We start from the raw sequence: 115343 nt of genomic DNA, 5'->3' as shown, positions 1-115343 counted from the left end.
CAGCCGGATCGGCACGTCGGCGCCGCCCCTGAACCGCTTCCAGTCGGTGGGGCCGCCGTCCCGGGCGTAGACGGAACGCAGCTCCCGGACCGAAAGGCCGGTCACGCCGGTGTCCTTGTGGACGACGACGGCGAACGCGACCAGCGCGACGGGGAAGCCCCGGAACCCCCACAGCCTGATCTCGTCGGAGTCGGGCTTGAGACGCCCGTCGTGCATCGCGATCGTCGATCCCGCGTTGCCCGCGGTGAGGGCACGCACTCCTTCGTTGGAGCCGATCGGCTTCACCTCGATCCGCGCGTCCTCGCACACGGCCTCGTAGCCGCGCCGGACGGCGTCGGCCGTCCGTGCGAAGGCGGTGGACCCGACCAGGCGGAGCGTGCCGCTGAAACAGGCGGCGTTCGCGGCGGAGCCGCCTCCGCCGGCCACCCCGCCCACCGCGACGCCGCAGGCGAACAGCAGCGCGGCGAGGGCTGCCGCCGACGACCGCCGCCCGCGCGGGTCCCACCATTTCCGGTGCCGCCGGGCGTCCACGGCCGGAGCGGGCCGACGGTTCTCGGCGGCGGCCAGGCGGTCGCGCAGCTCGTCCGTCTCGGCCTCGGCGGCGGCGAGCCGCCGCCGCAGTTCGGCCGCCTCGGCGCAGGCGAGCTCCAGGTCGTCGGGCGGGGCGACGTGCCGGAGCCGCTCGTACGCCTCGACCCAGCGCGCGACCTCCGTTTCCGGCAGCCCGCACGCCACCGCGAAGTAGCCGACCCTGACGCGCTCCCGGTCGCTGGTCGTGCGCCAGCGGTCCTTCTGGAGCATCGCGCTGATCGTGGCGTCGGGCAGCGTGCCCCACGAGCGTCTCTCGATCTCCGACTGCCTGGGCGAGCCCGCCCAGTCCCGAAGCCGTGCCAGCAGCCGGTAGAAGTCCCGGATGTCGCCGGCCGCCGACGGATCGGGCAGCCTGCGCCCGGCGCCGAACTCCGGCATGGTCCACGGCTCGAAGGCGACCGGATGCCTGGACGTCAGCCGCCGCCACGGGACCTTCGCCTGGAAGGTCTCGACCACCTTCGCCGGCTTGCCGTTCCGGTTCCGCTCGAACGCGGCGCGCAGGTCGTCCCCGCGCTCGTCCCACAGGGCCCGCTCGGCCTCGGCCCACCGGTCGCGCACCGCCGCCGCCTCGCCGCCGTCGACACCCGCCGCGGCCAGGCAGGCGCTGGCGACCTCCCACGACATCAGCTCGCCGTCCCCGGCCAGCAACGCCCGGACCGTCGCCTCCCGCAACCCCGTGTGCCGTGCCAGCGCGGCGGGCTCGCTCCCGTCCAGACGGGCGGCCAGCTCGCGGGTGAAGTCGGCCAGCCGGTCGAGATAGGAGTCCAACGCCCGCTCCGTCCGTCTCCCGCGTCCCCGTACAGGCGCCCACCCTGGCGGAACCCATCATGCGGCCCGGAACGGCGTGGCCTCGGTGAGTTGTCCGAAAGTTCGTGTTCCCGTGTTCGTCTGTACGTTCCGATGCCCGGTCCAAGACGCTTCCAGGGAAGGTGTCCGGCTTCCTGGAAGGCACCAGGAAGCCCTGGAGCCCACCAGGACGCCCGCCGATCGATCACCCGGTGCGGTATCGCGCGAGGCTGAGTCCATGAGCCGAGGACGCAGCCATTATTCCGCTTCGTACGCCGACCTGGCGATCGACCGGTTCCGGCACTGGCCCCTGCAGGCGTGCCGCGCCGACTGCCGGCCCGGCCGTGCGCTGGCCCTGGACGGCCTGCAGATCGTCCACTTCCATCAGGCGGACCTGGCCGAGGTCCTCCTCACGAGGCGGGTCGGCTGCCGCCTCACCGCGACCCTCGCCGGCTCCGGCCGCGTCGACATCCGCCAGGACGCCGACTGGGCCGAGGTCCACCTGGACACCGACGGCGACCTCTTCCTGCTGGAGTCGCTGGTCAGCCTCGCCATCCAGGCGAACGACCCGGCCCACCGGCCGCATCGCCGCGCCGCCGCGGACTGCCCCCACGCCAAACCGAAGCTCCGGCGGCGCCCGAGAGCGGCGGTCGTCAGGGGGGCGTGACACCCCCGGGTTGGACGGGGGCCGCCGGCTGCGGGTCGGCGTGCCGCGACAGGCGCAGGTCGAAGGCGTCCACCCCGTGGCCGGTCAGGTCGATCGTGCCGGTGACGGGCGCGTAGCCGCTGGCCACCAGGGTGTAGTCGGCCGCGGCGAGGTCGCCGAACCGGTAGCCCCCGTCGGCCCCGGTCACCGTGGCGGCGACGAGGTCGCCGCCGGAGTCCAGGACCGCGACGCGCACGCCCGGCAGCGGCCGCCCGGACGTGCCGCGCACCGTGCCGCTGACCGCCAGCCCGGGGTCGAGCGTGACCGTCCAGGAGCCGACGGCGCCCGGCGGCTCGCCCTGGAACGCCTTGGGACGGTACCCGGCCGCCCGCACGGCGAGGGTGTGGTCCGCCGCGTCCAGGCCGGGCAGGAAGAACGTGCCGTCCAGCCCGGTCGCGGCCGAGTGCGTCACCTCACCGGCGATGTTGACCGCGACCACCGTCGCCCCCGGCACGGGCTCCCCGGTCACCGCGTCGCGGACGGTGCCGCCGGCCCCCGCGGGCCCGGCGAGCCGCACGTCGGTGTCGACCGGGGCGCCGGCCACCTCGACCGGGACCGCCTCCGGCTGGAACCCGGCCGCCGAGCCGACCAGCAGGAACGCGCCGCTCCTGGCGGTGTCCAGGGCGTATCGGCCGTCCGCGCCGCTCACCCCGTGCGCGATCTGGCGGCCCGCCCCGTCGATGAGCGTCACCGCGGCGCCCGCGACGGGCCCCGATTCGCTCAGCACGGTGCCCCGGATCGGCGCCGAGACCGCGGCGGCGGGCGCCGCGGGGACGAGGTCCGCGGCGGCGGGCGCCGCGGGGGCGGCACGGCGGCCCGGAATGGCCAGGGCGACCAGGGCCGCGGCCACCGCCACTCCGGCGCCGATGAGGAACCCGGCGCGGAACCCGTTCTCGGACGGGACGGACACCGGGCCCACCTGCACGGTCATGTTCGCGAGGACGACGCCGATGACGGCGCTGGAGGTCGAGGTGCCGATCGAGCGCATGAGGGTGTTGAAGCCGTTGGCGGCGGCGGTCTCCGAGGCGGGCACCGCGCTCATGATCAGGGCGGGCATCGCCCCGTACGCGAAGGCCACACCGGCGCTGCAGACGCAGGAGAAGAGCAGGAGCCCCCACGCCTCGCCCATCAGCGGCAGCGCCGAGCCGTAGCCGGCGGCGATGATGAGCGCCCCGGTCAGCAGCGAGATCTTCGGCCCGGCGGCCGCCGAGAGCTTGGCGCCCAGCGGGGAGACGACCATCATCACCAGCCCGGCGGGGGCCATCCACAGGCCGGCGGCGAGCATCGACTGGCCCAGCCCGTAGCCGGTGGCCGCGGGCAGCTGGAGCAGCTGCGGGGAGAGCACCGACATCGCGTACATCGAGAAGCCGACGACGATCGAGGCCAGGTTGGTCATCAGGACCTGGCGCCGGGCGGTCGCGCGCAGGTCGACCAGGGGTTCGCGGACGCGCAGCTCCCAGACCCCCCACAGCAGCAGGATCAGCACGGCGGCCGCGAACAGGCCGAGCGTGGTGCGGCTCGCCCAGCCCCAGTCGCCGCCCTTGGACACCGCCAGCAGCAGGCACACCAGCCCGGCGGACAGTCCGGCCGCGCCGAGGTAATCGAAGCGGCCGCGGTCGCGAACCGGGGACTCGGGCACGGTCAGGAAGACCATGACGCCGATCAGCGCGGCGATGCCCGCCGTCCCCCAGAACAGCATGTGCCAGTCGGCGTTGTCGACGATCACGGCCGACAGCGGCAGCCCGAACGCGCCGCCCATGCCGAGCGAGGAGCTCATGAGCGCGATCGACGAGCCGAGGCGCTCGGGCGGCAGCACGTCGCGCATGATGCTGATGCCCAGCGGGATGATGCCCGCCGCGAGGCCCTGCAGCGCCCGTCCGACCACCATCGGGACCAGCGAATTCGCCATCGCGCCCACGACCGAGCCCACGACCAGCAGCAGGACGCAGCCCAGCAGCACGCGCCGCTTGCCGTACAGGTCGCCCATGCGTCCGACGACCGGGGTGGCGACGGCGCCCGCCAGCAGCGTGGCGGTGAGCACCCACGAGGCGTTGGCCGCGCTGGTGTCCAGCAGCCGCGGTAACTCGCCGATCAGCGGGACGACCAGGGTCTGCATCAGAGCGGCCGCGATGCCGGCGCAGGACAGGACGCCGACGATCGCCCCGGCCCGGGGTGCGGGGGACATGTTCTCTCCTTGCGAGCGCAGGATGTTCGGGAATGTCAGATGTGCACTCTACACACTTTATGCATGATGCACATATCGGACTTCCCGCTGGCCCGAGCCGGTTCGCGGGTCGCCGTCAGGCGATCCAGCCGCCGGCGCGCGCTTCGTCGAGTGCCTGTTCGGCCGCCCGGGTGTCGAGCATCTCCAGGCCACGGACCGCCCAGAAGCGCAACGACTCGTCCGTGCTCTCCAGCTGGTCGCGGAACACGCCCAGCGCCTTCGCGGAGCGCGCCTCAGCGATCAGCTCCAGCAGCCAGCAGCGCAGACTCGGATCGTCCAGTTCCGCCGTGAACTCTGCGATCAGCTCATCGACATACGCGTCGGCGTGCTCGCGCAGGAAGTCGAACCCGCTCTCCCGATCCCGCGGGTCGTTCTTCCGCATGAGCTGCATGGCCTGATCGAAACGCCGCCGCGACATACGCCGACTCTAGGCTGTGTTTCAAAGTCCCGGCCCAGGGGGCTCGCCTGGCGGCTCGCCCCCTGACCGGGCCTTGGCGAGCGCGACATCGCTTCGCGATCCGGCCGGTGAGGCTCGCCTTCGGCATCGCCCCACCGGCCAGGTAACGCGCTCGCGCGGGACCTGAGGCCACTTCGAGACAGGACCTAGGGCCTGTCGCCGACACGGACTCTTTTCCACAGGCTGGGGATTGCCCGGGGCGTGCTCAGCCGTCTTGGTCTTCGGGGGCGCCGTAGAGTGCGTTGACAAGCGGGTCGTCCACATCTCCCCACCAGGGCTCGGTCTCGGGCTTGCGGGGGGAGTCGCTGATCAGAGCGGGGTCGACGGCCTCCACCCAGGGCACCTCGCCGGAGTCCTCGGCCTCGAAGGGGTCCAGGTCGGCGATCATGGGGACGGGGACGGCCGCCTGCCGGTGCTTCACCGTCCAGGAGTTGCGGAAGAAGTCGAACCGCAGGTGGTAGCAGCCGGCGGACTCGGTGAAGAGGATCGGCGGGACGAGGAGGTCGACCACGCCGACGGTGGCCGCGACGTCGATGTAGTTCTCGGGGGAGCCGCCGCTGTTCCAGCAGGCGGCGAAGTTCACCGGCCTGAGCGACTTCTTCCCGAGGACGTGGATGAGGTTGCCCTGGACCACGAACCTGTCCGGATCGAGGACCACGTCCTCGCCGAGCATCAGGATCGGCGCGGGCATGATGTGCGCCTTCGCGAAGGTCTGGGTGCGCCCGTACAGATCGACGATGTCCTCGTTGCGGGTGGCGTCGAACTGCTCCTCCCGGTGGAACGGGCAGCACACGTCCTCGTCCACCTCCTCCGGCTCGGGGAAGAGGGCGGACTTGTCGAACGGGGAGACGGCCGAATCGCCGCGCTTCGCCGCGAGGAAGCCGGGGATCCAGTCGGTGCCGCCGGCCTCGATCACCTCCGAGTCGCACTGGTCGCGGAAGGCGGTGTCGCCGACCTTGCAGTTGAAATAGTCGAGGAGGGTGATCGCGGCGCACTCGGCGAGTGAGAGCGCGTCGCTTTTGGCGAACCAGAAGTCGTAGCCGTTGGCGATGAAGTCCACTCCGCGGAACCGCTTGTGGACGAACGGCTTGCGTGCGGCGTCGGGTGCGAGGCCGTTCCAGTGCGCGGCGGCGACCTGGTTGTAGTAGGCGTCGGCGTGGCGGGCGAGTTCGGGGGCGAAGACGCTCTCGCCGGTCAGGTAGCAGGCCTTGCTGAACAGCGCGCCGATCTCGGGATCGTGTGCGACCTGGGGGTCGGTGAAGATGAGTTCGGTGCGCAGGAAGACCTTGCGGCCCTCGAGGTAGGGCGCGCCCTCGTGCTCGTAGCGCTGGTCGAAGATCACGCAGGTGAAGGGCGCGATGTCGGTGAGCACGGCGCCGCCGGTGAGGTCGAGGGCGGGCGCGCCCTGGCCGCCGGTGAGGTAGAGCAGGACGGTGTAGCGGGAGACGTGCTTGCGCGCGGCGTCGTAGTAGGGCGTGTCGAGATGGCGATGGAAGTTGGCATCACCGGGCTCGAAGCGGTTGCACCGGAACACGGGGTTCACGTGCGAGAAGCCCTCGATCTGTGGCTCGGGCATCGCTTTGGCGACTGCTTGGGTGAGCGCTTCGGCGAGCAGTGCAGAGTGGAAGATGAAGCGGTCGCCGCCGCGCGAGCCGGCGTTGAGCGGCGGGACGTAGAGGTCCAGCGCGTCCAGGCGTTCGAGGCTTGCCCGGGCGGCGTCGGGCAGCAAGACCGAGAACGAGTAGGCGTCCTTCGAGACCTCTGCGCGCTCGGTCAGCTCGAACTCCAGCCCGGCGTCCGCGAACAGGTCGTCGAGCGGCAGGATGTTCTCGAACGTGCGGAACGACAGCTCCCGCGGATCGGCGAAGACGGCGGCCAGGTGCGGCGCGTCCTCGCTGGGCCGGGCGAACAGCTCGCGCACGCCTTCGTCGATGCGTTCGGCGTCCACGAAGCGCACCGCCTTGTGGCGCGCGGTCGGGTGCCAGGAGATCGCCAGCCCGTCGAGCGTCGCGACAGGTGCGGCGTCCGTCGCGTCGACCTCGGCACGGTACCGGGCGACCTCATCGCCAGGGGCCTGGCCGGTCGACAGGGCGAAGAAACGATCGCGGAGCTCGATATCTGAGGCTTTCATCCAAGAACCTCCGAGGAAACCCCGGCCTTGAGGCCGGGGAGGAATCGGACCCCTGCGAAGCAGTGCAGGGAAAGGAGATCCGCCCCGGGGGCGAATGCCCGTTGACCAGGCGCTGTCCAGTACGTTTTCGTCTCTGTGTTCGAGTGTGCACGCTACGCTCACCCCTGTGCCGCGTTACCGTCTGGACCCCACTCCTGAGCAGGAGCAGGCCCTGCTCTCGCATTGCGCGCACGCCCGGTACGTGTGGAACCTGGCCGTGGAGCAGCACGGTTTCTGGTCCCGCCGCCTGCGCGGGAGGGCACCGGGCTACCCGCCCCCGGTGCCCGGCCCCGGCGATGGGACCGTGGTCGGGGTGGACCGGGGCGTTGCCGTCAGTGCCGCCCTGTCGACCGGGGATCTGCTGAAGGTCCCCGGCCTCACTCCCGGGGAGGCGCGGCGCCTGGAGTTGCTGGCCCGCAAGCTGGGGCGTGCCCGGCGCGGCTCTGGCCGCCGCGCGCGGCTCAAGGCCGCGCTCGCCCGGCTCAAGGCCCGCGAGCGCGACCGCCGCAAGAACTGGGTGGAGCAGACCTCCACGAGGCTGGCCCGCGAGTTCGACGTGATCGGTGTCGAAGACCTCAACACCCGGGGCATGACCCGCTCCGCCAAGGGCACCCTCCAGCAGCCGGGACGCAACGTCGCCGCCAAGGCGGGGCTGAACCGGGGCATCCTGGCAAGCGGATGGGGCCTGCTGGTCGAGCGGCTGGAACATAAGGCCCCCGGCCGCGTGCACAGGATCGATCCCGCGTACACCTCGCAGCGCTGTTCGGCGTGCGGGACCACGGATCGGGAGGCGCGCGAGAGCCAAGCGCGTTTCCGGTGCCGGTCCTGCGGCCACGCGGGCAACGCCGATGTGAACGCGGCACGCAACATCGCCCACGAGGCCAGACTCGTGGGCACGGCGGCCGGACCGGCCGTCCCTGCGCGGGGACGCTCCGGGTTGCCGGGGCGGACGAACCGCGAACCTCAACCTGTCCCCCTCTCCTGAGGCCACGGGTTGGAATCCCCCTCGTTCACGAGGGGGAGGAGGTCAACCAGAGCACCGTATTGCGGGCGTCGGACATTCCGCCCGCCGTTGATCGAAAACAAGTGCAACCGGGGGACGGGCTTCGGGATAGAGGTGGGTGTCAGCACCCCCCGAGTCACGGAGGACGCATCCCATGGACGGACGCCCATGGCAATGGTGAGCCATGCCAGAGACCAGCTGGACGATCCGGGAATCGTCGCCGTCTCCCTGGACGCGCCGGAAGCGTTCGGTGAATTGTTCCGCCGCCACTCGCCGCGGCTCCACGCGTACATCAAACGGCGGCTCGGACCGGCCCTCGCCGACGACCTGGTCTCGGAGACGTTCACGATCGCGTTCCGGAAGCGGGAGCGGTTCGACGGGCGCGCGGAGTTCAGCGCGTGGTTGTGGGGCATCGCCAGCAACCTGATCGCCAAGCACCACCGCCAGGAGACCCGCATGTACCGGGCGTTCGCCCGGACCGGCGTGGACCCCGCCGAGGACGGCGTCGCCGAACGGGCCAGCGATCGCGCTTCGGCCGCCGCGCTCGGCCCCCGGCTGGCGAAGGCCCTGGCCGCGCTGAACGCGCAGGAGCGCAACGCGCTCCTGCTGCTGGCCTGGGGGGAGATGTCGTACGCGGAGATCGCGACGACGCTCGACCTGCCGCTCGGCACCGTCAAGGCCAAGATCCACCGGGCCCGGATCAAGCTTCGCAAGACCCTCCCCGAGGAGAAGACCGATGGATGAACTCGACGCGCTGCGGCAGATGCGCACGGCACTGGCCGAGGAGGAGCACCCCGACCGGATCGCGCTGCGCACCAACTGGCGGGCCGGCACCAGGGAACGCCCTCGGCGCGGTTTCCGGGTCCAGCTGGGCGGTTTCCGGATTCCGCTGGTGAGCATGGTGGCGACGGCCGCCGTCGTCACGAGCGCCGTCGCCGTCGTGACGCTGCGCTCGGACCCGGAGCCCGCTCCGCAGAACGGCAATGTGCTGCTGGTGGCCGCCACCAACGCGCAGAAGGCGCCGATCGGCAAGTACTGGCACGTCAAGAAGCGCAGCGGCGAGATCAAGGCGGTCGGCAAGAAGGCGTCGACCCACTACAGGGTCGATTCGAGGCAGGGGGGCGAGATCTGGGCGGAGCGGAACGGCAAAGCGATCCAGGCGCACCGAGAGTTCGCCGATGTTCCGGTCACCGCTGAGGACAAGCGAAGGTGGCAGGCGGCGGGTTCGCCCGAGAAGCCGCGGATCCCGGACCCGGACGATGCGAATGACTACGTGATGCTGGACATGACCCCCCGGGGCTCGCAAACTCCGCCGGCCTGGTACCCGTCCGATGACCGGTACTTCGGTCTGACGGCGGCGCAGATCGCCAAGCTGCCCACCGAACCGCGGGCGCTGGAAGAGGCGTTGCTGAATCTCGAAGGCGTCTGGCGAGCGGTCGCGACGAGCAACAAGCCGGAACCGCTCCGAGCCCTGCATGGCCAGGATCGCGTCCGGGCGCTGAGCGACGTGACCGTGACCCTGCTGTCCACGGCGCCCGCTCCGCCGGCGGTCCGGGCGGCGGTGTTCCGGATGCTCGCCGCCCAGCCCGGGGTCAAGGCCGAGGGCAAGGTGACCGACCCGATCGGCCGCACCGGAACGGCGGTTTCCCTGCCGCTGGAGACCACCATGCCGCTCGGCCTCTACACTGCTCCCAAGCAACTCGCCACTTACCGGCGCCAAATGATCATCGACCCCGATGCGGGCACGCTGCTGGCCATCCGGCATCTGGTGGACAAGCCGCCGCGCGGCAGGAAAAAGCTCCCCTCTGGGGACCTCGGCCAGACGCGCTGGCTGAAGGCCGAGAACATGCCCGACCGGTTCCACCGGCCCGGCGAGCTGGCCTCGTACGAGGTGTACGAGGTCACCGAATGGACCAACGCCGAGCCGCAACGCTGACCCGCGGTCACCCCGGACGCCGCCGTCGACGGCGGCGTCCGGGGTGAGACGCGCCTTCGTCGCGGTCCAAGGTTCACCTGGCATCAGAGGATGGAGAGCGAGTGCACCCATGACGGCTGCCACCGTGCTGACCGCGGCGACGCTTCTTCCCGTCTTCGCGCCAACGCCCGCCGTGCACGCGGACGACCTCGACATCGTGCCCGCCACCGGTGGTGCCGACCGTGCCATCACGGTGATCGGAGGCTGCCGGGCCGACGACCGCGAGGTGGTCATCGGCGGCGCGGCGAAGGGCACCGGCGAGGTGACCGACGGCTGGTTCAGCGTGCGGGCGTGGGTCGTCCGGGAACGGCCGGGCAGCTACCGGGTCAAGGCGCGCTGCTCGGGCTCCGGCTTCACCCAGGAGGGCCTCGTCAGCGTGGAGGCGCCTGAGTACGAGACCACCGAACCGCCAGGCTGGACGCGGACGGGCGCGCGGGAACGCGGCCCGGCGTGGAGCGCCACCGAACGGCGCGACCGGGCGCGTGGCGCGTGGAGCCGCGTCCTGGCATGGACGCTGATAGGTGTGGGAGTGCTGTTATGGGCCACCGTGATGCTCGTGCACCGCCGCGATGAGAACGCGGACACATGACCGCGTCCGATCAGCTCGCCGCATTCGGCCGACCGAAGGTCCGGGCGGTGGCCGTGACCGAGAGGCGGCCGCCGTTGCCGGAGTCGTGCAGTTCCGCCTGGCCGAGCCCGTCGCGCAGGGTGGCGGTCGCGACGGCCGGTCCGATCCGCACGGGCTGCAGGTAGCGCAGCGCGAGCGAGCTCAGCGTGTCGCCCGGCGCCAAGGACAGCAGGGCCTCCTCGATGACCAGCGCGATGAGCCCGCCGTTGACCGTGTTGGAGGCGTTGAGCCCGTCGTCGGAGCGGGGGAGCGCCGCCACGCCCGGCTCCCGGCGCTCGCAGCCGGCCCGTTCGGCCAGCGGGACGGAGAGCAGTTCCCGCGACGGCGGCGTGTCGATGCTGAGCTTGGCCGGCATCCGGACCGCCGGGTCCGGCGCGCACATGAACGAGCCGGCCGCGACCGCGATCGGCGTCCCCCGCTCGGAGCCGAACTCGACGCCCGCGACGAAGATCGAACGACCGGCCTTGATCGTCCTGGCCACCCCGAGCACCTGCCCGGAAGCGGGTGCCGGACCGTACAGATGCACGTCGAGTTCGATGGTGACCGGCACCCGCGGTGCCAGCGCGTCCGCTGCCAGCAGCCCGGCAAGGGTGTCGGCCCAGGTCGCGAGGATGGACGTCCGCAGACGCGAGGTGCCCGGCACATGCATCTGCGGGGTGACGGTGGCCGCGGAGTGCAGTTCCGCACCGACCCGCCGGACCGTGTGACCGAGTTCCCTGAGGATGTGCGGCCGGTCCTCCCGTTCGGTCCCGACACTCATCACAACGCCCCCTCGCTCCGAGACTAATACTTGCATTTAACGAGAAGCATATTCTCGCACAGTGGCCGTCGGGGTCGACATCCGCGAACGGCCTGCACGGTTACGCGGTGTATATGGGGGGACTACTGCCAGGTCGGCGAGACAAGGAGGAACGACATGGCCGAAGATCCCCAGGTCGTCACGCGTGAGCAGTGGCTCACCGCGCGGCGCGAGCTGCTCGCGCGGGAGAAGGAGCTGAGCCGGCACCGCGACGAGGTCAGCGCCGCCCGGCGCGCGCTGCCGATGGTCGAGATCACCAAGGACTACTCGTTCGAAGGTCCGCATGGAACGGTCGGACTGCCGGACCTGTTCGACGGGCGCGGCCAGCTGCTGATCTACCACTTCATGTTCGGCCCGGACGACGACGAGGGCTGCCCGAGCTGCTCGTTCACGATGGACAACGTGGGGCACCTCAGCCACCTGCACGCCCGCGACACCTCGTTCGCGCTCGTGTCGCGGGCGCCGCTGGACAAGCTCGAGCGCTACCGGCGGCGGATGGGTTGGACCCTCCCGTGGTACTCGTCGCACGGGAGCGACTTCAACTACGACTTCCATGTCACCATCGACGCGTCGGTCGCGCCGGTCGAATACAACTACAAGGACCAGGCCGAGCTGGAGCGGGACGACCCCGCCTGGAAGGGATGGTCCGGCGAGCAACCGGGGATGAGCGCCTTCCTGCGCCGCGGCGACCGCGTCTTCCACACCTACTCCGGCTACGCCCGCGGCATCGACCCGCTCATGGGGACGTACAACTGGCTCGACCTCACCGCCCGCGGGCGTCAAGAAGACTGGGAGCGAGAGCCCCGCCGCGGAGACGACCCCGCCATGGGCTGGCTGAACCGCCACGACCAATACGAACCCGAGGCGCTCGCCGGGCGCGCGAACCGCTGACGGAGGCGGCGCGGGACGGTCAGAGGTCGCTCAGCAGGGGCCGCGAGTCTTCGGATGTCGCCGGGGACGAAGCGGTCTGTCGGCGGGCTGCTCTACCGTGAGGGCACATGAGTGATCACGGCTCCCCGCTCCACGATGAGAACGTTCTGGTCATTCCCGACGCATGGCGGAAGGAACTGATCCCCCGGCGCGGAGGGATCGCTCCAGTACCCGGGGCCGTCCCGGACGAGGAGTCGTGCGCCGAGGTGCGCGAGAGCCTGGAGGCGGCTCGCCCGCTCATCCGGGAGGTGCTCGAGCACCGGGCTTCTCACAAGGAAGTCGCGGAGGCGGGCCTGGCCTACCTGCGCGGTGAGGCGACCCCGTTGGGGGCCGCGGTGGTCGCACGGGTCGAGGCGGTGGCGCGGGGGGAGTCGCGGTTCGCCACCGACCCCGCCTGGGCCGACTTCCTGGCCGCCGAGCACGGCCTGGCCTTCGCCGCGTGCGCGTTCGCCGAGATCGACGGGATCTGGGTCTGGGGCCAGGATCTGGGCGGCGGGATGAAAGAGCGGCCGCGTTACGTGGAGGGCCGGGGCTGGGACACCGATTTCGCGTACTGGGCGGAGGATCCCGCGGGCGGGCGGATGCGGGCGCTGCTGGCGGCGGCGGACGACAACGTCCACGCGGAGGCGGTGCGTGCGCTCGCCGGGCACCGACGGGAGCCGCTGCAGCGAGTGGTGGTGTCGTTCCTGGTGCCGGACCGCACGGACTGGGTGGACGAGTGCTGCGCGGAGCCTCCGGAGCGCCAGAGTTGGGGGTACACCTCGCACGGCGCCAAGCTGCTGTGGTGTTCGCTCGGCACCGCCGAGCAGGTCGAGAAGCTCGGTGACTGGGCCGTCCTGGAAAAAGGCGAGTGGTTTCCCAGCGTCGTGTTCACCCTGGTCGACGGGCTGGGGGAGGCCGCCGCCCCGGTGCTGGCTCGCTCCCTCGACGGGGAGGCCGAGCCGCCGGACCGGCGGCGGATCGTGGACGCCCTGGCGCGGATCCCGGGCGACGAGGCGTTCCGGGTCATGGGCGGTTGCCTCGACAAGGTGAACGTCCTGCCTGCGATGGAGGCGATGGTCGAGCGGTTCCCGGTGCGGGCGCTGCGGGTCCTGCCGGAGCTGGCCTCGGGGACCTCCAAGCGAGCGGCGCTGGCGGCGGGGCTGCTCAGGGTGCATCTGGCGGCGCGGCCCGACCTCGTCGCGGCGACGATGCCGGAGTTGGACGAGGAGGCCAGGGCGGCGATCGAGGCCGTCCAGGCGGCCGTCGTGCCCGAGGCGTCCGAGGAGCAGGTGCCCAAGGCCCTGCGCAAGGGTGGGAAGAAGGGGGCGCCGGCCTGGGCGCGTCCGGCGGCGATGCCGCAGGTTCTGCTGCGCGGACGGGAGCACGCCCTGCCCGCGGCGGCGACCGGCCACCTGATCGAGGCGTTGAGCAAGGCGAGCCCGGGGCGGGCACCGGCGCAGGCTCTCCGGGAGGCGATGGACGCGCTCGACCCTGGGACACTGGCCGAGTTCGGCTGGAACCTGTTCGAACGCTGGCGAATGTCCGGTGAGTCGACCCGGATCGCCTGGGCACAGACGCAGCTGTGCTGGACCGGCGACGACGAGATCGCACGGCGGCTCGGCGGGATGGCGCGCTCCTGGCCCGGCCAGGACGGGATCAAGCTGCCGCTGAAGGCGCTGGAGGTCCTGGCCGGGATAGGCACGGATGTGGCGGTCATGCAGTTGCACCTGGTCGCCGAGAAGGCCCGTCCGAAGCGGCTCAAGAAGAAGGCGGGCCAGCTTCTGGTGCAGGTGGCCGATGACCGCGGGCTGACGATGGACCAGCTCGGCGACCGGATCGTCCCGGACTTCGGCCTGGACGCCGACGGCGGTATGACGCTCGACTACGGACCCCGGCGGTTCAGGGTCGGTTTCGACGAGCAGCTGAAGCCGGTGGTGTTCGACGACAAGGGCACGCTCCGCAAGACACTGCCCAAGCCGGGTGCCAAGGACGACGCGGAGCTGGCACCGGCGGCGCATCGCGCGTTCACCGGGTTGAAGAAGGACGTCCGCACCGTCGCCGCCGACCAGATCCGGCGGATGGAGCGGGCCATGACCGAGCAGCGCCGGTGGAGCACCGACGACTTCCGGCGGCTGTTCGTCGGGCACCCGCTGCTGTGGCACATCGTCAGGCGCGTCGTCTGGTTGCACGACGGCACCGCGTTCCGCGTCGCCGAGGACCGCACGTTCGCCGACGTCGACGACAAGGCGGTGCCCCTGGAGGCAGGCGAGGTCCAGATCGCCCACCCGGTGCACCTGGGGGAGAGTGTCGCGGCGTGGAGCGAGGTCTTCGCCGACTATGAGATCGTGCAGCCCTTCCCGCAACTCGGCAGGCCCGTCGACGCGTTCACCGACGAGGAACGGGCGGGCGCCCGGCTCGACCGCGTCCGCGACGTCGTGGTCGGTGTCGGCAAGGTGCTGGGACTCGAACGCCAGGGCTGGGAGCGCGGTGCACCGCAGGACGCGGGCATCCAGCACTGCCTGACCTGGGCCGTGGCGGGCCGCATGGTCGTGCTGGACGTGAGCCCCGGTTTCCCGGTCATGGCTCCGGGCGAGTGGCCGGAACAGACGCTCGGGACGGTCTCGATCGCCGAGTCCGAGTTGGCCGCCGAACGCGGCGAGTCGAAGGCGACCTTCGGCGAACTGGACGGCGTCCAGGCCGCCGAGCTGCTCCTGACGCTGCGCACGCTCGCCGACTCGGCGCTGTGACCACGCGCGTTCGCCTTCATCGGATGGAGTGCGAGTCCTGGATGCGGCCGCCGAGACGGCCGCGTGCCGATTCCAGAAGCTGCGGGGTGGCGACGAGCACCCAGCGCGTCCCGATCAGGTACGTGCCGCCGTACATCGCGGAGTACCGCAGGTAATCCCACTGGCCCTTGTCGCTGTCGAAGGTGTTGATGACGTACTTGCCCGACGGGGTCGCGCAGACCGCCTGCCGGTAGTCGGACGGCTTGCCGCGCATCTGCGGGGTGCAGCCCATTCGGGTGGCGAGACCGCGGATCCCGGCTTCGGCCGACGGAGCGACGAAGGCGCTTGGGGACGCCGCCGCGCGGGAAGGCGCGCTCTTCGCCCCGGACGTCCCGTCCGAACAGCCGGCGGCGAACATCAGCAGGCCGCCTCCCACCAACGCGGCAAGGACGCGGACGGGCGGGGTCACCGGGCACAGGATCTTCATTGTCGTACCTCGACACGGGATCGGGTGGCCACATCTTCTACGGCGTGTCGAATGTCGGTACGTGCGTGCGGCCGGCGGCGGTTCACCCGCGCCGGTGCTCAGGCGGGGCGGTGGCGGCCGACGCCCGGCAGGAACCGGCCCACCGCGGCCGCGTAGCGATGGTAGTCCTCGCCGTGGACGCGCCGCAGGTAGGGCTCCTCGACCGCGCGGACCTGCGCCTCGATCGCCGCGACCGTGAGGACCGCGCCGGAGATGGAGACGACGTTGGGCACCATGGCGGCCAGGCCCGCGGCGGTGAGCATCATCGCGGTGAAGATGGGGTTGCGGGCCAGCGCGAAGGCCCCGGTGGTGACGAGGGCGGTGCGCTCGTTCTCGTCGACGCCGATACGCCAGGAGGCGCCCATCGACATCTGCGCGGCCAACGTGGCGGCCACCCCCAGCAGCGCCAGCACCAGCCCGGCGCCGCGCACGATCGAGCCGTCCAGCGGGCCGAGCGGTCGAAGACCGGCCAGGTCGGCGATGGGTCCCGCGGCGCCGATGAGCAGCGCGGCGATGAACGCGATGCGGGCCCACCACTGCACGCTGCCCGGGGCCAGTCCGGCGCCGCGGAAGCCGGCGTCGCCGGTGCGGCGCCACTGCACAAGGCTGCGCAGCCCGAAGGCCAGCAGGGCCCAGACGAGGTAGATGATCAGTGCGGCCGGGGCCATGACATCCTCCAGAAGCGTCGGATCGAGGGGAAGCAGGGCAGTCCGTCACCAGTTCGTCTCGTCGCAACCTTCATGGCTGGCGGGCTCGACCTGGAGGGTCGCGTGGGCGATGGCGTGGCGCTCGCGCAGCAGGTCGCGGGCGCGGTCGAGGACGGCGTGGGAGTCGGCCTGGTCGGCGGTGACCAGGTGGGCGGTGGCCACGTGCATGCCCGAGGTCAACGTCCACAGGTGCAGGTCGTGCACGTCCCGGACCCCGTCGAGGTCGGCCAGCTCGCCGGCCACCCGCCGGCTGTCGAGCCCTTCGGGCGCGTGCTGGCCGAGCACCGCCAGCACCTGCCGTCCCAGCGCCACGGCGCGGACCACCACGAACGCCGCGATGGCGAGCGCGGTGACGGTGTCGAAGATCGTCTCGTCGGTGATCGCGATCAGCACACCGGCCACGATCACCCCGACCGATCCGGCGGTGTCGGCCATCACCTCCAGGTAGGCGCCCTTGACGTTCAGGCTCTCGTCGGCGCCCGCCCGCAGCAGCAGCAGCGCGGCCAGGTTGGCCACCAGTCCCAGCGCGCCCACGACCAGCATCGGACCGGTGGAGATCTCGGCCCCTTCGCCGATCCGGGCCAAGGCCTCGATGGTGATGTAGACGGCCGTGCCCAGCATGACCAGCACCGCGAAGCCGGAGGCGAACACCTCGGCGCGGTAGGAGCCGTAGGTGCGGCGGCCGGTGGTGTCCGGGCGGGTCGCGATCTTGGTGGCGGCCAGCGCGGCGGCCAGCGTCACCACATCGGCCGCCATGTGCCCGGCGTCCGACAGCAGCGCCAGCGACCCGGAGATCAGCCCGTAGACCAGCTCCACCACGAAGAACGACCCGATGATGACGAAGGACGCCCCCAGCCGCCAGCGGTGGCGCCCGCCGGCGTGCCCGTCGGCCTTACCGCCGCCGTGCCCGTGGCCGTGCCCGTGGCCGTGCCCGTGGCCGTGCCCATGCCCGACGCCCATCAGACGCGCCGCTTCGTCTGCTCATCTGCATAACTGTTCATACATCAACTCTGTCGGGCGGCCGATGAACTGTCAACCCCCGGGGGGTACTGCGGCCGGGTTCTGTCGGCACCGCCGATTAGCATCGCCCCATGACCGCCCTGTCCCAGCTGCGCAAGGCCGCACTCGCCCTCCCGGAGGTCGAGGAGGGCACGCACTTCGGCATGGTCGCGTTCTCGGTGCGCGGCAAGGGGTTCGCCTCGGTGGCCAAGGACGGCCAGGTGCGGCTCCGCCTGCCGGACGCCGAGGTCGAGGCCGCGGAATCAGCGCACCCGAGCGGCGAGCGGATCGTCCGGAAGGGCACGCTCATCGGCTTCGGGGTGCCGTTGGCCGACATCAACGGCAAAGACCTCAACGCCTTGGTCAGAGCGGCCTGGTTCTGCCGCGCTCCCAAGCGCCTGGCGGCGGAGCTCGCCGCCGCCGACGCGGGAACCAGGCCGGCGGACTGCGACCTGCCGGCCGCCATCGGCAGGCCGGCCACGAACGCCCTCCTCGGAGCAGGGATCACCACTCTCGCTCAGGTCGCCGCCCGCACGGAGGGCGAACTGCTCGCCCTGCACGGAGTCGGCCCCAAGGCCGTGCACATCCTGGCCGAGTCACTGGCCCAGAAGGGAATCCCGCTGCGCTGACGGCGAGTCGATCTAGGCCTTGGTGTAGATCAGCGCCTGGAAGGTCTTGGCGTCGACCTGGCCGGTCGGGGACAGGCGGTGGGCTTGCTGGAAGCGCAGCACCTTCTGCCGGGTGGCCTTGCCGAACTTGCCATCGACCACCAGCATGCCGTTGTACTTCCACTTGTTGAGCAGAACCTGCAGCCCCTTGATGCAGTCGTTCCTCTGCTTGTAGACCATGGGTTTGCGGTCACGGTACAGGCCGTACCAGGTGAGGGCCCCCACGTTGCCGTCCGCCTCCGACTCCGACGCGTTCATGTGAGTGACCTGGAACCTCTGGACCGACTTCACGGTCTTATCGCCGAAGTGTCCCGGTGGTTTCTTCACGACGAAGCAGTCCTCGCAGTTGAGCATCCATTGCAGTGCGAGAACCTCGTTCCCCTTGGCCCCTTGCCGCAACACCTTGTAAGGGCCGTAGCCCTGGTAGTAGATCTCGGTGTCGGCTGCGGCCGGTATCGCCACCGCCGTACCTCCCGCGGCGATTCCGGCCGCCGCCAGTCCCGCGATCACGGCCCGGTTGATATTCATTCGCCCCTCCTTTTGGATTCGGCGGAGATCTGGAGGGAATATCGGGGCCACGCGCCACTATCGTTCCAGCGTTACAGCACAGGCGGGGGTCCGTCACCCAGGAAATTCCTAGGCGCCGCCCAAGACCTCCAAAAACGTCGCTTGCGTGTGGCGATTATTAATGTGCTGAAGTGTTGACCGGGTAACGACCGGAACGCTATCCGGTCAGCACCGACTGGACGGACTTGGTCACCACGTCGGCCGCGTCGCGCGTGGCCAGACGTCCCGTGCGCACCTCGGTAGCGGCGCCGTGCAGGATGTAGTGGACGACGCTGACCAGCCAGGCGGTGGGCAGGTCGGTGCGGAAGGCGCCCTGCTCCTGGCCGCGGCGGACGAGTTCGGCCATGCGCTGGTCGGGTTCGCCGTGCAGTTCTCGCACGCGCCCGGCCGGGACCACCCCTTCGGCGGCGGTCAGCAGGGCCGCGGACTCGGCCACCAGTTCCCAGCTCGACGCCAGCAGGCGGGTCATGGCCTCGCCCGCGTCTCCCGTCAGGTCGACCGACGACAACGTCCCCTCGCCGGCCCGCAGAGCGTCCACGAGCGCGGCTTCGATCAGGTCGGCCCGGGTGCGGAAGTGCCCGTAGAGGGTCATCCGCCCGACGCCCGCGGCCTGCGCGATCTCATCGGTGGTCGCGGTCGGATTCGAGCTCAGCTGCGCGCGCGCCGCGGACACGATGCGGGCGATGTTGCGCTCGGCGTCGGCGCGGCGTCTGGGGCGGGCGGGCGTGGCCATGCCCTCAGCTTAACGCGTATGTACGCATACGAGTTATCGGTCTATGGTGTAACTCGTATGTGAGAGTACGAGTTATGGAGAGAACGATGACCCGACCGCAAGAACCGGCACCGCACCCGGCGCGCTGGCGCATCCTCGGCTTCCTCGGCGTCGCGCAGCTCATGCTGATCCTCGACGTCACCGTCGTGGCGATCGCGCTGCCGCACATCGAGACCGACCTCGAACTCAGCCGCCAGGCGCTGACCTGGACGGTCAGCGCCTACACGCTCACCTTCGGCGGGCTGATGCTGCTCGGCGGGCGGATCACGGACCTGGTGGGCGCCAAGCGGGTCGTGCTCGCCGGGCTGCTGCTGTTCACCGCGGCATCGCTGGCCACCGGGCTGGCCGGGTCCGCGGCCATGCTGGTGGGCGGCCGGATCGCCCAGGGGGTCGGCGCGGCGCTGCTGTCCCCGGCGGCGCTGTCGCTGGTGGTGGCCCTGTTCGACGGGGACGAGCGGAACAAGGCCCTGGGCGTGTGGTCCGCGCTCGGCGGCGGCGGCGCGGCGCTGGGCGTCCTCCTGGGCGGCCTGCTCACCGCCGGGCCCGGCTGGCCGTGGGTCTTCCACGTCAACGTGCCGATCGGGCTGGTGATCGCCGTGGCGCTCGCCGTCCTGCTGCCGGCCCGGCCCGCGCCCGCCGGCCGGCCCCGGCTCGACGTCCTCGGCGCGGTCCTGGTGACCTCCTCGTCGGCGTCGCTGATCTACGCTCTCATCGCCGCCGGCGAGCGCGGCTGGCTCACGGTGCTCACCGGAGCCCTCGTGCTGGCGGCCGCGGCGGGTTACGTGGTGTTCGTCCTGTGGCAGCGGCGGGCCCGGTCGCCCCTGATGGACGTCCGGCTACTGGTCCGGCGGCCCGTGGCGACCGGCGCGTTCCTGATCCTGATGGCGACGGCGCTGATGATCGCGGTCTTCTTCCTGGGCACCTTCTACTTCCAGCACGCCCAGGGGTACGGCGCGCTGCGGACGGGGCTGCTGTTCCTGCCGGTGGCCCTGGCGACGATGCTCGGGGCGAACCTGACCGGACGCGTGATCGGCCGATGGGGCGGCCGCGCGCCGGCCGTCGCCGGCCTGGCGCTCGCGGCGATCGGCATGGCCGTCCCGGCGGTGACGATGCGGCCCGTCAGCGTCGTGGTCGGCGTGGCCGTCGCGGCGGCGGGCACCGGCGCGATGTTCGTCATCGCCTCGGCGACCGCGCTGGGCCAGGTGGCGCCCCACGAGGCCGGGATCGCGTCCGGCATCGTGAGCACCTTCCACGAGTTCGGCGCCTCCCTCGGCGCCGCGGTCGTGTCGAGCGTCGCGGCGGCGAGCCTCGTCGGGACCACGCTGGACGGCTTCGGCAAGGGGTTCACCGTGGCGGCCATCGCCGCGGCCGCCGGGCTGGTCGCGGCCGCGCTGCTCACCCCCGGCCGCCGCGTCCCCTCCTGATCGGAAACGGCGCGGGCGGGCGGCTGTCCCGCCCGCGCGGTGCGGTCAGGCGGGCGGGACCAGCGCGGTGATCTCGGCCAGCTCCTCGGGGGTCGGCTCCCAGGCGCCGGCGGCCGCGTTGGCCTGGACCTGCTCGGGACTGGTCGCACCGGCGATCACCGAGGCGCAGCCCGGCAGGGCGGCCAGCGCGCCGATGGCCACGTCCAGAAGGGAGCGGCCGTGTGTCTCGGCCCAGGACGCCAGCGCCTCCACCCGGTCCATCTTCTCCGGCGTGACGAGCTGGGGACTCGACGCGAGCCGGCTCCCGGCCGGCGGTTCCTGCCCGCGCCGCACCTTTCCGGTCAGCAACCCGTGGGCCAGCGGGAAGTACGGCAGCACGCCGACCCCGTAACGCACGGCCGCCGGCACCAGCTCGCGCTCGGCGGACCGGTCCAGCAGCGACCAGTGGTTCTGGGCCGACACGAACGACGCGGATCCGGTCTCGCGGGCCACGTGCGCGGCCTCGGCGACCTGCCAGGCGGCGAAGTTCGAGCTGCCGATGTAGCGCACCTTGCCCTCACGCACCAGCTCCGTCAGGGCCGCCAGCGTCTCCTCGATCGGGGTGGCACCGTCCGGGAAGTGGTACTGGTAAAGGTCGATGTAGTCGGTCCGCAGGCGGCGCAGCGAGCCTTCCACGGCCCGTCGGATGTACGACCGGCCGCCCAGCGCCCCGTGCGCCTCGCCCTGCCCGTAGTCGGGGCGTTTGCCGGCGCTGCCGAACTTGGTGGCCAGCACGACCCTGTCCCGCCGGCCGGCCAGCACCTCGCCGAGCAGTTCCTCGGAGTCGCCCGCCGCGGCGCCGTACGACTCGGCGGTGTCGAACAGCGTGACGCCCGCCTCGATCGCCGCGTCCACCACCGCCCTGGTACGGGTCACGTCGATACGCGATCCGATGTTGTTGCAGCCCAGCCCGACCACCGACACCCGCAGGCCCGAGCTGCCCATCGTCCTGTAGCGCACTGTCCAGAACCCTCCGGAGCCTCGAGTTCGTCCACTCCGTACAGTGCCATGCGCTCGCGGCCGGGCCGGCGAGGGCTCGGTCAATCTTTTGATCAGGTCGCCCCTATCCGCCGTTCACCGTGCGTTCGGCGACGCCCGGCAGGCTCCCGGAGATCGAGTTCCGCGCAGCGCTTGGGAGCCACCCCGCATGGACCACGCACCACGAACCTTCCGGGCTCTGCGCCGGAGACCCTCCGCCCTGATCGCGGCGGTCACCGCCGGCCTCGCGCTGTGCCTCGCGGCCCCGTCGGCGGCCGGCGCGGCGCCCTCGCCGACGGTGCCGGTGCAGCTGCTGTCGATCACCGACCTGCACGGCTACTTCGGTGAGTACACCACCACGGTCCCCGGGGCGCGGGCCGGGGAACCCGCGCAGCAGGTCGGCGGCGGCGCGTACCTGACCACCCACCTCGAGCGGCTCAGCGCCGGCAAGCGGAACTCGGTCCTGTTCTCCGCCGGGGACGACTTCACCGGCTGGCCGAACGAGACCGGCTGGTTCTGGAACGAGCCGACCATCGAGTACCTGAACTCGATCGGCATGGACTTCTCGACGGTCGGCAACCACGAGATGGACCGGGGCTACACGTTCCTGCGCCACATGATCGACGGCACCTGCGAGGGGCGCCCCGACCGCGACCTCTGCTTCACCGACTCGACCGGCCGGCGGTTCCGGGGCGCCGATTTCGGCTACTACTCCGGCAGCATGGTCAACGAGCGCACCGGCAAGCCGGCGCTGCCGCCGTACCACGTGAAGTACGTCGACGACGGGCGCGGCGGCAAGATCCCGGTCGGCTTCGTGTTCGCCACCACCGCGCGGGCCTCAGAGGAGCAGATGTCGTACACGCCGAAGGGCTTCGACTTCCGCGACGAGACCGACACGGTCAACAAGTACGCCGCGCTCCTCCGCGAGCAGGGCGTACGGGCCATCGTGGCGGTCATGCACGAGGGCTTCTCCCAGAAGGCCGGGGCGGGCTACAACGAGTGCGTCGACCCGTCCGGCCCAGTGGTGGACTTCAACGCCCGGATCACCCCGGATGTCGACGCGATCGTCACCGGGCACTGGCACGCCCTGGTCAACTGCATGCTCCGCGATCCGGCGGGCAACCCCCGGCCGGTGGTCGAGGCGGCCAACCACGGCCGGCTGATCAACGAGATGAACCTCCAGCTCGACCCGCGCACCGGCGAGGTGCTGCGGGACCGGACCACCTCCGTCAACCACGCCAACACCAAGGACGTCACGCCCGACCCGGAGACGCTGCGGATCGCGGACTACTGGCGGCGGCAGGCGGCGGCCAGGGGCGACACCCCGGTGGCGACGGTCACCGCCGACCTGACCCGGGCGCCGGGCGACAGCGCCGAATCGACCATGTACAACGCGACCGCGGACGCCTTCCACTGGGCCGCCAACAGGGACGGGCGGGCCGACCTAGCAGTCGCGATGCCGGGCATCCTCCGCCGCGACGTCCGGTACGCCGCCGACCCGGCAAACCCGGCCGACGCCCCGGGCCGGGTGCTCTTCTCCGAACTCGCCCTGGGCACCGTCTACGACAGCGGCATCGGCGTCGGCCTGGTCCGGGGCGACATCAGCGGCGCACAGCTCGACGCCTTGCTGGAGAGCCAGTGGCAGCAGGCCGCCGACGGGTCGGTGAAGTACCGGCAGATGGCCGTCTCCGGCAACGTCCGCTACACCTACGACACGACGAAGCCGGTAGGCCGGCGGGTCGCCGCCGTCCGGATCGGCGACCGGCCGGTCAACCCGCACGCCACGTACCGGATCGCCACCTTGGCGAACAACTTCTTCGCCAAGAACGCCACCCCCGGCTTCACCGCACTGTTCGAGGCGAAGAAGCAGGACCGCAGCCTCTACAACGGCGGCGACGCGCTCTGGCGCTACCTGGAGAAGAAGTCCCCGGCAAGCCCGCCCGCCCTGGGCCGGGCGACGCCGGTCTCCGAAAGCCGATCGGGAACCTGAATAAAGATTGAGGTGATGCGGGGCTCCTGGCAGGCTGGGGAGTCATGATCGAGACCGCGGGCATCGCCATCACGACGTGCGCCGAGCGTCCCGAGCTCGTCCCGCGGCTCTACGAGATCAACGAGACCTGGCCTGCCTTCATGACGCACGATCCGATCGGCGATGCCCTGCTCGGCCGCGTCCCCGAGGAGTTCCCGCAGTACTGCGTCGTGGCGACCCATGGCGAACGTGTCGTGGCCCGCGGTAAGAGCGTGCCTTTCAACGCCGAATCGCCCGGCCGTGAGGAGCTGCCGGCCCAGGGCTGGGACGCGGTGCTGGTGTGGGCGTTCCGCGACCACCGGGACAGCCGCCACGGGGCCGTGGCCAGCGCTCTGGACATCACCATCGACGCCGACTACCTCGGACGCGGGCTGTCCCACCACATACTCGCGGCTCTGCGCGACGCGGCCGGTCGGCAGGGGAGCGCCACACTGCTCGCCCCAGTCCGCCCCACGGCGAAGCATCTACGACCGCGCATGTCCATGGACGTCTACATCCGCGAGCAGCGTGACGACGGGCTGCCCGCCGACCCGTGGCTGCGCGTGCACGTCAAGGCCGGCGGCGTCATCGAGAAGGTCGCCCCGGCATCGATGACCATCAGCGGAGCGCTGGCCGAATGGCGACGATGGACGGGCCTGCCGTTCGACCGCGACGGTGACGTGGAGGTCCCCGGCGCGCTGGTCCCCGTGCACTGCGATACCGCGCACGACCACGCCGTCTACGTCGAACCGAACGTATGGGTCCGGCACACTCTGGCGTCAAGGGCCGAGTAGGTCCCATCGGTTCCCGGCGATGTCGAGGAACACGGCGACCCGGCCGTAGGGCTCGGTGCGCGGCGAGGTGGCGAACTCGACGCCGGCGGCCGTCATGCGCGTGTAGGCGGCATCGAAGTCGTCCACCCGCAGGAAGAATCCCACGCGGCCGGCGACCTGGTCTCCGACGGCGGCGCTCTGCCGCCGGCCGTCCGCGCGGGCGAGCAGAACGCCGGTCTGCGCGCCCGGCGGCCGGACGACGACCCACCGCTTGGGACGGCCGTCGTTGGTGCGCGATGGCGAGTCCTCGACAAGGTCGAATCCCAGGGCGTCGGTGAAGAACTCGATGGCTCGGTCGTAGTCGTCCACGACGATCGTGATCAGGTCGAGTCGCACCTTCGTGAGCGTAGGGTCTGCCTCGCGGCGTCAGGAGCGGTCGGCGAAATGCTCGGCGAAGAGCTGGTGGCGGATCCGGTAGGTGCTCCCCTGGCTGCGCAGCAGGTCCTTGCGGGCGGCGTAGCGCAGGAAGCGGTTCAGGCGCCGGGGCAGGTAGCCGACGGAGACCAGGAACGGGGCGGTCAGCGGGCTGGAGTAGAGGTTGAGGCGGCGGCACTGGGCGGCCACGTAGAGACCGATGCCCGCGCCGATTCCCACGGCCAGGAAATGGAAGAAGAGCGGCCGGGAGATCCACCCCTGGCGCATGGCCGCCATGAGGAGGAATCCGGTCAGGCCGCCGGTGACGCCGATGAAGGCCACCCACATCTCCCGGTCCTCGTCCTCGGCCCGGCCGCCCGACATGGCATCGGTCAGGAAGCCGACCGCACCGCCGGCCGCGAAGAAGGCCAGCGCGCACGCGCCGGTGACCACGTACGGGGCGGGGATGGCGATCAGGGCGAAATAGGCGAGCCCGAGAAAATACCCGGCGGCCCCCACGACGACCAGCGCGACGGCGATGCTCGGGACGATCCGGACGGCGAACATCCGCAGCGCCCGCGGTGAGGCGGACCGGAGGTCGGAGACCAGCAGGACGACGGCCAACCCGATCCCGCCGACCACGCCCACGCTCACGAAGGCCACCAGGACCACGATCCAGTCGATGGCCGTCCCCGGTTCGCCGCCCTCCGTGTCCGACAGGCGCGGGAACAGCTCCACCAGCCTGCTCATGCCCATCCCGGCGGCCATGGCGGCACCGGACAGGAGGGCGCCGACGAGGGCCACGATCGCGCACAGGCCGGGCAGCCCCACCGGCCGCACCGTCGACGCGGCCGGGCCTTCCACCGCCATCCGCCAGATCAGCAGCACGCCCAGGGCGGTGGCCAGTGCCGCCCCGGCGACGGCGGCTCCGGCGTGCCGCAGCAGGACGGCGCTCCCGGCGAGCGCGACCACGGCCATCAGCGGACCGGTGAGGCCGTTCTTGACGGCCCGCACGGCGTCGGCGGGCAGCCCCCAGTAGGTGAGGCCGACGAGCCCCGGCCCGAGCCGGGTCGCGACGACATCGCTCCGGCCGGCCAGGCGCCCGAGCCACCGCACCACGTCGTCCCGCGTGTAACCGTGGGACTGGTCGCCGCGCCGGACCGCCTCGTCCACGTAGGCGTCGAGGAGGGCCCGGCGGCGCTCGGCCAGCGTTCCTCCCCGGGCGCGGGACGGCTCGGAGACGGCCGCGAGCACGTGCAGCCAGAGCGGGGCGTCGAGCAGGTCCCACAGGGTCGGGTCCGAGTCGATCGAGTGCCGGACGTGGTCCAGCGCCGGGCCGCCCGAATCCAGCCAGGCGACCACCTTCTCCCGGTACAGAGGTGCGATGCGCACCGCGTGCTGGAGGGCCAGCGACTCGCCGGTGTCGGCGTAGTCGAGGTCCCGGCTGCACACGGCCATGGGCGGGACCCTGAAGCGGTCCTGCAGGTGGTTGATCCAGCGCACGCAGGTCCGGCGGCGCGTCGCGGGAACCTCGTCCAGCCCGTCCAGGAGCAGGACGAGCCGGTGCGCCGAAAGCCATTCCTCGGCGACCTGGCGGCCCAGCCCGTGCTGCTGGCGCAGCGCCTTGAACAGCCAGCGGTTCGCGCTGTCGAACTCGTCGCCCGTGGAGCCGCGCCGCGTCCATGGGACGGGCAATCGGCGAAAGGAAGTCCGCCGAGGCACCGGCCGGTCGTCGAAGGAGCTCAGGCCGAGGACCACCGGGATCGGCTGGTCGTCGGAGGTCTCCGCGGCGGCCAGCAGCCGGTCGGCGAGATCGAGGAGTTGCGTGGTCTTGCCCGTGCCGGGCGCTCCCAGCAGGAGCAGCGACCGGCTCGACTGCTCGAACGCGCCGACCACCCCGTCCGGAGGGCTTGAAGACTCGTCCACCACGGTCATCTCGTCCGGGACCCGGACCCGTTCCGGGACGTCCACCAGGCCGATTCCCGCCCAGATGCCGGGTTGGTCGGCGAGGCGCGCGTCCAGTTCCCGGCGGATTCTGCGCAGCGCCTTGTCCCGGAACCGGGCGGGGAACCGCCCAGACGGCGACGTCCGGCGGTCGGCCCGGTACTGCGCTACCGCCAGCCAGGTCGCCGCCACTCCCAGGACGAGCACCCCCGGGATCGCCCACCGGGGCGCGACCCCGCCCGTCGCCAGGTTGATCGTCACGGGCAGAAGCACGAGCCCCACGACCGCCGTGGCGGCCACCCGCACCCATCTCATCGCACCCTCGCTCCCGCCAGGCGCCCATGATGCTCCTGGATCCTATGCCCGCGGGGTGAGCGAGGGTCTCCGAAGGGTGCGGATGGCCTGATCAGGCCCTACCCGCTGACCGCGTAGGCGTCGATGACGGTCTGGGTGACCGACGAACCGGCCGGGCCCGTCGCCGCCGCGCGCAGGGACACCGTCCCTGGACGCGCGCCCGTGACGGTCAGGACCCAGCGGTCACCTGACCGCTTCACGGGGACCTTCCGCCAGGTGGCGCCCCGGTCGAAGGACGCCTCCACGGTCACGTCCTTGGTGGCGGATCCGTCGTTGCTCTCCGTCCACAGCGAGACGATGGTCGGCGCGCCCGCGGCCGCCCGGTTGAGGTCGTCCAGCCCGTGCGGCGCGAAGCGAACGACGCGCAAGGGAAGCCGCATGGTCTCCTTCGTGTGCCCGGACCGGAACTTCCAGGCGGCTGTGACCTTGGTGGACAGCTTCGCGTCGGGCGCCCGTTCGGCGTCGGCGATCAGCTCGTACTCGGCCGCACCCGTGGGAACGGTGGTGGCCAGTTCGTACGACTCGAACGTGGAGTTCTTGATGACCTTCCCGCCCGATTTCAGTACGAGGCTTCCTTGGCCAGGACCGTCTCCGAAAGCTCCGTGGCCCGACTCGCTGAAGAAGCCGGCCGGCGAGTAGTAGATGGCGTCTCCGGTCCGTACGGCGCGCGGTTCCCGTTCGAGTCCGTTCTGAAGCGTCTCCTTCAGTGCCGGCCCGACGACGGCCGATCCGAACGTCACCTTGTGGTTGCTGCCGGGGAAGGCCAAGGGGGCGTAACCGGCGAACATCCCCTCCTGTTCCAGGATCGACCACCACTGGAAATCGGGGTTGCGCGTGAGGCGAAGCGTGGACGTGCCGGGGGCGTTCACGCGGTCCCCCATCATGACGGGAAGGTCGAGCTCGGGGAAGGCCGCACCGATATAGAGGTCAGCGGCCGACTTGCCCCCGAGCCCGCGCACGGTGGCCTGGACCGTCGTCATGTCGGCGGCACGGGCCTTGTACGAGGGGTCCTCCGGAAATTCACCGCGCCGGTAGTCGTAGATCTCGTACCGGTACGGACCGGGAGCCTCGGGCGTCGAGCCCTTCTTGCGCCAGGAAGTGTGGATGAAGTAGGCGAGGCCGCTCTGCTTGACGGGCACGACGTAGCGGTGCGACGGCGGGCAGTTGGTCATCGGGTTGTACTCATATCGGACGGTGCCGTCGGCGTATCCGAAGCCGAAGTCGTAGACCTCCTGCATCTCGACCGAGGGGTCGTCGACCGACACGCTGACCGGTTTCTTGGCGGCGCGCGAGTCGAGCACCACGGAACGGTCTTGGGTCAACGTGATGGGCGTGTGCGTGAGAGTGGCGTCGGCGCATCCGTCGGGCCTGGTCTCCGTCGAGATCGAGCCGAAGACGTTGTAGCGGCCCTCCGGGAGGCGGTACTTGGTCGTCCCGTCGGTGAAGACGAACTCGTTGTACGAGGAGTTCTGGTCCTGCAGGATGAGCAGCTCACCGGCGTCCTTGCCATCACGGTCGATGGCCTTGAAGGTGGCGTCGTGCGCCTTCGGTTCCAGATGGGCGCCGATCACGGTGCTGACCACCGTCGTGCCCGAGGTGGCGACGACCGTGCCGCTGTGGGCGCCCTGCGGCGAGTCCGGTCCGCCGATGGCGACCCGGACGGTGGCCCGGCCCTTGGCGGGCACGGTCACGGTCGGGGCGTCCAAGCGGAACACCTTCTCCGGAGCGTTGACCCGCAACGCCAACTCCACCGGCCGGTCGCCCGAGTTCTCGTACGTGATCGTGCGGTAGGTGGTTTCGGCGTGCGGGTAGCGCTGCACCTCGAACAGCGTGCCCTCGGTGGTCCCCACGGACTGGCCGACGGCCCGCGCGATGTCGAGGCGTCCGGCGCCCTGGCGGTAGGTGGACGCGCCCGCGGTGGGCTTGGCCGCGTTCATCAGCGCCGCCTTGAGCCGCCCCGCGGGCCAGTCGGGATGCTGCGCGGCCAGGATCGCCGCAGCCCCGGCCACGTGCGGCGCGGCCATCGAGGTACCCGACGCCGTCACGTAGTTCTCGTCATAGGGCTCGTCGATCTCGGTGTCCTTGGCCCGGGCCGCGATGATGCCCACTCCGGGCGCGGTGATGTCGGGCTTGATCGCCTGGTCGCCCAGCCGCGGCCCGCTGCTGGAGAACTCGGCGAGGGAGTCGTCTCTGCCCACCGCGCCCACGGTGAGCGCGGAGTCCGCGGTGCCCGGACTGCCCAGGGTGCGCTCGCCCGGGCCGTCGTTGCCCGCACTGACGACGAAGAGCGTGCCGGTCCGGGCCGTGAGCGCGTCGACCGCCTGTTCCAGCGGGTCGCTGCCCTGGAGGTCCTGGCCGCCCAGGCTCATGTTGACGACTTTGGCCTTCACCTGGGTGGCGGCCCACTCCATCCCGGACAGGATCCACGAGTCGTAAGCGCGCCCGGTGTCGTCGAAGACCTTGCCCGCCGCGACCCTCGCGCCGGGCGCCACACCCCGGAACCGGCCCTCCGAGGCCGCTCCCGAGCCCGCCACGGTGGACGCGACATGCGTGCCGTGGCCGTTCCTGTCCTGCACGTCGTCGGTGCCCTGCTCGGTGAAGCCGCGTGACTGGGCGACGACGTCCTTGAGGTCGGGATGTCCCGTGTCGTACCCGGTGTCGAGGACGGCGACGGTACTGCCCTTGCCGTCCCATCCGCGTTCCCAGGCGGCGGGGGCGCCGACCTGCTGCACGCTTTTGTCGAGCTGCGTCCGGCGTTTGCCGTCGAGCCAGACCCGGGTGGCCGCGCCGCTGGAGCGCATGCCGTTCGCGGTGAGCGAGGCCCAGGCCGTCCCGGCGTTCTTCTTGTCGACCCGCAGGGCGTCCATGCCGAGCGTCGGCAGGCCGGCGGCCTTGGTGGTCCCCGCGACCGCCCCGCGTTCCCGGCCCCGCTGCACGATCACAGGGATGTCCCCGCGGCGGGCGTCACCGTACCCCTCGGCGGTCAGCAGCCCGATGTCGAAGAGCCGCCGGTCGAGCCTGCCCTGGCCGACCAGCCGCGCCGCGTCGTCGGGTATGACGTAGCGGTTCCCGCCGACCTTGAGCCTCTGGAACGTCGTCCGCTCGCGTCCCTTGCCGGGCCGGACGCCCAGCACGACCGCCGCCGGACCCTCCCCTCGTACCCGCACGATGTCGCCGGTCACGAGCGTCACCTCGCCGGCGCCTGCGGACCGGGGCCGCTGCCGCGCCTCCGCCGACGACGGGACGTGGGTGGCCGCACCGGCCAGCACGGTGACGGCCAAGGCCGCCACCGTTCGTTTCCATCTCATCTCACTCCGTGGGTAGCAGCGAAGATCCGTCACCACCTCTTGTCCGGAGCCGCATCCCCGGTTGCGGGTTTGCGCGAATTAAATCGTCGGAGGAGTCTGGGCCGCGGTTCTGTCCAGGAGGCGTCGCCAGATGCCGAAGGCGATTTCCTCGTCGGGGCGGCGCAAGCCCATTCGGTTGCAGTGCATGTGCAGCAGACTGCGAACGATTTCCGCGGGGTGAGTCGACAGTTCGTCGTTCGCTTGCAGTTCCGTCATGCCGCGGACGAGCGTCGCCGTCGCGGGCTGCCAGATCTCTTGGGCCTGGTTGAGCACCTCGCTGCTGTTGAGGTCGGCCCAGAGGGCCTGCTTGGCCTCGCGGTACTCGGCGCCGCCGATGTGGGCGGGACCGGCCGACCGGGAGATGACACGGCGGTCATCGAGTGAGGGGACCAGCAGCCTGCACAGGTACTCCAGGCTGAGCGCGGTCATCGAGGTGCGCTCCATGTCCGGTGCGCTGGCCCGCAGGTGCCTCAGCAGCAGCGTGACCGCCGTACTGTCCCGCTGGAACCAGTGTTCGGCATGTTCGATCAGGCCGGGACCGCCGTAGCGCTCAATCTCGCGATGGTATCCGGCGAAGGTGAATTCGATGATGCGGCCCTTCGCGGTGAGCGCGTTTGCCCATTCCGCGGTCGCACCGAGGATTTTCTCGCGAAGTTCCTGCGCTGGCACATGAAAGCGGACGCGAAGGTGCGGCGCGGGGTCCCGGTAGCGCAGGAAGAACGGTTCGGAAACGCCGTGATGAGCGGTCATCCGGTCGGCGAAGGCGGCCAGGTCTGTCGTGATCAGCGCGTCGTGCGCATCGGGTTCGGCATAGAGCTTGGCGAACAGCCAGTCGCTGCCGACCGGCTTGACGCGCTCACTGAAAGGCGGGCGCCCGGACCTCCGGACGGTGGTGTGCGTGTTCGGCGCGCCACGGTCGACGCGCACGAGGGGGACGATGACCTCCGAGACATACCGATCGCCCGCCGCGTCGGTCAGAAAACCCTCGTCCGGCTCGGGCAGTGCCTCCTCGAACAGCACTTCGTCGTCCTGCGCCCGCGCCATTGCCGCGCGCAGTTCGGCCAGGGACGGCGCGCTCTCGAGGTCGAGGAGGATGGCGTTGTCCGCTTGGATCATGAAGACCCGGCGCGGCACCATCCACGTCCGCGTCCAGGCGTGGACGGCATCGGCGAAGGGTTCCAGGGCGTCCGCGTGGCCCCAGCCTGCGTCCGGGCCGATCGAGTCCTTCCGCAGCCTCCAGCGCGCCCGCCGGAGGACGAGGTCCCCCCGCTCGATCCGGGGCAGGAACGGGACGGACTCGGCGAGGCGCTCCCACTCGAACGGCGAGACCCGGCGCGCCTGGGCGGTCGAAGTTTCGATCAGGAAGCGGCACACGTTCGGCGCCTTTCCCAGGTTCAGCATCGAGCGCTGGGTCACGTGCAGCCGGCGGCCCAGGCGCTGACTGCGAAGGTAGATGCGGCCGCCTTCCACGCCCGCCACGATGTCGCCGAGTTCGACCAGCCGATCGGCGGGACGGTTCGTCGCGACGTTGACCGGCAGTTCCCACTCGTGCAGCACCGGCCGGATGTTCACGTTCGCCGCCCGGGCGTCCCCGGGCAGGTAGGTCAGCTCGACGGTCAGCGCGTCGCCCAGCAGTTGCTCCTCGGCAGCGGCCATGTCCCGCAGAGACGCCTGGACGTCCGGCGCGAGCACGTCGTGGAACCGGCCGAAGGTCCGGCCGCCCAAGGTCACGCCCACGCCGGACACCACGCCCCGCCAGCCGTCGCCGCCGGTGCCAGGGGGGACGAGTTGCAGGTGGACGTCCACCGACGGCCACAGCGGCCGGTCGTCGGCGTCGCGGTCGACGGCGGCGGAGAGCTCTTCGAGCCAATGATCGTCGAGGGACACCCGGATGCTTCGTTCCGCGAGTGCCGTGGACGCCAGCCGCACGAGCACCGCCTCGCGATCGGTCCAGGCCGGCGGATCGGGCGTCTCGCCCTGGAGCGGGAAGGTCCGTTCAGGGCACAGGTAGCCGGCCGGGGGACCGAGCCCCGTCTCCTCGGAAAGAAGCTCCAGTACGGGAACCTCGGTCCGGGCGCCGTAACGCTCGATGAACGCGTTGGCGTACTCCTGCAGAGGCGGTGGGTACTGGTCGGACACCACCTCGGCGAGCACTCGCGCCGCGTCCTGCGCCAGGCGCGCGATCTCCTGGGGAAGGACGGGGGACGACTCGAAGTCCAGCGTGGAGTCGATCTGGACGACCGGACCCTCGTAATCGTCGTCGACGTCCCCGGCCAGGGTCTCGATGCGCGTGCGGAGGTCTCCGTCCACGTCCCGGACCTTGTTGAACGCCTGGATTCCGGCCTCGACCTCGGTCAGCGACTTCGCGAGATCGGGGTCGGCGATGCCTGGCAGCAGGGCGCGCAGCGGTGTGTCCTCGGCGCCGGCCAGCATTCCGGGACGTTCGGCGGTGACCAGGATGTCCAGGTCGACGAGCTCCCGGACCAGGCCGTCGACCTGTTCCGCGGCGGCCGCGGGGTAGGCGGCCTTCAGATGGGCCCGCACCTCGGTGAGAGTCCGCGGGGTCGTCGTGTACTCGAGCGCGGCCCGCACGGGTCCGTTCAGGCGCACGCTGACCGCGCGGTTCTCCTTCGTGCCGTAACCGTCGGCGGTCTGCAGCCATATTCTGCCGCGCGCCGCGTACAGCAGGTCGTTCGGGCGTACCAGCAGATCGGTCGCGGAGCCGGGGTCCTTGGCGAGCCGCTTGGCCAGGTGCATCACCCAGCCCATGTCGGCCCGGGCCCGTGCCTGTCCGATGGCCGCGTCGCCGAGCCGCGCCCGCGTCTCGTCGCCGAAGAACCCACCGGCGACCCCGGCGACGAGCCCGAACGGTGTCGCGCGGAGGCTCATCCTGTTGAGGTAGCGGCCGAGGCTCAGCACGGCCCGGCGCCGGTCCTTGGCGGACAGCTGGTCGAAACGGTCGACGGCATCGGCCAGCGCGGGTGTGGCGGACCGGATCGCGCTCGACACGCCGGGCGTCGCCCACAGCTTCAGCAGGCTGTCGGCATAGCCGCGCTGCCAGTCGTCCCCGCCCGCGGCGACGGGGAACGACTCCAGAATCTCCAAGATCGGACGGGCCGGCAGCGCGGGAGACCTGATCAGGAAGAACCCGCTCGGCTGATAGGGATCTTGCTTCATATCGCGCTCAAATCCCTCGGAGTCAGGAACAGCACCTCGTCCCATCGGGAGGCCTCGGGGGAGACCGTGCCGAGCAGGGCGAGCAGCACCCCGGCGGCTCCCTCCAGCAGCCCGGCGTCGTGCGACAACCTGTTCGGCTCGGGCTCGTCGGCGAAGACATAGGGATGGTCCTCCGCGGCGAGCAGGCACAGCCGCGCGCGCGTGTCGTCCCGCATCTGCCGGAAGCCGGGATCCCCGGTCTGCGCGTAAGCCCGCGTATAGACGGCGAGCAGCCCGGCCAGGCCGTGGCAGAGCGTGGGGGCGAACGCATGACGCTCGGCGTCCGGTGTGTTCTGGACGCGTTCGAGCGCGGCCACGGCCAGGTCACGCGAGCCGGAGTCCCCGCTGACGGCGGATGCCGAGAACAATGCGGCGGCGACTCCGGGGGCGCCGTAGCACCATGCCGTACGCGCGGGGACCTGGCCGGCATCGCGGACGGGAAGCCGCGAGCCGGGGTCGGCCTGCAGCGCACCCGCCCAGCTCGGGCCGTCGGCGCCGTCCAGCCGGCAGGCGGCCAGCCACTCCGCGAGTTCGCCGACCCGGTCCGTCACCTTCGCTCCGCCGATGCCCGCGGCGGCGGCCAGCGTCAGCGCGGCCAGGATGCCCGGCAGCCCGTGGGAGAAGCCCAGGTTGTACATCCCGTCGGGAAATTGATCTTGAAGCCAGGGCGCGGCCCTGGGATACAGCCGGGGCGGGCAGTACCAGTTCGGCACGCCGTCGTCGTCGGGCTCTGTCACCTCAAGGAGATAGGCGACCAACCCGTCGGCGGCGTCACCGCAGGACACGGTCTCCGAGACCTTCAGCACCGCGGCCAGCCGGCCCGCCGCACCGTTGATCGCGTCGTGCTCGCCGAAGGCCGCGCCGCCACGCGCGACCGCGGGCGGCGCCTGCTCGTTCAGCCGTTCGGCGACCCCGCGCAACGACGGGAGATAACGCGGCTCGCGGCGCGCGAACTCCGCCATCACCCACATGAAGCCGGCCGTGCCGGTGAACAGCCCCGCCGATTTGAGCGGATCCGCGGCGGTCGCCTTCGCGGCCCTGCGCAGAACCGCCTGGCCGGCCTTCAGAAAGCGCTCTTCCTCCAGCACCTCGCTCGCATGGAGCAGCGCGAGCGCGATTCCGGGGTCTCCGCTTCCCAGATTCACCCGGCCGCCATCGGACGGCGCGGCCGCCGTCAGCCGGTCGGCCACTCGACGAGCGAGTTCGATGACCTCATCATCGGTCACTTCGCATCCACTTCCACCGGCCGATTCGGATTCCCTACCGTTCGGATGTCCGCCCGGCGGAGCCTCGGCGTATACCGGGTGTTCCGCTCGGGCGGCCATCTTTTCTACGCCCTCAAGGACTTCTGGCGGCGTCGCGCCGGATCGTCCTTGCCGGGCCTCGGCCGGACGCTCAGAAGGTCGCCATGCAGGTGGGCGTCGACTGGCAGGGAGCCGTGAAACAGGGGCAGGAATCCGTGCAGGCGAGGATTTCGGCGGACGCCGACAGTTCGGAGACCCGCACGTCCAGGTCGAACTCGTCGTGCTCGTCGACCACGGGCTGCTCGGTGAGCGAGATCGTCATCAGTTTCTCCGATCGGTGGGAGCGGGGAGCGGCATCGACCGGGTTCGGCCTTTTTTAATGCCGCACCGATTTTGGCGCCTGGGATCGCGCATTGACGCAAGACGTCCGCGGCGGTCCCACCGGAGACAGTGGCGTGGAAAAAGCTCCCCTCAACATCTGATAACCGTTATCGCCACATAACTCAGCGCACCAATGCGCCGGAACCTACCTCTAGATCATCTAGGGGGTCAATATCGCCGCGGAGGCGTCGTCGAGCGCACCCGGACCGCGCCGCGACGACCTTGTGGAACGCGCCAGAGGAAGCTGAACGTGATCTGGATCACCCTTGAAATGGCACGCCGGCGGAACGGCGCCTCACGGGCGGGACCCGATGGCCTCGATGATCCGCGGCCGCATTTCCGCGGCGCGGATGACGGCGTCGACGGAGCCGACCTCGACCGCGCGCCGGATGTCGTGCACGCGGTCGAACTCCGTGGCCACCTCGCCGAGCTTCTCCGCGCGGACCGACGAGCGGAGCTCGTCGAGCTCCGCGGTCAGCGCGGCGCGGTCGGCGCCGGAGGCGACCGTGACGCGGGCCTCCAGGTCCCGCACCCGCGGGTCGGCCGCGGTGCGGGCGTCGACGTCGCCGGAGAACACCACCGCGGCGGCGGGGGCGCCGCCGAGCACCGAGGCGAACGAGCCCTCCAGCGCGAGCACGGTCATGTTCGGGTTCAGCGCCTTCGAGAACACCACGAACGCGCCGCCGTGGTACCGCGAGATCACGCAGAACACGATGGGCCCGCGGAAGTTCACGATCGCGCGGCCGATCTCGGCGCCGTACTCCAGCTGGAGCCTGCGCATCGACTCCGGCGAGCCGTCGAAGCCGGACAGGTTCGCCAGCACCACCAGCGGCCGGTTGCCGCTGGCCGCGTTGATCGCCCGCGCGGCCTTCTTCGACGACCGCGGGAACAGCGTGCCCGCGGTGTAGGTGTCCGGGCCGTCGGTGGGCGGGTGGCCGCGCCGCGGCACCGACCGTGACTCGATGCCGAGCAGGCACACCGGCATGCCGCCGAGGTGCACGTCCTGGACCACCGCGGTCTCGGCGTCGGCCATGCCCGCCCAGCGTTCCAGCACCGGGTGGTCCTGGTCGGACAGCGCCCGCATCACGGTCCGGATGTCGAACGGCTTCTTGCGGTCCGGGTTGGTCTCGGCGGAGAAGATCTCGCCGACGGTGGTGAAGTCGCTGCCCGCCACGGTGTGCGGGAAGTCGGAGACGTCGCGGTCGACCGGGTCGGTGGTGTCCGCCCGCCGCGGCGCGTCCTCGCCGGGTGCGACGTACGTGTGGTCGTAATGGGACATCAGCACGTCCCGCGCGGCGGCCAGGTTCGGCGCCCAGTACTGCGCCTGCCCGTTCGGGCCCATCACCCGGTCGTAGCCGCCGATGCCGAAGTTGTCCTCGGCCGACACGCCGCCGGAGAAGTCGAGCGACTGCTTGCCGGTGAGCACCATCGCCGAGTCCGGCGTCATCACCAGGACGCCCTTGGTGTGCATGAGCATCGTCGCCTCGGCGTTCCAGTACGGCTGCGCGCCGACGTTGATGCCCGCGACCACGATGTTGATCTCGCCGCCGTCCTGGGTGAACTCGACGATCCGCTTCAGCGCCGCGGCCACCCAGTCCATGTTCTCCGTGCCCGACTCCATGGAGATCCGGGCGCCGGCGGACAGCGCGTACCACTCCAGCGGCACCCGCATCCGCTCGGCCAGGTCCAGCGCGGCGATCACGCGGCGGCACTCCGGCTCCGACAGCGCGCCGAGCGACTTCGTCGGGTCGCCGAGCAGCACGACCCTGGTGACGCCCCGCGGGTGCCGCCGGGTCGGCGTGGTGACCACGCCCGCGACGATCCCCGCGGTGTTGCGCCCCTTCGGCCGGTCGACCGGCACCAGCGCGTGGTCGTCGTCGAGGTCGTGCTCGGCGAAGTCGCCGAGCAGGCCGGTCAGCTCGTACGGGTACACCGTGTTGCGGCTGCTCGCGCGCAGCACCTTCTGCCGGTAGCCGTCCACCGGCTCGACCGGCTCGTCCGACGGCTCGCCCACGGTCAGCTCGGTGCCGCCGGCGGCGTCGAAGGAGACGCGTACGGCGATCTTGGCCAGCTCGCCGGTCTGCCGGTCGCGCTGCCGCGCGATGAACAGGATCTCCTCCAGCCCGGCGCCCGTGGCGGTCGGCAGCACGCGCCCGGCGATCATCTTCAGCTCCGCGCGGGTGAGGTCGCTGGGCGGCCAGACGTAGACCACGATCCGGTTGGTGTTGAAGCGCTTCTTCGACGGCCGCCGCGCCTGCGCGCGGCGGATCGAGTCGAGGCAGGTGGCGATGGTGTACTCGGCCATCGGCAGCGTGATCAGCCTGCCGTCCTGGTCGCGCAGCTCGGTCAGATCGCGCAGCTGTGCGAACGCGACGAGGCGGTCGTCGGACGGGTTCTCCCGCGCCACGCACTGGAAGAGGTAGACCTCCTCGTCCGACGACGGCAGCCGGGTGAGGTCGAACGCGCTCAGCCGCTCCATCTGCATCCGCTGCGCGATGTACGGGTGCAGGCCGCGGATCAGGCGCTCCTCGCTCATCCCGGTGGCCGACGGGCGGAACGTGAAGTGGTGGTGCATCACCGCGCCGCCGCTGCCCGCGACGGTGGCGGTGATCCTGTGCACCTGGTCCGGCAGCGGGTGCGCGCCGACGACCTCCTCCAGCGCGGCCGCCATCTCGTCGAAGTCCTCGGGCTGGTTCTCCCAGGCGAGATAGATGTCGGCGTCGATGGCGTCCTCGCCGGTGGCCAGCTTCCCGAGCCCGCGCAGCGCTTCGCCCAGCGCTTCGAAGCCCACCGCGCAGGAGACCACGGACGAGCCCGCCCGTTCGGCGACCACGAACGTGCAGCCCGCGGCCTCCCCAGGAGTAAATCCGGGAGGTCGGTCGGGGTTGTGTTGGTTGGGGGTAAGCACAGTGCGGACGCCGGTGAGGCCCTTGTTGCCGTAGTACCGCCGGGTCAGCACTTCCAGCATGACCGCGTTGTCCCGGTCGCCGCGGACGAGCCGCTGCCCCAGCAGCCGCACCAGCGGCTCGGTGCTGCGCACCATCTCGGCGATGCGCTCGGCGCGGTCCGGCGCGTCCGGGTTCGCGTCCAGGTGGCGCAGGTGCCTGCGGACGTCGGCGTAGACGCGGGCGCGGTTGCGGCGCAGCAGCGGCCGGGCGAACCAGGCGAACACCACGCCGCACGCGAGGTCGTAGACCACCGGGTAGCGGACCTGTGTCGCGGCCACCAGGCGCTCCAGCGCGAGACCGGCGGACTCGCGCAGCGTCTCGTCTGGCGGCGGCTCCCGCAGCCAGGTGCGCAGCAGCGCCGCGACGACCGCGGCGTCGGCGGACGCACGCTGCTGGGCGAGGAAGATCCGGAACACCGCGGCTTCGAGTTCGGAGGAGCGCTCCAGCCCGGTGACGCCGTAGTGCCCGAGCGCCTTGCCGAGCTTGGCCTGGAACGCCTCCGGCAGTCCGGCCCGCTCGACGTCGAGGCTCTGCAGGTAGGTGTGGAAGTGCTCGCGGGCGCTGTGCACGTGGCCCTCAGCGCCGCCGTCCTCGCCCGCCGGCCGGTTGCGGCTCAGTTCGGCGAGGTCGGCGAACACCTCGACGAGTGCGAGCTCCTCGGCCAGGGGCCGATGGCCGTCCGCGGCGGCCGCCTGGCGCGCGTCGAGGTAGTCGTCGAGGACCCGGCGCTCGTCGTGCGGGTCGACGTCGAAGCCCAGCAGCAGGCTGCGCAGGTCCTCCTGGCCGCGCGTGGCGCGCTCCCGTGCCGGGGCCGTCCCGAGGGCGGCGGGCAGGTCCAGCTCGACCGGCGCGGCGGCAGGGGAGTCCTCGGCCTCGGCGTCGTCGGCGAGCGGTTCCAGCCGCAGCAGCGGTGCGCCGGTCTCCACCTGGGCGCCCACGGACACGACGCATTCCTTCAGCCGGGCTTTGAACGGCGCCCGCAGCACCGTCTCCATCTTCATGCTCTCCAGCACCAGCACCGGCGCGCCCGCCTCGACCTCGGCGCCGACCTCCAGCGGCGTCGCGACGACCAGCGCGGGCGCGGGCGAGCGGACGACGCCGCCCTCGTCGCGGCTGACCCGGTGCGTCACGCCGTCCACCTCGACCAGGTGGACCGGCCCGTGCGTGCCGGTGAGCAGGCGGTACCGGGTGCCGTTGACGGCGATCTGCCCGGTGTGCCGGTCGAAGCGGTCGAGCTCGACGTCGGCGGTGCGGACCTCGTCGCCCGCTTCGACGCCGACGCGGAACCGGTGCGCGCCGACCCGCGCGACGCGCACGCGGTAGCCGACGCCGCGCAGCTTGAGGTCCAGTGGCCGGCCGCTCTCGTGCCGCACCTGCGGGCGGCCGCCGGACGCCGTCGACAGCAGCCGCTGCCGCTCGACGCGCTCCTCCTCCTCGTACGCCTCGATGGCGGCGGCCGCCAGCGCGACGGAGGAGTGCCGGTGCGAGACGAGCCCGCCCTCGCCGCGGACGCGGTCGATCCAGCCGGTGTCCGCGCTGGCGTCGATCACCTCGGGCCGGTCGAGCAGGTCGAGCACGAAGCTCTTGTTCGTGGCGCCGCCCTCGATGATCACCGTGGTCTGCGCCATCGCCCGGCGCAGCCGGCCGAGCGCCTCGTCCCGGTCGCGGCCGTGCGCGATGATCTTCGCGATCATCGAGTCGAACTCGGCGGGGATGGTGTCGCCCTCGCGGACGCCGGTGTCCACCCGGACGCCCGGCCCGGCGGGCAGGTCCAGCCGGGCGATGCGGCCCGGGGAGGGCGCGAAGTCGCGGTCGGGGTCCTCGGCGTTCAGCCGTGCCTCGACCGCGTGCCCGCGCTCCACCGGCGGCGCGCCGTCGAGCCGGCCGCCTGCCGCCACGTGCAGCTGCGCCTTGACCAGGTCGAACCCGGTGGTGGACTCGGTGATCGGGTGCTCGACCTGCAGGCGGGTGTTGACCTCCAGGAACGCGAACAGCTTGTCGCCGGGGTGGTAGAGGAACTCCACGGTCGCGGCGCCGCGGTAACCGACCGCGATGGCGAGCCGCTCGGCCGACGCCTTGAGTTCGGCCGTCTGCACGGGGCTGAGCACCGGCGACGCCGACTCCTCGATGACCTTCTGGTTGCGCCGCTGCACCGAGCAGTCGCGGACGCCGAGCGCCCACGCGGTCCCGGCGCCGTCGGCGATCACCTGGACCTCGACGTGCCGGGCACCGGTGACCAGGCGCTCCAGGAACACGACACCGCTGCCGAACGCCCGCGCGGCCTCCTGGCTGGTGCGCTGGTAGGCGTCGGCGAGCTCGGCCTCGTTCGTGACCACGCGGATGCCGCGCCCGCCGCCGCCCGCGGTCGCCTTCAGCATCAGCGGGTAGCCGATCTCGGCGGCCGCCGCCAGTGCGGCGTCCAGGGTCTCGACCGCGCCGCGGCTCCACGGCGCGACCGGCACGCCGACCTCCTCGGCGATCAGCTTCGCGCCGATCTTGTCGCCGAGCTTGCGCATGGCCTCTGCGCTCGGTCCGACGAAGGTGACTCCGACCTTCTCGCACAGCTCCGCGAACGCCGGGTCCTCCGCGACGAAGCCCCAGCCGACCCACGCGGCGTCGGCCCCGGTCTCCACCAGCGCCTGCTCCAGCCGCTTCAGGTCGAGGTACGGGCGCGCGGACGCGGGGCCGAGATCGTAGGACAGGTCCGCCTCGCGGACGAAGGCGGCCGTGCGGTCGACGTCGGTGTGCAGGGCGACCGTCTCGATCCGGGTCCCGGTCTCCGCGGCGATGTCCCGTACGGCGTGGATGAGCCGCATGGCGGCCTCACCACGGTTGACGATGGCGACACGACTGAACACCCGACCGAGCCCTCCTGCAGACGAACGATGTGCACACCCTTCCGTCTACAGGCTGGAAGCGCCATGTCGCGGACGTTGCAGAGTATGCGCCTCCGATTTGTAGAGAACGTCCAAAAGCCACCGGGTGCCTGCGCCTGACCAGGGCATGCGACCTCGACGTGATGGAAGCCGCGCGGCGGTCATTCGGCGAGCGCCCTGGTGATCTCCCGCGCGAGGCCGTCCACCGCGGCGGCGTGAACGAGCCGATGTCCGCCGGATGCCGGGACGACCGCCCACCATTCGCGAGTCCAGATTCCCCACCAGCACAGAACGCCGGGTAGACGGCGCCGCAACTCCACGACTGTCGTCGGCCTCGACCCCGCCGCCGGGCAGGACCCAGTAGGGAGTCTGCCCGGGTTTGGTTCGCTTGATGAGCAGCAGCGTGCCGGTGCTGGTGAGCAGGAGCGCACGCACTCGTTCTCGCGGTTGGTTCATGCGGGCCCTGCGCCGGGGATCGATTTGTCGCGTGCAACGCGGTCGGCCTGGACGTTACCGAGACCGTGCCCGGGCTCGTTGGCTGCTCCTGACGTGCCGCGGTGTCGGCGAAATCCCGATCACCGAGAGTGCCTTAGCGGTGCTAAAGTGCTGCCATGGTCGACAAGGGGCGGGCAGGCCTGACCCGGCGAAGAGTGATCGAGACGGCCCTGCGCCTGCTCAACGAGGTGGGCCTGGACGGGCTGACGGTGCGCAGGCTCGCCGCGGAGCTCAACGTCCAGAATCCGGCGCTTTACTGGCACTTTCGCAACAAGCAGGAACTGCTCGACGGGATGGCCGAGGCGATCACGCTGGCCGCCGGAATGGGCCCGCCCGCCGAGGGCGAGTCCTGGGAGGACTGGCTCACCGATCGGGCCCGCCGCCGCCGCCACTCGCTGCTCGCCTACCGGGACGCGGCCCGCATCATCGCCAATGCCAGGCTGGGCCCCGCGGCGACCAGGGTGGTCGACGAGGAACTGGCCGCGATGATCGGCTACGGGTTCACGCCGGTGCTGGCACTGCGGACGGGCATGGCCTTCGTCCACTACGTCAACGGGTTCGTCCTGCAGGAGCAGACCGCGCGGCAGGGCGACGCCGGGTCGCCGGCGGAGCAGCTCGCGGCGCTGGCCGAGCAGCTCGACGGCGGAACGTCGGCCCCCCTGATCGTGGCGCTGCTCGAGGGCGGCAGCACGGTCGGCGACCAGGCCTTCGAACACGGCCTCCGGATGCTCGTCGACGGCGCCCGGGCCGCGCTCGCCGATTGAACCATCACCCCCGCACGCACAGGAACCGATCTGAGGGAACGATGAACCGCGAGAAGATCACGCTCACCGGTGCTCAAGAGACCATGCTCGCGACGCTGTACGGCAGGGCGCTGGACAGCCGCGCGCCGAACCCCATCCTGAACGACACCGAGGCCGCCAGGGCGATCGATCGCGTCGACTACGACTTCGGCAAGACCGGGGTGAAGGCGACGACGGCGGCCGGGGTGGCGCTCCGGGCGAAGACACTGGACGACTGGACCCGGGAGTTCCTGGCCGCCCACCAGGAGGCCACCGTGCTGCACCTCGCCTGCGGCCTGGACACCCGGATCCACCGGCTCGAACCCGCACCGTCGGTCCGCTGGTTCGACGTCGACTACCCCGACGTCATCGAGCTGCGCGAACGGCTGCTGCGGAAGCCCGCGGCCGACTACCGGATGATCAGCGCCTCGGTGACCGACGAGGGGTGGCTCGACCAGGTGCCCGACGACCGCCCGACCGTGGCGGTCTTCGAAGGCCTGACGATGTACTTGGAGAAGGAAGACGGCAAACGGCTCATCCAGCGGATCACCGGGCGCTTCCCCAGCGGCCAGCTGCTGTTCGACGTCTACGGCACGATCGGCATCAAGATGCAGAAGTTCGTGCCCGCGGTGCGCAACGCCGGCGCGACGCTGCACTGGGGCATCGACGACCCCCACGAGCTCGAGGGCTGGCACCAGGGGCTGAAGTGCGTCGACTCCCTTCGCAGCGTCGACATGCCCGGTCTGGAGCAGATGCCCGCCTCGGGCCGGGTGGGCATGTGGATGACGGCCCACACCCCCGTCCTCAGGGATGTAGGCCGGATTCTGCGCTACACGTTCTAGGGCAGGCCGGGGGCGGGGGGCTGTGGCGCGTTCCTGAGGGATGCCTGTTCGGAGTTCTCCCACTCGTTCACGTTCCGCAGGAGCGCCTCCAGGTAGGAGCGCAGGTGGGTGCGGTAGACGTCGCTGTAGGTGCGCAGATAGGCGATCTCTCGTTCCATCTGGCGCCGTTCGTCCTCCGGGAGCACCTCTCCCTGCCCGTGTCCCTGCACGTGCGGCGTGACGGCGGTCTCGCCCACCCGGGCGACGGCCGCCGCCTTCGCCTCCTCCGCCTGGCGCACCGCGGAGTCGGCGATGGCCGCGGCCTTGCGGTGCGCTTCCTCCATGAGCCGTTCCGCGCGGTTCTTGGCGTCGGTCAGGATCGCCTCGCGGTGCATCCTGGCCTCGTGCCCGAGCTCGCGCGTGTAACGCTCGGCGTCGGCCACATAGAGGTCGGCGGTCTGCTGGGCCTGGGACAGGATCCGCACGGCCGCGAAGTGGGCGTCCGTGGCCGGCAGGCCGCCGGCGGGGTCGGCCACCTTGGTGCGGAGCCGGGACACCTCCTCCGCCAGCGCGGCCTTCTCGTTGAAGATCTGGACGAGTTCCCGCTCCACGTACTGCAGGAAGTGGCGTACCTGGTCTTCGTCGTACCCGCGGCGGCCCAGGGCGGCCCGCTGGAACACCACCGAGTGCAGCTCGCCCGGGGACAGCCGGGTTTCCGCGGACACGACGGGTAGGTTCGGGGAATTCAACGGGGTCACCTCTGTGTGTCTACGAAGGTTTCCTGCCGGATTCGTTCACGCCCTACGCCGAGACCCGTGGTGAGCCGTTCGACGGTGTGGTCGACCATCTCGGGCGGGCCGCACACGTAGGCGTCGTGGTCGTTCCAGGGCCCGTGGCGCGCCACCACGTCGGGCAGCGTTCCATGCTCGACGCCGTCCCCCGATTGGAGGAACGGAGAGAACCCGTGCCCCTCGGACTCGTCCGAAACGGCGGGCACGACCCTCAGCCATGGGAACTCGTTGGCGAGCTTGCTCAGCTCTTCCAGATCGTACAGAGCGTCCCGGGTGCGGGCGCCGAAGAACATGTGGACGCGCGGCGGCTGGGGGCGGCGCGTTATCTGCTCCAGCATCGCCTTGAGCGGCGCCAGGCCGGTGCTGCCGGCGACCAGCAGCACGTCGCGGGTCGACGACTCGTCCAGCGTGAGCGTGCCGATCGGCGCGCCCATCCGGACCCGGTCGCCGACCTGCATCTGGCACACCAGCACCGAGCTCACCGGGCCGCCGTCCACCAGCCGGACGTGGAAGTCGAGGGAGTTGTCCTGCCGCGGCGCGTTCGCCATCGAGTAGTAGCGCCAGTGCCGCAGCCGGGCCGGCACCTCCAGGGCAACGGACTGGCCGGGCAGGTACGGCAGCGGCCGGTCGGGCAGGATGCGCAGGACGGCGATGTCGAAACGCCGCCGCTCGACCGCGAGGACCTCCCCGTTCCACCAGGCCGGGCTGGACAGCGCGTCCTCGTCGGCGGCCTCCATCATGACCTTGGCGACCAGGCTGTAGGCGGCGTTCCAGTCCTCGGCGAGCTCGTCGGTCCAGTCGGACCCGGAGTAGTACTGCAACGTCGCGATCAGGCTGGCCCCGACCTGCGGGTAGTGCTCGGCGACGATCCCGAACTTGCGGTGGTCCCGGCCGAGCTGCTGGATGAACGGCACCAGCGTGGGGAGATCGTCCACGCGGGCGACGATGTGTCCGAGCGCGCGCAGCAGCTTGTCCCGCTGGCCGCTCATCCCGATCGGGAACATGTCGCGCAGGTGCGGGTTCCGCACGAACAGGTCCGAGTAGAAGAACAGGGCGACCGCATCACCCTGCTGCGCGACCTGCGCAAAGTTGTCCTTCAACCGCTGAGGATCCACGCAATCTCCCGATCAGAGGCATGATCAAGAATCGAGACTACAGCGCCATTCGCGACCATTTGGACAAATCCCCTGGATGCGTCCCGGGGCACTCGCGGACCGCTCGCTCCGGAAGCCGTCTGCGTGGGCCGGCCCGCATATCGAAAGGGCCGTGCGTGCCGCGTGACGGAACGGGCCGCCGGGTGCGAACGATCGGCGCCTGTGAGAGGCGTCCTCGCGCGGCATGAACCGGGCATGTTCCTAGGAAGCGGCTTCCGCGGCGGCTTCGGACATGATCTGGGACAGCAGCCCGAAGGCCGTCGCCCAGTCGTTCGCCAGTTCCTGGTTCCACGCCGGGCCGCTGAAGTATTCGAGGGTGGCGAGCAGGCTGGCGCCGACCTGCGGGTAGTGCTCGCTGGTAACGCCGTAGCCAGCGTGCCGCCGGCCCAGTTCCTGGGCGTACGGCACAAGGGCGGGCGCGTCGTCCACCAGCGACACGACCTGCACGAGGGCTTCGAGCAGCATCTGCTCCTGCTTGGCCATGGAAGCGGGGAACAAGGGCCGGAGTGCGGGGTCGCGCTCGAAGAGGTCGGAGTAGAAGTACGCGGTGACGTCCTGGCCGTGCGTTCCGACCAGGGCGAAGTTGTCCTTCAGTCGCTGCGGATCCATGAAGCACCTCTCAAGCCGTTCTCCGATCGGGCGGGGCACCCGGAGCGGAAGCGGAGAACCACGTTGCACATCAGTAGTGGATCTCGCGATCAAGGACAAGCGGAACTCGCAAATCTTACATTCCGTATATAGGTCCAGTTCCGTGATCACACTGGTGCGGTCGGTGATAACACCTTGTGGGGCCGAGTTTGGCGACTCGGTGTGCAGTGCTGGTCACAATTTCGTGTTGCGGTCGCCTCGATCGCGCACCGGACCGCGCGTTTTGCTCCACCCCCGCGCCGCACCTTCAAGCTGCAGCACTTCCACTCAGCGGAAGCGAAGTCTGCTGCCCACGTTCCTGCGGCAAGCCCACATCCACCTCGAACCATTGACGTGCACTGGGTCACCGGTTCCGCTATGCACCCCTCATAGTCCGTTGCGCTTGGTGCACTGCTAGTGCAGCGAAATTGTGCAGCCGTGATCTGGCAGTGGCAGGCAGAGATACATAGGTTCAGTCAAACAGGGCATCTGCTCCACAGCCAGCAAAGGCACTGGATCGACGGCTGTGTTATACGCCATCAAGGCACTAGCCCGCCACGCCGGCATCCTGAATAGCGGCTCTGCCCTGCGGCGGTGTGCCTGATGTACGCCGTCTCGAATGGAGGTTCAGGTGAGTCTTAGAACGGCACGCAATATCGGATTCGCGATGGTCCTCGCGGCGATTATGGGTGGGAGTGCACTGACCGCTTCGGCGGACCCGTGGGGCAACCAGACCGGGGACACCGGAGCGCATCCCGATGAGGATCCGCACGGGTATTGCTACTCCCCGACTGTCAGCGCCGACCTCAAGTCGGGCATTAACGAGGCGATGTGGGACGCCATGGACCCGACCCAGGTCAACGTGAACTATGACGGCGATTGCAAGCTCTCGGGCGGCGGCGAGACCGACGTGGTCTGGAGGCAAGGGAACCTCGCGGAGGGCGTCAGCGGCAAGGCCCCCTGCGAGGACTACGACAACGACCGGTGTGATCAATACTATCTCACTCTCGATCTGGGCCAGATCAACAAGGGATCACACGACGAAATCGACCAGGCGCAGACCGCCTGCCATGAGCTTGGGCACTCGGGTGGGCTGACCCACGGCGGCAGCAGCACCGACTGCATGATCAACAGCGGCAGCACGCCGCCGACGGGCATTCAATTCCGGCGCTATGGCAAACACCACACCCAGCATCTCAACGATTGGTTCTAGGGGGTCGCGACCATGCGTAAAATCGCGCTACTTTGCGTGCCGATACTGCTGGCCCTCGCAAGCTGCACATCCGCGTCGACGAAAACCGCAGATGAGCGTCCTACCAAGAGTGTGGCCGATGTCCGGTCCACCGGTGACCTCGTTCGCTTGATGCGTAAAACGACGAGTTTCGAGTACGAGCCGTACGCAAGCCCGCGCGCGATGTTGAAACACGTCGACATCGCTCTCGTCGGCACGGTCGTCTCCGTCAAGCCCGCACTCATCGCCGACGAACTCGACGGCCAGGGAGCCGTCATTGTAGGACTTCGGCCGCGGGAGATGTGGAAGGACGCCCCCGCCCGATCCGGCGAGGTCGTCTACTACTACTTCGACCGGCCCAAGAACCTGGCGATCGGTGTCTACCAAAGAGGACTGCCGGTCGGCACCGAAATCTCCCTGTTCGGGTTCGACGCCGCCAAGCTGGTGAGATTCGCCCAGGGCGACCCCGGGCACCGGACGTACACGCCTGTACCTCAAGGGCACCTCATCTCCGGCCACGACACCGGGTTGGTCAACGTCTGGGCGGAAGACATCGCGTCGAGCGGCTGGAAGAACATCCGCAGCGTGGCCGATTTGAAGGCGGCCATCGGCAAGTGAGCCGGATCGTCCCCCGATGACGAAGCCCCGCCCCACAAGGCGCGGGGTTTCGTCAATGCGGCACCCATGTGGCGTTCGACGCCGAAGCTAGCAGGTGAAGGGGTGCAGGGGGCGGGTCAGGGACACGCCTTCGGCTGGGTTGTCGTTCACGTACTTCGTCGCGACGATCTCGGTCGGTGCGGTGCCCCGCTCGACCCAGCGGGTGAGGGGGGTCAGCGTGTCGAAGACGTTCGGGCCGGGGCCGCCGCCGCAGTGGCTCATGCCGGGGACCATGAACAGGCGCGCGAACTCCTGGGTATCCGAGTTCCGGCCGTTCGACGTGAATTGGACGACCTGGTTGTAGTAGTCGATGGTGTCGTACGCGGAGACGACCGGGTCGGCCCAGCCCGTGTACATGAGGAGCTTGCCGCCGCTCCGCTTGAACGGCTTCAGGTTCGGGTCGGTGGCGTTGATGATCGGACCGAGCTTCCGCTGCGCGTAGCGCATGTCGCGGTGGTAGTCGAACTTCCACCAGTTCCAGTTCGGGTCGTTGAAGACCCAGTGGCGCCAGAAGTTCGCCCGGCTCGGCTCCGTGGTGCCCCAGTACCGGTTCCATCCCTGCCGGACGTTGCCGGACGCGTCCACGACGGGTGCTTCGCTGCCGACCGGCCAGCCCGGGTAGATCCGCTTGCCTGTACGCGGGTCGCGGGCGCCTGAGTACATCTTCCGGACCGCCTGGACCTGGCGCTGGGTCAGGCAGGTGGGGGCGTCGCCGTCCGGGCACTGGAGCTTGGCCGGGTTGAACGAGCAGCGGCGCGGGTCGGTGAGGAAGCCGTCGCGCGCCCCGCACTGTTTGATGGCCGTGTTCGTCAGGAGTGGGAGCTTGGACGCCGGGACGATTTCCGAGCCGCTTTCCGGGTCGTGGTTCTGGAGGAACTGCCAGAGGAACCCGGCGTTGAGGGCGACCCGGTTGCTGCCGGGCGCCCCGGCCACGATGCCGTCGAAGTCGCCCGGGTAGCGCTGCGCCTCCATGAGCGCCTGGTGGCCGCCGGTCGAGCAGCCGATGAAGTAGGAGTAGCGGGGCCCGGTGCCGGTGAAGGCCCGCACGATCAGCTTGGCGTTGACGATCGTCTCGTGGACGGCGCGGTGCCCCCAGTCCACGATGATCTCCGGGTTGGCGGCGCCGCGCGTGAACACGTCCGGGTCGTCGCCGGTGTGCCCGGTGTCGGTGCCGACGGTCGCGTACCCGGCCGACAGCAGGGGCCCTCCCATGGACGGGAAGTCGATCGCCGAGCTGTAGCCGCCGTTCCCGAACATCAGCAGCCGCTGGTTCCACCCCCGCAGCGGTATCCACACCTCGAAGCCGATGTTGGAGGCCGGCACCGGCTTGGCGAGACCGTGGATCCGGCAGAACGCGGGCACGGACGGCAGGACCCGGCCGTCGGGAGCCGTGTAGCGCCCCGCCGGGACCCGCTCGGCGATCGTGACGGTCGCGTCCGGCAGTGCGCTGCCCGCGAGCCGCTCGCACGCGGTGCCGGCCTGTGCCGTCGTGGACGGGACGGCCACGAAGAGCGCCGCCGGCAGGACGATCGCTGTCGCCAGTCTCACTCGCATCGCCGACCTCCTCGGACGGACCGTAGATCCGCGGGTCGAGGAGGGGCCAACAGCAATGCCCGATGCATTGATGCGCTCGCGGCATACCCCCTGATCAGAGGACGGCGGGCTCCCAGGCCCGGTCGACCACGCGGACCAGCCCCCTGTCCGTGAGCTTGATCTGCGGGGATACCGGGAGCGTCATCGTCGAGATGCTCATGAACGGGTTGCGGTGCCGCCAGCCCCACTCGTGCAGCGCCTTCCGCACGGCGGCCGCGGCGCTCGCGACCTCGGCCGCCGGCGCCGCCGACATCACCCCGCCCACAGGGAGCGGGAGGTGCGTCTGCCGTCCCGCGGCGGTCACGCAGATCCCGCCGCGCGAGCCGATGACGGCGTTGGCCGCCGCGCGCAGGGAGGCGGTGTCGGTGGCGACGACGGTGAGGTTGTGGCTGTCGTGCGCGTACGTCGTCGCGACGGCGCCGTCGGCCAGGTCGAAGCCCGTCACCGGCGCCATCGTCCGGCGGCCGCTGCCCTGGTGGCGTTCGTAGACCGCGAGCAGCGTCGTCCTGCCCTCCCATTCCACGATGCCGCCGCGGACGGGCAGGACGACCTCGTCCGGCTCGGTGAAGGTGTCGACGGGGTTCACCCGCAGCGCCCGGAACGTGTGCTCCCCGTCCGGGAGGTCGACGCGCCACCGGCAGTCGGCGTCGTCGAGTCCGGCCAGCCGCACCGAGTCGGCGAAGGGGTTGTCGGGCCGGGTCTCCGGGGCCTCGGTCACCTCCTGCCCGCCGCAGACGACCGCGACCGGTGTCGGGTCGTCGAGGGCGCGCAGCAGGACGAGGTCGGCCCGCTTGCCCGGGGCCACCACCCCGCGGTCGTCGAGGCCGAGGCGGCGGGCCGGATGCAGGGTGAGGGCGCGCAGGACGGTCAGCGGGTCCAGGCCGGCGTCCAGCGCGACGCGTGCGATGTGGTCCAGGTGCCCGTGCGCGAGGATGGCGTCGGCCGCCAGGTCGTCGGTGACCAGGCAGAAGTCGGGCAGCACCGGGAGTTCGAGGAGGCGGCGCACGAGCTCGGGGGTGAGGCATTTCTCCTGCAGCATGAGCAGCATGCCCAGCCGGGCCTTCTCGACGGCGACCTCTGGGGTGTTCTTGGTGTGGTCGGAGTCGATCCCGGCCCACAGGTACTCGCCCAGGTCGTCGCCGGAGAGGTTCGGGCAGTGGCCGTCGAGGCGCACGCCCTTGCGCCGCGCCGCGTCGACGATCGACCGCATCCGCTCGGAGCCGTCGACCACGGCGCGGTAGTCCATCACCTCGCCGAGGGTGGTGACGCCGTCCCAGTCGAGCATCTCGGCGATGTCGTCGGCGGTGAGCCGGCTGCCCGCCGTCTCGAAGCCCTCCAGCGCGGGGACGCAGGACGGCACGGCCCACAGCATGGTCTGCCGGGCCGGGCGGCCCTGCTCGATCATCCACGCCATCGCCGCGCGCCCCGCGACGTTGACGATCTCGTGCGGGTCGGCGAGCACCGTCGTCGTGCCGCGGGGGAGCGTGACGCGGGCGAACTCGGCGGGCGTGAGCAGGGAGCTCTCGATGTGCATGTGCGCGTCGATGTAGCCGGGCGCCAGGAGCAGCCCGTCGGCGTCCAGCACGCGGGCGGCGTCGACACGGACGCCCGGTGCCGCGACGGCGCGGATGAGGTCGCCGGTCACCAGCACGTCCGCGGGCAGGACCTCACCGGTGTGCACTGAGACGACGCTGCCGCCCCGGATGAGGAGGTCGCAGCGGCTTGGTATCGGCATGGGTTCTCCGTCTGTCAGCGGGTCAGGGGCGGGGCGCTCGTGCCGTAGGCCGCCAGCAGGCGCGAGAGCATGAACGCGCGGAACGCGTCCGCGTCCACGCCCGTCGCGACGAGGGCGTTCGGGGCGTGTCCGCTGCGTCCGTGCACGTCGGCGACCAGGGCCCCGCGGGTGAACTCGCCCGCGCATTCCACGGTCACCCAGGCCTCGGTCCATTCCAGCAGCCCCGGCTCGATCGCGGCGGCGACGGCGAGCGCGTCGTGGACGGCGCACGCCCGCACACCGTGGCGCCACTCGTACCTCTCGATGAGGTGGCGCAGCATGCGGCCCGCGGCCGAGGTCGCGGGGCCGCCGTCGGCGATGAGCGTCTCCGCGTCGGCGAGCGGGGTCAGGGCCGCGCGGGTCACGTCGAGCCCGACGATCCGCAGCGGCACACCGGACTCGGTCACGTAGCGGGCGGCCTCGGGATCGGCGTAGAAGTTGAACTCGGCGGCGGGCGTCACGTTCCCCGGGGCGAACGCCGCGCCGCCCATGACGACGATCTCGCGGAGCGCGGCGCCCGCGCCGGGATGGGTGTGCAGGAGCCCGGCGACGTTGATGAGCGGCGCCGTCGCGATCAGGGTGATCTCCCCGGGGCGGGCGCGCACCTCCCCGGCCGTCCAGTCCACGGCGTGTCCCGGGTTCGCGGCGCGGGTGGCCTGGGGGAGCTCGACACCCCCCAGGCCGTACGCGCCGTGCACGGGCTCGTCGGGCTGGCGCCGCCCGCGGGCGAGGGGCCCGGCGTGGCCGCGCAGCACCGGCGTCGACGCCGCCGCGCCGCCGATGAGATCGCACAGCCGCAGGGCGTTGTCGACGACCTGGTCGAGCCCGACGTTGCCCGCGACGGTGGTGATGCCCGCCACGTCCAGTTCCGGGGACGCGTACGCCAGGAGCAGCGCGATCGCGTCGTCGATGCCCGGATCGCAGTCGATGACGACACGCGAGGGGGCGGGACTCACCCGGAGACCTCCCGCTGGAACTGGTCCACCCACTCGCTGTTGTGGTCGGCCAGGTAGGCCAGGTCGGGGGAGACGAACCCGGCGGCGGCCGGGTCACTGGCCGCCGGCCCGGACACCTTGGTGATCGTCTCGGGGACCTTGGCCTCCTTGTTGACCGGCTTGTCGTTGACGGCGGCCGCGGACTTCGTCTGGACGTCCGTGGAGAGCAGGTAGTCGATGAACTTCTCGGCGCCCGCCTTGTTCTTGCTGCCCTTGACGATCTGCGCGGTGTTGGCGGCGACGTACCGGCCCTGCTCCTTGGGGAAGGGAGCCCAGCCGATGGGCTTTCCGGCCTTGGCGGGGTCCACCGCGAACAGGTCGAGGCCGGGGGCCATGTCGACCTCGCCGCGCTCCAGCAGGCTCACCAGCTCGGTGCTGCGGTTGAAGAACTTGAGCACGTTGGGCTTCAGCTCCGCGAGCTTCTTGAAGGCGGCGGCGGAGTCCTGGGGGCCCGAACCGTACGTCGCTGCGGTGCTCTGCAGGAACGGGGCGCCTGCGCTGGTGGACATGTCGGGCAGGGCGATCTTCCCCTTGTGCTCGGCGCCCCACAGGTCCTTGACCGCGGGCGGCTGCTTGAACCGGTCGGTGCGGTAGAGCATGCCGAGCAGCTGGTAGGTGTAGGAGGGGCCGTAGCCCTCCTTGCTCTTGGCGAAGTCGTACAGCTTCGCCAGGTTCGGCACCTTGGCCGGGTCGACCTTGTCGAACAGCCCCTGCTTCTGCCCGATGGCGGCGTACAGGTCGGTGATCATCACGACGTCGGCCGCGGGGTTGGCGCGGTTGATCCGCAGCTTGGTCAGCCGGTCGGCGTTCGCTCCGGTCTCCACGACGACGTCGATTCCGGTCTGCTTCTCGAACGGCTCGACCACGGTCTTCTGGAAGCGGTCCGCGCCGAACCCGAAGGTGCTCACCGTCAGCTTCTTCGGATCGGAGCCCGCGGACTCGGCACAGCCGGTCAGCGCGACGGCGGCCAGGGCCGCGGCGGCGGTGGCGCCGGTGAACTTCTTGATCATGTGTGGAGCTCCTGCTGCTGGAGGGGTTCGGACGCGGTGGTGTCGGGGGCGGCGTCGTCATGGGGGAGTGCGATGGCCTGCGCCGCGGGCAGGCAGAGCCGCACCGGCGCGCCGGAAACGAGGGTGTCGTCGGTGCTGACGGCGTGCACGGTGCGGTCGCCGACCGTGACCGTGACCGCGAAGTCCGTGCCCCGGAACCGGGCCGACGCGACGGTTCCCTCGACCACCTCCGCGTCCGCGGGCGGGTCCTCGTCGGGGCCGAGGACGCGCACGTGCTCGGGGCGGATGGTCACCGGGCCCTTCCCGGGCAGGTCGAGGAAGTTCTCGTAGCCCAGGAAGTCGGCGACGAACCGGGTCGCCGGCGCCCGGAACACCTCGCGCGGGGGGCCCTGCTGCACGATCCGTCCGCGGTCGAGGATCACCATGGAATCGGCGAGTTCGAGCGCCTCCTCCTGGTCATGGGTCACCAGGACGGCGGTGAGCCCGGTCTCCCGCTGGACGCGCAGCAGTTCCTGCCGCATCTGGATGCGCAGCCGCGCGTCCAGGTTGGACAGCGGCTCGTCCAGCAGCAGCACCGAGGGGCGGACGGCCACGGCCCGGGCCAGCGCCACCCGCTGCTGCTGTCCCCCGGACAGCTGCTTCGGCTTGCGCTTGGCGAGGTGGGCGAGCCCGACCAGTTCCAGGACCTCGCCCACCCGGGTGCGGATCTCGGCGGCGGGCAGCTTGCGCATCCGCAGCCCGAACGCGACGTTCTTCTCCACGGTGAGGTGCGGGAAGAGCGCGTACGACTGGAACACCATGCCGATGTTGCGGCGCTCGGGCGGGAGCCTGGTGGCGTCCTTCCCGTCGAGCAGGATCGCCCCGCTGGTGGGCTCCAGGTATCCCGCGATCATCCGCAGCGTCGTCGTCTTGCCGCAGCCGCTCGGGCCGAGCAGGGCGGTGAACTTGCCGCGCTCCACGGTCAGGTCGAGGTCGCGGACGGCCGCCGTCCCGGAGAACTCCCGGGTGACGGACTGGAGTTGGACCACTGGCGTCGTCATCTGGCGCGTTTTCCTTACTGCCCTACTGGCTGAAGACCTTGTTGAAGCCGACGAGACGCTCGGTCACCAGGGCGATCAGCACGGTCGCCCCCAGCAGGAGCGTGCTCACCGCCGCGACGACCGGGTCGAAGGAGAACTCGACGTAGTGCAGCATCTCGACGGGGAGGGTGGAGACCCCGGGGCCGTTGAGGAGCAGCGACAACGGCACGTTGTTGAAGGACGTGAGGAACGACAGCATGGCCGCGGACACGATCCCGGGCATCATCACCGGCAGGGTGATGTGGAAGAACGTCCTGAACGGTCCCGCGCCGAGCCCGCGCCCCGCCTCCTCCAGGGCTGGGTCGGACAGGGCGAGCGAGGCCCCGGTCACCCGGACCGCGTAGGGGAGCAGCAGCACGCTGTGCCCGATCAGCAGCGCGCCCAGCGCCGTGATCCGCATGGTGACCATGAGCTGCTGGAACAGCGCGAAGCCCAGCACCAGCTCCGGCACGATCGCCGGGGACAGGAACAGCGCCTCGGCCGCGCCCCGGCCGCGGAACCGCCGCCGCTGCAGGACGAGCGCGGCCGGGATGCCGACGGCGAGCGCGATGGCCGTCCCGCCGGCCGCCACCAGCAGGCTGGTGGTGAGCGCGCCGCGGAACGGCTCGTGCGCCAGTGCCTTGGCGAACCACTTGGTCGACAGGCCCTGCGGCGGGAACTCGATGGTGTCGCCGGCGGTGAACGCGGTCGCCGCGACGAGCAGGATGGGGCCGAGCAGGAAGGCCATGGCCAGCGCGGCCAGCCCGGTGAGGACGGGACGCCGCCGCATCAGACCGCCCCCGCCTTCGACAGCCGCCCGGACGCCACGGCGGCGGCGAGCACCAGCGCGGTCATGATCAGCGCGATCGCGCTCGCCCCGCCCCAGTCGAGCTTCACGTTGGCGTAGTCGTACAGGAGCGTCGCCAGCGTCCGGTTGCGCGTCCCGCCGAGCAGCAGCGGCGTGGTGAACGCGGTGATCGCCCCCGCGAACGCCAGCGTCGCGCCGACGAGCACGCCGGGCAGGGCGAGCGGGAGCACGACCTGCCGGAAGGCCTTGCCCGGCCCGGCGCCGAGCCCCCGGGCCGCCTCCTCCAGCGCTTCGTCGACGTGCGAGAGCGAGCTGTAGGAGGTCAGGATCACGATCGGCGTGAAGAGCTGGGTGAGCCCGGCGACCAGGGCGAACTCGGTGTAGAGCAGCTGTGCGCCGTCCGCGAGCCGCAGGTCGTTCAGGATCGTCGAGATCAGCCCGTTGCGTCCCAGGATGACCAGCCACGAGAAGGTCCGCACGACGGTGCTGAGCAGCAGCGGGAAGATCGCCAGGGCGAGCAGCAGCCCGCGCCGGCGCTGCGGCGCCCGGGAGATCATGTACGCCACCGGGAAGCCGAGCAGCAGGCAGCAGGCCGTGGTGGTCACCGCGACCCGGATGGTGCGGGCCACCACCTCCAGCACGTACCCGTCGCCGAGCATCCCGCCCAGCTTGCCGAGCACGTTCGGGTCCTCGGCGGCCGGCGGCGCGAACAGCGTGACGGCGAAGGGATAGAGGAAGCCGAAGGCGACGAGCGCCAGGCCCGGCACCAGCAGAAGGCCTGCCGCTCTCCGTGACAGCAGCACAATTCTCCTTCGTTCCCTGATCATTGGTGCAAGCGGTTGCAGCAACCGGTTGCATGGACGCTACGCTGGGACGGACGACAAGGTCAAACGGGTCGCGTTAAAAAGGCGTTACCAACGGCCGGGAGAAGCGGGGGCGCATGGTTCGGCTGGCAGACGTCGCGAGGGCCGCGGGCGTGTCCACCTCCACGGCGTCGCGCGCGCTCAGCAGGCCCGAGATGGTCGCGCCGAAGACCCGCGAGCACGTCGCCCGCGTGGCGGCCGCCATGGGATTCCAGCTCAACGCCACCGCGCGCGCCCTCACCACCGGCCGCACCGGCCTGGTCGGCGTCATCGTCCCCACCCTCGCCAACCCCTTCTTCCCGCCCATCGTCACCGGCGTCCAGCAGCCGCTCACCGAGGCGGGCGGCAACGTCCTGCTCGGGGTGTCCGACCACTCGGAGGACCGCGAACGCGATCTGGTGACCCAGCTGGAGTCGCGCGTCGACGGGCTCGTCCTCGTGGCGCCGGTCAGCGGCGACGCGGCGCTGCGCGCGGCCGCGGAACGGCTCCCGGTGGTGACGGTGGACCGCGCCGTCCCGGGCCTGCCCGCGGTGCTCGTCGACATCCCCAGCGGGGTCCGGCAGTTGATGGCCCACCTGCTCGACCTCGGACACCGTCGCATCGCCTACCTCGGCGGCCCGCCCGGCTCGTGGATGGACAGGCAGCGCGAGAAGGCCGCCCTCAAGGCGGCCGCGGACGCCGGCGCCCGCCTGACGGTGCTGGACCCCGTACCGCCGCAGATAGACGCCGGCCTGGCCGCCGCGGAGCACCTCCTGCGGCACGAGGCGGAGGTCACCGCCGTCCTGGCCTACAGCAGCTACGTGCTGCTGGGGCTGCTCATGGGGCTGCCCGGCGCCGGGCTGCGCGTCCCCGAGGACATCAGCCTCGCCGCTTCGGACGACCTGACCGTCATCGGCATGACCCGTCCGGGCGGCACCGCACTGCAGGTCCCCCTGGAAGAGGCGGGCAGAACGGCGTGCCGGCTGGTGCAGGAGTCCTCGGGCAACGGGACGCGTCCCCGCCGCGTCCGCGTCCCCACCACCCTCGTCGTCCGAGAGTCAACCGCCGCCCCGCGCTGACCCACCGCCGAGAGGCTCGGAGGTCATTCGGCGAGCGCGGTGGTGATCTCCCGCGCGAGGCCGTCCACAGTGGCCGCGTGAACGAGCCGGTGCCCCCTGGGCGCCGGGACGAGCGCCCACCATTCGCCCGTCCAGATCCCCCACCAGCAGTGGATACCGGGTAGACGGCGCCGCAACTCGAAGACGGTCATTGGCTGGGACGGCGTTGCCGGGTGTTCAGGCACGGCGTCCTTCGGGGGACGGAGCACTGCCGTGCCCGTCCACAGGCGGCGGGGCTTGGTGTGGCGCGGGCTCGGACCTCCCCAAGCCGTCATCGCTTCGCGCCGGGAACCGTCGCCCGGCTGGCCTCGATCTTCAGCGCCTTGCGGAGGTCTTCGGCGGTGTCGGCCATGACGGTCGGATCCACGCCGCAGGCTGGATCGCGGAGTGTGGCGACCCAACTGCCGGGCTGTCCGTCCCCGCGCGTGCCCCGGAAGATCCGGTGGCCGGGGAAGTCCGTCCGCAGCTCGATGAGCGCCTGGCGGTCGTGATTGATGCGGGTGTTCGACATGGATAGGGCCTCGCGACGTTGTTTCTCTCCGTTGCCGCTCGCAAGCATGGCGTGATCGAGTTATCGTCGGGAAGAGCGAGAAAAGCAGCGCTGGAAAGCGGCCTCGGCCGTTAGAAAGTCGATCAGGTTTCTATCCCCGGAGGAACCGATGCCCCGTCGCCCCCGTGACCCAGGTGTCCCTCAGACTCCCGCTCAGTACTTTGGCTAGGGAACTGCGTGCGTACCGCGAGGCCGCGGGCCTGACGCGGCCCGAGTTGGCGAAGAAGATCGGTTACACGCCGCAGTGGATCGGCCAGATCGAGGCAGGGGACGGGGAGTCCCTCCGAAGAGCTGGCTCAGGACTGTGACACGTTCTTCGAGACAAACGGGTCATTTCGTCGAAATTGGATATGGATTCAAGAGGTTGGCCAGTTGGAGTTGCTGCCTCCGGGGTTTCCCGAGTATCTCCATTGGGAAGCAGGGGCGGTACTTATCCACAAGCTGGAGGTAATGCAGGTAACGGGCTTGTTCCAGACTCCCGAGTACGCCTTCGAGGTGCTTCGGCGTGGGCGGTCGGCTGAGGATGCCGAAGGCTTGGTCGCCACGCGGATGGCACGGCAGGAGATCTTGGTGGGCGAGGATCCGTGCCATGCCGTCGTTGTGTACGACGAGTGGGCGATCCGACGCCCGGTTGGTGGGATCGACGTCATGCGTGGTCAGGTTCAGCACTTGGTGGACGTGGCAATCCGGGAGAACGTGACTCTACAGATCGTCCCGAGCTCTCAAGGTGCATACGAGGGAACCATGGGTGCCTTCACGATCCTTGGGCTGCGCGATGGCGTGGACATGGCCTACGAAGAGGGGCATGTGGGAGGGCAACTTCATCGGCGGAGTGAGGTAGTGCGAGCCTTTGGGGTACGTTTTGACAAGATTAGGGGGGTGGCGCTGTCCGTGGACGACTCCCTTCAGCTCCTGAACGAGATCTTGGAGAGCCTGTGAGCAAGCCAGACCGGTGTTCGGTCCAGTGGCGTAAAAGCAGCTACTCCGGAGACACAGGTGGGGATTGCGTGGAAGTCGGGGGAGTGTGGCGTAGGAGCAGCCACAGTACAGACACCGGTGGGCAGTGCGTTGAGCTGGCTGGATGTCCGCATGATGTGGCGGTGCGGGACTCCAAGGACCCGGACGGGCCGAAGCTCGTGTTCGGTTCGGCGGCCTTCGGCGCCTTCGCCCGGCAGGTGAAGGCCGGGAAGTTCGACCTGGCCTGACCGCTGGCCTCCCGCTGCCGGGCCACTGGGGCGTGCAACCCGGTGGCCTCGGGGGGTACGCACCCTGCTTCACCTGGCAAACTCACTGTGCCCGTGATCCCTGACCAGTGACATGGGCGTGGGCGCGTATTCGGCACGATCAAGACTCAGAGGCTCTCTGGCGAGCCTCCGTGCCTGGGATTCATGTGCAGGCGGAGGGCGCCTTGCAGGGTCGCGTCCCGAACGGCTTCAGTGATTGCTTTGGCCATGAAGTGGCCTGTCCAGGTGACCAGGAAGGTGGCCAGGATCAGGGCCGGTGCCCAACGCCAGGTCAGGTGCAGCACGATCCCCTCGAACGTGCCGAGCGGATCGATGACCAGTTCCCAACTGTTGAGATGGGCCGACCGTCCAAGGAAGATCCCGATGGCACAGAGGGCGTGCGCCGCCACAGTGACCCGGCCCTGCCACGCTCCCAGCCCGATCAGGCCGAGGTAGCGGCGTACCCCTGCCAGCGCCAGATAGTAGGCCAGCAAGCCCGACCCGATGAACGCCGCGTAGACCGGTAGGACTGCGGTCACCACCGGGCCATCGCGACCTTCCGGCCACAAGGCGTAGGGAAGATGGAACAGGTCGGTCACCACGTACGGGGCGTTTGGCAGAAATAGCACGAACAGCACCAGCCCCGCCCACCATAGGGGCGACCGCGACACGGACCGGTCGGCGCCACCTCGGAACAGCCCCCATGCCAGGGCCACCGGAACCCAGGCCAGCAAGGTGTTCCATCCCATCCACCAGGCGTCCCGACGAACAACGCCGCCCAAATTCGGTGCCATTTGTTCCAACAGGCCCATGGCCTTCATTGTGCACGAGAGGGGGTGATTCTGGCCGGGTTTCGGCGTTCTCGCGTTATGGGCCTGGATGTCCGGTTGTCGCGCCGAGGGTGGCGAGGAGGCGGCTGCGGTCGACGGCCAGGTGCCGGCCGGCGGGCCCCGCGGCGATGTTGGTCCACCCGCAGAGTCGGAGCAGGCCGATGGCGAGGTGGTGACGTCACGAACCTGGTGGAGAGCCTCCACCGTCGCTCCGCGCCGATTGGCAAGGGCATTCAAAGGCAATCGTCCCTGAGTCAGTCCAGGATCCGTGGCCACATCCGGCTATGAACAATTGCCTTGACATCTGGTTGTACTTCCTGTTGATAATGATCAGGCGTGATTGCCTATGGCAAAGGGGAAATAACTTAATTTGAACCTTATGTCTTGTTTGGTGGGGTCCTTGGGTAAAGATCGCCGGTTGGGGAACCGGGGTGATCAAGGATCCGCTGGGAGTGGAACCGGACGGACGACGGGGAGCCGGGGCAACGGGGGAAGGCATGCTGAACATTCATTTCTCGGAGGATGATCTAACCAGGATCCGTATCCGCGCCGCTCACCCCTTCTGGGAGACGATGCTGAGCATCCGCGCGCTGCGTGAACGTTCACGCAACGCCCTGCTGGGAGGATGGCGCACCAGGACCAAGGAACGGGTGCCCGCCTCGGCGTGGACGCCGCTTCTTCCGCTGTGCCCGCCGAGCGGGGCGTTCGCCGGGTTCCTCATGCCCGAAGAGGGTGCGGCGACATGGGAGGAGGGCCTCGCCTCGGTGCTCGCGACCCCAGGGGAGCGGATCGCGCGGGATCTGGCCGGGCTCTCGTGGAAGGGGCGTCCGCCCGGCTGGGTCTCGGCCCTGGCGGCCCGCGACCCGCGAATGATGAAGACCCTGGAGCGCGCTCTCCGGGATTACCACCACGCTGGAATAGCCCCCTATTGGGAGCGCATCCAGGCGAGGATCGATCTCGATCGCTCGTGCCGGCTCCGCGTCATCGCCGAAGGGGGAGTCGAACGGCTCCTCTCGACCCTGGCGGTCGACATCGGCTGGAATTCCGGCACGCTCAAGCTGCATTACCACGGGCATCGGGAGTTGCGGCTGGACGGGCGCGGGATGATTCTGGCGCCGTCGGTTTTCTGCGGGCGCGAGTCGGTTGTCAAGGAGTCCGCCGACGAGCCGCCCGTGCTGTTCTTCCCCGCCTCCACGGAATTCGCGGGCCCGCTGACCGTCCCCGACGGCCCGTGCGATGGGCACCCCGACGCGCTGGCGGCGTTGCTCGGCCCCACCCGGGCGGCGGCCCTGCAGGGGGTCATCGGGGGGACGACGACCACCGAATTGGCCCGGCGGCTCGGCGTCACGCTCTCCACGGCCAGCGAGCACGCCAAGATCCTTCGCGAGGCGGGCCTCATCATCACCGGCCGGATGGGGCGCCAGGTGATGCACAGCATCACCCCGCTGGGCGCCGCCCTCTTCCACAATGGCGAGCGCCCGGCACGCCTGAACGAGCCCCACCGGTGGCCGGCCGCCGGGGCGGTTCGTCAGGGGGAGTTGGGGACGGCCAGCTCACGCAGCACGTCCGGTGAGCGGATCGGCTCGGCGCGCCGCACCCGGCCCGACGCGACGAGCACGGCGAAGGGCGTGCTCGGCACCCGGTAGTCCGCCAGCAGCGACCGTTCGCCGGTGTGCACCTGGACGAGGTGCTCCCTGCCGCGCATCGGCAGCGCCTCGTCGGGGAACACCGCGTGCATCGGAACGGACGTACCGGCCGCGGCGATGGACAGCGCCTCGTCGAGGACGACGGGGCACGCGCCGCAACCGGAGCTGAGGAACAGCAGCAGCGCGGGGCCGTCCCGCCCGACCCGCAGCCGGTCGAGCGCCGGGGCCCGGGCGCCCGCGGGGAGCCCCAGCTCGGGGACGCGCGCCTCCAGCGCCCGCACCCGGCGGCCGAGCCTGGCGGCGACGAGGGCGAGCAGCAGGAGTCCCGTCCAGGAGAGCAGGTCGGCGGCCTCGGCGAAGCTCATCGCGGGACTCCCCGGGACATCGTCACCGGCAGCTCCCACAGCAGCATGCCGAACACCCCGCCGGCCAGCAGCACGGTCGCCAGGCGACCGCCGTCCAGGTCCGCCGCGGAGTCCGCGGCGACGGCCGCCACGGCGCTCAGCAGTCCCAGCACGGCGGCGCGCGCCGCGACCCAGCCGGTCATCGGCGTCCCGTCGGCCGAGCATCCGCACGGGACCCCCGAGCGGGACCTTGCCACGACGAAGGCGTAGGCGCCGTAGCACGCGAGCAGCGCGGCGGACCAGGCCATGGCGGTCCTCAGACCCGCGGGCCACCCCGTGAAGAGGGCGAACGCCCCGAGCAGGGCGGCGCCTCCCTCCGCCACCGGGACCGCCACGGCCACCGGGACGACCAGCCGCGCCGGGACGGTCTCGTGCGCGCGCAGCGCGTCCCGCAGCGCGTCCGGCCTGAGCACGTGCCCCGCGGCCCCGGCCAGCAGCACGAGCGTGGTCACCGCCGCCAGGCCGGCGCCGATCAGAACGCCCATCGGATCTTATTCAAGATTTTCAAGAGTGCCATCGGAAAAGCCTCCCGTCCGGTTCACCCGGGGGACTATAACCGCGCCCCGGCCGGATCGGCAGGCGCCGCCCGTGGTCAATCTCCTTACCCTTCCCGAGCCCACCCGGGCTGACCTGCTCGTTTCGGGGCTGACCGAAGTGCGTGGCTGTATTCCGCCGCTTCGCGCAAGCTTGTCATCAGTCGGAGCCGATCGACGAAACCGCGAACCCCGCCAATGAGTGACGGTTTCGCCGACGGCCGGCAACAGAATGGGGTAGTGCATTGGATCTGCGGTATCACGCCTTTGCCATGGCCGATCCGCTCTTCTACGACTCGCCTGCCGCGGGCCGCGGAACGGCCGTGGAGGGCGCTCCCGGTGCTCCCGGCGGCCCTGCGGACGAGGCCGGCGCGGACGGATACGCGGCGGCGCGACCGGTGCCCGAGGGCTGGTGGCGCGAGCCGCGCGGCGTGTGGACGGTCCAAGGCCACGGCCAGAACACGCTGGCCGACCAGGGGTGGAAGATCCATGTCTCGTCCGGCCTCGACACCGCCGACGAGGTCCTGGACATCGTCTCCCGCTACTGCTTCGAGCACGGGATCGTGTTCAAGTTCCTGCGCAGCCGGCGCATCCTGTGGGTGCGCAACAGCAAGTACGCCGAGCGCGGGGGCAGCGGAAAGTTCATCACCATCTACCCCGCCGACGAGATCATTCTCGAACGGACGCTCCGCGAACTCGATGTGCTTCTCGACGGCCGCCCCGGCCCGTACATCCTGAGCGATCTCCGCTGGAACAAGGGCCCGCTCTTCGTCCGTTACGGCGGAATCCGGGAACGGTATTGCCGCACCGATGAAGGGGAATTGGTTCCCGCGATCGAGGACCTGGACGGACGCCTGGTCCCCGACCTCCGCGAGCCGGTATTCCGCGTGCCCGAATGGGTGGAGGTCCCTGATTTCCTCCGGGTGGCCATCGCCGGTCGCGACGCGTCCGGGGCCGAGCCGTTCCCCTACCGGATCGAGAAGGCGCTGCACTTCTCCAACGGCGGCGGGCTCTACCGGGCCTCGCACGCCGAGACCGGCCGCGCGGTGCTGGTGAAGGAGGCGCGGCCGCTGGCGGGGCTGGACGGCAAGGAGGACGACGCGGTCGCCCGCCTGGAGCGGGAACGCCGGTTCCTGGAGGCTTTCGGGCATCTGCCGTACGTCCCCGACATGGTCGAGCACCGGAAGTGGTGGGAGCACGACTTCCTTGTCCGGGAGTACATCGAGGGCGACACCCTCAACCACCTGATGATCCTCCGCAATCCGATCCTGCACCTCGGCGCCACCGACGAGGAGATCGCCGACTACGCGGGCTGGGCCCTGGCGATCCTCGATCGGGTCGAGACGGCGCTGGACGACCTGCACGGCCGCGGCCTGGTCTTCGGCGACCTGCACCCGGGCAACATCATCGTGCGCCCGGACGACTCGATCGTGTTCGTCGACTTCGAGCTGGTCGACGAGGCGGACGAGGCGGAGCGTCCGGCGCTCGGCGCCCCCGGCTACCAGGCGCCGCCCGGATTCACGGGGGTCGCCTCGGACCGGTACGCGCTGGGCTGCATGCGGCTGGCGATGTTCATGTCCCTCACCGCGCTGCTCCGCTGGGACGACCGCAAGTTCGAGCAGTTCATCGAGGTCGTCACCGAGCAGTTCCCGCTGCCCGCCGACTACGCGGAAAAGGTCCGGGCCGACCTGAAACGCCCCGCCCCGGAGGGCCCGTCGCGCGTCTGGCCGGACCCGGAGCCGTCCGGCTGGGAACGGCTCCGCTCCTCCCTGGCCCGCGCGGTCCTGTCGGCCGCCACCCCGGAACGCGCCGACCGGCTCTTCCCCGGCGACATCGAGCAGTTCGTCGGCACCGGCGGCGGGATCGGGTTCGGCCACGGCGCGGCCGGCGTCCTCTGGGCGCTGGCGGAGACGGGCGAGGGCCGCTTCCCCGAGCACGAGAACTGGCTGGTGGAGGCGATCGCCGGTGTAGAACGGCCCGCGCCCGGCTTCTACAACGGCCTCGCGGGCGTCGCCTACGCGCTGGACCGGCTCGGCCGGCCGGCCGCCGCCGCGGAGATCTTCGCGGGCGCCGGTGAGCCGCCGGACGCCGTCGACGACTCGCTCTACCGGGGCCTGGCCGGCATCGGGCTCGCGCACCTGCACTTCGCCCGGTCGGCGGGCGACGGCTCGTTCACCCGCATGGCCGAGAAGATCGCCGACCGGATGGTGGGCACCGGGCGGGCCGCGACGGGCGCGCCGTCCCGGGGCGGGCTGATGTACGGGCCCTCGGGGCAGGCGCTCTTCCTCATCCGGCTCTACGAGGAGACGGGCGACGAGGCCCTGCTCGACGAGGCGGAACGGCTGCTGCGCCGCGACCTGGACGGCTGCAAGTGGACCGAGAAGGACCGGACGCTGCAGGTGGACGAGGGCTGGCGGCTCGTCCCGTACCTGGCCACCGGCAGCGTGGGTGTCGGGATCGTCCTGCACGAGTACCTGCGGCACCGGCCGCAGCCCGAGTTCGAAGAGGCCCAGGTCGGGGTCCGGCGCGCCGCCGAGGCCGCGTACTTCGTGCAGAGCGGGCTGTTCAACGGGCGTGCGGGCATCCTCGCCTATCTGCTGCACACCGGGGCGCGCCCCGACGACCCGATCGTACGGCGCCACCTGCGCAACATCGGGTGGCACGCCATCTCCTACCGGGGACGGGACGCCGAGGCCGACGACCAGGGGCGGACCGCCTTCATCGGCGACCAGCTCCTCCGGCTCTCGATGGACCTCGGCACCGGAACGGCCGGTGTGCTGCTCAGCCTCGGCGGCGCGCTCTCCGGCCGATCACTTGGACTCCCCTTCCTCAAGCCCGGGGCAGGGGCGGATGACGACCTTTCCAGAGGAGGTGAATTCCGACATGGCGCTGATTCTCGAACTGCAGGGCATGGAGGTCGAGCAGGCTCCCAACGCCACTCGTAGCAACCTGAGCTGGTGGGAGTGCTGCAGCACCGGCAGCTTCTCCAACTGCTGCTGAACCTGCTGAAATGACCGGGCCGTCCGGGGTGGCATCGCCCGCCCCGGACGGCCCCTTGGTGCGTGAGGAGCTTGAGGGCACATGGATCACCGCCTGCTCCGAGTCGTGTGCGCGGCGCCCGCCGGACCCGTGGCCCTGGTCGCGGCCACCGCGCTCAACGTGGCCTGCACGCTGCTGCTGCCCGGCGCCGTCGGCGCGGCGGCCGACTCCGTCCTCGACGGCGGGTCCGGCGGCGCGCCGACGCTCCGGCTCGCGGTGCTGCTGGCCGGCGCGGTGCTGGGGGGCGCGGGGATCAAGGCGGCCGAGGCGTACTGCACCGCGGACGCGACGGGGCGGCTGCGGTCACTGCTGCTGGAACGGGTACTGGCGCACGGCACCGCCGCGGAACGCTCGTTCGGCGCGGGCGACCTCAGCAGCCGCGTCGTCACCGGCGCGCCGCAGGCCGCGAAGATGATGGTGGTCGCCGTGAGCGGCGTCGGCGGCCTGGGGATGTCGATCGGCGGCCTGATCGCGCTCTGGCTCATCGACTGGCGGCTGGTGGCGACGGTGAGCGCGGCCGTCCCGCTCGGGCTGGTGCTGATGCGGCTGTTCGTCCGCCGCGCCACCGACCTGTCGACGCGCTACCAGGAACTGCAGGCCGAGATCTCCTCGCGGATGCTCGACGCGCAGACGGGCGTCCGCACCATCCGCGGCGCGGGCACCTGGCGCCGCGAGGCCGACCGCGTCCTCGCGCCGCTCCCCGAACTGGCCGGCTCGGGCCGCGCGCTGTGGCGGGCGTTCGGGCGGATGCAGGGGCAGGGAACGCTGCTCGTCCCCCTCACCGGCCTGGCCGCGCTGGCCGTCGCCGGGCAGGGCGTGATGGCGGGCCGCACGACCCCGGGGTCGATGATCGCGGTGGCGGGCTACGCGCCGATGGCCCTGACGATCCTCGCGCAGGTGCCGTTCCTCCTCCGCCTGGCCCGGCTGCGCGCCGGGGTGCGACGCGTCACCGACGTGCTCCACGTGCCCGTTCCACTGCCGGGGGGCCGTCCACTGCCGCCCGGGCAGGGGGAGCTGTCACTGCGCGGCGTGACCGTGCTGGGCCCGGACGGGCCGCTGCTGCACGAGGTGGACCTGACCGTCTCGGCCGGGTGGTCGCTGGCGGTGGTCGGCCGTTCGGGAGCGGGCAAGACGACCTTGGCCCGGGTGGCCGGAGGGCTGATCACACCCGACTCGGGGGAGGTGCTGCTGGACGGCGTCCCCCTGGCGGACCTGGAGCCCACCGCGCTGCGCGGCGCCATAGCGCACGCCTTCGAACGACCCGAGCTGCTCGGCACGACCGTCGCCGACACGATCACCTATGGGGCGGGCCCGCTGCCCGCGGGCCGCGTCGAGCTCGCCCTGGCCCGCGCCCGCGCGGACGGCTTCGTCCGGCTGCTGCCCGAGGGAACCGCGACGCCGCTCCGGGACGCCCCGCTGTCCGGTGGTGAGATCCAGCGCCTCGGCCTGGCCCGTGCGCTGGTCCGCGACGCCCGGCTGCTGGTCCTCGACGACGCCACCTCCAGCCTCGACTCGGTCACCGAGGCCCAGGTGGAGGCCGCGCTCGCCGATGCCAACGCCCGCACCCGCCTGGTCGTCGCGCACCGGGCGGGCACGGCCGCGCACGCCGACCTGGTCGCCTGGATCGACGACGGCCGGGTCCGCGCGCTCGGCCCGCACCGCGAACTCTGGGCCGATCCCCGCTACCGCGCGCAGTTCTCCGTCCCGGAGAACGACCGATGACCGCGGTCCGCGAAATGCTCCGCGGCCAGCGCCGTGCGGTGCTCGCAGTCCTGGCCTGGTCCACGGTCACGACCCTGCCCGCGCTCGTGTCCGGGCGGCTGGTCGCCCTCGCCGCCGACCGCGGCTTCCTGCGCGAACGGCCCTGGACCGGCGTGGCCTGGCTGGCCGTTCTCGGCGCCGTCATGGTGGCCGGTTCGATCGGCGCCCGGTACGTCCCGTCCGCGCTGAGCCGGGTGGTCGAGCCGATGCGCGACCGGCTCGTCCGGCGGGTGGTGACCGGGACGCTGCGCCGCCTGGTGTCCGGCGAGCGCCCGGACCCCGGCGTCGTCGCCAGGATCTCCGAACACGCCGAGACCGTCCGGGACAACGCCGCCGGGCTGCTGCAGGGCCTGCAGCAGGTGGTCCTCACCGTCCTGGCGGCCGTCGCCGGGCTGCTCCTCCTCGCGCCCGCGGTCGCCCTGCTGATCGTTCCGCCGGTGCTCCTGTCGCTGCTGCTGATCGTCTGGATGCTGCCCTCCCTGGTGGAACGGCGGCGTGCCCTCCTGCTCGCCGAGGAACGGGTCGCCGGGTCGGCCGGCCGCGTCTGCGGCGCGATCCGCGACGTCGTCGCCTGCGGCGCGGAGTCCCGGGCCCTCGCCGACGCCCGAGCCGACATCGCCGCCCAGGCCCGCGCCGAACGCGCCGTGGGCCGCGCCGACGCGCTTCGGGTCGGGCTCGCCCTGACGGGCGGACAGCTCGCCCTGCTCGTCGTGCTGCTGGCCGCGCCCTGGCTGGTCCGCTCGGGCCACCTCAGCCCCGGGGAGGTCCTCGGCGCGCTGACCTACGTCATCACCAACCTGCAGCCCGCGCTCCGCGCCGCCGTCCACACCACCGGCGGCTCCGGAGTGGAGATCGCCGTGACCCTCCGCCGCCTGGAAGAGGCCGCCGCCACCACCGACGTCCCGGAACCGGCCGGCACCAGGACCGCCCCGGACGACACCCTCGTCCTGGACGGTGTCACCTTCGCTTACGGCGCCGGTGCCGAGCCCGTCGTCCACGACCTCTCGTTCACCCTTACACCCGGCTCCCACCTGGCCATCGTGGGCCCGAGCGGCGTCGGCAAATCGACTCTCGCCGACCTCCTCTGCGGCCTCACCGCACCCCAGCGCGGAACGGTCTCCATCGGCGGCGTCACCCTCCCGGAGGCCGACCCCGCCTGGCTGCGCCGCACCGTGGCGATCATCCCCCAGGAGGCGTACGTCTTCGCGGGCGCCCTGGCCGACAACCTCGCCTACCTACGTCCCTCCGCCACCCCGGACGAGCTCGACGCCGCCGTGGCCGCCGTGGGCCTGGGCCCCCTCCGCGACCGGCTGGGAGGCACGCAAGCCCTGCTGCCCCGCGGGCTCACGCCCGGCGAACGCCAGCTCATCGCCCTCGCCCGCGTCTGGCTGTCCCCGGCGCGGGTCGTCGTCCTCGACGAGGCCACCTGCCACCTCGATCCACCCGCCGAGGCCCGCGTGGAAGCGGCCTTCCGCCGCCGTCCCGGCACGCTCATCGTCATCGCCCACCGGCTCACCTCGGCCCGCCGCGCCGACCGGATCCTGGTGATGGACGGCCCCCGCACGCTGCTCGCCGACCACCCGACCCTGCTGGCCCGTTCCCCCCTTTACGCCACCCTCCACGGCACCTGGCACCGGCCACCCGCCCACACCGGCGGACCGAGCCACGGCCGAGCCCGCTGACCGGTGGTCCGCGGCAGGACGACGGGGGAGGTGGTTAGTCCCCCGACTGCTGGCCTGTCAGGCCCCCGACGATCGGGGAGGTGATGGAATCGACGATGTCGGTGACGGGCTTGAGCGAGCCGTCCGGACGCCGCTCGGGCTCCTCCCGCGGGGGCGCAGGCTGGGTCGGGGCCTGCTGCGAGCTCGACGAGCCGCCGGAGGGCTTGGACGGGGCAGGGGTGTCGTTTTTCGGGGACTTCGTCGAGCCGGTCGCGCCGCCCGAACCCGAGGGCTCCTCGGTGACGGGGGTCCGCTCCTTGGCCGTCGGCGTCGGGGCAGGGGTGTCCTTCTGGCCGCCGTCCGGACTCTTCGGGGTTTCCGTCGGCTGCTCGGTGACGCTGCCCACCGGGGCGGGGCCGGGACGGGTGTTGCCGTCGGCCGGCCCGAGGGCGTTCGCCGCGTCACCGCCACCGGACGGCCAGGTCAGCATCAGGCCGGCCGCGACCGAGGCGGCCACCCCGGCCACGCCGCCGACACCCTTGAGGGCCGCCTTGCGGCGGCGGGGACGCTCCCGTTCCGGGCCGGCTTCGGAGCCGATCACGACGACTCGGTCGGTCGGGGCGGCGGCGGGCTCCGCGGGGGCGTCGCCGATCTCATCACGCTCGGGGTCGGCGGCGGCGAGCACCTGGTCGCGCAGCGGGGCGGGCGCCCACGCGGGCACGCGGCGGGCCAGAAGGTGCGGAAGCCGTCCCCTTTCGAACGCCTCGATGACGTCCATGTGCTTGGCGGGGTCGGCGGCGCCGCGCATGAGGGCGTCCAGGACGGCGCGTTCCAGCGCGGTGCGCGCCTCGTGCAGCAGTTCGCGGACGCTGAGCGGCGAGCAGCGCAGAACGCGGGCGATGTCGCGGAGCTCGAGCCATTCACCCGCGGAAAGCAGCAGCGCCTCGCGGTGATCGGCGGGCAGGCTGGCGACCGCGCTCAGCAGCGGGTCGGTGGCGGCCTGGGTGAAGACGGGACGGGCCCGGCGGTCGAACGCCCCCCGCTCGGAGCAGACCGTACGCGCCAGGTGGTGCAGCCACAGCACCGTCTCGTCGCGCGGCGGCTGGTGCATCGCCTGCGTGAAGGTGTCCTTGAGCGCGTCGGCCGCGCGCCGGTCGCCGAGCAGCGACCAGCAGTGCGCGTACAGGCGGTGTGCGTGGGCGTCGTAGAGGGTCTTCAGGTCTCCGCGCATGTGACCTCCTCATGAGGTGGCCGTGGGAGCAGCCGTTCCGAAATCGGACAAAAGGGACGGCCTTCCATGGCACGCCTGGTCACGGGACTGTAGTGCACCAGTGCGACGGATGCGAAGCGATTGATGGCTGAGTGTGATGAATTCCACGCGGAGTAGCGGGTTGGTTGTGTCCTGTCATCATCGTGGTGATTTGCGAAGATTTCTGTCGGCTCGCCTCCCCGGCGGAGCGGGTCGGCGAGGCCGACCCGCGACGACCGCTGCGATCGCGTGTGCCGGATGGCGGGTCAGAGAAGTTCGCGCATTTCTTCCATGGAGAAGCAGCGCAGCGTCTCGGAGCCGGCATTTCCTCGGCCGGCGATGTAGGCGGCGAAACGGGCGATGGTTTCGTCGTTCGGCGCCTCTAGTATGGCAATTTGGTCATATTGCCCCATTGTCAGGTAGATGCCGTGAACCCTTCCTCCCATCTCCTGGAAGCGGCTGCTGACCTGGGCGACGCGGTCCGGCAGCGTGGCCACGTCGCTGCGGCCTTTATCCGTCCACTTGTACAGCACGACGTAAGTAGGCATGATCCCCCCCCGATCGATGTCGGCGGCTACCTTCCCCCGTTCCGCGAAATCAATCCGCCGGGGTTTTCAATGGCCGATGTCGTGGTCGCCGGCTCTGATGAGGCCGCTCTCGTACGCGAAAATCACCATTTGGGTGCGGTCGCGCAGGCCGAGTTTGGTGAGGATGCCCGACACGTGCGACTTGACGGTGGCGGGGCCGATGAACAGCTCCTTGGCGATCTCCGAGTTGCTGGCCCCCCGCGCGACGGCGGTCAGCACCTCGTGCTCCCGTTCGGTGAGGCGGTCCAGCCGGCCGGCGACGGTGGCATTGACGGTGAGGCGCTCGGTGAACCGGCCGATGAGGCGCCGGGTGATCGACGGGGCCAGCAGCGCCCCGCCGTCGGCCACCGTCCGGACGGCGCCGGCGAGCTGGTCGGCGGGGATGTCCTTGAGCACGAAGCCGCCGGCACCGGCGCGCAGGGCCCGGTAGACGTACTCGTCGGGGTCGAAGGTGGTCAGGATCAGCACGCGGACGTTCCAGTCGGCCTCGGCCATGATCCGGGACGTCGCCTCCAGGCCGTCCATGCCGGGCATCCGGATGTCCATGAGGACGACGTCGGGACGGTGCCGGCGCACCACCTCGATCGCCTCCAGCCCGGTCCCGGCCTCGGCGACCACCTCGATGTCGGCCTGGACCCGCAAGATCATGGCGAAGCCGCCGCGGACCAGCGCCTGGTCGTCGACCACGGCGACCCGGATGCTCACGCCGGCTCTCCTCCGGTGGGCAGGTGGGCTGCGACGCGGAACCCGCCGCCCGGGCGCGGGTGAGCGTCGAGGGTGCCGCCCAACAGTAGTGCCCGCTCCCGCATCCCGATGATGCCGTGGCCCTTTGCGGCCGCCGGTCCGGGCACGGGGCCGCGGCCGTCGTCCAGCACGTCGATGACGATCGCGTCCCCGTCGGTGCCGAGCCGCACCTCGGCATGGGCGCCCGGTCCGGCGTGTTTCAGCACGTTGGTGAGCGCCTCCTGGACGATGCGGTACGCGAACAGGTCCACGCGCGCCGGAAGCTCGGCCGGCGCGCCGTCCGCCGACAGCGACACTTCCACTCCGGCCTTGCGGATCTGCTCGACGAGCCGGGGGAGATCCGCGAGACCGGGCTGGGGACCCAGCCCGTCCAGGCCGGCCTCCGGGCGGAGGACCCCGAGCAGGTGGCGCAGCTCGCCGAGCGCCTGGCGGCCCGCCTCCTCCACCGCTCCCATCGCCCGCAGGGCGCCGTCGAGGTCCTCGGAGGCCACGGCCCTGGCCGCGCCGGCCTGCACGGTCATGAGGCTCACCCGATGGGCCACCACGTCGTGCAGTTCGCGCGCGATGCGGGTCCGTTCCTCGGCTACGATCCGGTGGGCCTCGGCGGCCTGTGCCCGCAGCGACTGGGCGGCGCGCTCCGCTCGCAGCCGGAGGCGGCGCCCGACGTACCACACCCCGAACATGGCGATGGTGCCGTAGACGGCGGCCTCCTCCCACGGGGCCCGAGCGGTGACGCCTTCGACGTTGACCACCAGGACGGCCGCGGCGACTCCCGCCCGGCCCCATCGATCCTCGGTGGAGTACCGGCCCGCGCTGTACAGGGCGATGAGCGTGACCATGCCGGTCATGTCCTTGTCGTCGACGCCGACGAGCGTCACGGCCCAGGCGGCCACCGCCACGCCGACGACGACGAGCGGATGGCGGCGGCGCCAGTACAGCGCCGCGGCGCCCACCGCGAACACCGGCAGGGCGCCGATCTGGACGTCGCCGATGGGACGGACGGACACCGCGTCGCCGGGTCCGTCCATCAGGAACACCGTCGCGAGGAAGACCGCGAGCGCGAGAGCGGCGTCCGCCGCGCGCGGCCAGCGGGTGAAGGGGCCCCGGAACCTGCTCGGGGCGGGCGCCGTGCGGTTCACCGTCTCGGCGGGCATGGCCACACCGTAGGCCAGGCCGAACTCGCGGTCATCCGTCTGGCGGCGGAGGCGGGCCTCCGTCTCCTGGGGGGAGAGCACGCCTCGGTCGGCCGCGTACGACCCGCCGTGCGGCGGAGGGACTTCCCGACCGTGGAGGGGCGACCCCGCCGCTCCCGGCGTGGACGGTGGAGACGGCGCCGAACCGGCGCACTCGTCGTCCCCAGGAGCACTGTCATGCATCGCGTCATCTGTCGTGTCGCCGCCGCCGCTGCCCGCAGACCATGGGCCACGATCGGGGCGTGGGTGGTCGCCGCCGTCCTCCTCACAGGGCTGGCGGGCGCCGCCGGCGGAACGTTCGCCGACGATTTCGTCGCTCCCGGCAGCCAGAGCGAGAAGGCCGCGCGGCTTCTCGAGGAGCGTTTCCCCGAGGCGGCCGGCGGCGGCGCCAAGGCGGTCTTCGCCGTGCCGGAAGGGCAGCGGCTCGACCGCCACCGGGCGGCCATCGACGCGGCCGTCGCCAGGATCGCCGAGGTGCCGCACGTGACCAGGGCGGCCGCTCCGTTCACCGCGGGAACGGTGTCGCCCGACGGTCGCATCGGCTTCGCCGAGATCTCCTTCGACGTGCCGTCGACCGCTCTCGGCGGGGCGCCGCTCGCCGCGATCAGCGACGCGATGGAGCCGGTACGGGACGCCGGCGTCGCGGCGGAGCTCGGCGGCGACGCGGCGTTCATCAACGCCGAGCCGGTGAGCTCGGGCACCGAGGCGGCCGGTGTGCTGGCCGCGCTGGTGGTGCTGCTCGTCGCGTTCGGGACGGTCGTCGCCGCGCTGGTCCCGGTCGCGCTCGCCCTGGTGACGGTCGCCGCCGGCCTGGGCGGCATCGCGCTGCTGGCTGGCGCGATGGACGTCTCCACCGCCGCGCCGACCGTCGGCGCGATGATCGGGCTGGGGGTCGGCATCGACTACGCCCTGTTCATCATGGCCCGCTACCGCGAGAACCGGGCCGCAGGAGAGGACAACCCCACCGCGCTGTCGAACGCCATGGGTTCGGCGGGCTCCGCCGTCCTGTTCGCCGGCGGCATCGTCGTCGTGGCGATGGCCGCCCTCTCGCTGACCGGCCTGGGCTTCCTGATCTCGGTCGGTCTCAGCACCTCGCTGGTCGTGCTCTTGGCCGTGGCCGCCGCCCTCACGCTGCTGCCGGCACTGCTGGCGCTGCTCGGCGACCGCGTCGACGCCTGGCGGCTCACCGGCCGCCGGCGGCACGTCAAGCGGGCCGAGGACACGGCCTGGTGGCGCTTCGCCCACCGCGTCTCCGGCCGGCCGTGGCCGTACCTGATCGTCGCGTCCCTGGCGCTGTCCCTGCTGGCCGCCCCGGCGCTGTCGATGCGAACGGGCTTCCCGGACGCCGGCGACGACTCGGCCAGCACCACGCACCGGCGCGCCTACGACCTGCTGGCGGAGGGCTTCGGCCCGGGCATCAACGCTCCGCTGCTGCTCGTCGCGGACCTGCGCGGTCAGGGCACGGACGCCCAGGACATCCCCGCGCTGTCCGCGCGCGTCGCCGCCGACCCCGGCATCGCGACGGTCGGCGAGCCGCGCGCCTCCGCCGCCGGGGACACGATCGTGCTGCCCGCGATCCCCACCACCGCGGCCACTGACGCCGCGACGCCGCGGACCCTCGACCGCGTCCGCGAACTCGTCCCGGCGAACGTCTCCGTGGCGGGCCTGACCGCCATGACCGATGACCTCACCGAGCAGCTCGCGGACACCCTGCCGATCTTCATCGCGGCGATCCTGGCCGCGTCCTTCCTGCTGCTGATGGTGGTGTTCCGCTCCATCGCGGTGCCGTTGAAGGCCGTCGTGATGAACCTGCTGTCGATCGGCGGCGCGTACGGCGTCGTGGTCGCGGTGTTCCAGTGGGGCTGGCTCAAGGACCTGTTCGGCCTGGACGAGACGATCCCGATCGTGTCCCCGCTGCCCACCATCTTCTTCGCGGTCCTCTTCGGCCTGTCCATGGACTACGAGGTGTTCCTGCTCTCCCGCGTCCGGGAGAACTACGACGCCACGGGCGACACCGCCGAGTCGGTGGCCCGCGGCATGGCCGGCACGGGCCGTGTGATCACCTCCGCCGCACTGATCATGACGGTGGTGTTCCTCGGCTTCGTCGCCAACCCGTCGCCGCTGGTCAAGATGCTCGGCCTGGGGCTGTCGACGGCGATCGTGCTCGACGCGACGATCGTCCGCATGGTGCTCGTGCCCGCGGCCATGGCCTTGCTGGGCCGGGCGAACTGGTGGCTGCCCCGCTGGCTCGACCGCCGGCTGCCCCACCTGGTCACGGACGCTGGCGGCCGGCAGGCGGCGACTTGAACGGGGTGGGGGGCGGGGGAGCGGCCAAAAGGCGGCGGGTCGTTTCCAGGCCCCAGTCGTCCAGGTCGAGGATCCGGTCCGAGGAGGCGCGCAGGCCGCCGTACCGCTCGACGGTACGGGCCCACGCCTCGCGGTCCTCCACGGCGGGGCGGACGATCAGGCAGTCGGGGTCGTTCACCCACAGGCGGCCGTGCTGCCAGGCCCGCGCGACCGTGGTCATCGTGGCGGCGTGCTGCGAGGGACGCGACAGGTCGCCGTCGGGAGGGGCGACGGTGAGGCCGATGTCGGGGCCGACGCGCATCGCGTCGAACAGCCCGGCGCTGGGCAGGATCGGGGCCCCGCAGCCCAGCAGGTACGCCTCCGGGCCCACCGTCTCGCGGATCAGCGCGATGGCGTCGCGGTAGGCGGACAGGCCCGGCAGCGCGCCCGCGTACAGGAAGTCCAGCTTGTAGTAGTCGACGCCGAGGTCGCGCAGGCGGGCGAAGACCCGGCGCAGGTGGTCCCGTGCGCCGGGGTGGGTGGTGTCGAGTGCGTGCAGGGGACGGTTCCAGTTGTGCCCGGCGTCCCCGCCGAGCCACTCCGGGTGCGCGCGGGCGAGGTCGCTGCCGGCGGCGACGAGGAAGGGCGCGATCCAGACGCCGGCGCGGCGGCCGTCGGCCCGGATGCGGGACACCATCGCGGGCAGGTCGATGCGGTCGTCGAGCCAGTCGCCGATCCCCGCCTGCCAGCCGTCGTCGATCTGGACCACCTCGACCGGCAGCCCGCGGTCGGCGATGGCGGCGAGGTTCTCGGCGATGTCGGCCTCGGTGACCTCGCCGAAGTAGTGGTACCAGGTGCACCAGACGGTCGGGGCGGGCCGCGGCGGGCGGACGCCGGCGCGTTCGGTGAACAGGTCCGCCCAGCGGGCCAGGGCCGCCTCGATGCCGCCGGGGTGCGGGATCTCGTCGACGGGCCCGTCCGCCTCGATGACAAGCCGGTCGCGGTGCAGCCGCGCGCGGACGGAGGGGACCTCCAGGAGCCCGTCGCGGGCGGCGAAGAGCCGGGCGGGGGAGCCGTCGCCCGGTTCGACGGCCAGCAGGCCCTCGCCCTGGAAGCCCTGGCCGGGTGCCGGACGGTCCGGGCGCCAGCACATCGTCTGCAGCCGGGGATCCTGGCGGGGCCGCTCGCCGGTCGCGGTGACCGGGTAGGCGGCGGACGGGCTCCAGCTCTGCCAGCCGTGCTCGTACACCCGTCCCCGGACCGGGTCGACCGGCACCTGCGTGATCTGGATCATCCCTTGGTCGCGCCTCCCGTCAGGCCCTTGACGAAATGCCGCTGCAGCAGCAGGTAGAAGACCAGGACCGGCAGGGTGGCCAGGAACATCATCGCGAACACCGAGCCGAAGTCGGCCTGGTACTGGCCGATCGAGCGGTAGATCCCGGTGGTGACCGTGGTGCCCTGGCCCGGACCCAGGATGATCAGCGGGTTGAGGAAGTCGTTCCAGATCCACACCCCGAGGAAGATCAGCACGCTGGCGGTGGCCGGGCGCAGCAGCGGGAAGACCACCTGCCAGAAGACCCGCCAGCGGCCGGCCCCGTCGATGGCCGCGGCCTGCTCCAGCTCCACGGGGATCGTCCGCATGAAGCCGGAGAAGACGAACACCCCGAACGGGACGTAGTAGCCGACGTTGAACAGCACCAGTCCCTGCACCGTCGTCATGAGGTGGAACGTCTCCAGCACGCGGGTGATCGGCAGCAGGATCACCTGCGGCGGGATCATCAGGCCCGCCAGCAGGAGCAGCATCAGCGCCCGCGGCCAGCGCCGGCCCCGCGCGCGGACGAGGTAGTGCCCGAGCATCGCCGACAGCACGGTCAGCAGCGCCACCGACAGCGCGGTGACGACGACGCTGTTGGTCAGGCTCACCCAGAACAGCCGGTCCGGACGGGTGAGCACGGCCTGGACGTTGTCGAGGGTCGGCGGGACCGGCGGCGCGGCCGGGTGCGGGCCGATCTCCGAGCCCCGCTTGAAGACGTTGGCGCACGCCACGTACAGGGGCACGAAGAACGCGACGGCGATCGCCAGCGCCGCCGCCGGCCGCGCCCATGGCGCCCGTTCCCCGGTCACAGCTGAACCTCCCGGCGTTGCAGCAGCCTGAGCGCGACGGCGCAGGCCACCGCGATGATCACCAGCATCACGATGGCCATCGCCGAGGCGTAGCCCTGGCGGTTGGCGGTGAAGCCGGTCTGGATCACGTTGTAGGCGACCGTCGCGGTGGTGCCCGCGCCCGGCCCGCCCTTGGTGATCACCTGGACGTGGTCGTAGATCTTGAACGCCGAGATCAGCAGCACCACGGTGTTGATGGTCAGCGCGGGCGCCAGCATCGGCCAGGTGATGTGCCGGAACCGCGCGACCGGCCCGGCGCCGTCGATCGCCGCGGCCTCCCGCAGGTCGTGCGGGACGCCCTGCAGGCCGGCCAGGTAGACCACGACGCAGAAGCCGAGCATCTGCCACGACATGATGATCCCCAGCGAGTAGAGCGCGTACGCCGGGTCGGACAGCCAGCCCGGCGGGTCGTCCACCCCGGCGCCGCGCAGCGCCTGGTTGATCAGCCCGTCGTCGGCCATCAGCCGGATCCAGATGATGCTCACCACGACCGTGCTGAGCACGACCGGCGTGAAGAAGACCGTGCGCAGCGCGTTGTAGAACCAGCCGCGCCGGTCCAGCAGCAGCGCGATGCCGAGCCCGAGCACGTTGGGGACGACGACCACGATGGCGGTGAGGATCGTCGTCACCCGCAGGGACAGCAGGAACTCGGGGTCCTGGAACAGCAGCCGGTAGTTGCGCAGCCCCACGTACTCGGCCGGTGGACTGAACGGGTTGTAGTTGGTCAGGCTGTAGCCGAAGCTCACCACGATCGGCGCCAGCACGAAGCAGGCGTAGACCGTGATGCCGGGCGCGCCGAACGCCAGGAAGTGCCGCAGCCGCGGCAGGATCGGCTTCGTCAGGACGCCTTGGCCCACTCGTTCTCCAGGAATTCGGCGACCTGCCGGGGGGATTTGCGACCGGTGACCAGGTCCTGGGCGGCCGCGTCCCACTTGTCCACCACGCCCGCGGGCATGCCGTCGTCACCGGACTCGAACCCGAACGCCGGGACGACCGCCCGCGCCCGCTCCGCCTGCCGGTACATCTCGTAACCGGCCTGGAACACCGGGCCGCCGCCGGCCGGCGGCGTGTAGCCCTTCACCGCGGGGATGAGGCCGTCGTTCTTGGTCGACTGGTCCAGGTTGGTCCGGTCGAGCTGGTAGGCCAGCGCGAACCGCTTGGCCGCCTCCAGGTTCTTGGCCTTGGCGTTGACCAGCAGGCCGCCGCCGGTGAAGACGGGGAGCACCTGGCGCCCGTCGTCGGACGGCCAGGAGAACTGGCCGACCTCGAACTTCGGCTTGGTCTGGGGTGAGTCGGCCGCCGCGGCGAACCAGTTGCCCATCGCGTACATGGCGCCCTTGCCGTCCAGGAACGCCTGCTGCGTCGCGGCGTAGTCGCGTGACAGGTCGCGCTTGTCGATGTAGCCCTTGGCGGCCAGGTCGGCCAGTTTCTGCGCCCCCTTCACGAACCCGGGATCGGTGAACCGCACCTTCCCGGCCCGGCGGTCGTGCATCCAGCGGGGATTCCCCGCGTAGACGTCGGTGCCGAGGATCCCGGCCCACGTCGGTCCGAGCGCGTCGTGGCCGCTGCCGGTCACCAGCGGGGTGATGCCCTTGGCCTTGAGACGGGCGCAGGCGTCGAGGAACTCGGCGTAGGTCCGCGGCGGCGCGGTGATGCCCGCCTTGGCGAACAGGTCCTTGTTGTAGTACACGCCAGGGATCGTCTGCGAGTTGGCCGGAAGCTGGTAGACCTTGCCCTTCACGGCGCCGTTGCCCGGGTAGGCGAAGTCCTTCAGCTCCTGCGACGTCCAGGCGTACAGGTTGCCGGACTCGGCGAACCCGGTGGGCGACATCGCGACGAGGACGTCGGGGAACTGCCCGGAGGTGAGCAGCTGCTTGGCGTACGCCGTGCGGTCCTGGGTCGGGGCGACCAGCTTGCGGACCTTGATGTCGGGATGCCGGTCGGTGACGCGCTTGATGTTGGCGTCCCAGACCTGCGGGGTCAGGTTGGGGGTCTCGAACACCAGGAAGGTGATCTCCTTGGCGCCCGAGCCGGACGTCCCCGTGCCGGGGTCGCCCTTCACCGAGCACGCGCTCAGGCCCAGGACGACGGCCAGCGCCGCCGCCCCGGCCCGCCGGGCCGCTCTCATGGGGTCCTCCTCTTGTCGGCGGCGCTGGATCCGCTGTCGGCCGGTCGCGCGCGGCGGGCGACCGGGGCGGGCATACTCGGGAACGGAGACATCGGACCTTTGGGGGGCGGGCCATGGCGGTCACGGACGAGGCGATCGAGAAGATCAAGGAGATGATCGTCTCCGGCCGGTTGCGGCCTGGGGACCGGCTGCCGCGCGAGGCGGACCTGGCCGAGCAGCTCGGCCTGTCGCGCAACTCCCTGCGCGAGGCCATCCGCGCGCTGTCGCTGATGCGGGTGCTGGTCGTGCGGCAGGGCGACGGCACCTACGTCACCAGCCTGGAGCCGCGGCTGCTGCTCGACGCACTCAGCTTCGCGGTGGAGATCCACCACGACGCGAGCGTGCTGGAGTTCTTCGAGGTGCGCCGCCTCCTGGAGCCGCCGGCGATGGCGATGGCGGCCACCCGCATGCCCGACGACCGGATCGCGGAGTTGCGCGCCCATCTCGGCCGGGTCGGCCCGGACTCCACCCCGGACGAGCTGGTCGCCAACGACCTGGAGTTCCACCGGCGCATCGCCGAGTGCTCCGGGAACGCGGTGCTGTGCTCGCTGCTGGAGAACCTGGCGGGGCCGACGATGCGCAGCCGCATCTGGCGCGGGCTGACCCAGGAGGGCGCCTGGCAGCGCACGCTCACCGAGCACACCGCCATCCTCGACGCCATCGCCGACCGTCAACCCGAGGTGGCGCGCGCGTGGGCGACGGTGCACGTGTCCGGGGTCGAGCAGTGGCTGCGCCGCACGCTTCTCGAATCGTGAGCCGCGACCGCGGCCGGTCTCAGCGGACATGGTCGCGGCCGAGGTAGATCTCGTCGATCTGCAGCTTGTTGTAGAAGCGCGGCGCGCTCGGGGCGGCCCAGATGCTGTCGACCTCCAGGCGCACGTGGCGTGCCTTGCGAATGTCGAGGTCGATGAATCGCACGCCGCGCGCGCTTTCCAAGACGCCGGTCTTGACGGGCTGCCCCCAGTTCTTCCCGTCGTCGCTGACGTAGACCTTGTAGTCCTTGATGCGGGCGGAGTCCTCGGGCCTCCCGAACGTCTCCCGGTTGTACGTGGGAGACCATTCACGCTGGTTGACCGCCAGATAGCGGACGGGCCCCGGCCGCCGCAGCCGCAGGTCGATCGTGACCGGCAGGGCGTCGCCCTTGTCCCACCACGTCTGGTAGTCGCGGTCGGCGAGGGCGGCGGCGGGGAAGCCGTCGGCCGAGGCGCTCGCGGTGGCCTCGACCGCGCCCCGGGGATAGATGCCGTGGCGTCCGGCCGTGTCGACGCGGAACACGGTGTCGTAGTCGTCCCACGCGGTGACGCCCTTGATGGTGAGGGAGCCGCCGGACTGGGAGAACGGCATCCGCCTGCCCGTGCGCAGGTCCGTCACCCGCACGACCTTGTGGCCGTTGTCGCGCAGCGTCACCGCGTCGCCGGAGGACGGCTTGGTGAGCACGTGCACGTACTGCCGGTTCGGATCCTTCTTGCTGACCGTGGTGACGCCGTGCGCGCCGTCGTTCCAGAACCCGGGCTGCAGGCCTCCGTACATGTAGCCGCCGCCCTCCACGTCGTGGATCGACTCCCATATGCGGTCGAGATAACCGGCGGCCAGGTCGTTGAACGCCTCCTGCTTGGCGGGGAAGCGGCCGTTCACCATGGCGGTCTCGGCCATCAGCGACTTGATCGACGAGCCCGCGTTGGTGATGATCCGGCCGAGCGTGACCCGGGTGTCGACCTCCGAGTCGGTGCCGTCGTACCACCACGCGCCGCGGACGGGGAGCTTCCACTCGCCCTCGGTCAGCCGCGGCTGCGGGGTCCAGACCGCCTGCGGGTAGTCGTAGGGCGGGGTCATGCCGACCTTCTGCTCATGGCTGACCATGTCCATGATCGGCGTGTCCTCGTTGTTGTTGCTGAGCGTCAGGTCCGGCCGTTCGCGGCGGATCCGCTCGTAGAGCCCCTGCTCCTCCCAGTACTCGTTGTCGTTGTCGATCCAGAATCCGGCGAGGTCGCGGTAGCGGCCCATGGCCTCGACGAAGTTGTCGTAGCCGAACTCGCCGAATCCGGGCCGGGTGTGCAGGTCGACCGTCCTGCCCTTGTAGGCCGAGTAGGCGGCCGAGTCCATCCAGCTCTGCCCTTCGGGCAGGCCCTCCGCGTACCACTTGGGGTCGTCGGTCATGTAGAGGATGACCTTGAGCCCGCGGGCCTTGGCCGCCGCGATCAACTCGCCGAGGAAGTCGCGTTCGGTGCTGCACGTGCCCGGCACCTTCGACGGCCAGGCCCGCGCGTATCCGAGCCTGCTGTGGAAGGACGCGAACACCAGGTACTGGGTGCGCAGCTTCTGGGCTTCCCGGACCCAGTAGTCGGGGTCCCAGCCGCCGTCGGTCACCGCCTTCTCCCAGGCGGCGCAGTCGGTGTAACCGGGGGCCGTCCGCATGCCCCAGTGCAGGAAGAGCCCGCCCGTGGAGCCGCGGAGGAACCGCTGGCGCGGATGGAACAGCTCCTGCTGAGCGGCCGGTGCGGCCGCCGCGCGCCCCGTCCCGGCCTGGGCGGCGGGCATGGTGGCGGCGACGCCGGCGCAGGCCATCACCACCGCCGTGAGCAAGGCGGTCGTGCCTCGTCGGATGCGTCCGGACATCGTGCGTCCTCCTCGACTGTCGTTACTCCGAAGTGGGAACCGGGCGACGTCGACGAAGAGATCCGATCTCTAGCCCGGAGGATCTAACAATGTGTCCGCGAGAGTCAATATCCCGGCGAGCAGAAGCCGGGAAGCAGCTCGAATTCATTGGATGTGTCAGGCGCTAGGTGGGCAGGCCCCACGGCGGCGCGGGCTCGGCCGGTGCGACCGGCGAGACGCGCAGGTCGGGACGGTGCCCGGCCGCGTGGATCACCACCTCCTCGCCGCGGCGCAGATCGATCTCGAGGTCGCCGCCGGGGAGGGTCCGCCACCGGATCGGCCGTCCCGAGGCGCCGCGGACCCGCACCGGACCGGGGATCCCGGTGCGCACCCGGCACGGCGCGCCCGCCAGGCTGGCCAGCCGGACGAACTCGGTGCGGCCCCCGCGGCGCACCGCCGACAGCAGGAAAGCGCCCTGCGTGCGGAAGTCGTGCACGGTGAGATCGGGCCAGGAGGCGGGCAGCGCCGGGAAGACCCGGATCACCCCGCCCCAGCTCTGGCACACCATGTCGAACAGCGACTGCGCCGCCGACAGCGGAGTCTCGATGACCGGGCCCGACTCCTTGTACATGGTGTTCGGCTGGACGAAGCGGCGCAGCAGCTCGGCGAGGTAGGACCGCGCGTCCTCGCCCCGCAGCATCTGCGCCGACATCGAGGCCGCACCGGTGAAGCTGTAGCCCTGCAGCGCCCCCTCGAAGCTGATCCAGTGCTTGAGCGACCGGTCGATGAGGGCCCGCTTGTCCGGCCGCTCCCAGGTCACCTCGTACAGCGGATAGACCATCAGCAGGTGCGAGTAGTGCCGGTGCGACTTGGCGAACGGCACGCCCGCGCCGATCATGTAGCCGTTCTCGTCGGCCGGGTAGTCCGCCAGCGTGTCCAGGACGGCGCGCCAGCGCGGCGCCAGCGGATCGTCGACGCGCAGCAGGCGCGCCGATTCCAGCAGCGTCCGGCAGCCCCACCGGATCAGCGCGAGGTCGTAGTTGCAGTCCGGCGCGTTCACGCCGTACTCGGGGGAGAAGGTGTACGGCAGGTGCAGCCGCCCGTCCGGGCCCGGGGCCAGGAAGTGCAGGTAGTAGTTGATCGCCCTGCGCAGCAGCGGGAAGACCACCTCGCGCAGGATCCGCCCGTCCAACGTGTGCCGGTAGGACAGCCACACGTTGTGCAGTGCCCAGGTCAGGTTGCCGACCTCGGGCGTGGGCGACGACCGGCCGGGCACGCCGACCGGATACCCGCTGTTACCGCTCGCCGCGCCGTTCAGCAGGTTCATGTCGGTGGTGCGCGGGATGCCCGCGGAGTCGGCACGGTACTCCGGATCGACCTGGTCGACGAGGGCGTCCCGGAACTCGCCCAGGCTGCGGGTGACCGCGTCCAGCTCCAGATGGTTGGACCCGTGGATCATCCAGTACTCCAGCTGGACGTTCAGGTTCCACCAGGTCGCGGGCCACGGCGTGGGCTCCAGCCAGGGGCCGCACGTCGCCATCACCGGCGCGTCCCGCCGCGCCGCGGAGGCGATCTTGTAGAGCTGGATCCAGTAGAAGCTCTGCATCCGCTGGTCGGGCAGGGACAGGAAGCTCTTGCGGTAGTAGTCGTGCCACCACGACCGGTGGCCGGCGGCCAGCCCGCCCAGCGGGAGGCGGGCGGCCCCGCGGACCATCCGGACGGCCTCCCCCTCGGCCTTCGTCCCGGGGAAGGACCAGGCCACGCCCGCGTAGAGGGTGCGCCGCCGTCCCCTGCGCACGTCCTGCCAGGCGGTGACGTGCTGCCCGCCCGCCAGCAGCGGCTGGACGATGACCTCCAGGTCTCCGTGGCGCGTCACGGTCGGGTCCGGGTTGGCCGCGTACCCCTCGGGCGGCGGCCGTTCGAAGACCGGGTCGGCCCGCGGGCTGATCGCCTTCGCCGGATGGAAGGCCCAGCGGAAGCCCTCCTCCCCGGCGGTCGGAGTCACCTCGACCGCCAGCACCGACCGGTCGTTGTGCACCAGCGCGCGCAGCTCCAGGCTCCCCGCCGCTGTGGTGATCGTGCCGCGCAGCTCGGCGTTCCACAGGTCCAGCCGCCAGTCGACGCCCGTGATCGCGCCCACCGGTTCCAGCGTCAGGTACCCGATCGGCAGCCTGGCCAGCCCGAACAGCGACCCGAACTGCGGCCGGTGGTCCTGCACCTGGCTGTGCTGCACGTTGAAGCGGACCGCGTTGGCGCCGGGCTCGGCGTAGATGCCCGACCCCAGGAAGGCGTTGCCCAGGAAGGGGCCCTCGTACCAGGTCTGCGGCATCCGCCGCCACACCGGGTCCGCGTCGGCGAGGAACCGCTCCCAGTCGACGTCCTCCTGGATCAGCCCTGGAGCGGCCATGGCGCGGGGCGCGCCGGCCAGCGTGCCCGCGGTCCCGGCGAGCGCGGTCCCGGCGAGCGTGCCGCCGAGCAGGGTCCGTCGTGAGATCTCGGTCATCAGCTGCGCGGCCTTTCGAGAGAGACGGCGAACAGGTGGGGGCGGGGACGGGGCAGGGACGGCAGCCGCAGCTCCTTCAGCTCCTTGGCGGGGTCGAGATCGGCCTTCTGGTGGAAGATCGCGACCTTGACGTCCTTGGCCCCGGTACGCGAGTGGTGCTGGGGCGCGCGGATCGCCTCGCTCTCGCCGTAGGCGGGGCCGGACTTCCAGTCGGTGAGCCGGAGCGGCAGCGTCGCGGTCGAGCCGTCGGCGTAGACGGCGGTCATGGTGGCGTCGGTGTTGCCGTTGTCGCTCGCGCCGAGGAGGTGGAGCCGCGCGTACTTCCCTGCGGGGACCGGGATCGTCTGCCCGGACGCGGTGAGGTTGTTCTTCGTGCCCTCGACGTCGTTGACGAACAGGAACTCGATGCCGTCGTCGGTCACCCGCCCGGTCTGCGGCAGCGCGGCGGCCGGGTAGGTGTTGCCGGACCCGTCGAAGTCGCCGTCGCCCATGTAGAACTCGCTGGTGACGCCGTCGTTGTCGAAGTGGCCCGCCAGCTCGACGGGCACCGCCTGGCCGGACGGCGGCAGCGGCCCCAGCCCCCACGGCTGCGCCGGGACGGTCACCCGGACCGGCGCGATGACCAGGTCGGGCCGGGTGCCCTCGGCGTGCACGACGGCCTCCTGGCCGCGCGCGAGGTCGATCTCGATCGTCCCGCCGCCGACGTCGCGCCACCGCGGCGGACGGCCGTGCGCGGCGCGGACGACCGGCTTCCCGGGCAGGCCGTGCCGCAACCGGCAGGGTTCGCCCGCGAGGCTGCGCACCCGGACGAACTGGGTCACCCCGTCCTTGCGCACCGCGCTGACCAGGAACGCCCCCTCGGCGCGGAAGTCGTGCAGGGTGACGTCCCGCCACGCGCCGGGCACGGCGGGGAACACGCGGATGGTGCCGCCCCAGCTCTGGCACAGCATGTCGTGGAGGCTCTGCGCGCCCGACAGGGGCGTCTCGATGACCGGCCCGGCCTCGTAGTAGTGGGTGTTCGGCTGCGCGAAACGCGCCACGAACTCCCGCAGGTACTTCAGCGCGTCGTCGCCGCGGCCCATCGTGGCGGAGATCGAGGACGCCCCCGTGAAGCTGTAGCCGCGCAGCGCGCCCTCGAAGCCGATCCAGTGCTTGAGCGAACGGTCGATGAGGTCGCGGTTCTCGGGCTGCTCCCAGTTGACCAGGTACAGCGGGTAGACGGCGAGCATGTGCGAGTAGTGCCGATGGGACTTGGCGAACGGCACGCCCGTGCCCACCATGAACCCGTTGCCGTCCACCGGGTAGTCGACGAGCTTGTCGAAGACCTCCTTCCAGCGCGGCGCGAGCGGGTCGTCGACGCCGAGCCGCTCGGCGGAGTCGAGCAGCGTCCGGCAGCTCCAGCGGATCAGCGCCAGGTCGTAGTTGCAGTCCGGCGCCGTCCCGTACTCGGGGGAGAAGGTCGGCGGCAGGTGCAGCCGCCCGTCGTCGCCCGGCGCCAGGAAGTGCAGGTAGTAGTTCATCGCCCGCCGCAGGATCGGGAACACCGTCTCCCGCAGGACGCGCTCGTCCATGCTGTGCCGGTAGGTCAGCCACGCGTTGTGCAGCAGCCAGGGCAGGTTGCCGATCTCCGGATCCGGTGAGGAGTACCCGGGCGCGCCCACGTATCCGGCGTCGTCGAACTGGGCGTCGGTGCTGCGCCGCAACCCCATCGAGTCGTGCCGGAACTCCGGGCGCAGCGCGCTCACCAGCGTCTGCTGGTAGGTCTTCAGCGACCTCGGTATCGGATCCAGCTCCAGGTGGTTCGACCCGTAGACCGGCCAGTACTCCAGCTGGGAGTTGAGGTTGTTCCACACCGACGGCCACGGGGTCGGTTCCAGCCACGGCCCGGTGGTGGCCATGATCGGGGCCTCGGCGCGGGCCGCCGAGGCCAGCTTGTAGAGCTGGATCCAGTAGAAGCTCTGCAGCAGCCCGTCCGGGACGGAGATGAAGCTCTTGCGGTAGAAGCGGTGCCACCACGTCCTGTGCTCGCGCGTCAGCCGGGTGATCCCGGGCGCGGACCGTACGGCGTCGAGCGCCTCGCGCTCCGCGTTCGTGTCGGGAAAGGTGTGCGCCACCGACAGGTAGAGGACGCGCTCGCCGTCGTCCGCCCGCTCTCGGTGCGCGGTGGCGGTCTGGCCCCCGGCGACCATGGGCTGCGTCACGAGCGTGACGCCGCCTTCGGTGCGCGTCCCCGGGTCCGGATTGAGCTGGAAGTCCTTGGGCGGGTCCTCGCGGATCGTCCGAGGGCTGATCGCCTTCGACGGGCGGAACGTCAGGCGGACGCCGCGTTCGCCTTCGCTCGGCCGCACCGCGACGGCCAGCAGCGAGCGGCCGCTCTCGACGAAGGCGCGCAGCCCGATCCGGCCCTTGCCGGTCGTGATGGTGCCGCGCAGTTCGGCGTTCCACAGGTCCAGGCGGAGGTCGACGCCGGTGATCTCGCCGACCGGCTCCAGCGTGAGGTTGCCGACCGGAAGCCGGGCCACCCCCCACTCGTTGCCGAACTGGGGACGGTGGTCCTGCACCCGGCTGTGGTGCACGGTGAACCGCAGGCCCTTGCCGCCCGGCTCCTGGTACACCATCGAGCCGAGGAACCCGTCGCCGAGGAAGGGCCCCTCGTACCAGGTCCGGGGGAGTCGCGCCCAGCGCAGATCCTGCTCGGCCAGGAATCTCTCCCAGGCCCGATCCGTCATGTCGCGCAGCCCGACCGCGGCCGGCTCTGCCGCCGCCGGCTCGGCGGGCACCTGCGCGATCCCGGCCGCCGCCGCGGTTCCCAGCACTCCGCCGAGGAAGCCGCGCCTGGACGGAGGGAGTGGCTTGGTCATCGGTCAGTCACCTCACTGGTTCGACCTCGACACACCCGGAAGGCGGGATACATGGGATCTTTACACGTGATCTCGGGTAAGGAAAGCGCTTACAAATAGTAAATTGCTTGATTGGTCCTATCTCTATGGGTGCGGCCGGGCGGACACGCCCGGCCGCGGGTCGAGGACCGTCAGGTGACGTCGATCAGGGAGTGCATGCCCTTGGCGCCGAGCCGGACGCCGTCGGTCAGGTCGATCACCCAGGTGATCACCGCGTACCGGCCCGGCTTCAGCGGCGTCTGGAGGAGCAGGGTGCGGCCGGGCGACAGCGGAGGGGTGCCCAGCGGGGCTCCGGCGAACGGCGGCTCGCCCCATTCGCCGTTCTGGACCCCTTCGAAGAACTTCTGCAGGTCGGCCGTGGTGGTCCCCGGGCGCACCGGTACGAAGATGGCCTCGTTCACCTGGTCCAGGCGGTTGGTCACCAGCAGCGGGGCGCCCGCCCGGACGCGGGCGGGCAGGTGGAACCGGGGGCCGGACGGCGTTCGGGACATGCCCACGACCGCGCCGGGTGCGGGGGCGCGTCCTTCGTGGCGCTCACGCTTGACGGTCAGCTTGCGCAGCGCCTCCGGGCCCGCCGGGGTCTGGGTCTCGAAGTCGAGGTAGTCGAGCAGATAGTAGGTGCCGGGCCGCAGCGTGGTGGTGAAGCTCGTGGACCGTCCGGGCTGGGACTCGGCACCGCCGAGCAGTTCGGCCTCGGCCATCAGCGCCCGCCCCGCCGGGACGGCGACGTCCGGGTCATCGGAGAACACCTTGCCCAGGTGGTCGGCGAAGCTCGCCGGCGTGGCGCCGGGGCGCAGCCGGACCAGGCCGATGATGCTGCCGAGGTCGCCGGTCGCGGTGGTGTCGACCCGGAACGACGTCGTGCCGCTGGTGTGGGACGCCGGCGCGCTGAATCCGTCGTCACCGGCCTGGATCTCGATGACGGGTGCGGTGGGAGCGGCCTTGGCGGGCGTCGCGATCGCCGACATGCCGAGTACCGCGGCCGCGACCATTCCCAGAATTGCTCTCTGCTTCATCGGGACTCCTTGTGGGGGGCTTCGTCTAGCCCAGGACCCTAGGAATCCGAAAGATCATCCCGACAGTGCCCGCGGATGTATCTTCCCTGCGCAGACTGATTCTCCAGATGTACCCGGCCTACCCCCGGAGGCCGATGGAGCGCACCGGCGACCGATCTCCGCGTTCTTGGAGCCCCCGGGACTATGCTGATCTTCCTGATGAGATCTTCCATTGTGCGGAACGGGATGGAACTGGGCGGCCGGTACCGGCTGGAGACCCTCATCGGCCGCGGCGGCATGGGCGAGGTCTGGTGCGGGACCGACCGGCGTTTGCGCCGCCCGGTGGCCGTGAAGGTGCTTTCGCTGGACGCGGCGCCGGGCGAGCAGGCGGTGGCCCGGCTGCGGCGTGAGGCCGAGACCGCGGGAACGCTGCAGCATCCGGCCGTCACCGTCGTGTTCGACATCGGCGAGGAGCCGCACCCCGAAGTCCCCGACGGGCGCCTGGTCTACCTGGTGATGGAACTGCTGGAGGGCCGGGACCTGCGCACGGTCCTGGGCGTCGCGCCCGGCGGCCTGCCGGTTCCGCAGGCGGTGTCGCTGGCCGCGCAGGTCGCCGAGGGGCTCGCCGCCGCGCATGCGCGCGGCGTGGTGCACCGTGACGTCAAGCCGGCGAACCTGCTCATCCTGGCCGACGGCCGCGTGAAGATCTGCGACTTCGGCATCGCCTGGCTGGGGGACACCACCACGCGGCTGACCACCGACGGCAGCGTGATCGGAACGCCCCGCTACATGGCGCCCGAACAGTTCGGCGGCGAGGTCGGCCCGCGCACCGACCTGTACTCGCTGGGCTGCGTCCTGCACGAGCTCTTGACCGGCAGGCCGCCCTTCAAGGCCGAGGGCGGCTTCGCGCAGCTGATGTACATGCACCTGAATGCGACGCCGGAACCTCTGCCCGACTCGTTTCCGGCGGAGCTGCGCGCGCTGGTCGCCGAGTTGCTCGCCAAGGACATGGCGGCCCGCCCCGCCGACGCCGCGACCGTCGCGCAGCGCTTGCGCGCCGTCGGCGGCGGGACGACCGAGCGGCCGCCCCTGCCGCCTACGGCGCCGCAGCCGTCCGTGCTCCCTCCGTCCGGTGACCCCACCCGGGGCGACGCCGGTGGGACGCGCAGCGGGGCCAAACGTCTCAAGGCCGGAATCGCCGCCGTGGCCGCCGTTCTGGTCGCGGCGGGGGCGGGCATCGCGTTCGCCGTCTCCGCGGCCAGCGACTCGGACTCGCGCGACAAGGATCTTTCACCGTCCAAGCCTTCCGCTTCGGCCGCGGCGAGTCGCGACCCGCTCACACCGATGAACGATGGCTGGCGTGTGGTCACCTCTCAGCAGTGGGAGGTGGCTTACGAGGTGCCGGCTTCCTGGACGCCAGGGACCCCCGGCTACGTGATGTCGTACACCGACGCCACGGAAAAACCGGTCATCGGGGCGTCGAACATCGCCTACATCCAACAGGAGAACGGCGACGGCAACGGCTGTTACCTGGCTCTTGCCGGTGTTCGCAGCGGCAAGGGCATCGTCAATGCCGCGCCGGGCCAGATGAACGCCCTGGCAGAGTCGGCCGAGAAGCAGGCACGTCAGTGGGCGGTAAGCGCGTTCCACGTCGACTACAGGCCTCCGGTCTTGGACGCGGGCACGCGCCGCACGCTCACCCTTGCCGGCGGCGTCCAGGCCCAAGTGCACTCGTTCACCGTCCAGTCGGTGGCCGGCGTGGACGAGTGCAACGCCACCAGAAGCGGAGCCCGCGTCCATGTCCTGACGGCCGCCTCACGGGTTCCCGGGCGGGACGGGGGGCCGTTCACCTTCACCGTCCTCACCGGGCCGAACATGCGATTCGCCGACCAGAGAACGGTCGACAGGATCCTTCGCAGCGTGCGTTCGCTGAAGTGAGGCTCAGGGGGAGAGGTACTCGAGGACTTCGCCCTTGGTCTCGATGGCGAACAAGGGGACGATGACGGCGACGAGCACGGCGATGCCGCCGAAGACCGCGAACACCCAGTGCAGCCCGCAGGCGATGAAGGTGCCGATGATCAGAGGGCTGATCATCGAGGCGAGCCGGAGCCACGCGGTGGCGGCGCCGACGCCGATCGCCCGGATCCGGGTCGGGTAGAGCTCGGGGGTGTAGAGGTAGACGCCGATCGCGGCCGCGGCGGCGAAGAAGTAGGCGCCGCTGCCGAAGACCATCAGGTCTGAGGGCGCGTCGAGCCCGGAGCCGGCGAGCAGGAAAAGGAAGATCGCGGAGCCGCCGAGGGCGGCGGTGAACCAGATGCGGCGGCCGACGAAGTCGATGGTCAGCGCGCACAGGGTGGCGCCGACGAGGAACATCAACTCCCAGCCCAGGTGCGGCACCACCCAGAACCCGACCAGGCCGGCCGCGACGACGCCGACGGAGAAGACGAGCTCGTAGATCAGGATGAACCGGCCGCGGCCATGCGCGGCAACGGAAGCCTGCTCTGACGCCGGCCTCCGTTTTTGCGGGCGTCATCCTGATCATGGCGCGGTATCGGCCAAGGGGCGGGTCACAGCTGGATGTGGCCGGTGAGCCACGATTCGATGAAGTGTTCCAGGGACGGCGCGACGCAGCGGCGATTGTCGGTCCGGTGGTCCCAGACGAAGATGTCCGGCCTGCCTTCGGGGACGAGGGCGTAGGCGAACAGGTTGCCGTCCCCGGGAGCGTCGGAGATGAACAGCAGTTGGTCGAACGACATGTAGAGCCGTTTCAGGGCCGGGTAGGTGCGCATTTCCAGGTTGCCCTGGAGAAGCTGTTCGGCGGAGAAGACCAGGTTGTATCCGTTGGCGTCGATCACGCCGTCGGTCTCACCGAGAAGTTTGACCAGGTCGTCGGGGAGCAGGTGCCCCAGCGCCTCCTCCACCTGGAACAGGGCCTGTTCCGTGACCGGAGAGGCGAACCGGGCCTGGGAGGTGTGTTGTTCGATCAGCTCACGCCACATTGGCGAATCATGACGAAAGCCTGCCCGCGCCGTCCAGTTGGCCTCCCCCGTAGGACGATGCCGGCTCCGGGCTGTGAACGTCGATAACGCCCTGTGTGCGTGCCAAGCGGTCGGGGCGGCGGGCGGCGAAGGTCCGGTGTCGTGGCATTGCGCCGAGGCCGGCGGCGGAGCGCTGATATTCGCGGCGGCCCGGTAATCCTTTGATCGGACCGGTGTCCGCGCGCATCGGGCATTATTAATTCTGCTCGACTTTTATTGTTCGGAAACAGATCGCGCGAGCGGCCGAGCTTCCGAATGGTCCCCGTCCGTGCCGCGCCGGCGGCCATCCCACCAGGTCCAGAGGTGCTCCAGGCATCCTGGACGTGATCGGCGGCGGCGGTGGCGCGCGCGCCGCGCCGGCAGCGGCCGTGCGGCGGAGGTCGCGGGCGCCTATGGTAGAGGACCATTCTCCCAAGTGCTACTTGTTTTTACCGTTTCTCGTGAATATGGTTCTCGTACCGGTCGGTGCCAGCCGGTGGAGCCCCGCGCTCTTCCAACAGGGCGCCGTCCGCTCGACAGAGTGCTCCAGGGAAGGCGGGCCGTATGATGCTCACCGTCGCGGCCCGGGTCGGCCGCAGTCTCCTTGTGGTGCTGCTGGTCTCCTTCGCCGTGGTGGCGTTGATGAGCCTGGCGCCCGGGTCGGTCGCGGCGGTGATCCTCGGCGAGGACGCGACGCCGCAGGCCATCGCCGCGCTGAACGCGCAGCTGGGCCTGGACCAGCCGTTCTGGGCGCAGTACCTGGACTGGCTCGGCAACGCCGCACGCGGGGACCTGGGCACCTCCCCGATCACCAACCAGCCGGTGACCGAAGCGATCGCGGAGCGGTTGCCGGTGACCTTGCAGCTGGCGGTCATGGCCCTGCTGATCGCGCTGGTCGTCGCGGTGCTGCTGGCGGTGGCCTCCGCGGTCCGGCCGGCGAGCCCGCTCGACCGGTCGATCAACGTGGTCTCCTCGCTGCTGCTGTCGGTGCCGGCGTTCATCGCGGGCCCGGTGCTGATCTACCTGTTCGCGCTGCAACTCGGCTGGTTCCCCGTGATCGGCTGGTCGGACGTCGGCGAGGGCCTCGGCGGGAACCTGCGCGGCGCGCTGCTGCCCGCGATCTCCATCGCACTGATCGAGATCGCCGCCTTCCAGCGCGTCCTGCGGGAGGACCTGATCGGAACGCTCCGGGAGGACTTCGTCGGGGCGGCCCGAGCCAAGGGGATGGGCCCGGCCTACGTGATGTTCCGGCACGCGCTGCGGCCGTCGTCGATGTCGCTGATCACGCTCGCGGGCATCAACCTCGGCCGGCTGATGGGCGGAACGGTGATCGTCGAGTCGCTGTTCCTGCTGCCGGGCCTCGGCCAGTTGCTGACGACCTCGATCGTCTCGCGAGACCTGATCATGGTGCAGGGAGTGGTGGTGTTCATCGCGGTGCTCTACGTCCTGATCAACACGGTGGTCGACCTGAGCTACCGGCTGATCGATCCCCGAGTCCGGAAGGCGGCCACCGCATGACGCAGTCGCACGTTGCCGGGGGCCGCCTCGCCGCGCCGGCCGCACCGGTCGTCCCCGCGGTCCGGAAGACCCGGTCGGTGCTGGTGTACCTGGCCTTCGCCTGGCTGATCGCGATGATCGGGATGGCGTTGTTCGCGAACCTGCTGCCACTGGCGCCGTACGCCACGGCGGTGGGCACGCCGCACCAGGGCCCGCGGTGGGGATCCCTCGACCTGGTGATGGGCACCGACTACCTGGGCCGGTCGATCCTGTCGCGTGCCGTCCACGGGGCGCGGGTCTCGCTCGTGGTCGGCGCCGTCGCGGGCCTGGTCGGGTTCGTCGCCGGCGGATTCCTCGGGATGCTCTCCGGCTACCTCGGCAAGCGGGTGGACGCGGTGATGCGGCTGCTGTCCGACGCGATGCTGGCGTTCCCGCCGCTGATCCTGCTGCTGGCGCTGTCGTCCATCCTCACCCCCAGCGTGCGGACCCTGCTGGTGGGGCTGACGCTGCTGGTGCTGCCCACCTTCCTCCGGCTGGCGCGGGCGAACACCCTGGCGTGGTCGTCGCGGGAGTTCGTGCTGGCGGCGCGGAACATGGGGGCGGGGCACCGCCGGATCCTCATGAAGGAGATCCTGCCCAACGTCCTGCCCTCGCTCGGTGCCTACCTGCCGATCGTGATGGCCGCGCTGATCGTCGCGGAGGGGTCGTTGAGCTTCCTCGGGCTGGGGATCCCGCCGCCCACCCCGAGCTGGGGCGGGATGATCAACGACGGCAAGGACGCCATCGAGGACTCGCCGCACATGGTGCTCATGCCCGCACTGGTCATCTTCCTCACCGTGTTCTCGCTGAACCTGGCCGGTGACCACCTCCGGCGCCGGTTCGACCGCACCCTGCACGACTGACGCCGACCGACCGACCGTTCTGCACGGCCGACCGCCCCGTCCCACCCCCGGACCGCTGACAAGAGGTCGAACGATGCTCCGAACCAGACGTTTCCCGGCAGCCGTGGTGGCCTGTGCCGCGGCGCTGGTCACGGCCGCGTGCAGCGGCCCGACCGCCGGCACATCGACCGGGCCGGCCGGCGACCCGGTGCCGGGCGGCACCGCCCGGATCGTCATGATCAATGAGCCGCGGAGCCTGGATCCGGCGATCCTGTCGAACGCGTGGGCGTTCAACGCCGTCCTGGGCAACGCCCTGTACGGCACCTTGATGATCAACGACGCGGTGACCGGCAAGATCAGCTATCAGATGGCCGAGAGCTTCACCAGCAAGGACAAGGGCGCGACCTTCGAACTGAAGCTGCGCGACGGGCTGACCTTCACCGACGGCAGCCCGCTGGACGCGCACGCCGTGAAGTTCAACTGGGACCGGCTCGGGAAACCGGCCACCGGGTCCCCCTCCATCCGGGACGCGGCGGCGGTCGCCTCGACCGAGGTGCTGGACGGCCGGACGCTGAAGGTCACGCTGAAGATGCCGATCCCGAACTACGTCCAGGGCGTGGTCGCCAGCGGGATGAACTGGATCGCATCGCCGAAGGCACTGGCGCAGGGGCAGCGGGCGTACGACGCGAAACCCGTCGGCGCGGGCCCGTTCACCCTGAAATCGTGGACCCGCCACGACAAGGTCCAGTTGGTGAAGAATCCCCGGTACTGGGATGCGCCCAAGCCCTACCTCGACGCCATCCTGCTCCGCGCCACGCCCGACAGCACACAGCGGTTGAGCACCCTGACCAGCGGCGACGCCGACGTGACCGTCGACACCAGCTGGAAGACCATCGACAAGGCGCGCAAGGCGGGCTTCACCACCCAGGTCATGCCGATGAGCGGCGGTCAGGGCCTGGTCATGAACTCGCGCAGGCCGCCGTTCAACGATCCGCGGGCACGCCAGGCCGTCGCCGCGGCACTGGACCTCGACGCGACCGACCTCTCCTTGAACAACGGCAAGGGGAAGGTCCCCAAGAGGCTGTTCACCGAGTCCTCACCGTTCTATGAGGACATCGCGCTGACGAAGCCGGACAAGGAACTCGCGCAGCGGCTGTTCGACCAGCTGGCCGCCGAGGGCAAGCGCGTCTCGTTCACCTTCAGCGCCCAGCCCTCCACGGAGGCGAAGGGCACGTCGGAGAGCGTCCAGGCCCAGCTCAGCGCGTTCAAGAACGTCGAAGTCAAGATCCGGACCATCGATCACGCCAAAACCGCGGCGGTCTACGCCTCGAAGGACTTCGACATGCTCATCTCCTCGGCCCTGCTCGTGGACCCCGAGCCGCAGCTGTGGTCGGTCCTGCACGGCAGGTCCCCCTCCAACCACTCGGGTGTCAACGACCCGCAGATGAACGCGGCGCTGGACAAGGGCCGCAGATCGACGTCGCTGGAGGAACGCAGAGCGGCCTACAAGGTGGTGCAGGAGCGCCTGGTCGCCCTCGTCCCCATGATCTTCTTCTCCCGTGCCTCGCCCGCGGTCGAGACGGCGAGGAACGTCCACGGTGCCAGGCTGTACGGCTTCGGGTCGCTGCTGCCCGAGGAACTGTGGATCCAGCGGTGACACGGGACGAGAGGTCAGGTCATGAGTGCTGAACCCGTGCTGCGGGTGCGGAACCTGCACGCCTACATCGGCACCCCGCGGGGCGTGGTGCGGGCCGTGCAGGACGTGTCCCTGGACGTCGACCGCGCCCAGGCGCTGGGAGTGGTCGGCGAGTCCGGATCCGGCAAGTCGATGATGGCCCGGGCGATCATGGGCCGGCTCCCGGCGCGGGCGGAGTGCTCCGGGGAGGTCCTCTTCAAGGGCCGGGACCTGCTCTCCATGCCCCGCAAGCAGCGGGCGGAGATCTGGGGCAAGCAGGTGGCCATGGTGTTCCAGGACCCCGGCCGCTCCCTCAATCCGGTGGTGCGGGTGGAACGCCAGCTGACCGAGGGCATGCGCAGGCTGCTCGGCGTCGGCCGCTCCGAGGCGCGCGGCCGGGCCGTCGGCCTCCTGCGGGAGGTCGGCGTGCCCGACCCCGAACGGCGGCTGCGCAACTACCCGCACGAACTGTCGGGCGGCATGCGCCAGCGGGTGATGATCGCGATCGCGCTGGCCTGCGAGCCCGAGCTGCTGATCGCCGACGAGCCGACGACCGCGCTGGACGTGACGATCCAGCGGCAGATCCTGGACCTGCTGCGCCGCGTGCAGCGCGATCGCGGGATGTCGCTGGTGCTGATCAGCCACGACCTCGCCGTCGTCGCGGGGCGGACCGACCGGGTCGCGGTGATGTACGCCGGCCGGCTGGCCGAGGCCGGCTCGACCCGCCTCGTGTTCGACACGCCCCGGCACCGCTACACCCACGCCCTGCTGGAGGCGACACCGACCCTCGAGCACGAGCGGAACACGCCGCTGCGGCTGATCCCGGGCTCGCTGCCGGATCCGGTGAACCCGCCGGAAGGGTGCCGGTTCACGGCGCGCTGCGCGCACGCCGACGACGAGTGCCGCGACCCCGGTCCGTCCATGGCGGCGGTGGCGGCCGACCACCACGTGGCCTGCGTCCGCCCGGTGACGGGCCCGGAAGGAGTCGATCTCAATGGCCGGTAGCGGGACCGCGCACCTGCGCGGCGAGCAGGCACTGCTGTCCGTGCGGGATCTGGTCGTCGAGTACCCCGGCAAGACGGGGACCGTACAGGCGGTCTCCAAGGTCAGCTTCGACGTGCTGCCGGGGGAGACGCTCGGGATCGTCGGCGAGTCCGGCTGCGGCAAGTCCACCACCGGACGGGCCATGCTGCGCCTGGACCGGGCGACCTCGGGCCGGATCAGCTTCGGCGGCGAACGGATCGAGCAGGCCGGCGAGCGCCGGATGCGGACGCTCCGGCGGCAGATGCAGATGATCTTCCAGGATCCGGTGGCGTCGCTGAACCCCCGCCGCTCGGTCAAGGACATCGTCGTCGAGGGCCTCGCGGTCAACGGTTCCCCCGCCGCCGAGCGGGCCGCGATGTCGGCGGACGTGCTGGCCAAGGTCGGCCTCTCCGACGAGCGGTTCACCCGCCTGCTGCCCCGGCAGCTGTCCGGGGGACAGGCCCAGCGGGTCGCGATCGCCCGGGCCCTCGCGGTCAACCCCCGGCTCCTCCTGTGCGACGAGCCCGTCTCCGCGCTGGACGTGTCCGTCCAGGCGCAGATCCTCAACCTCATCTCCGACCTCAAGGCCGACTACGACCTGACCGTCGTGTTCATCGCGCACGACCTCGGGGTGGTGCGCAACATCAGCGACAACGTCATGGTCATGTACCTGGGCAAGGTGTGCGAGTTCGGCGACGCCGCCGAGGTCTACGACTCTCCCGCCCACCCCTACACCCGCGCCCTCCTCGACTCCGTTCCGCTGACCGATCCGGACCAGGGGTTCACCGGTCCCGCACTCGAAGGCGACATGCCCTCACCAATGTCGCCGCCCACGGGCTGCCGATTCCGTACCCGCTGCCCGCTGGCCCAGGACCGCTGCGCCGAGGAGGAACCGGAAGTCCGCGAGGTCCGGACCGGCCAGTTCACCGCGTGCCATTTCCCGCTGACACCGGCCACGAAGGCGGGCTAGACGCCACAACCCACCGCGACCGCCGGGGGCGTGCTGAAGTCTCTTTGGGAGCCGGGATTTCACTCTCGGCTCCCAATCTGTTTCGGCTGGTCATCTGGTCGGAATCCCGCCCTTGCGACGAGTCTTGTGACCATTTCTGATTGGCCGGATAAGGCCAATGATCGCGTCTTGTGGGCCAAGATGATCCATGTAAACGTGATCTTGAGGGTTGCCGGTGATCTTCGGGAGGGCCCCCAGCATGACCCGAGAGCCGGAACAAACGAGACCGTCCGTCCCTCTCCGCTGGCCGACGTTCCTCCGCCTCGACCGTCCCGAGCTCGACGGAACCGAGATGGTCATCCCGGCCAGGCCCACCGAATCACGCGCGCGCACCCGCACCAGCGGGTCGGCACCCCTCGCCTATCTCTACGAACTCGACAACGAGTTCGAGCCCGAGACCGTGGTGAGGCTGCCGGCCGGCCACTACGACGCGGACGAGCTCGTCTGGTCCTTCTCCGGCGACGTGCCGGGGATCATCGGGATCACCGAGCCGACGACCGCGTCCTGACCACTGCGAGAACCGCATCCCGGTCCCGGCACGAGCGATCCTCGGCCGAGAAAGGTACGACCATGCCCAGTGTTCTGACCAGGCCTCCGCTCCGCACGACCCGCGCCTTCCTGTCGCCGGACCACGCCGACATCGACCTGGAGTCGATCCCCACCCCCGAGGGCGACCAGCGGCCGTTCGGCTACGCCTACTCCACGCCCTGGGGAGCCGAGGACGACGGCCCGGGCGCCGACCCCCAGGCCGGCTACTACGACCCCGAGTCCCAGACCTGGCGCGGGCCCGACGGCGAGGAGATCACGGCCGGCTACAGCTCGTGGACGCAGACGGGCACCAGCAAGCCGTACGACAAGTACCTCGACGACATCTGCGCCTGACGCATGGCCGTAGACCAGGCTGAGGTCCTGATCATCACGCAGGACTTCGACCCCACCGTCGACCCGGTCGTCCGCAGCCTCGCGGCCAAGGGCGCCCGGGTCGTCCGGGTGGACACCAGCTACTTCCCCCGCGACCTGACCTTCACCGCCTCCGACTTCGAGGGCGAGCGCGACCTGCTGCGGCACCGCGACCGCGAACTGGACCTCGGCCGGCTCGCCGGCGTGTGGTACCGCCGGCCGACCGCGTTCGAGTTCGGCGAGGAGATGGGCGAGGCGGAGCGCGAGTTCGCCCGGTACGAGGCGCTGCACGGCATCGGCGGGATCCTCCGCGCGACCGACTGCCTGTGGATCAACCGCCCGGACCTCGACGCGGTCGCCGAGCTGAAGCCGTACCAGCTCAAGGTCGCCAAGCGGGCCGGGATGCGGGTCCCGCGGACGCTGCTGACCAACGACCCGGACGAGGTCTCCCGGCTGATGGACGGCGGCCGCCACAAGCTCGTCTACAAGTCGCTGAGCGGCGGCGTCATCCACTATCCCGGGGCCTTCCCGACCGGGCTCCTGACCACCGTGCTCGGCGACGAACTGCGCGACAACGTCGGCCGGGTCCGGCACACCATCTGCCAGTTCCAGGAGTACATCGACAAGGTGCACGAGGTGCGGCTCACCATCATCGGGAACACCTACTTCCCCGTGACGGTCGACTCGCAGGGGACGGAGAAGACCGAGGTCGACTGGCGGGCCGCCATGGAGATGAAGTACGGCGACTACCGGCCGCTCCCCGACGAGGTCGTCAAGCAGACGCAGGCCCTCATGGAGGAGCTCGGACTCGTCTACGCCGCGGTGGACTTCATCGTCACCCCCGACGGCGAGTACGTGTTCCTGGAGGCCAACCCCTGCGGGCAGTTCATGTGGATGCAGAACGACCTCGGCCTGCCGATGAGCGACCGCATCGCCGAGCTGCTGATGGAGGGAGGCCCGTTCCGCCGCGGTGATGTCGAGCAGGTCGGTTACTAGATGGACGACCCCGAAGCGGGCACCGCGTCCTCGCCGGTCACCGCCGCCGAGCTGACGGAGCCGCCGCGGATCGAGCTGCGGCGGCTCCCCGCGCTGGCGGCCGGCGCCGTCAGGCTCGCGCGGACCGCGGCCCCCCGCGAGTTCCTCCTGGTCGCCGTCCTCCAGGCGCTCGGCGGGCTCGGCCTGGTCCTGCCCATCCTGGGCGGCCGGGAGCTGCTGAGCCGGATGCTGGACACGGGAAGCGGAACCGGGCAGGCGGACGTGCTGTGGCAGGCGGCGGTCGTGCTCGGACTGCTCGGCCTCATCGGCCTGGCCACGGCGGTGGCGGCGGCACGCGACGACGTCCTCAGCGAGCTGATCAACCGGTACGCCATGGGACGCATCCTGGACGTCGCGTGCACGGTCGACCTGGAGGAGTTCGAACGCCCCGAGTTCCACAACCGGCTCGAACGCGCGTCGATGAGCGCGCGGATCCGGCCGCACCAGCTCACCCAGGGGCTCGGCGCGCTGAGCGGCGCGTTGATGGGCACCGCCGGTGTCGCCCTCGCGCTGGCGGCCATCGAGCCGCTGCTCGTCCCGGCCACGCTGCTGGCGGGCGTGCCGCTGTGGCTGGCCGGTCTCAGGAGCGGGCAGGTGCTCTTCGACGCGCTGTTCCGGCTCACCCCCGCGGAACGGGAGCGCAGCTACCTGCTGGAGCTGCTGACCGATCGCCGCTCGGCCAAGGAGGTCAGGGCGTTCGGGCTCGGCGGCTACCTGCGCGGCCGGTGGGAGCGCCGCACCGACGAGCGCCTCGCCGAGATCCGCCGGACCGCGCGCCGGCGCCTCCGGATCACCCTGGTGGCGCGGTTCGTCAGCGGGATCGCGCTCGCGGCCGTGCTGGTGCCGCTGGTCGCGTACGCCGCGCGCGGCGGCATGCCGCTCGCCGACGCCGGGGCCGCCGCCACCGCCGTGCTGCTGCTGGCCTCCCGGCTGCGGACCGCCGCGGCCGGGACCGACCAGCTCTTCGAGGCCGCGCCGTTCGTCCAGGACCTGCGGGAGTTCCTGAAGGAGCGGGAGCGGCCGCCCGCGCTCGCGGCCCCCGCACCGGCCGGGTTCCGCCGGCTCACGGTGGAGGGCCTCACCTTCACCTACCCCTCGGCCGACCGGCCGGCCCTGCGGGGCGTCGACCTGGAGATCGGCACCGGGCAGGTGATCGCGCTGGTCGGCGAGAACGGCTCGGGGAAGACCACGCTGGCCAAGCTGCTCTCGCACCTGTACCGGCCGCAGGGGGGACGGATCAGCTACGACGGCGTGGACGTCGCCGGCGCCGACCCGGACGAGCTGCGCGGCTCGATCGCGGTGCTCTTCCAGGACTTCCAGCGCTACCTGCTGCCGGCCGCCGACAACGTCGCGATGGGCCGCTGGGAGCGGATCGACGACCAGGGCGCGATCGAGGAGGCCGCGGCGGCCGCCGGGGCGGACGGCTTCCTCGACGCGCTGCCGCGGGGATACCGGACTCTGCTCGGCCCCGAGTTCGCCGGTGGCGTGGACCTCTCCGGGGGCCAGTGGCAGCGGATCGCGCTCGCGCGCGCCTTCTTCCGGGACGCGCCGTTCGTCATCCTGGACGAGCCCACCGCGACCCTCGACGCGCGGGCCGAGTACGAGCTGTTCGAGCGACTGCGGACGCTGCTCGCCGGGCGGACGGTGCTGCTGATCTCGCACCGCTTCTCGACGGTGCGGACGGCCGACCACATCTACGTGCTGGACGGCGGCCGCGTGGCCGAGCACGGCACGCACGACGACCTGATGGCGGCGGGCGGGCGCTACGCGGAGCTGTTCGCCCTGCAGGCGGCGGGGTATCTCGACACCGTATGAACTCAGCGGGTCGCGACGACGATCATCCGGTTGCTCTCCGGACCCAGCGGCTCGCCGGTCTCGTCCAGGCCCTCGACCTCGCCGAAGCCCGCGTCGTGCAGCCAGCCGCGCAGCTCGGTGAAGGTGAGCATGCGTACGAAGTACCGCAGGTCGCGGGTCCTGCCTTCGCGGATCACCGTCCGGTCGGTCACCAGGCGGCCGGTCAGCGGTTCCCAGGTGTGCCGGTCGACGATGCGGTCGCCGTCCCGTTCGATCACGCTGGCGTGCTGGAACCGCCGGAGCAGCCAGTCCCGGTCGATCGTCTCCACCAGGAACCGCCCGCCCGGCTTGAGCGCGCGGGCCGCCTCGGAGAGGACCCGCCGGTTGCCGTCGTCGTCGAAATAGCCGAACGAGGTGAACCAGCAGACGATCCGGTCGAACCGCTCCGTCCAGGGCAGCTCGCGCATGTCGCCCTCGACGTAGGTCACCTCGGCGGAATCGCGCCGCGCTCGTTCCAGGAACTCCGGCGTCGAGTCCAGGCCGGTCACGCGGCAGCCGCGCTGGGCCAGGCGGTCGGCGATGCGGCCGTATCCGCATCCGAGGTCGAGCACCTCCATGCCAGGCTCCAGCTCCAGGAGGCGCCAGATGAAGTCGGCCTCGTGGTCGCTGCTGGAGTCGAGCATGCCGCCGAGGAAATACTCCCAGTCCTCGCCGAAAACGTCGTCGGTGTCGAATGCTGATCCGGTCATGGTCGCCCTCCGGCTCCGCGGTCTCCGCACTCCGCCACAGAAAGATCTTGCAGTCGACCCGGGGCGGCGGCCAGCCCCCCGGGCCAAAATTGATCATCTTGATGCGCGCCGCGGGTGGCGGCGGAGGAGGGAGCACGATGGGCGCGTACGTCGTCGTCGGGGCCGGTCTCATCGGTGCGGCGACCGCCTGGCAGCTGGCCCGGCGCGGTCACGAGGTGACCGTCCTGGAGCGCTCCACGCCGGCCAACGCCGAGGGCGGCTCGCACGGATCCGCACGGATCCTCCGGTACGGCTACCTCGACCCGTTCTACGCCCGGCTGGTCGTCGACTCACGGGTCGAATGGGATGAGCTGGAGCGCCTGGCCGGCGAGCGGCTCATCGACTCGACGGGCTCGCTGGACTTCGGGTCCGGACGGGACCCGAGGGCGCTGGCCGCCGTTCTCGGGCGGGTCGGCGTCGAGCACGAGCTGCTCACCGCCGCCGAGGCGGCCGCGCGCTGGCCGCGGTTCAGCTTCGACGACGGTGACGCCGGCGTGCTGTGGCATCCGGCCGCCGGCGTGATCGACGCGGAGACCGCGGTGTCGGCCATGCTGCGACTGGCGCGGGCCGCCGGCGCCCGGCTCGAGACCGGCCGGCCGGTGGCCTCGGTCGAGCGGGCGGGCGCCGGCCACCGGGTGGTGAGCGCGGACGGGCGTACCGAGGAAGCCGAGAAGGTCATCGTCACCGCTGGCGGCTGGCTTCCCGACCTGCTCGGCGACCTCTCACTGCCGGAGGCGTTCCTGGCCGGGTTTCCGCCGCTCCAGGTGATGCAGGAGAACGCCTACCACTTCCCTTACCGCGACGCCTCGGAAGGGAAGTGGCCGACGTTCATCCACAAGACCCCGGCCATCCTGGTCTATGGCCTGCCCGGCGGGCGCGACGCCGCCCGCCGGGCAGGCGGGGCCGGCCAGAAGGTGGCCGAGTTCAACGGAGGCAGGCCGATCCGGAGCGCGGCCGCGCAGACTGGCGAGATCGACCCGGTCAACCGTGAACGGGTCATCGCCTACGTCCAGCGGACCCTGCCCGGCCTCGTCCCCGAGCCGTACGCCGAGACGACCTGCCTGTTCACCAACACCCCCACGGAGGACTTCGTGATCGACACCGTCGAGGGAGTCACCGTCGCCTCGCCCTGTTCGGGGCACGGCGCCAAGTTCGCGCCGCTTCTCGGCCGGATCATCGCCGAGTCGGCATCGGGGGAGCGTGCGGCCCCGGAGCGGTTCCGGGTGGGCGGATGAGGCCGCGGATTCAGCCCTTACTGGGGCAGTTACGGAAGAGCAGCTCGTTTCCTCGCTTGTTGTTCGGGCGGTCCTTCTGGACGAAGAACATGACCTCGCCCGGCGCCCACGGGTCCGCGTCCAGCACGTACCAGTTGCCGGGGATCTTGTCCCGTCCGACGTTGACGTAGCCCTGCGGGCCCCCGCTGTCGTAGTTGAAGACGGTCGCCGTCACCTTGCGCTTCTTGATCCGTTCGAGGGCCGCGTCCACGGTGAGACCGCGAATGTCCAGGCAGTGCAGCGCCTCGCCCGGAGTGAACGCGCTGTTGGTGCTGTTGTACTGCTCGCCCGGACGCGCGGGCCGGCCGATGGCGATCGTGGCCTTGCCCTTGAAGCCGACCGGGACGCGCAGCCCGCGGACGCAGGTGTCGCCGCCGCCTCCGGAGTAGCAGCCCTTCTCCCTGATCTCCTTGATCTCTTCCCCGCCGTCCCGCATGACGACGCTGCCGGCCACGCTCGGCGACGCCGGGACCATGGAGAGATCGATCTTCAACCCGTGGGCGGCGAACTCCCGCCGGTAGCGCTGCGGATCGGCGGCCGGGTCCTGGATCCTGACCTCGATGTAGCGTTCGCGCCGGGTGAAGCTGAGCGCGGCGACCGGGCTCGCGGTGAACTTCCCGGGACGGACGCTCGTGGACGGATCGGGGGCCGGAGCCTTCCCCGGCGGGAGGATCAGCGCCGCCGCGGCGACCGCGCAGGCGCCCGCCGCGACGAGCGGGACGCCGAGGCTCCAGCGCCACCGGCGGCGGGGCGCCGGTGCCTCGGCCGCGGTGGCGGTGATCTGTTCGAGCAGCGCCTGCCGCGTCTCGGCCCGCACCGGCCGAACGGCCTCGTCGTCGCTGAGCGGTGCGGCCTGGCGGACCAGGGAGTTCAGTTCGTGGGTCATGCGGGCTCTCCCTTCGAGCGCGTGGCGAGGGCGTGGACGGTGAGGTGGTCGGCGCCGCGGCGTTCCAGTTGCCGGGCGAATCGGCGGCGGGCCCGGTGCAGCCTGATCCGGACCGCGTTGCGGGAGACGCCGAGCACGGCGGCGATCTGCCCGTTGTCGAGACCTTCCCAGCCGGCGAGGCCGAGCAGCTCCCGGTCGGCTTCGGCGAGTGCGCGGAAGGCCGCGCCGATCTCGGGACGGGCGGGATCCGGGGCGGCGGCCGCGGCCAGGTCGGCGGCGAGGTCCTGGCCGATCCTGGCGGTCAGGTCCCGCCGCCGCCGTTCCCCGCGCCGCTGGTTCGCCAGCGTGCGCCGTGCGACTCCGTAGAGGTAGAAGCGCGCGGCGTCGCCTCGCGGGACGTCGTCCAGGCGTCGCCACGCGACCAGGAAGGTCTCGGCGATCACATCCGCGGCGTCGTCGGGGTCGTCCGTGCGTCTGCGCACATAGCCCGTGACGTGTCCGAGGTGGGCCGCGTACAGCTCCTCGAACCGGGCCGAACGTTCGTCTTCCAAGCCATCTCCTTCCAGAGCGCCCCCTGCCGGGGCGCCGAGGACCGATGACGAGGAGATGTCCACCGGACGGCCGAGCATTTCACGCGAAAATGCTCGGCCGTGGAGCCGTCACGACCAGGCGCGGTCCTGCTCCTGCTCCTGGTAGCCGGACGCCTGGAGCCGGAACAGCCGCGCGTACAGCCCGCCGGTGTCCATCAGGGCGTCGTGCGCGCCGCGTTCGACCACCTCGCCGCCGGACAGCACCACGATCGTGTCGGCCTCCCGCACGGTGCTGAGCCTGTGCGAGATGAGCAGGCCCGCCCGCCCGGCGCGGTGCTCGCGCAGGCTCTGGTGCACCTCGTGCTCGGCCTCGGCGTCCAGGCCGGCGCTCGGCTCGTCCAGGATCAGCAGGTCGGTCCGGTCGCGGAGGAGCGCGCGGGCGAGCGCGACCCGCTGCCACTGCCCGCCGGAGAGCATCACCCCGGTGCCGGGATCGTCGTAGGCGGGCGTGTCGAAGGAGCGCGAGAGCATCGTGTCGTAGCCGCGCGGCAGTGCCGCCAGCGCCTCGTGGATCCCGGCCCGGCGCGCGGCGGCCACGATGCGGTCCCGGTCGTCGAGAACGCCGGTGTCGCCCAGGCCGATGTTGTCGGCGGCGGTGAGGTCGTAGCAGACGTAGTCCTGGAAGACCCCGCCGATGCGGCGCCGCAGCTCCTCGACCGGCAGCTCGCGCAGGTCGACACCGTCCCACAGCACCGTGCCGCGGGTCGGGTCGTAGAACCGGCACAGCAGCTTGACCAGCGTGCTCTTCCCCGCGCCGTTCGGCCCGACCAGCGCGGTCGCCCCGTCCGCCGGGATCGTCATCGAGACGCCGCGCAGCACCCACGGCAGGTCGTCGCCGTAGCGGAACCAGACGTCCCGCAGCTCGATGCCCGTGCGGAGCGGGCGGACGGCGCCGAGCCCTTTCCGCGGCCGCGCCAGATCGGGCTCGGTCCCGACCACATGGCGGTAGTGGCCGAACAGCAGCATCGCCTCGTGCGTGCGGCCCGCGCTGCTGATCAGGATGGCCAGGCCGTCCTGGACGCCGGCGACGGCCGCGACGAACATCGCCACGTCGCCCACGGTCAGCCGGCCCTGCCGTGCGGCGTTCACCGCCCACACCAGGCCCGCCCCGGCGACCACCGCGCTCAGTGCGCCGTGCGAGCCCTGGACGAGCAGTTCCCGGCGGTCCATCCGGCTGCGCTGGTCGTTGATCCAGCGCAGCTCGGTGAGCATCCGCGCGCCGAACAGCCCGCCCAGCCCGTACAGGCGGACCTCCTTGGCGGCGCTGGTGCTGTTCAGCAGCTGGGCGTAGAAGAACTCGCGGCGGGTGGCGTGCCCGAGCCGTCCATGGACGCGGGCCCGGTAGCGGCTCAACCGGAACTGCCCGTGCAGCGCCACCAGCCCCGCGAGCCCGACGGGCAGCAGCATCCACGGGTTCAGGACGGCGAGGGTGCCGAGGAACCCGCCGAGCATGAGCGTCCCCTGGACGCCCGCGAGTGCGCCGCCGACCACCTCCGCCGGCCCGGACGACCCGGTCTCGCCGGCGAGCGCGAGCCGGTCCTGGAACCGCGGGTCCTCCAGGTGCCGCAGCCCGGGCAGCCGTGCCACCGCCGCGTAGAGCCGCTGCCGGCAGATCAGGTCGATGGCCCGCTGCAACTCCGCCTCCACGTAGGGGACCGCGTGCGGCAGGACGGCCGCCGCCACACCGGCCAGGGCCAGCAGCAGGACGGGCACCAGCAGCGGGCGCCCCGGATCGGCGAGCCCGTCCAGGACCGTCTTGGTCAGCCAGGCCAGCGCCACCGGGACCGCGCTCGCCACGACGGCCAAGGCGACGCGGAGCAGCAGCCGCCCGCGCCCGGACGACCAGGCCAGCTCCGCCACCGCCCGCAGCGAGCCCGCCGTGTAACGCGGCTGTTCCTCGTTCATCCAGGGCTCATACGGGGGTGCCGTCGGGGACGGGGACGCGTTCGGCGAGCGCGTAGCTGGCCACCATGACGTCCTCGGCCAGGACGGCGAACGCCGGAAGCGCGCCGACGCCGAACGCCCGGATGAGCGGTCCGCCCTCTTCCTCCTCGGTCAGCACCCGCGCCACCGGTGCCAGTTCCGCGCACATCTCCTCCCGTCCCGGGCCGTTGCCCAGCACCACGGCCAGGACGCGGTCCCGGCCGCCGGGCGCCGACCCGGCGCGGGCGACGAACTCCGGGAGGCTGTGCTCGCATGACTGGCACCCGGGCGCCATGAACGCCATCAACGTGGACCCGCGCAGGTCGGCCCTGGACACCGGCTCGCCGTCCATGGCGGTCACGGTGAAGTCGCCGACCCGCTCGCCAGGCTCCACCTCCAGCGGCGGGGGGAAGCCGGGGGCAGGGGCGCGGCCCCGCTCGGCCAGCAGCCGGCCCTGCTCGTTGAGCCGCCGGATCACCGCGAGCGTGAGCACGATGTTGGCCAGGCACAGCACGCCGACGACCGTGATCGCGGCCGTGGACACCGTCATGGGCTCTCCTCGCTGGTGACGGCCAGGGGGCGGACGAGGTCGATGATCTCCTCCAGGTCGATCAGCAGCAGGGCGGCCGCCGCCCCCGCGAGCGCGGCGAGCGCCGCCGCCGCGTCGGCCGGTGGCGGCCCGTCCCCGGCGAGCGCCGTCACCGCACCGATGGAGGCGGCCGTCAGCAGCACCAGGTTCCGCACGGCATGCGGGACGCCCGGCGGACGGCGGCCCGCGCCGAAACACCGGCACGGCACCCGCACCCGGCGCCGGATCATCGACACGACCGCCACGGTGAAGACGGCCAGCAGCAGCACCGCGGCCAGGAAGCCGATCGGGACGAGCGGCGGGACCAGCAGGGCCGCCGCGGCGGCCGCCTCGGCGATGACGGCTCCCGCGGCGACCGGTGCGGCGAGCGCCGCCGGGACCCGCAGGGCGCCGGACAGCCACCGCCGGAAATCCGCGAAGGCGTCCCGCCCGGCGGCCTTGGCGGCGCAGGAGCGGGCGAACGTGACCGCGACGACCGCCTGGCAGCCGATCGTCAGGTAGGGCATCGCGTCGGCCACGCCGCCCGCTCCTTCCTTCGATCCTTCAGTACCCGATCTCAGTACCCGATCTGTACCGCGTCGCCGCGCTGGAACGGCCCGCCCCGCGTGAGCAGGTCCGCCATGTGCGAGCCGAGCGGCAGGTCCAGGTCATGCTGCATCCACATGAACTGGCCGGCCGGGTTGACCTCCAGGAACACGTGCTCGCCGTCCGGCGTGACGATGAAGTCGACCGCGGCGTACACCGCGTTCAGCTCCGCCAGCAGCGCCTGGGTCCTCTTGACGACCTCCTCCGGCAGCGGGTGGTACTCGCCGTAGGGCAGGACGGCGACCTCGCCCGCCTCGCCCCGCCAGTCCACCCTGGTGGAATCCATCTCCTGCGAATTGATCGTCACCGGGAAGTAGGTGTTCCCGATCACGGTGAGCCGGACCTCGTAGGCCTTCTCGACGTACTCCTGGAACATGCACATCGTGTGGCCGACCCGGTCCAGGTTCTCCTTGATCTCGTCGCCGACGACCGCGGTGAGCAGTCCGCCCGGGAACGCTCCCGGGTAGTGGATCACGCCGCCGATCTGCGATTTGTAGACGATCCGGGTGTCGGCCCGCGCCAGCAGGCCGGCCACCTCCTGCGGATCGTTGGTGAGCAGCGTCCGCGGTACGCGGAGCCCGAGCCGCTTGGCCAGCTCCAGCTGGTACGGCTTGAGCTCCCCGGTCGCGTCGATGTCCGGTCGATTGACCCAGAGGCAGTCGGTCGCGCGCAGGATGCCGCCGATGGCCTGCATGGCCTCCTTGCGCGCGAACAACTTCTCCGGCTCCGGCATGTCCGGCCCGAAGTCGAAGCCGGTGGGGCGGCGGTACCACACCGCCGAGAGCCGGTCGAGATCCAGCTCCCGGTCCTTGTGGCGCAGTATCCGCCGGCCGCCGTCTCCGAAGTCCGAGGTGGTGAACGTCAGCCGGCGCGGGAAGTAGCTCAGGTCCACGCGCACGACCTCGGTGCCCCGTTCGGACAGGGTCGTGATGACCGGATCGACCGTCGGGTCGAATTCCTGGGTCAGGATGAGGACCCGGGGATCGGATGCGCTCATCGGGTCAGGCGCAGGTGTCGTCCCGGCACCGGTCCGTGCCCTGGTAGCAGCTGGTGTTGGTGTAGGTGGCGATACCGGCCGTGGGCATCCCGGGCGGCGCGACCCAGGTCTGGGTGTTCTCGTCGTAGTGGCCGGGCATCCGGTCCGCGGTCTGGCCTTCCCAGTCGACGGAGTACAGGTAGGCGAGCGGCTGCAGGTGCGGGTCGGCCGGCGCCTGCGGCTCGACGCGCACTCCTTCGAGGAAGGAGAGCGCGGTGTGCAGCGGCTCTCGGGTCAGGGTGTCGGACATGGGCCAACCTCCTTCGTCACCGCGTGCGCGGCGACCGTCGGACCTACCGTCCTGGCGGGGCTGCCATGACGGAGCTCAAAGGCGGGGGGCGGGACGCTCAGGGCGGGGGCGAGCCCGACGGCTCGGTGATGCCGATGATCCCGTTCACCTCGCCGGAGAACCGCCACACCAGCCCGGTCTCGTCGAAATGCCCGGCCGTGAAGACGAGGTCGTGCTCGGGCTCCCCCTCGGAGACGACCTCGTAGAGATAGCCGAGTGGTGTGCCGCGGGCATGCCTGCGGTGCGCACGGACGTCCGCCGGAACCGCCCGCACCACCATCGAGCCCTCCAGGAGTTCCGGACGATCGAAGCGGAGGAACGCCCGGCCGCCCGGGAGCGGGTGCTCGTCATGTTCGATCATGGACGCATCGTCGCCGATGACCGCTCTCAGGCCGCTCTCAGTCCGCTCTCAGCCGGTGCCGGGACCGCGCAGGGCGCGGTAGCCGAGCGTGGCCCGCACCAGCCGCGCGCCGAGGTCGTGGAATCCGTGCGCCGCGGCCTGCTCGATGACCGTTGCCAGTGCCTCGTCCTCCGCCTCGAACCAGACCGGCGGCCCGGCGGAGGCGGCGAGTTCGCGCGCCGCCCGCTCGGCGCGGTGGAGCCAGCCGCCGAACGCGCGGCGCAACGCCGCCTCCCGTGCCAGGGGCCGCTCCATGGCCAGCGCCAGTTCTCGCGCGTGGAGCCTGAGCAGGTCGGGCATGCCGTACCGGATCTGTCCCGCGGCGTCCTCGCCCAGGGGATCCAGCAGCGCGGCCTCCGCGAGTGCCTCCAGGTGCGCGCGCGCCGCGTCGGGGACGGTGCCGAGCGCGGCGGCGGCGGCCCACTCCGGGAACGTCGCCGTGCGCAGCAGCCCGAGCAGCCGGAACGCGCGCCGGTGGGCCAGGCCGAGATCCTGGTAGTTCTCGTGCAGCCGGTTCCGTACCGCTATGCCGCGGACGGCCAGCTCGTCCATCCTGCGGTGCTCGGGGCGCAGGTGCTCGGCGAACCGGCCCAGGCTCGACCCGGGCCGGCGGGCGAGCCGCATCCCGGCGATGCGCACCGCCAGTGGCAGCCGGCCGCACATCCGGACGATGTCCGCCGCGGCCGGGTCGCCGTCCACCCCGTCCCGCCCCGCGGCGCGGCCGAGCAGCGTGACGGCCTCGTCGCACGGCGGCACGTCCAGCCTGAGCGTGCGCGCCCCGGTCAGCCCGGCGAGCGGGACCCGCCCCGTGACGAGCACGGCGCAGCCGGACGTTCCCGGGATCAGCGGACGCAGCTGCGCGTCGTCCATGGCGTCGTCCAGGAGCACCAGGACGCGGCGCCCGGCGGTGCGCGACCGGAACAGCGACGACCGCTCGTCCAGGGACCGCGGGACGTGTTCGTCGTCCACCCCCAGGTTCCGCAGGAACCCCGACAGCACCTCCGCGGGATCCACGGGCCGGGAACCGGGCCCGCGTAAGACGGCGTACAGCTGCCCGTGGACGAACAGCGCCGCGGCGCGGTGCGCCACGTGGACGGCCAGGGCGGTCTTGCCGACACCGGCCGTCCCGCAGATGACCGACAGCAGCGGCCCGCCGCGGCCGTGGCCGGACAGCAGCGGGCCGCTGAGCGCCGCGACCTCGTCCCGGCGGCCGGTGAAGTCGCAGATGGCCGCCGGCAGCTGCCGCGGTACCGGGACGAGGCCGTCATGGCCGTGCAGCGCCGCCGCGTGCGCGTCCAGCACCTCGCGGGCCGGGGCGACGCCCAGTTCGTCGGCCAGCCGGCGCCGCACCCGCTCGACCTGGCGGAGCGCCGCCGCGTTCCTGCCGCAGGCCGCCATCAGCCGGATGAGCCGCGCCTGCAGGGGCTCGTCGTAGGGGGCCGCGGTCGCGACGTCCTCCACCAGGGCGATGGCGTCGGCGGGCCGGTCCAGCCGGAGCGCCAGGTCGGCCAGCGCGGCCGCGCAGTCGATCCGCGCCTGCTCCACCTCCCGCACGGCCGGGTCGTCGGCGACCGGTTCGGGACGCCCGCCCAGCACCGGCCCGCGCCATTCCCGGAGCGCGGCCGCCAGCAGGACGAGCCCGCGCTCCGGATCATTGGTGCGGGCGTACGCGGCGACCCGGACACGGAACCGGCCGATGTCGACGGCCGCGTCCGGCACCGCGAGCCGGTACCCCGATCCCGCGTGCTCCAGCCGGACGCCCGGCCCCGCAGCGGTGCGCAACCACGTCCGGAGCCGGGTCGCGGCACATTGGAGGGCGCGGCGGCTGCCCTTGTCCGCGCCCCAGGCCAGGGTGAGCAGCCGGCCCTCGCCCACGATGTCCCCCGGGGTGAGGAGCAGTGCGCTCAGCAGCGCGCGCACGCTCGGCCCGGGCAGCGGGACGAGGCGTCCGCCGGCGCGCACGGCCAGTTCCCCGAGGACGAGGAATTCCACGCCGTCCGGATCGCGGTGGCCCGGGTCCTCGGCGGGATCGGCCATCGACAGCGCCCTTCGTCGTCCCAACCAAGATGAACGTAGGACGCTTCCGAATACCGATCAAGGAGTTCTGCGCGGCAATTCTCCTTTCTGCTGCCCGGCACGATGACGAGTGACCTTCCGTGCGCGAAGGGTGGTCGCGAAAATGGTCGTCGGCGCTTCCCTGGTTTCGTGATAAAGGCGGCTCCGCGCGCCGGGCGACGGCGTTCGCAGTCCTCCGGCCGAGATATCGGCCGGAGGACTCCGGGCATGCGGGGACCTCAGGTTGGGGTCGGCCGTCCTGGGTAGGGGATGCCGAGCACGGCCGTTGCGCCCGTGAACGGGCGTAACGACGAGGGGGCAAGTCATCGGGGGGTGCCGTGCGAGTACGTTGGCGACGGCGCGTGCGTATGGTGCGTTGGCCCGCGGGAGTGGGCCTTGCCGCGTTGCGGTGGCTTCGAGGCTCTCGCGGGGCGCCGCGAGGGCGGCTCGGCGCGGGGGTGGTCTCCGAGATCGAGCGGATCCCACATCGAGGCGGTGACCGGATTCAGAACCCGCGGCAAGGCGTCGGGCCGGCGTTCCAGCGGCGCTACACGATCCGGATCTCTGACAGCGCCCTGACCGCGGCGCAATTGATGAGCTGTCTGTGCGAGGACCTCAACGTCGCGTCACCGATGGAGTTCGCCGTCTTCGACAAGATATCGGGGGCCGGCCCCCGCCTGGACCTTGGGGACGAGTACGACGTCCACATGCCGGGGCCATGGAACTGCCCGGTGCGCGTGGTGGAACTCGACCCGCTGTCATTTCGGTTCGCGACCCTGGAGGGCCACGTTGAGGCCGGGGAGATCGAGTTCCGGGCGACGGACACCAGGGAGGGCGACGTCGTATTCACGATCGAGTCATGGAGCCGAAGCGGCGATCGGCTGGCGGACGTGCTGTACGACAGGTTGCACATAGCGAAGGAAATGCAGCTGCACATGTGGACGCACTTCTGCTCCCGGGTCGGCGAGCTCTCCGGCGGCCGGGTGATCAGCAAGGTGGAAGTCCATACCGAACGAGCGGAGGTTCTCGGGGACACCAGGCTCCGGGCGCGATTTCTGACCCGCGCCGCCACCGCGGTGTTCACGAAGGGCTTCTCCATGGCGGCGCGACTACGTGGCGGTCGCCCGCTGCACACCAGCGGGCTCGTGTTCGATGCCACATTGCATCTGCATGGGACTTCCCGGTTCTGGGGCGTCCCGCTCCTGGACGACACCGCCGAGTGGCGGGGCATCGCGCGGCTGTCACGATCGGTGGGCCTGCCGCCTCCGCTGCCGGACGTGCTGGGGTTGGCGTTGCGTTGGCGGCAGCCCGCGGACACCGCCTCGCGGCTCGGCGGCGGTGCAGCGGAGGACGGCGAGCTCACCCTCGCGGAGCTGCTGCTGGCCACGACCGGGCGCAGCGTGCTCGGCCGACACCTGCTGCGGCCCGCGTCCAGGTGGAGTCCGGCCTTCTACGGTTCCCTGCTGCCTTACGCGGCCGGTGATCGCCGCATCCTGCTGGGCGCGGTCACGCAGTCGGCTCGGACCATCCCGGCCGGCGACGCGGCGCTCGCAGGCGCCGTCGACGAGCGGCCGATGCTGCTGGAACTGGTGGTGGCGACCGAGTTCGGCCCGTGGGAGCAGTTCGGCGAACTGTTGCTCACCGGCCCGGCGCGGAGCGACGACGGTGAACCGATGCGTTTCAATCCCGCCTGGCGTCCCATCCCGGGATTGCCGCCCGCCGGGGTTCTGCAAAAGGTACGGGGACCCGGTTACGCCGCCGTTCAACAAGTCGACCGCCGTGCCGGCGCCACCAGGCTTTGAACGTCGCTGACACTTCGCCCGGAGAAAACACTGCCATGGGAGGAAGCACCCGCGTTCAGCGGCGACTGCGGCGACTCTACGCCGAGCTACAGAATCGGCCGCTCAATTTCGATCCGCACGACCTGCCCGCGGAAACCCCGGGAACCGGCTGGCACATCGATGACTATCGCCAGGCCCTGCCGCCCGAACCGCCCGGCCCGCCGATCGCAGGCGGAAGTTGGGAGATCGCCCGTCGCCTGGTACGGGACTACGAGTTCGCCGATCCTGCCATCATCCGGCATGCCTACAGGTCGGACGGTCCCGCGGCCGGCCGCGACATGCTGCTCGAAGGCCGGTTCTACGGGCTGCGCTTCCACTTCGGGGTACGGGTCGGAGGCCTCGTCGACGGAGTCATCGAGCATGACGGACGTCGGGTGAGGGTGTGGGGTTGGAACTACCGGACGCTGCAGGGACATCTCGAACGTGGCCAGATGGACCAGGAGGTGCGTAAGTGGCTCGACACCGGGGAGGTGGAGTTCCACATCCACGCCCTCTCGCAACGCGCGCCCATACCGAACCTGGTCGTACGTCTGGGCTTCGTGCTCTTCGGCCGTGCCACGCAGGTCAGGTTCCACAAGCGGGCGTGCCGGCGCATGGAGGCGCTGACGGTGGCCGCGCTCGCCGCGCAACGGCGCGCGCCGACGGAAGGAACGAACTGATGGCCGAAGAACGCCAGATCTTCACATTCCGTTTCACCCGCGCATACCGTTTCGCGGCGCTGCCGTTCGGAGTCACTCCGAAGTCCGCACGGGTCATCGTGACGGATGCCGTTATCGACATCCGGTTCGGGCCGTGGCGTCTTGCGACAAACCTGAACAATGTCGCAGAAGTGGAGGAGGTCACCGGTCCCTATGCGTTCTTGAAGACCGCCGGACCGGCACACCTGTCCCTGGCCGACCGCGGTGTCACTTTCGCCACGAATAGCGAAGGCGGTGTGTGCATCCGTTTCCGCAGTCCGGTGCCGGCGATCGACCCGCTCCGCCTGGTACGCCATCCAGCGGCGACCGTGACAGTAGAGCACCCTCGGTCGCTTGCCGCCCGTTTGGTTTAGGCGAATTCCTCGCCGAGAACGCCGGACGGCCTCACCTCACCGTGCCTGGGTGAGGCAGGTTCCACCACCCTGGCCAGGTGTAACACCGATGCCTCCGGGGAGGGCAGCGACGACATCGCGCGAACGGGATTTCGCGGCGCCCGGCCGCGGTGGCGGATTCGGACCGCGGGGACGAGGCAGGGCATGGATCAGTCGGACGTCGTCATCGTCGGTGCCGGTGCGGCCGGTCTGTCGCTCGCGTACCACCTCGTCGAGATGGGCGGTCCCGGAGCGCCGCCCACGGTGACGCTGGTGGAGGCCCTTGACGGGCCGCTGCGCCCGCCCGACCGCACCTGGTGCTTTTGGGAGAAGGGTGAGAGCGAGTACGAGGACGCCGTCGCCGCGTCCTGGCGGCGGCTGCGGGTGCTGGGGAGGGACGGCCGCGCGATCACGGACCGGACGTGCCCTTATCGCTACAAGATGATCCGTTCGGCCGGGTTCCGGGACCTGATGGAGCGCAGGCTCGCCCGGCACGCTGAGGTGCGCATGGTACGCGCCGACGTCGACGTGGTGCGCGACACCCGCGGCGGCGCCGAGGTCATCGGCACGGCGGCCGGGGGACGGCGGCTGACCATGCGGGCCCGCTGGGTGTACGACTCGCGTCCGCCTCGCGACCTGCCGCGGGCGCGCAGCACGCTGCTGCAGCACTTTCGCGGCTGGTTCGTGCACACCGAGGCGCCCGCCTTCGATCCGGACGTCGTCCTGCTGATGGATTTCCGCACCCCTCAGCCACGTCATGGGGTCTCGTTCGGCTATGTGGTCCCGCTCGGCACGACAGAGGCGCTTGTGGAGTACACCGAGTTCTCCTCGGCGCCGCTGAGCGAGGACGCCTACGAACGCGCGCTCCTGCACTACACCTCGGAGGTGCTGGGCCTGGGTCCCTTGCGGATCCGCGGCCACGAGCAAGGCGTGATCCCCATGACCGACGCCGTGTTCCCTCGCCGGGTGGGACGTTCGGTGTTCCGCATCGGCACGGCAGGCGGCGCGACGCGCTCCGCCACCGGCTACACCTTCGCGGCGGTGCAGCGCCAGAGCCGGGCCATCGCCGCCGCCTATCGGCGAGGGGCCGTACCGGTGCCGCCGCCGCCGTACTCCGCCCGCGTCCGCGCGATGGACGCGGTCCTGCTCAGGCTCCTGGCACAGGGCCGGGCGGATGGCGCGGAGTTCTTCACCGGCCTGTTCGAGAGGACGCCCATGGCGCGCCTGCTGCGCTTTCTCG

At 71.3% G+C, this 115343-nt stretch carries 98 protein-coding genes (2 of these 98 only partly in view); 41 read left to right on the top strand and 57 right to left on the bottom strand.

Annotation, left to right across the window (positions count from 1 at the left end):
* Positions 1-1359 carry the 5' portion of a substrate-binding domain-containing protein gene (locus ABD340_RS25940; RefSeq protein ID WP_344592314.1) on the bottom strand. 477 nt of this gene lie to the left of the window's left edge, so 1359 of the gene's 1836 nt are visible here — the first part of the coding sequence; it begins with the start codon at positions 1357-1359; its stop codon lies off the left edge, out of view.
* A 256-nt stretch (positions 1360-1615) separates the two neighbouring features.
* Between ABD340_RS25940 and ABD340_RS25935 the strand changes: the two genes are divergently transcribed.
* Positions 1616-2044, top strand: coding sequence for a luciferase domain-containing protein (locus ABD340_RS25935; RefSeq protein ID WP_344592313.1), 429 nt, complete (start codon positions 1616-1618; stop codon positions 2042-2044).
* On the opposite strand, the gene ABD340_RS25930 is transcribed toward ABD340_RS25935, so the two are convergent.
* The 3 genes from ABD340_RS25930 to ABD340_RS25920 form a co-directional block, all read right to left on the bottom strand.
* A complete protein-coding gene (locus ABD340_RS25930) occupies positions 2031-4268 on the bottom strand; it encodes an MFS transporter (protein ID WP_344592312.1) in 2238 nt (745 codons plus the stop codon). The genes ABD340_RS25935 and ABD340_RS25930 overlap by 14 nt on opposite strands.
* A gap of 115 nt (positions 4269-4383) precedes the next feature.
* The gene (locus ABD340_RS25925) at positions 4384-4725 is read right to left on the bottom strand and encodes a HEAT repeat domain-containing protein (RefSeq protein WP_344592311.1); all 342 of its coding nucleotides are present in this window, start codon (positions 4723-4725) and stop codon (positions 4384-4386) included.
* 244 nt (positions 4726-4969) lie between these two features.
* Positions 4970-6895, bottom strand: coding sequence for a hypothetical protein (locus ABD340_RS25920; RefSeq protein WP_344592310.1), 1926 nt, complete (start codon positions 6893-6895; stop codon positions 4970-4972).
* 166 nt (positions 6896-7061) lie between these two features.
* Between ABD340_RS25920 and ABD340_RS25915 the strand changes: the two genes are divergently transcribed.
* From ABD340_RS25915 to ABD340_RS25900, 4 genes are all read left to right on the top strand, one after another.
* Positions 7062-7919 (top strand): RNA-guided endonuclease TnpB family protein, encoded by an 858-nt coding sequence (locus ABD340_RS25915; RefSeq protein WP_344592309.1) that lies wholly within the window; start codon positions 7062-7064, stop codon positions 7917-7919.
* Positions 7920-8105: 186 nt separating this feature from the next.
* Positions 8106-8681, top strand: a complete 576-nt coding sequence (locus tag ABD340_RS25910; RefSeq protein ID WP_344592308.1) for an RNA polymerase sigma factor — start codon at positions 8106-8108, stop codon at positions 8679-8681.
* Positions 8674-9873, top strand: a complete 1200-nt coding sequence (locus ABD340_RS25905; RefSeq protein ID WP_344592306.1) for a CU044_5270 family protein — start codon at positions 8674-8676, stop codon at positions 9871-9873. The genes ABD340_RS25910 and ABD340_RS25905 overlap by 8 nt, the downstream gene beginning before the upstream one ends.
* A 109-nt stretch (positions 9874-9982) precedes the next feature.
* Entirely contained in the window at positions 9983-10501 is a 519-nt protein-coding gene (locus tag ABD340_RS25900) for a hypothetical protein (RefSeq protein WP_344592305.1), read from the top strand.
* Between the two features lie 10 nt (positions 10502-10511).
* On the opposite strand, the gene ABD340_RS25895 is transcribed toward ABD340_RS25900, so the two are convergent.
* Positions 10512-11300, bottom strand: a complete 789-nt coding sequence (locus ABD340_RS25895; RefSeq protein WP_344592303.1) for a PaaI family thioesterase — start codon at positions 11298-11300, stop codon at positions 10512-10514.
* 156 nt (positions 11301-11456) lie between these two features.
* On the opposite strand from ABD340_RS25895, the gene ABD340_RS25890 reads away from it, so the two are divergent.
* Both ABD340_RS25890 and ABD340_RS25885 read left to right on the top strand, forming a co-directional pair.
* Positions 11457-12230 carry a DUF899 domain-containing protein gene (locus ABD340_RS25890; RefSeq protein ID WP_344592302.1) on the top strand — a complete coding sequence of 258 codons (774 nt, stop codon included), beginning with the start codon at positions 11457-11459 and terminating at the stop codon, positions 12228-12230.
* A 107-nt stretch (positions 12231-12337) separates the two neighbouring features.
* The gene (locus ABD340_RS25885; RefSeq protein WP_344592300.1) at positions 12338-14998 is read left to right on the top strand and encodes a DUF4132 domain-containing protein; all 2661 of its coding nucleotides are present in this window, start codon (positions 12338-12340) and stop codon (positions 14996-14998) included.
* Between the two features lie 16 nt (positions 14999-15014).
* Here ABD340_RS25885 and ABD340_RS25880 read toward each other — a convergent pair whose 3' ends face one another.
* The 3 genes from ABD340_RS25880 to ABD340_RS25870 form a co-directional block, all read right to left on the bottom strand.
* Positions 15015-15464, bottom strand: coding sequence for a hypothetical protein (locus ABD340_RS25880; RefSeq protein WP_344592299.1), 450 nt, complete (start codon positions 15462-15464; stop codon positions 15015-15017).
* A gap of 98 nt (positions 15465-15562) precedes the next feature.
* Positions 15563-16171 (bottom strand): methyltransferase family protein, encoded by a 609-nt coding sequence (locus ABD340_RS25875; RefSeq protein ID WP_344592297.1) that lies wholly within the window; start codon positions 16169-16171, stop codon positions 15563-15565.
* A 45-nt stretch (positions 16172-16216) separates the two neighbouring features.
* Complete coding sequence (locus ABD340_RS25870; RefSeq protein WP_344592295.1) at positions 16217-17170, bottom strand: cation diffusion facilitator family transporter; 954 nt, start codon at positions 17168-17170, stop codon at positions 16217-16219.
* 131 nt (positions 17171-17301) lie between these two features.
* On the opposite strand from ABD340_RS25870, the gene ABD340_RS25865 reads away from it, so the two are divergent.
* Positions 17302-17838, top strand: a complete 537-nt coding sequence (locus tag ABD340_RS25865; protein ID WP_344592294.1) for an MmcQ/YjbR family DNA-binding protein — start codon at positions 17302-17304, stop codon at positions 17836-17838.
* Positions 17839-17850: 12 nt separating this feature from the next.
* Here the strand turns inward: ABD340_RS25865 and ABD340_RS25860 are convergent, their stop codons facing one another.
* Positions 17851-18405 (bottom strand): peptidoglycan-binding domain-containing protein, encoded by a 555-nt coding sequence (locus ABD340_RS25860; protein ID WP_344592293.1) that lies wholly within the window; start codon positions 18403-18405, stop codon positions 17851-17853.
* 196 nt (positions 18406-18601) lie between these two features.
* Positions 18602-19177, bottom strand: a complete 576-nt coding sequence (locus ABD340_RS25855) for a TetR/AcrR family transcriptional regulator (protein WP_344592291.1) — start codon at positions 19175-19177, stop codon at positions 18602-18604.
* 86 nt (positions 19178-19263) lie between these two features.
* Here ABD340_RS25855 and ABD340_RS25850 point away from each other — a divergent pair, with 86 nt between their 5' ends.
* Positions 19264-20640: an MFS transporter gene (locus tag ABD340_RS25850; protein ID WP_344592290.1), complete on the top strand. Its 1377-nt coding sequence runs from the start codon at positions 19264-19266 to the stop codon at positions 20638-20640.
* Between the two features lie 45 nt (positions 20641-20685).
* Here the strand turns inward: ABD340_RS25850 and ABD340_RS25845 are convergent, their stop codons facing one another.
* The gene (locus ABD340_RS25845; protein WP_344592289.1) at positions 20686-21639 is read right to left on the bottom strand and encodes an aldo/keto reductase; all 954 of its coding nucleotides are present in this window, start codon (positions 21637-21639) and stop codon (positions 20686-20688) included.
* Between the two features lie 187 nt (positions 21640-21826).
* Between ABD340_RS25845 and ABD340_RS25840 the strand changes: the two genes are divergently transcribed.
* Together ABD340_RS25840 and ABD340_RS25835 are read left to right on the top strand one after the other, a co-directional pair.
* The gene (locus ABD340_RS25840) at positions 21827-23647 is read left to right on the top strand and encodes a bifunctional metallophosphatase/5'-nucleotidase (protein ID WP_344592287.1); all 1821 of its coding nucleotides are present in this window, start codon (positions 21827-21829) and stop codon (positions 23645-23647) included.
* Positions 23648-23691: 44 nt separating this feature from the next.
* Positions 23692-24459: an N-acetyltransferase gene (locus ABD340_RS25835; protein ID WP_344592286.1), complete on the top strand. Its 768-nt coding sequence runs from the start codon at positions 23692-23694 to the stop codon at positions 24457-24459.
* On the opposite strand, the gene ABD340_RS25830 is transcribed toward ABD340_RS25835, so the two are convergent.
* The 7 genes from ABD340_RS25830 to ABD340_RS25800 form a co-directional block, all read right to left on the bottom strand.
* Entirely contained in the window at positions 24445-24834 is a 390-nt protein-coding gene (locus tag ABD340_RS25830; RefSeq protein ID WP_344592285.1) for a VOC family protein, read from the bottom strand. The genes ABD340_RS25835 and ABD340_RS25830 overlap by 15 nt on opposite strands.
* Positions 24835-24864: 30 nt before the next feature.
* A complete protein-coding gene (locus ABD340_RS25825; RefSeq protein ID WP_344592284.1) occupies positions 24865-27111 on the bottom strand; it encodes an NACHT domain-containing protein in 2247 nt (748 codons plus the stop codon).
* 98 nt (positions 27112-27209) lie between these two features.
* Positions 27210-30458 carry a S8 family serine peptidase gene (locus ABD340_RS25820; RefSeq protein WP_344592283.1) on the bottom strand — a complete coding sequence of 1083 codons (3249 nt, stop codon included), beginning with the start codon at positions 30456-30458 and terminating at the stop codon, positions 27210-27212.
* A gap of 78 nt (positions 30459-30536) precedes the next feature.
* Positions 30537-33674 carry a lantibiotic dehydratase gene (locus ABD340_RS25815; RefSeq protein WP_344592282.1) on the bottom strand — a complete coding sequence of 1046 codons (3138 nt, stop codon included), beginning with the start codon at positions 33672-33674 and terminating at the stop codon, positions 30537-30539.
* Positions 33671-34939 (bottom strand): lanthionine synthetase C family protein, encoded by a 1269-nt coding sequence (locus ABD340_RS25810; protein WP_344592281.1) that lies wholly within the window; start codon positions 34937-34939, stop codon positions 33671-33673. The genes ABD340_RS25815 and ABD340_RS25810 overlap by 4 nt, the downstream gene beginning before the upstream one ends.
* 169 nt (positions 34940-35108) lie before the next feature.
* Positions 35109-35279: an FDLD family class I lanthipeptide gene (locus tag ABD340_RS25805; RefSeq protein WP_344592280.1), complete on the bottom strand. Its 171-nt coding sequence runs from the start codon at positions 35277-35279 to the stop codon at positions 35109-35111.
* A gap of 354 nt (positions 35280-35633) precedes the next feature.
* Positions 35634-41144, bottom strand: coding sequence for an ATP-binding protein (locus ABD340_RS25800; protein ID WP_344592278.1), 5511 nt, complete (start codon positions 41142-41144; stop codon positions 35634-35636).
* Between the two features lie 629 nt (positions 41145-41773).
* Between ABD340_RS25800 and ABD340_RS25790 the strand changes: the two genes are divergently transcribed.
* Together ABD340_RS25790 and ABD340_RS25785 are read left to right on the top strand one after the other, a co-directional pair.
* Entirely contained in the window at positions 41774-42421 is a 648-nt protein-coding gene (locus ABD340_RS25790) for a TetR/AcrR family transcriptional regulator C-terminal domain-containing protein (RefSeq protein WP_344592275.1), read from the top strand.
* 41 nt (positions 42422-42462) lie between these two features.
* Positions 42463-43281: a class I SAM-dependent methyltransferase gene (locus ABD340_RS25785; protein ID WP_344592274.1), complete on the top strand. Its 819-nt coding sequence runs from the start codon at positions 42463-42465 to the stop codon at positions 43279-43281.
* On the opposite strand, the gene ABD340_RS25780 is transcribed toward ABD340_RS25785, so the two are convergent.
* The 3 genes from ABD340_RS25780 to ABD340_RS25770 form a co-directional block, all read right to left on the bottom strand.
* Complete coding sequence (locus ABD340_RS25780) at positions 43278-43985, bottom strand: DivIVA domain-containing protein (protein ID WP_344592273.1); 708 nt, start codon at positions 43983-43985, stop codon at positions 43278-43280. The genes ABD340_RS25785 and ABD340_RS25780 overlap by 4 nt on opposite strands.
* A 29-nt stretch (positions 43986-44014) precedes the next feature.
* Positions 44015-45151, bottom strand: a complete 1137-nt coding sequence (locus ABD340_RS25775; protein WP_344592271.1) for a globin domain-containing protein — start codon at positions 45149-45151, stop codon at positions 44015-44017.
* A 255-nt stretch (positions 45152-45406) separates the two neighbouring features.
* Entirely contained in the window at positions 45407-45814 is a 408-nt protein-coding gene (locus tag ABD340_RS25770) for a globin domain-containing protein (RefSeq protein ID WP_344592270.1), read from the bottom strand.
* 637 nt (positions 45815-46451) lie between these two features.
* Between ABD340_RS25770 and ABD340_RS25765 the strand changes: the two genes are divergently transcribed.
* Together ABD340_RS25765 and ABD340_RS25760 are read left to right on the top strand one after the other, a co-directional pair.
* Positions 46452-47045, top strand: coding sequence for a hypothetical protein (locus ABD340_RS25765; RefSeq protein WP_344592268.1), 594 nt, complete (start codon positions 46452-46454; stop codon positions 47043-47045).
* A gap of 12 nt (positions 47046-47057) precedes the next feature.
* Positions 47058-47681 carry a hypothetical protein gene (locus ABD340_RS25760; protein WP_344592267.1) on the top strand — a complete coding sequence of 208 codons (624 nt, stop codon included), beginning with the start codon at positions 47058-47060 and terminating at the stop codon, positions 47679-47681.
* Positions 47682-47768: 87 nt separating this feature from the next.
* Here ABD340_RS25760 and ABD340_RS25755 read toward each other — a convergent pair whose 3' ends face one another.
* The 7 genes from ABD340_RS25755 to ABD340_RS25725 all read right to left on the bottom strand — a co-directional run bounded on the left by ABD340_RS25755 (position 47769) and on the right by ABD340_RS25725 (position 55761).
* Positions 47769-49274, bottom strand: coding sequence for a tannase/feruloyl esterase family alpha/beta hydrolase (locus ABD340_RS25755; RefSeq protein WP_344592266.1), 1506 nt, complete (start codon positions 49272-49274; stop codon positions 47769-47771).
* A gap of 94 nt (positions 49275-49368) precedes the next feature.
* Positions 49369-51048 (bottom strand): adenine deaminase C-terminal domain-containing protein, encoded by a 1680-nt coding sequence (locus ABD340_RS25750; protein ID WP_344592265.1) that lies wholly within the window; start codon positions 51046-51048, stop codon positions 49369-49371.
* Positions 51049-51062: 14 nt separating this feature from the next.
* Positions 51063-52043 (bottom strand): nucleoside hydrolase, encoded by a 981-nt coding sequence (locus ABD340_RS25745; RefSeq protein ID WP_344592264.1) that lies wholly within the window; start codon positions 52041-52043, stop codon positions 51063-51065.
* Entirely contained in the window at positions 52040-53092 is a 1053-nt protein-coding gene (locus ABD340_RS25740) for an ABC transporter substrate-binding protein (RefSeq protein ID WP_344592263.1), read from the bottom strand. Before ABD340_RS25740 ends, ABD340_RS25745 begins: the two co-directional genes overlap by 4 nt.
* A complete protein-coding gene (locus ABD340_RS25735) occupies positions 53089-54132 on the bottom strand; it encodes an ABC transporter ATP-binding protein (protein ID WP_344592262.1) in 1044 nt (347 codons plus the stop codon). The genes ABD340_RS25740 and ABD340_RS25735 overlap by 4 nt, the downstream gene beginning before the upstream one ends.
* 22 nt (positions 54133-54154) lie before the next feature.
* Positions 54155-54940, bottom strand: coding sequence for an ABC transporter permease (locus ABD340_RS25730; RefSeq protein ID WP_344592261.1), 786 nt, complete (start codon positions 54938-54940; stop codon positions 54155-54157).
* The gene (locus ABD340_RS25725) at positions 54940-55761 is read right to left on the bottom strand and encodes an ABC transporter permease (RefSeq protein WP_344592260.1); all 822 of its coding nucleotides are present in this window, start codon (positions 55759-55761) and stop codon (positions 54940-54942) included. Before ABD340_RS25725 ends, ABD340_RS25730 begins: the two co-directional genes overlap by 1 nt.
* Positions 55762-55898: 137 nt before the next feature.
* On the opposite strand from ABD340_RS25725, the gene ABD340_RS25720 reads away from it, so the two are divergent.
* Positions 55899-56879, top strand: a complete 981-nt coding sequence (locus ABD340_RS25720) for a LacI family DNA-binding transcriptional regulator (protein WP_344592258.1) — start codon at positions 55899-55901, stop codon at positions 56877-56879.
* 23 nt (positions 56880-56902) lie between these two features.
* On the opposite strand, the gene ABD340_RS25715 is transcribed toward ABD340_RS25720, so the two are convergent.
* Positions 56903-57070: a hypothetical protein gene (locus tag ABD340_RS25715; RefSeq protein WP_344592257.1), complete on the bottom strand. Its 168-nt coding sequence runs from the start codon at positions 57068-57070 to the stop codon at positions 56903-56905.
* A 119-nt stretch (positions 57071-57189) separates the two neighbouring features.
* Positions 57190-57477 carry a hypothetical protein gene (locus tag ABD340_RS25710; RefSeq protein ID WP_344592255.1) on the bottom strand — a complete coding sequence of 96 codons (288 nt, stop codon included), beginning with the start codon at positions 57475-57477 and terminating at the stop codon, positions 57190-57192.
* Positions 57478-57593: 116 nt separating this feature from the next.
* Here ABD340_RS25710 and ABD340_RS25705 point away from each other — a divergent pair, with 116 nt between their 5' ends.
* The 3 genes from ABD340_RS25705 to ABD340_RS25695 all read left to right on the top strand — a co-directional run bounded on the left by ABD340_RS25705 (position 57594) and on the right by ABD340_RS25695 (position 58673).
* Positions 57594-57776 (top strand): helix-turn-helix transcriptional regulator, encoded by a 183-nt coding sequence (locus ABD340_RS25705; protein ID WP_344592254.1) that lies wholly within the window; start codon positions 57594-57596, stop codon positions 57774-57776.
* A gap of 64 nt (positions 57777-57840) precedes the next feature.
* Complete coding sequence (locus tag ABD340_RS25700) at positions 57841-58407, top strand: DUF5753 domain-containing protein (RefSeq protein WP_344592252.1); 567 nt, start codon at positions 57841-57843, stop codon at positions 58405-58407.
* On the top strand, positions 58404-58673 hold the full coding sequence (locus tag ABD340_RS25695; RefSeq protein WP_344592250.1) for a DUF397 domain-containing protein: 270 nt from the start codon (positions 58404-58406) through the stop codon (positions 58671-58673). Before ABD340_RS25700 ends, ABD340_RS25695 begins: the two co-directional genes overlap by 4 nt.
* Before the next feature lie 146 nt (positions 58674-58819).
* On the opposite strand, the gene ABD340_RS25690 is transcribed toward ABD340_RS25695, so the two are convergent.
* Positions 58820-59503 (bottom strand): DUF1361 domain-containing protein, encoded by a 684-nt coding sequence (locus tag ABD340_RS25690; protein ID WP_344592249.1) that lies wholly within the window; start codon positions 59501-59503, stop codon positions 58820-58822.
* A 590-nt stretch (positions 59504-60093) separates the two neighbouring features.
* On the opposite strand from ABD340_RS25690, the gene ABD340_RS25685 reads away from it, so the two are divergent.
* Positions 60094-61167, top strand: coding sequence for an ArsR/SmtB family transcription factor (locus ABD340_RS25685; RefSeq protein ID WP_344592248.1), 1074 nt, complete (start codon positions 60094-60096; stop codon positions 61165-61167).
* Here ABD340_RS25685 and ABD340_RS25680 read toward each other — a convergent pair.
* Positions 61050-61532: a hypothetical protein gene (locus tag ABD340_RS25680; protein WP_344592247.1), complete on the bottom strand. Its 483-nt coding sequence runs from the start codon at positions 61530-61532 to the stop codon at positions 61050-61052. The genes ABD340_RS25685 and ABD340_RS25680 overlap by 118 nt on opposite strands.
* A complete protein-coding gene (locus ABD340_RS25675; RefSeq protein ID WP_344592246.1) occupies positions 61529-62056 on the bottom strand; it encodes a MauE/DoxX family redox-associated membrane protein in 528 nt (175 codons plus the stop codon). The genes ABD340_RS25680 and ABD340_RS25675 overlap by 4 nt, the downstream gene beginning before the upstream one ends.
* A gap of 293 nt (positions 62057-62349) precedes the next feature.
* Here ABD340_RS25675 and lanKC point away from each other — a divergent pair, with 293 nt between their 5' ends.
* The 4 genes from lanKC (at position 62350) to ABD340_RS25660 (ending at position 68586) form a co-directional block, all read left to right on the top strand.
* Positions 62350-65049 (top strand): class III lanthionine synthetase LanKC, encoded by a 2700-nt coding sequence (gene lanKC / locus ABD340_RS25670; protein WP_344592245.1) that lies wholly within the window; start codon positions 62350-62352, stop codon positions 65047-65049.
* Positions 65015-65104: a hypothetical protein gene (locus tag ABD340_RS48075; protein WP_425547438.1), complete on the top strand. Its 90-nt coding sequence runs from the start codon at positions 65015-65017 to the stop codon at positions 65102-65104. The genes lanKC and ABD340_RS48075 overlap by 35 nt, the downstream gene beginning before the upstream one ends.
* Before the next feature lie 81 nt (positions 65105-65185).
* Entirely contained in the window at positions 65186-66865 is a 1680-nt protein-coding gene (locus ABD340_RS25665) for an ABC transporter ATP-binding protein (protein ID WP_344592244.1), read from the top strand.
* Positions 66862-68586 carry an ATP-binding cassette domain-containing protein gene (locus ABD340_RS25660; protein ID WP_344592243.1) on the top strand — a complete coding sequence of 575 codons (1725 nt, stop codon included), beginning with the start codon at positions 66862-66864 and terminating at the stop codon, positions 68584-68586. Before ABD340_RS25665 ends, ABD340_RS25660 begins: the two co-directional genes overlap by 4 nt.
* 34 nt (positions 68587-68620) lie before the next feature.
* Here the strand turns inward: ABD340_RS25660 and ABD340_RS25655 are convergent, their stop codons facing one another.
* The 4 genes from ABD340_RS25655 to ABD340_RS25640 all read right to left on the bottom strand — a co-directional run bounded on the left by ABD340_RS25655 (position 68621) and on the right by ABD340_RS25640 (position 72380).
* Positions 68621-69796, bottom strand: a complete 1176-nt coding sequence (locus tag ABD340_RS25655) for an RNA polymerase sigma factor (RefSeq protein ID WP_344592242.1) — start codon at positions 69794-69796, stop codon at positions 68621-68623.
* Positions 69797-70080: 284 nt separating this feature from the next.
* Entirely contained in the window at positions 70081-70362 is a 282-nt protein-coding gene (locus ABD340_RS25650; RefSeq protein WP_344592240.1) for a GYD domain-containing protein, read from the bottom strand.
* Between the two features lie 66 nt (positions 70363-70428).
* On the bottom strand, positions 70429-71106 hold the full coding sequence (locus ABD340_RS25645; RefSeq protein WP_344592239.1) for a response regulator transcription factor: 678 nt from the start codon (positions 71104-71106) through the stop codon (positions 70429-70431).
* Positions 71103-72380 carry a sensor histidine kinase gene (locus ABD340_RS25640; RefSeq protein ID WP_344592237.1) on the bottom strand — a complete coding sequence of 426 codons (1278 nt, stop codon included), beginning with the start codon at positions 72378-72380 and terminating at the stop codon, positions 71103-71105. The genes ABD340_RS25645 and ABD340_RS25640 overlap by 4 nt, the downstream gene beginning before the upstream one ends.
* A gap of 135 nt (positions 72381-72515) precedes the next feature.
* On the opposite strand from ABD340_RS25640, the gene ABD340_RS25635 reads away from it, so the two are divergent.
* A complete protein-coding gene (locus tag ABD340_RS25635) occupies positions 72516-74645 on the top strand; it encodes an MMPL family transporter (RefSeq protein WP_344592236.1) in 2130 nt (709 codons plus the stop codon).
* Here ABD340_RS25635 and ABD340_RS25630 read toward each other — a convergent pair.
* From ABD340_RS25630 to ABD340_RS25615, 4 genes are read right to left on the bottom strand one after another with little or no spacing between them, the layout of a single operon-like run.
* Positions 74611-75918 (bottom strand): glycoside hydrolase family 36 protein, encoded by a 1308-nt coding sequence (locus ABD340_RS25630; RefSeq protein WP_344592235.1) that lies wholly within the window; start codon positions 75916-75918, stop codon positions 74611-74613. The genes ABD340_RS25635 and ABD340_RS25630 overlap by 35 nt on opposite strands.
* Positions 75915-76748, bottom strand: a complete 834-nt coding sequence (locus ABD340_RS25625; RefSeq protein ID WP_344592234.1) for a carbohydrate ABC transporter permease — start codon at positions 76746-76748, stop codon at positions 75915-75917. The genes ABD340_RS25630 and ABD340_RS25625 overlap by 4 nt, the downstream gene beginning before the upstream one ends.
* Positions 76745-77644, bottom strand: a complete 900-nt coding sequence (locus ABD340_RS25620; RefSeq protein WP_344592232.1) for a carbohydrate ABC transporter permease — start codon at positions 77642-77644, stop codon at positions 76745-76747. Before ABD340_RS25620 ends, ABD340_RS25625 begins: the two co-directional genes overlap by 4 nt.
* Positions 77626-78915, bottom strand: a complete 1290-nt coding sequence (locus ABD340_RS25615; RefSeq protein ID WP_344592231.1) for an ABC transporter substrate-binding protein — start codon at positions 78913-78915, stop codon at positions 77626-77628. The genes ABD340_RS25620 and ABD340_RS25615 overlap by 19 nt, the downstream gene beginning before the upstream one ends.
* A 113-nt stretch (positions 78916-79028) precedes the next feature.
* On the opposite strand from ABD340_RS25615, the gene ABD340_RS25610 reads away from it, so the two are divergent.
* Entirely contained in the window at positions 79029-79709 is a 681-nt protein-coding gene (locus ABD340_RS25610) for a FadR/GntR family transcriptional regulator (protein WP_344592229.1), read from the top strand.
* 19 nt (positions 79710-79728) lie between these two features.
* On the opposite strand, the gene ABD340_RS25605 is transcribed toward ABD340_RS25610, so the two are convergent.
* From ABD340_RS25605 to ABD340_RS25590, 4 genes are all read right to left on the bottom strand, one after another.
* A complete protein-coding gene (locus ABD340_RS25605) occupies positions 79729-81570 on the bottom strand; it encodes an alpha-L-fucosidase (protein WP_344592228.1) in 1842 nt (613 codons plus the stop codon).
* 163 nt (positions 81571-81733) lie between these two features.
* The gene (locus ABD340_RS25600; protein WP_344592227.1) at positions 81734-84052 is read right to left on the bottom strand and encodes a glycosyl hydrolase family 95 catalytic domain-containing protein; all 2319 of its coding nucleotides are present in this window, start codon (positions 84050-84052) and stop codon (positions 81734-81736) included.
* Entirely contained in the window at positions 84052-86913 is a 2862-nt protein-coding gene (locus ABD340_RS25595) for a glycosyl hydrolase family 95 catalytic domain-containing protein (protein ID WP_344592226.1), read from the bottom strand. The genes ABD340_RS25600 and ABD340_RS25595 overlap by 1 nt, the downstream gene beginning before the upstream one ends.
* Before the next feature lie 170 nt (positions 86914-87083).
* On the bottom strand, positions 87084-87968 hold the full coding sequence (locus ABD340_RS25590; protein WP_344592225.1) for a hypothetical protein: 885 nt from the start codon (positions 87966-87968) through the stop codon (positions 87084-87086).
* A 198-nt stretch (positions 87969-88166) separates the two neighbouring features.
* On the opposite strand from ABD340_RS25590, the gene ABD340_RS25585 reads away from it, so the two are divergent.
* Positions 88167-89885 (top strand): serine/threonine-protein kinase, encoded by a 1719-nt coding sequence (locus ABD340_RS25585; RefSeq protein ID WP_344592224.1) that lies wholly within the window; start codon positions 88167-88169, stop codon positions 89883-89885.
* A gap of 3 nt (positions 89886-89888) precedes the next feature.
* On the opposite strand, the gene ABD340_RS25580 is transcribed toward ABD340_RS25585, so the two are convergent.
* Both ABD340_RS25580 and ABD340_RS25575 read right to left on the bottom strand, forming a co-directional pair.
* Positions 89889-90344: an MFS transporter gene (locus ABD340_RS25580; RefSeq protein ID WP_344592223.1), complete on the bottom strand. Its 456-nt coding sequence runs from the start codon at positions 90342-90344 to the stop codon at positions 89889-89891.
* Positions 90345-90514: 170 nt separating this feature from the next.
* Positions 90515-90946, bottom strand: a complete 432-nt coding sequence (locus tag ABD340_RS25575; RefSeq protein WP_344592222.1) for an SMI1/KNR4 family protein — start codon at positions 90944-90946, stop codon at positions 90515-90517.
* Positions 90947-91528: 582 nt separating this feature from the next.
* On the opposite strand from ABD340_RS25575, the gene ABD340_RS25570 reads away from it, so the two are divergent.
* From ABD340_RS25570 to ABD340_RS25530, 9 genes are all read left to right on the top strand, one after another.
* Positions 91529-92482 (top strand): ABC transporter permease, encoded by a 954-nt coding sequence (locus ABD340_RS25570; RefSeq protein ID WP_344592220.1) that lies wholly within the window; start codon positions 91529-91531, stop codon positions 92480-92482.
* The gene (locus ABD340_RS25565; protein WP_344592219.1) at positions 92479-93363 is read left to right on the top strand and encodes an ABC transporter permease; all 885 of its coding nucleotides are present in this window, start codon (positions 92479-92481) and stop codon (positions 93361-93363) included. Before ABD340_RS25570 ends, ABD340_RS25565 begins: the two co-directional genes overlap by 4 nt.
* A 73-nt stretch (positions 93364-93436) precedes the next feature.
* Positions 93437-94999, top strand: coding sequence for an ABC transporter substrate-binding protein (locus ABD340_RS25560; protein ID WP_344592218.1), 1563 nt, complete (start codon positions 93437-93439; stop codon positions 94997-94999).
* Between the two features lie 21 nt (positions 95000-95020).
* Positions 95021-96022, top strand: a complete 1002-nt coding sequence (locus ABD340_RS25555; RefSeq protein ID WP_344592217.1) for an ABC transporter ATP-binding protein — start codon at positions 95021-95023, stop codon at positions 96020-96022.
* The gene (locus tag ABD340_RS25550; RefSeq protein ID WP_344592216.1) at positions 96012-97010 is read left to right on the top strand and encodes an ABC transporter ATP-binding protein; all 999 of its coding nucleotides are present in this window, start codon (positions 96012-96014) and stop codon (positions 97008-97010) included. The genes ABD340_RS25555 and ABD340_RS25550 overlap by 11 nt, the downstream gene beginning before the upstream one ends.
* Positions 97011-97248: 238 nt before the next feature.
* Positions 97249-97557, top strand: coding sequence for a hypothetical protein (locus ABD340_RS25545; RefSeq protein ID WP_344592215.1), 309 nt, complete (start codon positions 97249-97251; stop codon positions 97555-97557).
* A gap of 62 nt (positions 97558-97619) precedes the next feature.
* Entirely contained in the window at positions 97620-97931 is a 312-nt protein-coding gene (locus ABD340_RS25540; RefSeq protein ID WP_344592214.1) for a hypothetical protein, read from the top strand.
* 3 nt (positions 97932-97934) lie between these two features.
* A complete protein-coding gene (locus ABD340_RS25535) occupies positions 97935-98945 on the top strand; it encodes an MvdC/MvdD family ATP grasp protein (RefSeq protein ID WP_344592212.1) in 1011 nt (336 codons plus the stop codon).
* Complete coding sequence (locus tag ABD340_RS25530) at positions 98946-100799, top strand: ABC transporter ATP-binding protein (protein ID WP_344592211.1); 1854 nt, start codon at positions 98946-98948, stop codon at positions 100797-100799.
* Between the two features lie 2 nt (positions 100800-100801).
* Here ABD340_RS25530 and ABD340_RS25525 read toward each other — a convergent pair whose 3' ends face one another.
* The gene (locus tag ABD340_RS25525; RefSeq protein ID WP_344592210.1) at positions 100802-101527 is read right to left on the bottom strand and encodes an SAM-dependent methyltransferase; all 726 of its coding nucleotides are present in this window, start codon (positions 101525-101527) and stop codon (positions 100802-100804) included.
* A gap of 137 nt (positions 101528-101664) precedes the next feature.
* On the opposite strand from ABD340_RS25525, the gene ABD340_RS25520 reads away from it, so the two are divergent.
* Positions 101665-102801: an FAD-dependent oxidoreductase gene (locus ABD340_RS25520; RefSeq protein WP_344592209.1), complete on the top strand. Its 1137-nt coding sequence runs from the start codon at positions 101665-101667 to the stop codon at positions 102799-102801.
* Between the two features lie 10 nt (positions 102802-102811).
* On the opposite strand, the gene ABD340_RS25515 is transcribed toward ABD340_RS25520, so the two are convergent.
* The 9 genes from ABD340_RS25515 to ABD340_RS25475 all read right to left on the bottom strand — a co-directional run bounded on the left by ABD340_RS25515 (position 102812) and on the right by ABD340_RS25475 (position 111199).
* Complete coding sequence (locus tag ABD340_RS25515; RefSeq protein WP_344592207.1) at positions 102812-103726, bottom strand: hypothetical protein; 915 nt, start codon at positions 103724-103726, stop codon at positions 102812-102814.
* On the bottom strand, positions 103723-104277 hold the full coding sequence (locus ABD340_RS25510) for an RNA polymerase sigma factor (protein WP_344592205.1): 555 nt from the start codon (positions 104275-104277) through the stop codon (positions 103723-103725). The genes ABD340_RS25515 and ABD340_RS25510 overlap by 4 nt, the downstream gene beginning before the upstream one ends.
* Before the next feature lie 108 nt (positions 104278-104385).
* The gene (locus tag ABD340_RS25505; RefSeq protein WP_344592203.1) at positions 104386-106221 is read right to left on the bottom strand and encodes an ABC transporter ATP-binding protein; all 1836 of its coding nucleotides are present in this window, start codon (positions 106219-106221) and stop codon (positions 104386-104388) included.
* Between the two features lie 7 nt (positions 106222-106228).
* Entirely contained in the window at positions 106229-106789 is a 561-nt protein-coding gene (locus ABD340_RS25500; protein WP_344592201.1) for a TlpA family protein disulfide reductase, read from the bottom strand.
* On the bottom strand, positions 106786-107346 hold the full coding sequence (locus ABD340_RS25495; protein WP_344592199.1) for a MauE/DoxX family redox-associated membrane protein: 561 nt from the start codon (positions 107344-107346) through the stop codon (positions 106786-106788). Before ABD340_RS25495 ends, ABD340_RS25500 begins: the two co-directional genes overlap by 4 nt.
* Positions 107347-107384: 38 nt before the next feature.
* Complete coding sequence (locus ABD340_RS25490; protein ID WP_344592198.1) at positions 107385-108410, bottom strand: MvdC/MvdD family ATP grasp protein; 1026 nt, start codon at positions 108408-108410, stop codon at positions 107385-107387.
* Positions 108411-108414: 4 nt separating this feature from the next.
* Positions 108415-108699 carry a hypothetical protein gene (locus tag ABD340_RS25485; RefSeq protein WP_344592196.1) on the bottom strand — a complete coding sequence of 95 codons (285 nt, stop codon included), beginning with the start codon at positions 108697-108699 and terminating at the stop codon, positions 108415-108417.
* 97 nt (positions 108700-108796) lie between these two features.
* On the bottom strand, positions 108797-109099 hold the full coding sequence (locus ABD340_RS25480; protein ID WP_344592195.1) for a hypothetical protein: 303 nt from the start codon (positions 109097-109099) through the stop codon (positions 108797-108799).
* A gap of 48 nt (positions 109100-109147) precedes the next feature.
* Positions 109148-111199 (bottom strand): AfsR/SARP family transcriptional regulator, encoded by a 2052-nt coding sequence (locus ABD340_RS25475; RefSeq protein ID WP_344592194.1) that lies wholly within the window; start codon positions 111197-111199, stop codon positions 109148-109150.
* Positions 111200-111786: 587 nt separating this feature from the next.
* Between ABD340_RS25475 and ABD340_RS25470 the strand changes: the two genes are divergently transcribed.
* The 4 genes from ABD340_RS25470 to ABD340_RS25455 form a co-directional block, all read left to right on the top strand.
* Positions 111787-112995: a DUF1990 family protein gene (locus ABD340_RS25470; protein ID WP_344592192.1), complete on the top strand. Its 1209-nt coding sequence runs from the start codon at positions 111787-111789 to the stop codon at positions 112993-112995.
* A 35-nt stretch (positions 112996-113030) separates the two neighbouring features.
* Positions 113031-113693 carry a DUF1990 family protein gene (locus ABD340_RS25465; RefSeq protein WP_344592191.1) on the top strand — a complete coding sequence of 221 codons (663 nt, stop codon included), beginning with the start codon at positions 113031-113033 and terminating at the stop codon, positions 113691-113693.
* Positions 113693-114085: a hypothetical protein gene (locus tag ABD340_RS25460; RefSeq protein ID WP_344592190.1), complete on the top strand. Its 393-nt coding sequence runs from the start codon at positions 113693-113695 to the stop codon at positions 114083-114085. Before ABD340_RS25465 ends, ABD340_RS25460 begins: the two co-directional genes overlap by 1 nt.
* A gap of 183 nt (positions 114086-114268) precedes the next feature.
* Positions 114269-115343, top strand: the 5' portion of a protein-coding gene (locus ABD340_RS25455; RefSeq protein WP_344592189.1) for a lycopene cyclase family protein. Its footprint extends 158 nt past the window's final position; 1075 of the gene's 1233 nt are visible here — the first part of the coding sequence; it begins with the start codon at positions 114269-114271; its stop codon lies off the right edge, out of view.

Source organism: Actinomadura vinacea (assembly GCF_039532545.1).
In the GTDB taxonomy this organism is placed as follows: domain Bacteria; phylum Actinomycetota; class Actinomycetes; order Streptosporangiales; family Streptosporangiaceae; genus Spirillospora; species Spirillospora vinacea.
The sequence above is the reverse complement of the archived record's forward strand: the minus strand, read 5'-3'. Positions and strand labels throughout refer to the sequence as shown.

Bases quoted from the DNA above. Each gene is read 5' to 3' on its own strand.
- ABD340_RS25935 (WP_344592313.1), top strand. From the start codon at position 1,616: ATGAGCCGAGGACGCAGCCATTATTCCGCTTCGTACGCCGACCTGGCG.
- ABD340_RS25930 (WP_344592312.1), bottom strand. From the start codon at position 4,268: ATGTCCCCCGCACCCCGGGCCGGGGCGATCGTCGGCGTCCTGTCCTGC.
- ABD340_RS25925 (WP_344592311.1), bottom strand. From the start codon at position 4,725: ATGTCGCGGCGGCGTTTCGATCAGGCCATGCAGCTCATGCGGAAGAAC.
- ABD340_RS25920 (WP_344592310.1), bottom strand. From the start codon at position 6,895: ATGAAAGCCTCAGATATCGAGCTCCGCGATCGTTTCTTCGCCCTGTCG.
- ABD340_RS25910 (WP_344592308.1), top strand. From the start codon at position 8,106: ATGGCAATGGTGAGCCATGCCAGAGACCAGCTGGACGATCCGGGAATC.
- ABD340_RS25905 (WP_344592306.1), top strand. From the start codon at position 8,674: ATGGATGAACTCGACGCGCTGCGGCAGATGCGCACGGCACTGGCCGAG.
- ABD340_RS25900 (WP_344592305.1), top strand. From the start codon at position 9,983: ATGACGGCTGCCACCGTGCTGACCGCGGCGACGCTTCTTCCCGTCTTC.
- ABD340_RS25895 (WP_344592303.1), bottom strand. From the start codon at position 11,300: ATGAGTGTCGGGACCGAACGGGAGGACCGGCCGCACATCCTCAGGGAA.
- ABD340_RS25890 (WP_344592302.1), top strand. From the start codon at position 11,457: ATGGCCGAAGATCCCCAGGTCGTCACGCGTGAGCAGTGGCTCACCGCG.
- ABD340_RS25885 (WP_344592300.1), top strand. From the start codon at position 12,338: ATGAGTGATCACGGCTCCCCGCTCCACGATGAGAACGTTCTGGTCATT.
- ABD340_RS25880 (WP_344592299.1), bottom strand. From the start codon at position 15,464: ATGAAGATCCTGTGCCCGGTGACCCCGCCCGTCCGCGTCCTTGCCGCG.
- ABD340_RS25875 (WP_344592297.1), bottom strand. From the start codon at position 16,171: ATGGCCCCGGCCGCACTGATCATCTACCTCGTCTGGGCCCTGCTGGCC.
- ABD340_RS25870 (WP_344592295.1), bottom strand. From the start codon at position 17,170: ATGGGCGTCGGGCATGGGCACGGCCACGGGCACGGCCACGGGCACGGC.
- ABD340_RS25865 (WP_344592294.1), top strand. From the start codon at position 17,302: ATGACCGCCCTGTCCCAGCTGCGCAAGGCCGCACTCGCCCTCCCGGAG.
- ABD340_RS25860 (WP_344592293.1), bottom strand. From the start codon at position 18,405: ATGAATATCAACCGGGCCGTGATCGCGGGACTGGCGGCGGCCGGAATC.
- ABD340_RS25855 (WP_344592291.1), bottom strand. From the start codon at position 19,177: ATGGCCACGCCCGCCCGCCCCAGACGCCGCGCCGACGCCGAGCGCAAC.
- ABD340_RS25850 (WP_344592290.1), top strand. From the start codon at position 19,264: ATGACCCGACCGCAAGAACCGGCACCGCACCCGGCGCGCTGGCGCATC.
- ABD340_RS25840 (WP_344592287.1), top strand. From the start codon at position 21,827: ATGGACCACGCACCACGAACCTTCCGGGCTCTGCGCCGGAGACCCTCC.
- ABD340_RS25835 (WP_344592286.1), top strand. From the start codon at position 23,692: ATGATCGAGACCGCGGGCATCGCCATCACGACGTGCGCCGAGCGTCCC.
- ABD340_RS25825 (WP_344592284.1), bottom strand. From the start codon at position 27,111: ATGAGATGGGTGCGGGTGGCCGCCACGGCGGTCGTGGGGCTCGTGCTT.
- ABD340_RS25820 (WP_344592283.1), bottom strand. From the start codon at position 30,458: ATGAGATGGAAACGAACGGTGGCGGCCTTGGCCGTCACCGTGCTGGCC.
- ABD340_RS25815 (WP_344592282.1), bottom strand. From the start codon at position 33,674: ATGAAGCAAGATCCCTATCAGCCGAGCGGGTTCTTCCTGATCAGGTCT.
- ABD340_RS25805 (WP_344592280.1), bottom strand. From the start codon at position 35,279: ATGACGATCTCGCTCACCGAGCAGCCCGTGGTCGACGAGCACGACGAG.
- ABD340_RS25790 (WP_344592275.1), top strand. From the start codon at position 41,774: ATGGTCGACAAGGGGCGGGCAGGCCTGACCCGGCGAAGAGTGATCGAG.
- ABD340_RS25785 (WP_344592274.1), top strand. From the start codon at position 42,463: ATGAACCGCGAGAAGATCACGCTCACCGGTGCTCAAGAGACCATGCTC.
- ABD340_RS25770 (WP_344592270.1), bottom strand. From the start codon at position 45,814: ATGGATCCGCAGCGACTGAAGGACAACTTCGCCCTGGTCGGAACGCAC.
- ABD340_RS25765 (WP_344592268.1), top strand. From the start codon at position 46,452: ATGGAGGTTCAGGTGAGTCTTAGAACGGCACGCAATATCGGATTCGCG.
- ABD340_RS25760 (WP_344592267.1), top strand. From the start codon at position 47,058: ATGCGTAAAATCGCGCTACTTTGCGTGCCGATACTGCTGGCCCTCGCA.
- ABD340_RS25755 (WP_344592266.1), bottom strand. From the start codon at position 49,274: ATGCGAGTGAGACTGGCGACAGCGATCGTCCTGCCGGCGGCGCTCTTC.
- ABD340_RS25750 (WP_344592265.1), bottom strand. From the start codon at position 51,048: ATGCCGATACCAAGCCGCTGCGACCTCCTCATCCGGGGCGGCAGCGTC.
- ABD340_RS25740 (WP_344592263.1), bottom strand. From the start codon at position 53,092: ATGATCAAGAAGTTCACCGGCGCCACCGCCGCCGCGGCCCTGGCCGCC.
- ABD340_RS25735 (WP_344592262.1), bottom strand. From the start codon at position 54,132: ATGACGACGCCAGTGGTCCAACTCCAGTCCGTCACCCGGGAGTTCTCC.
- ABD340_RS25730 (WP_344592261.1), bottom strand. From the start codon at position 54,940: ATGCGGCGGCGTCCCGTCCTCACCGGGCTGGCCGCGCTGGCCATGGCC.
- ABD340_RS25720 (WP_344592258.1), top strand. From the start codon at position 55,899: ATGGTTCGGCTGGCAGACGTCGCGAGGGCCGCGGGCGTGTCCACCTCC.
- ABD340_RS25715 (WP_344592257.1), bottom strand. From the start codon at position 57,070: ATGACCGTCTTCGAGTTGCGGCGCCGTCTACCCGGTATCCACTGCTGG.
- ABD340_RS25710 (WP_344592255.1), bottom strand. From the start codon at position 57,477: ATGCTTGCGAGCGGCAACGGAGAGAAACAACGTCGCGAGGCCCTATCC.
- ABD340_RS25690 (WP_344592249.1), bottom strand. From the start codon at position 59,503: ATGGGCCTGTTGGAACAAATGGCACCGAATTTGGGCGGCGTTGTTCGT.
- ABD340_RS25685 (WP_344592248.1), top strand. From the start codon at position 60,094: ATGCTGAGCATCCGCGCGCTGCGTGAACGTTCACGCAACGCCCTGCTG.
- ABD340_RS25680 (WP_344592247.1), bottom strand. From the start codon at position 61,532: ATGAGCTTCGCCGAGGCCGCCGACCTGCTCTCCTGGACGGGACTCCTG.
- ABD340_RS25675 (WP_344592246.1), bottom strand. From the start codon at position 62,056: ATGGGCGTTCTGATCGGCGCCGGCCTGGCGGCGGTGACCACGCTCGTG.
- ABD340_RS48075 (WP_425547438.1), top strand. From the start codon at position 65,015: ATGGAGGTCGAGCAGGCTCCCAACGCCACTCGTAGCAACCTGAGCTGG.
- ABD340_RS25665 (WP_344592244.1), top strand. From the start codon at position 65,186: ATGGATCACCGCCTGCTCCGAGTCGTGTGCGCGGCGCCCGCCGGACCC.
- ABD340_RS25660 (WP_344592243.1), top strand. From the start codon at position 66,862: ATGACCGCGGTCCGCGAAATGCTCCGCGGCCAGCGCCGTGCGGTGCTC.
- ABD340_RS25655 (WP_344592242.1), bottom strand. From the start codon at position 69,796: ATGCGCGGAGACCTGAAGACCCTCTACGACGCCCACGCACACCGCCTG.
- ABD340_RS25650 (WP_344592240.1), bottom strand. From the start codon at position 70,362: ATGCCTACTTACGTCGTGCTGTACAAGTGGACGGATAAAGGCCGCAGC.
- ABD340_RS25635 (WP_344592236.1), top strand. From the start codon at position 72,516: ATGCATCGCGTCATCTGTCGTGTCGCCGCCGCCGCTGCCCGCAGACCA.
- ABD340_RS25630 (WP_344592235.1), bottom strand. From the start codon at position 75,918: ATGATCCAGATCACGCAGGTGCCGGTCGACCCGGTCCGGGGACGGGTG.
- ABD340_RS25615 (WP_344592231.1), bottom strand. From the start codon at position 78,915: ATGAGAGCGGCCCGGCGGGCCGGGGCGGCGGCGCTGGCCGTCGTCCTG.
- ABD340_RS25610 (WP_344592229.1), top strand. From the start codon at position 79,029: ATGGCGGTCACGGACGAGGCGATCGAGAAGATCAAGGAGATGATCGTC.
- ABD340_RS25605 (WP_344592228.1), bottom strand. From the start codon at position 81,570: ATGTCCGGACGCATCCGACGAGGCACGACCGCCTTGCTCACGGCGGTG.
- ABD340_RS25600 (WP_344592227.1), bottom strand. From the start codon at position 84,052: ATGACCGAGATCTCACGACGGACCCTGCTCGGCGGCACGCTCGCCGGG.
- ABD340_RS25595 (WP_344592226.1), bottom strand. From the start codon at position 86,913: ATGACCAAGCCACTCCCTCCGTCCAGGCGCGGCTTCCTCGGCGGAGTG.
- ABD340_RS25590 (WP_344592225.1), bottom strand. From the start codon at position 87,968: ATGAAGCAGAGAGCAATTCTGGGAATGGTCGCGGCCGCGGTACTCGGC.
- ABD340_RS25585 (WP_344592224.1), top strand. From the start codon at position 88,167: ATGAGATCTTCCATTGTGCGGAACGGGATGGAACTGGGCGGCCGGTAC.
- ABD340_RS25575 (WP_344592222.1), bottom strand. From the start codon at position 90,946: ATGTGGCGTGAGCTGATCGAACAACACACCTCCCAGGCCCGGTTCGCC.
- ABD340_RS25570 (WP_344592220.1), top strand. From the start codon at position 91,529: ATGATGCTCACCGTCGCGGCCCGGGTCGGCCGCAGTCTCCTTGTGGTG.
- ABD340_RS25565 (WP_344592219.1), top strand. From the start codon at position 92,479: ATGACGCAGTCGCACGTTGCCGGGGGCCGCCTCGCCGCGCCGGCCGCA.
- ABD340_RS25560 (WP_344592218.1), top strand. From the start codon at position 93,437: ATGCTCCGAACCAGACGTTTCCCGGCAGCCGTGGTGGCCTGTGCCGCG.
- ABD340_RS25555 (WP_344592217.1), top strand. From the start codon at position 95,021: ATGAGTGCTGAACCCGTGCTGCGGGTGCGGAACCTGCACGCCTACATC.
- ABD340_RS25550 (WP_344592216.1), top strand. From the start codon at position 96,012: ATGGCCGGTAGCGGGACCGCGCACCTGCGCGGCGAGCAGGCACTGCTG.
- ABD340_RS25545 (WP_344592215.1), top strand. From the start codon at position 97,249: ATGACCCGAGAGCCGGAACAAACGAGACCGTCCGTCCCTCTCCGCTGG.
- ABD340_RS25540 (WP_344592214.1), top strand. From the start codon at position 97,620: ATGCCCAGTGTTCTGACCAGGCCTCCGCTCCGCACGACCCGCGCCTTC.
- ABD340_RS25535 (WP_344592212.1), top strand. From the start codon at position 97,935: ATGGCCGTAGACCAGGCTGAGGTCCTGATCATCACGCAGGACTTCGAC.
- ABD340_RS25530 (WP_344592211.1), top strand. From the start codon at position 98,946: ATGGACGACCCCGAAGCGGGCACCGCGTCCTCGCCGGTCACCGCCGCC.
- ABD340_RS25525 (WP_344592210.1), bottom strand. From the start codon at position 101,527: ATGACCGGATCAGCATTCGACACCGACGACGTTTTCGGCGAGGACTGG.
- ABD340_RS25520 (WP_344592209.1), top strand. From the start codon at position 101,665: ATGGGCGCGTACGTCGTCGTCGGGGCCGGTCTCATCGGTGCGGCGACC.
- ABD340_RS25515 (WP_344592207.1), bottom strand. From the start codon at position 103,726: ATGACCCACGAACTGAACTCCCTGGTCCGCCAGGCCGCACCGCTCAGC.
- ABD340_RS25505 (WP_344592203.1), bottom strand. From the start codon at position 106,221: ATGAACGAGGAACAGCCGCGTTACACGGCGGGCTCGCTGCGGGCGGTG.
- ABD340_RS25500 (WP_344592201.1), bottom strand. From the start codon at position 106,789: ATGACGGTGTCCACGGCCGCGATCACGGTCGTCGGCGTGCTGTGCCTG.
- ABD340_RS25490 (WP_344592198.1), bottom strand. From the start codon at position 108,410: ATGAGCGCATCCGATCCCCGGGTCCTCATCCTGACCCAGGAATTCGAC.
- ABD340_RS25485 (WP_344592196.1), bottom strand. From the start codon at position 108,699: ATGTCCGACACCCTGACCCGAGAGCCGCTGCACACCGCGCTCTCCTTC.
- ABD340_RS25480 (WP_344592195.1), bottom strand. From the start codon at position 109,099: ATGATCGAACATGACGAGCACCCGCTCCCGGGCGGCCGGGCGTTCCTC.
- ABD340_RS25470 (WP_344592192.1), top strand. From the start codon at position 111,787: ATGAGCTGTCTGTGCGAGGACCTCAACGTCGCGTCACCGATGGAGTTC.
- ABD340_RS25465 (WP_344592191.1), top strand. From the start codon at position 113,031: ATGGGAGGAAGCACCCGCGTTCAGCGGCGACTGCGGCGACTCTACGCC.
- ABD340_RS25460 (WP_344592190.1), top strand. From the start codon at position 113,693: ATGGCCGAAGAACGCCAGATCTTCACATTCCGTTTCACCCGCGCATAC.